Here is a 115,343-nt window from a genome sequence, read left to right as displayed (position 1 = left end):
CTCCGGCTACCGGGCATTTACTCTCGAAAGTATAAGGGAACTGGAACTCAACAAAACAGGCTTTGAAATTGAGACCGAGATCTCTGTGGAATGTGTCCTGAAAAAACAGAGAGTCGAAGAGGTCCCTATTACCTATCTCCCCAGGAGCAAGCAGGGAGCAACCAAGCTAAACCCTGTGAAAGACGGGATAAAAATCGGATCTACCATTTACAGGCTTGCAAAAGTACATAACCCGATGTTTTACTTCGGGATTCTGGGCTCTATCTTTATCCTGGCAGGCTTGTTTACGGGAATCTTTGTGGTGTCCCAGTGGTTCCAGGGGATTACCCGCATCCCCCTTACAATTCTCACAACACTGTTTATCATATTCGGGGTTCAGATGTTTATCTTCGGGATGCTCAGCGACCTTATAGTAACTCTCCACAGGCAAACCGTAGGTTTGATCCAGGAGAAAAACAGGCAGGGAAAATAACCTAAAATCTCCTTTTTTCGGTCGCTGTTATTTTTTTATCGTAATCATTCATTTTAACCTTCATTTTATTCTTTATCTCATTTTTTCCCTAATTTTTCCTGAAATAATCTTTCCTTAAATCAACTTTACTTGTCTTATTCTCCACCAAATTTTAAAAGCTCATTCTAATCAACTTATTTTAATCCGTTATTGTATATTTTCGGCACCCATTACTCCTTAAGTCAAGTAAAGTTGATCTAGGTTAAAGTTTTTTTTTTAAATAGTGTTATATATAATTACTTTCCTTTTATGTTCTAATTCACAATCCCTTTACTTACGTATTAATCCTGCATGATAATCTTACAGATAAATTGAAAGCTTGAGGTAATAAAGATGACAATCGTGGAAGATGCAAAAAAAGGAATTATCACCGAAGAGATGAAAATCGTTGCAAAGGATGAAGGACTTGACCCCGAATTCATCCGCAGGGGTATTGCAGCCGGTAGGATCGTTATTCCAACTTCCCCCTACAGACAGGTAAAGATCTGCGGTATTGGAGAAGGGCTCAGGACCAAAGTTAATGCTTCCATCGGGGTATCCTCGGACATTGTTGACCCGGATATGGAAGTCCAAAAAGCAATCGCTGCAGAAAAAGCAGGTGCTGACACCCTCATGGAGCTCGGAACCGGTGGAGATTTCCTCGGGATCAGGAAGAAAGTAATTGACAGCATCTCCCTTTCAGTCGGTTCGGTGCCTCTTTACCAGGCTTTCATCGAAGCTGCCAGAAAGTACGGTTCAATCGTGCACATGACAGAAGACGAGCTCTTCAACGCAACCGAAGCCCAGGCAAAGCTCGGGACCAACTTCATGGCAATCCATACCGGAATCAACAACATCACCCTTGATAGGCTTAAAGCCCACGGCAGATACGGTGGGCTCTGCTCCCGCGGCGGCGCTTTCATGAGTGCCTGGATGCTCCACAACGAAAAGGAAAACCCTCTCTACGCAAACTTCGACTACCTCGTTGAAATCCTCAAGGAACACGAAGTTGTCCTTTCCACAGGAAACGGAATGCGTGCAGGTGCAGTCCACGATGCAACCGACCGTGCCCAGATCCAGGAATTGATCATTAACTCCGAAGTGGCTGAGAAGGCACACCAGCAGGGCCTTCAGGTCATTGTCGAAGGTCCGGGTCACGTTCCACTTGACCAGATCGCAACCAATGTGAAGCTCATGAAGGAAATGAGCGGCCACAAGCCCTTCTACATGCTCGGTCCTCTCGTAACTGACATTGCTCCCGGCTACGACCACATCGTAACCGCAATCGGTGCATCTGTCTCTGCCTCCTATGGCTGTGACTTCCTCTGCTACGTAACTCCTGCAGAGCACCTTGCCCTCCCGAACCTCGAAGACGTCATCACCGGAGTCAAGACCTCAAGAATTGCAGCTCACGTCGGCGACATGATAAAGTACCCCGAAAGAGCAAAACAGTGGGACCTTGACATGGGCAGAGCCAGGAGAGAACTCGACTGGGAAAAGATGTACTCCCTTGCAATCGACCCCGAACACGCAAGAGAAGTCAGGAACAGCAGGGCACCCGAAGACACCGACGCATGCACAATGTGCGGTAACTTCTGCGCTCTGAAGATCGTCAACCAGAACTATAACCTTGCAAAATAAGCTTAAAAAAGTAAAGTAAGGCCACAGGGCTTTACTTTTTCATCTTTTCTTTCGTCTTCCAGGCAGTTTACCTAATTTTTCTGTAAATGCCGTTTTAGGACATTAGCTAAAAATATCCCTTCATTCGTACCTCAAGGCGTCCACAGGCTTAAGTTCGGATGCATTCTTTGCCGGTACAAGGCCTGCAACGAGCCCCACAATTATGGAGACCAGAGTTGCAATAAGGGTACCTTTCAGGCTGAGGGCGAACTCGAAGGAAACGTTCATTTTAATTGAAATCAGGAATAAAATCACCTGGACTGCCGCTGTTCCCAGAAGCATGCCTATTATTCCGCCCACAAGGCCGATCATTGCAGCGTTGCAGAGAAAAATCAGCATGATATCGCTGTTCTTTGCTCCTATTGCTTTCATGATCCCGATTTCTTTTGTTTTCTCAAGGACGGAGGTAAACATTGTGTTTGCAATCCCCGTGGAGCCTACGAGGAGAGATATTCCTGCAATGAACGCGAGGAATGCTGTGAGGCCGTTAATTAATTTTTGGACGCTTTCAATATCCTCTTTTGGGGAATACACATAAAAGTCCTGCGTATCTTCGGTAACTTTTCTAGATATTCTCAATTTACTCTTGATCTCTTCAAGGGCTGAATCATAATCAGCTTCCTTATAGACCTTTATTTCTATGCTGCCGAAGACATCCCGTTCTCTTTCAGGCATTTCTTCATCGCCATTCCAAAGGGAGTTTACCTCCTGATATGGCATATAAACGCTGGCTCCGAATGATCCCCCAACGCTCCCGAGGAGTCCTCCGTCCTTTGCCAGGATTCCTACTACCCGGTAAGACCTGCCATTGAGGAGGATCATCTGGTTGAGCCGGATTTCCCGTTCGAAGGTGTCTTTTGCGAGTTCATTCGAAATAACCACAACTTCCCTGTCTCCCGGTGCAAGCATCCTGCCCTCCCCCACTTTCTTTTTTGTGATTTTGGGCCAGCTGCCGGGGTCTACACCTCTAACCCAGATACTGGTCGACTCGCTTCCGAATTTCAACTCCGCCCCGGAGTCGACATTAACGTTTATATATTCAATAGCCCGAATGCGCCGGAGGGTAAGTATGTCCATCATGGTGAGTTCCGGCTCTGTTTCTGATTCAAATAGCATAGAAGCGGAAGTGTCATTCTCAGAACCCTCATCGGTTTCTGCCGTTGTCGAATCCCCTTCTCCAACATCTTCTTCAGACGATACTAAAAAAGGAGTCGATGGGTATATTGTAATGACATCGCCTCCCAGCTCTTCCAGGGTTTCAGTCACCTGCTCCTGGAAATAGTCCCCGGTCGTAATGATTGCCATTACCGAGGCAATGCCTATGATGACCCCTATGATGGTCAGCCAGCTCCTTAGCTTATTGGCCTTGACCATGTTCAGGGCAATTTTCAAAATCTTCGCCAATTTCATGGAAACCACGGGCCTGGGCTTCGAATTTATTCTTCCGGCTTCTGTTCTTCCGGAGAGTTTTCGCCTTGCCAGTTTCCGTCGGCGTTCTTTTCTTTCAGTCTCTTCTGGTGCTTTTTATAAATAAAAAAGCCTACAGCGCCGAGCAGGATCAGCAACCCGAGCTTATAAGAGAATAAACCCGATTCATTACTTTCCTCCTGCATTTTGGAACCTACCGGAAGAGTGACCGGGGAGACATAAAGGGAAAACACCTTTTCCTCAACCTGCCTCATTCCATCGCTCGAGGTATAGCTGATCTCAAATTTTATAGGGAGGTTCTCGCCAATAGTTCTGGGTTCCAGATTGAAATCCGCAATCGTAAAGTCTCCTTTTTGCAGGTTCCCCAAAACTGCTGAATTACTGCCTCCGTCCGTTACGGTCCAGTTTTCCTGGAGGGGGACAGAGATTTTTACCGAGTTTGCACCGTTGTTCCCTATATTTGAAACCGAAAACGTATAAGCTCCTGTGGGGCTCCTTTCCATGAAAGCAATATCAAAATCCGTGGTACCTCCGATGTAGATTCCCGCCTTACTTTCTATCGTCTTACGCTTCTGGTTTTCAACATATCCAGCTTCCGTAATTGTCTGGAGCTCTTCGATGTCATCATAGGTAAGTACCATATCCAGCTTGTACAGGCCTGGCTTTGTGTTTACGTTGGTCAGAACCTCAAAACTGACATTGGCAGTTTCTCCTACATCAATAAGGTTAATATGCTTGACATTGCTGGAACCAACAGGCAGGATCAGGTCGTTTGTACATTCCCAGGAGAACATTGAGTTTTTCAGGGGTGAATTCCCTACATTTTTTATGCCGAAACTAAGGGTGGTTTTTTCTCCGGGAATCAGCTTTTCGACACTGATATATTCGATTTCGGCGTTTGACTCGCTGTTGATATCGATCGTGAGTTCCCTGTTAAGGGATATTTTATTTTTGCTATCTGTTGAGTAGAGATAGACTTTGAGGGGATATTGGCCTTCATTGACGTCATTTTCAACTCTGACTTTAAACTTGACGACTCTTCTGCGTTCATCTTCGGAACGTTTTCCCAGAGTGCCTATATTTTCTGTAAGCCCTTCTCCAGAAAGAGCTCTGAAGGGATATTCAGGCTCTATTTTCAGATAACAGTCCTCTATATCATTATACCCTGAATTCTCGATCGCAACCCGTACTTCAAGCACGTCCCCAGGATTTACGGGATCAGGGTCCTGGTTGAGCAGGTCAATACTTATACCTTTATCAAGGCTATTATTCAAATCAAGAGTGCTTGCAGCAAAGACAGTTCCGCTGCACAAAGAAAGACCTATCAGAACCACACAAATAAAAATTACAAAATTTTTAATCCCCATTTTGGATACCTCAATTTATTCCTTCAGTTGTCTATTCCCTGAATTCTGCCACCAATTTTCCCCCGAAAGTCCACCCCCTATCTTCACAGGATCAGGTTTCAGGACTGACCTGTTCTTCGTTCGGATAATCCCTTATCATTTCTCCATCCTTGAGCTGGATGTGCCGGCTGGCATATCCTGCAAGCTGCATGTCATGGGTGACTATAACTACTGTTTTACCTTTCTCTTTCCAGAGCCTGTAAAGAATTGAGATCACTTCATTTCCGGTAATGCTGTCAAGAGCTCCGGTCGGTTCATCAGCGAGGATGATCTCAGGGTCACAGGCCAGGGCTCTTGCAATAGAAACTCTCTGTTGCTGCCCTCCTGAAAGCTGGGTGGGTTTGTTCTGCATCTTATCGGAAAGCCCTACAAGGTCAAGCAGTTCCTTTGCCTTCTTCTCCGCAACATTATCCGTAATCTCCTGGATCTCCAGGGGCAGGAGCACGTTCTCCAGAGCCGTCATTCCAGGGATCAGGTTGTACTGCTGGAATACGAAACCGATAGTTCTGCCTCTGAGGGCTGCCAGATCCGATTCCTGAAGACGGGCTATATCCCGGCCTTTAAGAAATATTTTCCCCTGTGAAGGGATATCCAGACAGCCCACAAGGTTCATCATCGTGGACTTACCACTTCCCGATGGGCCGATTATTGCGGCAAATTCTCCCTTTCCAAGTTTCACGCTTACATTTTTCAAAGCATTGACCCGAATTTCTCCCATATGATAGGTTTTCCAGACATTCTTAAAATCAATAAGTATATTTTCCATATGTTCTCCTGAAAGGCTCGCCTGATGTCTAATTGTAAACCTAAAAAAAATTTCATTTTAGTGTCCTTCTAGTCGGCACCTTGTTTTATATTGTAATATGAAAAATTATCTGAAATTTAGAACGAAAGTAAATCTTACAGCAAGTTCAAATTACAATATTTCCGGAGAAGTCCAGGCTAAATGAAAATCCTGTTCTTACTTCAAACATTTCCCTGTATAGACTCTGCAATTTTCAGCAATTCGTCTTTTTCGATGTAGGCCAGGATTTTCAGTTCAATGTTCCCTATTTTCCAGCTTAACCGCTTCGTTCCCCTCTCAGGATCCCCCGGCTCTTCAAAATATTTCCCTGTTTTTCCGTTGATGGTGATATCTTCGGCCTCTTCCGGAAGTGATTCCCTGAGCTCTCCTTGGTGCACGGTTTCCGTAAGTACCAGGGGTTTTTCTTCTTCCCAATTAACATATGTCAGGGTGACAATTTCGTAAATCTGCCCGTTAGGTGCTGCTTCTCCCTTATTCCTTGACATTGAATGGCTGAAGGCATAGCCTTCGGGCAGATATTCCGGGACAAGGGGTTCAAAACCGGCATGCTCTTCGATTTCTTCTATGGGGACTTCCCCCGGTTTTTCAAAATCCCCTGTGGGCGTTACCGGGGCCGATTCCACGGTTATTACTTCTACCCCTTGGGGGATCTCAAATTCAAATTCGGAGTCCGGAATCCCGGTATTGATTTTCAGGTCGAAGATCTCGGTTTTCTGAACAAGGTTTCCTTTACTGTCATATGTTTCGCACCTGAGAGGCATCCATACTTCTTTATCTACCCAGATTTTTGTCGGACCTGGGGATAGCTCTTCATCTTCATCTTCATTCTCGTCATCATTTTCATCTTCAGTTGCATCTCCATCTCCCAATTTCGGGACTGCCTCAAGCAGGTAAGCGGGCCTCCCGAAAACTTCCTCTTCTCCCAGCAACGTGACATCTGTCTGATTAAGGAAATACTCTATGCAGCTCATGTAGTCGAATTTTGTCTGTTCTTCATACTCCGAGAGTTTTACTTTTGAAACCGTGTTTGTCCCGGGTGTGTAACTCCAGCTGAATTTCCCATCCGAGACCGTAAGCTGTTCACTGTCTCCCCCTCCAATATTTTTTGAACGGGTTTTCATCATCCCCGGCTTTTTATACATAATCTCTATCTGGCCTTCCCACTGGTCTTCCCATATCTCTGCTCCGGCGCAGGAGGTGATGTACATGGTGTAAGAGTAATCTTCAATATCAGCATCTTTCTCCTGCATCTGTTCCGCGATATCTTCTACATCGATTTCCTGGTCCTGGCATCCGGAAACAAAAATAGTCAGAGTTATGAGAAGCATTATGATCAGTGATTTTTTGCCTGTCATTTTCTTCGTCACCTGAATTTTATGATTTTTTTCCTAACTTCCTTATTTTTCAGGGCGTTTTTCAGGCATTTTTCCGTATTGATTCCGCAATTTTCAACAACTCGGCTTTTTCCAGGGAAGCGGTAAGACTCAGGTCAGTATTCCCTAACTCCCATCGCAGGGTCTTCATATCCCCGAAGGAAAGGTATTTTCCATCCTCCCCGTTAATGGTAATGTCTTCGGCAGAATCCATGACCGCAGCATCCGGAGCCTGCCCTTCGTATACTGTTTCCGTAAGAATTATGCCTTCATCTCCCTTTTCGTAAGTCAGGATGACCGTTTCGGCAGCCTGTCCTTCAGGGGCTATTTCACTGGTGTTGTAGGCTGTAGCATGGCTGAACTCGTAACCTTCCTGCAGGTACTCTGGGATCAGTACTTCAAACCCGACACGCCCCTCAGCTTCTTCGAGGCTTAACTCTTCAGGGAGTTCGACCTCTCCGGGGTCCATGGTCTTTACAGTCGCCCCCTCAGGGATTTTAAACTCAAACTCGGAGGCCGGAATCCCGGTGTTTACTTTCAGATCCCGGATTTCTACTTTTGAAAGCAGGGTCTCGTTGCTGTCGTACATTTCGTATCCGAGGAACATCCAGGTTTCTTTGTCCACCCGGACTATCATGCTGTATGCAGGGGTATCTCCTCCCGTCTCTTTCGGAGTAGCTTCCAGCAGATAGGATTCTCTTCCTTCAATCTCTTCTGTTTCCAGAAGGGATACGTTCGTATCGTTGAGGGTAATTCCTATAATGGAGAGATAGTCATCCTCGGTCAATTCCGGGGTTTCGGGGATCTTTGTCTTCATGACCGTGTTTGTCCCCGGGGCATAGGTCCATCTGAATTCCCCATCCGAGAGCACGAGCGTTTCTTCTTCCCCTCCTGGCTCTTCAATGAAGTTCTTTATCATGTGTGGTTTTTTGTAAATCGTCTTAAATTCGTTTTCTGCAACCTTTTCCCCGATGTAGTAGGTCATGTGCATTGTGTACGAATAATCTTCAATGCTGTTCTGCTTCTCCAGCATCCGGGCTGCAATCTCTTCGGCACTTGGTTCTTCTTCCGTGCAGCCCGATGCGAAAAGAGCCAGAATTACGAGGGTCAGCAGGAATAGCCTTTTCTTTGTTGCCATATTCTTCACCTTTTTCCGGCTTCAACTGATATTTAACGAGGTTTTCAGGCAGTTTCCTGCAAGGACTCAGCAATTCTCAACACTTCATCTTTTTCCAGGGCAGTGGTAAGGATCAGGTCTATATCCCCTATCTCCCATCTCAGGATTTTCAAGTCCCCGAAGGCAAGGTATTTCCCGTCTATCCCGTTAATGGTAACGTTTTCGGCATAATTTGTGATTGCAGCTTCCGAGTCTTCCGGGATCTCCTTTTCGTATACGGTTTCCGAAAGGAAAATGATATCTCCCTTCTCGTTTTCGTATCTCAGGATGACCGTCTCCAGGGTCTGCTCTTCAGGGACTGTCAAGCTTTCTTTGGAGACCATCGAATAGTTGAAAGCATACCCTTCGGGGAGGTATTCCGGGACCAGGAATTCAAATCCCGCAGTTTCTCTTGCTTCTTCGAGAGTTATTTCTTCGGGAAGTTCAAATGAGTCAAGGTCCACAGTCTTTACGGTTGCCCCTTCCGGCACCTCGAATACAAATTCAGAGTCCGGGATGTCTGTATTTATTTCCAGGTCGTGGATTTCGGTTTTCTGAGCAGGGTTTCCTTTACTGTCATATATTTCACACCTGAGAGGCATCCAGGTTTCTTTGTCCACCCAGAGTTTCATCCCATCTGTAAACCGGAAACCCTCTTCCTCATCTTTCGGGCTGGTCTCAAGCAGGTATGCGGGCCTACCGTCTATTTCCTCCATACCAAGCAAGGAGACATCCGTTTCGTTCAGCAAATCGCTAATAAGTCCTACGTAATCTGTTTCCCCCTGTGTTGAGGTTTCCGGCATTTCCATTTTCGTGACCGTATTTGTTTTCGGGACATAGGTCCACATAAATTCTCCATCCGAAGCCACAATGGTGCCGGCTTCTTCTTCAGGTTTTAGTGTAACCGCTTTCATCTTATCTGGTTTCTTTTTCAAGAACTGGATCTCACTTTCCTGTGTCTGATTCCCGATGTATAAGGTGATTTGCATCGTATACGAATAATCCTGAATGTTGGCATCTTTTTCCTGCATCTGTTCTGCTATTTCTTCCGCACTGAGTTCTTCTGTACAGCCCGACACAAAAAGGACCAGAGTTACGAGAGCCAGCAGGAATAGAATTTTCTTTGTTGTCATATTCCTCACCTTTTTCCGGCTTCAACTGATATTTAACGAGGTTTTTCAGGTATTCTCCCGTACGGACTCCGCAATTCTCAGCATTTCGTCTTTTTCCAGGGAAGAGGTAAGGCTCAGGTAAATATCCCCTATCTCCCACCTCAGGATCTTCATGTCCCCAAAGGCAAGGTATTTTCCGTCTCTTCCGTTAATGTCAATGTCTTCTGCAGAGTCCATGATTGCAGCATCCGGGGCCTGGCTTTCATATACGGTTTCCGAAAGGTAAATGCTATCTTCCTCCTCGTTTTCGTATGTTAGGGAAACAGTCTCGGAGGCCTGCCCTTCAGGAGCTATCCAGCTGTTGTTGGAGACCGTCGAATAGTTAAAGGTATACCCTTCGGGGATGTATTCCGGGACCAGGATTTCAAATCCCGCAGATTCTCTGGCTTCTTCAAGGGTCATCTCTTCCGGAAGTTCGAACGAGTCGAGGTCCACAGTCTTTACGGTTGCTCCTTCCGGCACCTCAAATACAAACTCGGAGTCCGGGATCTCTGTATTAATTTCCAGGTCATGGATCTCGAGTTCCATCACCAGGTCTCCATCGCTGTCATACATTTCATACCTGAGAGGCATCCAGGTCTCTTTATCTACCCAGATTTTCATCCCGTCTGCAAGCTTGAATCCTTCTTCCCCCTCTTTTGGGCTGGTCTCAAGCAGGTATGTGGGCCTTCCGTCGATTTCCTTCACACCAACCAGGGAAACATCTGTTTCGTTCAGGAATTCGTCAATAATTTCGGCGTAATCTATCTCCCCCAATATCGGAGTCTCTGGCATTTCCATTTTCATGACCGTATTTGTTTTCGGGTCATAGGTCCAGATAAATTCTCCATCCGAAACCACAATGGTGCCGGCTTCTTCTTCAGGTTCTATTGAAATGGTTTTTGATTTGTTCGGTTTCTTTTGAAGGACCTGGACCTCACTTTCCTGTGTCTGATTTCCAAGGTGTGAAGTCATTTGCATCGTATACGAGTAATCCTGAATGCTGTCTTCTTTTTCCTGCATCTGTTCTGCGATTTCTTCCGCACTGAGTTCCTCGGTACAGCCCGATACAAAAAGGACCGGAACCAGCAGGACCAGTAATACCAGTAATATAAGTGCTGTAAATGTTTTCCTGGTTGTCATTTTTTCACCTCTCTATTTCCCGGATTTTTTCCGAATTCTCCGGTTTCTATCGCTACCCTTTCTGGGATCTGAATTCTTTTTCCTGGATATTATATTCAAACAATAAGTTCAAATGTGCGAAAAACGCACATGAAATGAGTTCAAGTGTGTACTGTACATGAGTAATCTTTGATATGGCTCTCTCTTGCCGTATATGTTCCATGATTAAGCTTCATTTCTTTTGCGAAGTCCCGAAGGCGTCCGATTCATTCCCTTTACTTTTCGCAATATCCTCATTCTCCTTCGTGTTCTTACCAGATCTTCATTCAATGTTTTGTTAAAACTTCCACCTGACGGAAGGAATGCAAGTAAACATCTAAATGTTGACTACTTATATCTTTCTCTTTCCGGAATTTTTTTGGAGCTTCTTTAAGAATATTTTTTGCAATTGGGGGAATCCTGCAGTTTTCTCAAGAACTGTTCGATGATCTGGCCATAAAATATATATGCCTGGTTTATACTTACTTCAAATCCGAGTATTCATCATCTATTATAAAACTAAATATTATAACTAGATATTATAAAATAAAATATGATGATTAAATGAATTGTTGATGCGAAACCCGCGAACAATTCAAAAAAAACATTAAGTCCTGTTTTTTCAGGACTATCTGTCCCAACGGATGAAAAATTTCTCCAATTACTCGGTTCCAAAATCTTTCGCAGAAAAATTTCTCCAATCTGTCCTGTTCACCTTTAGCATGAAAGTGTTCTGGCATGAAGGTACTTTATTCACTTTCATTTTTTGTTTTTCCGGGATCCGGGGTCCCGGTTGAGACCGGGGCAGTACTCTCCTCCGGAACTACGATTGAGGAATATGAATTTGAAGAACTTAATCCTGATAATGTTACAACGGAATGTAATGATACGTATTTCTTCAGTAGCAGGGAGGCTGCTCAGGAAGAGCTTGAGAGACTCAAGCAGAGGTCTGCGGAGATCAGCGAGATTTTCCGTCCTGAATTCGGGGAGCTTGCAGGTCTCGGAAACCAGCGCATGAAACTCCATACCGAGGCCGTTTCAGTGCTCTCCCAGCACATGGGAGAGTATCAGAACTATTTATTCTTCCAACCCATGGTTACGGAATTCGAACATAAGGCCCACCAACTCTGTGCTGAAAAAGGCTATGAAAACGGAACTTCTTCAAACGAAAGGCTTTCTACATACATTTAAATCTTTTTTATGGATATATAACTGTCTTCATAAAAACAGTAAAGTCTTCAGGCATACACTACTTCTCTCGTGATATTGTCTTTTAGCCGGGGCTTGATCGAGGATTCGATAACCAGGTCAACTTCCCTTTTGAAAAGGTCTTCAAGATAGAATTTGAGATCCATGTAATTATCAAAAGTGATTTTTGTTTCATCAAATTCTACAAGTACGTCAATATCGCTTCCGGCTTTTTCTTCCCCTCCGGCAAAAGACCCGGATATGCTTATCCTTTTGACCCCGAATTTTTCTTTGATCAAAATTTCGTGTTCCTTCAGAATTTGAAGCACGTTCATAATTATTAGTTGGTTCCAAAGTTATATTTGTTGTTGCATCTTTTATTGAGTTTATCGATCCTGATCTCATAAAATTTGGACTTTTCATTAACCTGAGATATAAATACCATCTGCTAAAAAATAGGAGAGAATCGCCAGATTTTTTACCGAACGGTATAAAACCCCGGGAAATAAGGAAAATTAATGAAAAAACCAGGAAGAGAAAACGATGTATTACGCAACATTCAAATCCCCAATCGGTTCCATACTTCTTGCAGGAGACGAAGAAGGGCTGAAATATGTAAACTTCATGAAAGGCAAAAAGAAAATGGAAGTTCCGGATGACTGGCAGGAAAACAAAGAGTTTTTCAGGAATGTTTCAGGGCAGCTCGAAGCTTATTTTGCAGGGCAACTCAAATCCTTTGACGTAAAGCTGGCGCCTGAAGGCACGGAGTTCCAGAAATCCGTCTGGAAAGTCCTTAAAGAAATACCTTACGGGGAGACCAGGACTTACGGGGAGATTGCAAAAAACATTGGAAATCCGAAGGCTTCCCGGGCTGTGGGACTTGCAAATAACCGGAACCCGATTGCAATAATCGTACCCTGTCACAGGGTCATCGGAGCAAACGGGAAACTTACCGGCTATGCGAGCGGGCTGGATATCAAGGAATTTTTATTGAAACTTGAAGGCAGTTGCTGAAAACTTTTTTTATTGTATTACTACAATGTATTACAAATAAGAAACGAATTAATACTCTCAACATCTATTATGTTGTAGTGTAACAGTCTAAAAGGCAAATAAGTTATACAAAGTAAGAAATACAAAAAGGCAAAGAATGCCAGAAAGGCAAAAGGATGGCGAATGATGCTCAAGGAAGTATAATTTTTCCAGCACTTTAAGGCGACCGGTGATACTCTGGACAAGGCGATAGTTGTTGAAAATTTGTCTAAAAAATATGGTGATTTCGAAGCTGTGAGAAATATCTCTTTCAGTGTCAAAAAAGGGACCATATTCGGACTTCTGGGCCCAAACGGGGCAGGGAAATCCACTACCATTAAGATTCTTACCTGTCAGTCTTCTCCTACTTCAGGTGCTGCATATATTAAGGGATTAAACACTCTGGTGGATGCAACAGAGATAAAAAGGAAAATCGGAGTCGTTTTCGAGTCTCAGAATCTGTACGAAGATTTATCGGTTTATGAAAACCTCAACTTTTTCCGCCAGCTGTACGGCTCTCCAAAAGAAAAAATAAGTGAGGTATTGGCGGTCACAGGAATGGCAGAGTATGAGAAAAACAAAATAAAAACTTTCTCAAAAGGTATGAAGCAGAAGATAATTATTTCTAGAGCTCTGCTAAACGATCCCGATATTTTGTTTCTGGATGAACCCGGGAGTGGGTTGGATCCGCATTCGGCAAGGGAAATCAGGAAAACGATTCTTGATCTTAAAAATAGGGGTAAAACGATCCTTCTTACAACACATAACATGGAGGAAGCGGATTTTTTATGTGATTGTCTGGCTATCATACATAAAGGCTCCATAATAGCTATGGATACACCCGGGAATCTGAAAAAGAAGTATGGAGAAGATGTTCTCAGGATTGAGACCGTAGCTGGAGATATTTTCGAATCACCACTGAATACGCAGGCAAGCAGTGATGTGTTTAAAAAACTCTCGGATGATGGTCAAGTATTCCTTGTACATTCAAAAGAGGCTACAATTGAAGATGTTTTTATAAAACTAACCGGGGAGAGGTTGACTGATGAATCTTAATGTTATTCTGGCTATTTTCAGGAAGGACTTAATATCCTCGGTTAAAAGCAAAAACATATTGATAATATTACTAACTCCGGTCTTTTTGTCGATCCTGTTTAACTCAACGGTTTCCCTTACTGATAACATCGTGGTCCCCATTGCAGTGTATGACGGAGGTTCCAGTACTGATTTTGTTGAGTATCTCAGCTCTACAGGCAGTTATGACATAATAGTTCCAGGCTCCGCCGATAAAGCCGAAGAACTGCTTTACACTGAAAAAGTTGCGGCTATGGTGCTTGTTCCGGAAGGCTTCAGTACCGATCTTGAAAATAGCTTCACTCCTTCCCTTAATATTACGGTCAACCCTTATGATGCAAAATCGGTTGTATTTTTACAAACTTACAAAGACGTAATTATGGATTTTGCAGGACAGGATTATCCGGTAGATATTTCATTAAATAATCTCCCTTCGGACTTGCAGTCCCGGGTTAACGTCCCAATCTGGGTTATGTTTTCAGTAATTTTTGTTGGGATGATGGTTTTGCCCAATACGCTGACTACCGAGAAAGAGAAAAAAACCCTTGATGCAATACTTGTATCCCCGGCTTCAGTAAAAGATGTGATTTACGGCAAGTCCTTTTTTGGTTTATTTCTGGCAATATTCATATCTCTGCTTATAATTTTTATTAATGGTGGGTTCGCTGGTAACTTCCCTGTGGTCCTGTTTTTCATAGTCCTTGGTTCTACAGCGTTCACAGGCCTCGGGCTTCTTATTGCCAGCCATACCGACAATTATTCTTCGGCCTCTCTTCTTTCCACTATTTGCATGGCACCTCTGATTTTACCGGCCCTGCTGGCTGATTTATCCAGAGAAATGAGGTATGCATCGTATCTCGTACCGAGCACCTATGTGCTTAACGGCATAAAAGGTGCTATGTTGAATGATTCCGGGGTCTCTGATCTGTATCCTGAGCTTGGAGTTCTTGTTCTATTTAATCTGGTGGTGTACGCGCTGGCATCTCATGTTCTCAAAAACAGGAGGCATATATAACTTTCAGTCAGGTTTTACAGAAAGTTTTTGTAATACCTGCTTGAAATGCCGGCTTTGTCAGCTTTTCTTTATTTATATAATCTTTAAAAGAAAAGAATAGATTATCATTATAGAAAACTTGAAGAAAACAATTTGAAATAAGAAAATCATACAGAATCTATTTCAGTTCTCCGGAAAACCTGTTTAATTCTCTTTGAATACTGTTAATTTTTTCCAATTGCTCGCTTTGAATACTGTTAATTTTTCTCAATTCATATACCATTTTCAAAAACAGCAATGGTATTATAAGGTAAAATATTACCACAAGAGTGACCATTATTACTTCAGTAGTTCCTATTATCATTACAAATTCCCTTACTTTACTATGATTTTAATCTTATTTATCACTTTGTAAAAATGTTAATCTATCGGAGAAACCAGTATGGAGTTCAAAGACAAGATCGAGAGTATTATCAAAGAAGCAGCCGCAAATCCCGGCACTGAAACCCGATATCGTGAACCTCTTGTTGGCTATGCTGCAGCTGACGACCCTATTTTTGATGAAATGAAAGAAATCATAGGTTCTCACCACCTGCATCCGAAAGAGGTCTTTCCCGGGGTAAAAACCGTGGTATCCTTTTTCCTGCCGTTTGACAAAAAACTTGTGGAACTGAACTGGCGGTCTTCAGGCCCGATAAAGGAATGGATCCGGGCCAAGAGCGAGACTGACAATCTGATAGGGAAAATCAACGAAAAACTGAAGGCTGCGCTGGCAGAAGAGGGTATAGAGGCAGTTGTGCCCGGCGTTGTTTTTGATTATAATTGTAAAGGCTTTGACGTTGCCTGGTCCCACAAGAGCGCTGCTTATGCTGCAGGTCTGGGCACTTTGGGGGTTAACCGGATGCTTATCACAAAAGCCGGGTGTGCAGGCCGCTTCGGGACTCTTCTGATCTCGGCTGTAATTCCTCCGACTCCGCGCCCGACCGAAGAGTTCTGCCGCTACAAAAAGGGAGAAAAATGCCTTGTCTGTGTGGACAGGTGCCCGGCCGGTGCTCTCAGTATAAGAGGACTTGATAAAGAGAAGTGTTACAGGCAGCTTCAGGAAAACGCCAGGGCATTTCCCGAACTTAATCTGTTTGCCTGCGGGAAATGTGCAACCGGGCCCTGTGCGTTGAGATCTCGCTGAAAAGTTTTTCTAAGGAACTGGATAATTGGACGACTAAATCGATACAGAATTAATCTCTGGATTGGTTGTCAGCTGTGGCCATTAAAAACTTTTGTGAAACTGACTTATGGATGAAAAGACGAGTTCAAATTGAATAATATGTCTGTCAAAGTAGAAACATATAGGGTAATACTTATACTTAGTTTAATTTCTAACTTTTAGAAGTAGGTAGTAACTGGGCCTCCTTCTATATACCGAGTATCGATTTTACTTAAAAATAAGTTCCGGTAGTGGGGGTGGGTCATTGATCAAATCTGAAAAAACGAATACATACTCCATGTTTGAAATAAATATGGAGAGATTTGGAGACTCTTGGTTTTCAGTAACTCATCCCCACTACCCAAGTTTCTTATTATGCAAAAATCCCTTTCTCTATCCAATTTTCCGGAAATTATGTGAGTATTTTTTTTTCTCAACTTTTAAAAATCCGTGAAATTTCATAAAGTTTATATTTTGAGTTATGAAATGTTTATACTGTATGTATTCTTTACTTTCAGTGCACTTACTATGCTTATATAACTCAATAGATCAGCTTTTATCATAATAATTCATTATTATTATAGGGATAAAAATTAAAAAAATTTATATAATACTGATTAGAAGGATCCGTATAATTTCGATAACTTAAGGAAATATTATATATAGTTTTATTCTATGTATCATAAGATTTTAAGAAAGGAGGATTAATGTGTCAAAAGAGGAAATCTTGAGTAGGGTGTTAGATATCTTGGAGCTATTTAAGCCTGATATGTCTGAATTCAATAATCGACTCAAGTTCCAAAAGATTATTTATTTGTTGCAATCTTCAGGTCTATCTTTGGGTTATGCTTTTAATTGGTATGTTCGGGGGCCATATTCTCCTGACTTAGCTCAGTCTCTATTTAGTATCGATGATTCGATTTTTCAAAAAAGTAAAGAAATCAGATTTAAAGACCATGAAACCATAGTCCAAAAATTAAATGAATTTAGAGGAAAGTTGGGGCCAAAATTTGATGATGTAGAATATTTAGAAGTGTTAGCTTCGATGCATTATATATGGAAGGTTACATTCGATGGGAACGTGGACAAACAAAAATTAAGAGAAAGGTTGTTACTTGCGAAGCCAAGTCTATATGATTTTAGTAATATAAATCAACTTATTGATAATGCCTATGATGATTTAACAAATTATAACTGAAAGTGGTATCATTGGCCCCCGACGAAATTGATTTTCACAAAAGTATTTATGACAATGTTCATGGCTTCATAAAATTGACAAAATTGGAGTGCGAAGTTGTCAATTCTCTTTTTTTTCAGAGGTTAAGGAATGTTAGGCAATTAGGTTTAATGGACTATGTATTTCCTGGTGCTTTACACAATCGATTCAATCACTCTTTAGGGGTACTTCATATTGCCGATAAGATGATTGCGAGTCTTCAGGATAATAATTCTTTAATTGGAAAACGCAAAGTGATTAGAATGGCTGCATTATTACATGATATTGGCCATTATCCTTTGTCACATCTTATTGAAGGGGTAGTCCTAGAAGATGCAAGGTCAAAGATAAAACCAACGGACTCCTATACTACTGATATTTCGCTGGATACTGATGAAGACGATAAAATAGATTTGAACTATCATGATATCCATAAGCTAAATTTTGATCTCCATACTACGAGAAATCCCTCTGGTGATTTTGCTCACCATGAAAGGATAACTTCTTTAGTGATATTGAAAACTGAAATTTATTCTATATTACAGACAGAATTTTCTGATGATGAGATTAAAGAGATAGTTCAAATCATAGCGGGTACGTACCCAGGCCCTGAAAAGTTAATAATTCATTCTGAATTAGATGCTGATAGATTTGACTATTTATTAAGGGATTCAAAACATACTGGAGTAATATATGGTCTGTTTGATCTTGACCAGCTTATAAGATCTCTTAAATTATACAAGCGTGAAGATAATCCGATAGTTGTTGATGCCAAAAGTCGAAAGGCAGCAGAACATTACCTCATGTGCAGGTATTTTCTCTATAGTACGGTCATATACCACAAAACAACAGTTAGTTTTGAGATAATTATACAAAAAATATACAAAGGTTTGATGGAAAGGTCACTTGTCTATTCATATTTTAAACTTATTGACTTTTTTAAAGATCCCATCTCATCTAAAAAGTTTCTAGACTTCGATGACTCCTATTTTTTTAACATATTGAAAAAAGTATATGATAAGGATATTGAATTGGAAGATGATGAAAAATACGAAATAAGGAAGGATTTACTACTAGATTTCATTACAAGAGTTTTGGAAAGAAAACCATTAAAAATGGTAGTAGAGTATCAGCAATTAATTGAAAGGAATAAATCGATCCAAGAGCCTCCTTTTGAGCTTGCTGTAATCGACAAAATCATTCGAGACACGCAAATTGAGCGGGATTGGTATATCACTTATAAAAAAAATGTGTCAGTCACTTCAATTCATCCCTACAGGTCGCTAAGTGAGAAAACAATACCAGAAGCTGAACAGTATGAAACTATCAAAATTATAGAAACTGGGAAAGAAGATATAAAGTATTTAGTTGAAGATTCAAGTTCAGTTATAAGTGTGCTTAGCAAATTTAAGTTGAGCATTATGCGGGTATATACTAAAGACTTCTCGTACAAAGAAAAAATAAATGCGGCTATTCATGATTATGACTTGGAAAGAGAAAAGCATGGTTTGTAAATGTTGAAGTTATATTTCATTCTTTGGTGTTTAGTAAGATAACTATCTACTAATAAATTATATCCATATTTCTCACTGTAATGCAGGATCTTTTTTTCTTACAGTCTCACTTTAATCCCTTTTTGAATAATCATTCAAATCCACATCACTTTCAGTTTCTTCATAGTTCCTTTACACTTGCTTCAATATTCCTTTGAATGCCCATTAAAACTTATCATAATGCGAGAGTTGCCCAGCTAGGTCAAGGGCTTCCACATTCAAAGCTTTTCTCCTGTGAACAGGTTAGATTTTTTTTCTCAGTCGATTCTTTTTGACCGTGCAGGCCCCCTGAGCTTTTCCCTCTATATAAAAGTACATTTTTCTCCTTTGTACAGAATTATTTCAAAGTCCAAGTGTAATTAAATAATATAAGTTGGAAAACAATTCATACTTTATAGTTTAAAGGCTGAATTAAAACTGGGAAGTAATATGTCTGTCATCACACTTACCACCGATTTTGGAGACCTGTATCCTGCATCCATGAAAGCCGTAATCCTTGGAATTAATTCCGAAGTACGGATAGTTGATATCACTCATTCCATCCGGCAGGCAGGAATCAGGGAAGGAGCTTTTGCTCTCTATTCCCTTGTCCCGTATTTCCCGGCTAAAAGCGTGCATGTGGGAGTTGTCGATCCCGGCGTTGGGACTTTCCGCCGGGCCCTTGCCGTAAAAGCCGGCAGTGAAGGAGAAGAACAGTTTTTCGTTGGTCCTGACAACGGGCTTCTGATCCCTGCCGCCCGCAGGCTGGGGGAGATGGAAGTGTACGAGATCACAAATAAGGAATTGACGCTTAAATCGGCGGTTTCGGCAACCTTTCACGGCAGAGATATTTTCGCACCCGTGGGAGCCCGGCTTTCAAAAGGTCTGCCAATAGAGCTTGTCGGACATACAATCTCGGATTTTGTGGACCTCGATTTCGGAAATTTCGGAATTGACGGACCTTTCCTTGTAGGGGAAGTCATTTTTGCGGATAGTTTTGGAAACGTGATAACGAATATTCCGGATGATGCCGTTTTGAAATTCTGCACCTTTGACTCGAATGTCGAGGTAAATGGGAGGAAAGTTCCCTTTGTCCGGACTTACGGTTTTGTCGGGCAGGAAGAGGTACTTGCTCTTATAGGCAGCCACGGCTTTCTCGAAATTGCGATAAACAAAGGAAACGCAGCTCTGAAGTTCGGGCTTAAAAGCGGAGACCAGGTAGTGATTAAGGTTTTGTGATCGGTAGAATTCGAACTGTCAGTCTTATAACTAGTACCGTGAAAGCCCAAACGTTGAACATACATTTTAGTGACTACCATCAGATGATATTGTTTTGATCTAAATTGATGATCCATAATTAAGTTTTCATGGTACTAGTAGTGTTATTATTGTCCTGAATTAATTATTCGAACTTATCATGCAAACGAACATTTTATATAATTATTTGAATACAAACTATCTGTTCATATGAAATTAGCTGATTTTAAAACGTACAAACTGGAATTATTTTTCTTTTCTATTCTGGTTATTCTGAGTTACGCTCTTTTTTCCGGAAATGATTCCGGGGCCGGGACCGAAAGTATGAATAACTACTTCTGGGTCCCCTCTGCGGTGATGCAGTCGATAGCTGCAGTCTATGCCGTGTTTATCGCCATTTTTGCGCTGTCCCTCCAGAGGAACCTTGACAGCATCCATTCGATTGCAAACCAGCTGAAGCCTCCTCTGAAAATCGTTTCTTACACGGCTGTCGGGAGCATATATCTCAACGGGTTGATGCTGATCATTTTCAGCCTCCATACCCCTTCGGGATTGAAGATAGAGCTCATGCTTTTTACTTCCCTGCTTTCGTTAGTAGCCTCCCTCATTGCCATCGTTTATCTGTCCATGGAGATGTTAAGCGATGTTTCCGGGCTGAAGACCTCCTCCGAAAAATATGCTCACCTCTCACACCTCCTTCTGGAGCTTGAGAGCTCTGATTCCTCAGGACAAATGGAGCTCAGCTCCGGGGATATGGAGCTCTGCGTCCAGGCCCTTGAAGACGAAAAACCTGAGGTCAGAATAGCTGCGATCCAGCTTCTTGGCCAGCTGGGGAGTGAACAGGCAGCAGATTCGCTCCTGCAAAAACTAACCGACAAAAATCCCCGGGTCAGGGAAGTTGCAGTTGAAGCTCTCGGCCGGGTCGGGGATGAAAATACTGTAGTGGAACTAATCGGATGCCTTGAGGACAAAGATAAAAGACTCAGGCTGCAGGCAGTCAGGGCTCTTTCCAGGCTCGGGGACGAAAGGGTAGTTGATCCCCTCATCAAAAGGCTTGAGGACAAAGCCCCCGAAGTCCAGGCCGCTGCAACCGAAGCTCTCGGAAACCTGGGAAGCCGAAATGCGGTGGATGCCCTTCTCAAAAAACTGGAAGAAACTCAAACGAAAGGCACTCCCACAGAACTTCATATACAGGTCCTGACAGCTCTCGGGAAAATCGGGGATGAAAAAGCTCTGGATGCCATTCTCCCCGGCCTGGATTCTCCCTACCCGGGAGTTCGGAAACATTCCGCATATGCGCTTGGAAATCTGGGGGATGAAAAGGCAGTTCCCCACCTGATCAAAATGCTGGCTGATATCAGTCCTGAAGTCCGAAACGCTTCCGCATACGCACTCGGAAACCTCGGGGATAGGCGGGCGTTCACTCCTCTTCTCCGGATGCTCGAAGAACCCGACCCCGAACTCCGGATCACTGCCGTATATGCACTCGGAAACCTCCGGGCTCCTCAAGCCATAGATCCGCTTATCAATATGCTGGAAGACGACAACCCCTGGGTCCGAAAATGTGCCGCCGAAGCTCTCGGAAAAAGCGGAGATAAAAGAGCGATCGAAGTCCTTGTCAATAAACTGAATGACATAGACCCGGAAGTCAGGAGAATTGCAGCCGGAGCTCTGGGAATAAGTTCAGAATATCGGGATTAAAGGTAAAGTTGCAAGGCTCACAAATAAAAACTGTGTTCCTTGCATCTTTCCGAATATTTCACTAAATATTTATACAGCTTCATCTCAAAAATTTGAGCGCAAGTTATTCGGGACATTGAACTAAAGATGGAGCTAAATTCTTTTGGCAGATGAGAAGTCGAAATCTCCGTTTGAAGTTTTAAATGATGTTTCTACGGAGAAAGATGTACTTGGATTCCGTCCTTACGTCGAAGCTATCGCAGAATTTCTTACCGCCGAGGGTACACGCCCTCCAATCACTCTTTCTATTGAGGGTGAGTGGGGGTGTGGTAAATCTTCTTTCATGAAACAATTGGAAAAAGAAATCCGCAAAAAAATGAGTCAGGGAAAGAGACAAAATATTTTACTGGATGGTTTAATTCTTGGAAATACGATAAAGAAGATGAATTATGGGCTTCTTTTGCGCTTAATTTTATGGATAAGCTGTCGGAACAGCTTTCATGGAAACGCCTGCAACTTTCAAGGCTTAAATTGTTTTATCTGAGATATAAACTTAGATTGAAAAGTAAATTTTTAATCCTTGTCCACTTCTTCTGGAGTATTCTTTCCTTTATACTTATTTTTTCGTTTTTGTTTCTGATTATTACTTATGTCTTGAGTTATCTGGGAATGCCATTACCATACTTTATAAATGAAAAATTAGTCAAAAACTTCACTAATATTGTTTTGATCTTAACTCCGCTTGTGGGTCTCATGAACTATTTTTCTACCGAAAAGTGGTTCATAGATGTGTTTAGAGACCCTTTTGGTCTGAAAAAACTTGAATCAAATACGAATTACAAGGAACACCTCTCTTTTAGAGAGCACTTTCATTCCGACTTCAATGAAATAATCAAGTCCTATGTCGGAGATTCGAAAGTCTATGTTTTTATCGATGACCTTGACCGCTGAGAAGTTCCAAAAGCAGCAGAACTCATGCAGGCAATTAACCTCATGATCTCTGATGACTCAAAAGTTTATTTTTCTCTGGGAATGGATAGAAAAGTTATCTCTGCAGGACTCGCGGCTAAAAATGAAAAAGTTGTCGGGTACTTAGACGTCGAAGGGATTGAATTCGGGTATGAATTTATTGAAAAATTCATCCAGCTTCCTTTTAAAATGCCTCGTATACACGCCGATCCCTAATTTTTTTGCGTTGTCGGGCAGCCTGAAGATCTCTTCTCTTGAGGGTTCTTTTCCGGTTTCTTTCCAGTATTCACAGAACTTGCAGCGCATATTGCATTTGGCATTTACGCCGTGAGAGAGGACAAAAGGACGCTTTTTGATTCTTATCTGCCAGAGGGCTTTTGAAGCAAGGATAGGGTCGAATCGGGACATGGCAATCGCGTTTTGTTTTTTACAAACAGGGCTCTCGGAAAGAGCCAGATGGGAATCTCTAAAGGATGATGTCAGACTTCAGAATAATCTGGAATTCCTTCAAGGAATTCTTCCAAAAGGAAAGCTATATGTGGTGTAAGTACGACATCTTTCAGTTATGAAAAACGGTAATACTTTAAATTGGGAGGATTTGGGGCTCTCATAAAGAGCCCCTACTTTGTTTCCGCTTCGTTCAATTTATTTCAATGCTCAAGGAAGAGTCCAAGAAATCATTTTTCACACGGTGATGTTTCTGGGTTTGTGGAGTTGACATCGATTTTCAATGTCTTCCATATAGCTCTTGATGCGGTATGCTCCGCATTTTTCAGGCGGAGATAAACTTATATTTTTCAGGATGCTATTGGAAGACATAAGCTTAACTTTTGCTCCATCATTTAACAGGAGATTAATGTAAGTTAAACTGGACGACATCTTTACTTCCAACCTCTATTTATCTGAGTCACTTGATATAAATATAACAAAAATGGTAACAAGTTTGAACTTTATAGATAACATTGAATTATACTAATTTTTTAGAGTATGAATTGTCCAGGTTTGCGGAGAGTGCAGAGGCTATACAAACGTGCAAACCTACTGCTTCAATGAACTACCAGTTCTCCTGTCTGGTCAACTCCTTCAAAGACAGCAGACGATGGAGTAATCGGAGGCTGGACCCGTTCGGTAGCTGTCGCCGATGGGCTCGTTTATTCGGGAAGCGAAGATGAAGGGTATTTCGTCTAGGAACACCTTTATGCTCTGGATGCCTTCACAGGTGGTGTCGTCTGGTATGTTCCTTATGCCGGTTCATCTCCTGTACTAAAAGGTCAGGGGTCCTTTCCTGAATGCTTTGAGTTTCACAGGCTCTTCAGGCATTACCATAAGTGTTGACGATGTTGAGTTCAGCGGCTTTGGAATTACCAGGACCGAAGATTTGAGATGCGGTATGATCAGACAGTTTTTTGGTTTAAGGATTTTTGGACATTTAAAGGAAGCAGAACGTGGCTGGATTTTGTTATTTCTGCATTTTATTCTTACGGATTTTTTGGATCCCAGGGTCAGCCGGTTTTGAAGTATTTGGCTTTAAAATTCTGGTGATCAAGCAGAAACTAACAGTATTTAATAATCCGGAAAAATGTTGAATGAAAAACACGGTTCATGAAAATTGAAAATGAGCTCTAAGTAAAAGGTAATTCTGTACCTCGTCTGGATTTTTGCTGAAGGGATGCCTTACTTCCAGTTCATATAATACGGATTTCTGTAATCAAGCTGTGTAAAAAAAGTAAGTGCTTTTTCTATCTAATTTTTTGAAGACCTCCTATGTTTTTATGGGGTTGCCGGTTGGTCCGAGCGGAAGACTCTGATCTCATTTCAAGTTTAGTAAATAAAGGCAGATCAGGTTTCGGACCTTTTGAAACATCAGACCAACCGGATTTTTTGAAGGTTTATTGGAAGTATGTTTAAAAATATTTAAATGGGAGAATACAGCCTTATTCAGCTGCTTCCGCCCAGAAGGTTATTGTCCCTTTTTTGTTCCCTGAACCGGCATAATCAGCCGGAACCTTTAGAGCTACTGAAGTGTTTTCCTGACTGTTCTTTCCTACTACTTTCCAGTAATTATTCCATAGCTGAGAGTCCAGCATCAGTCCCTGGCTGAAAAGCTGATCTCCAGCAGAGGAGTCGCTGACTACGGCTGTAACATTTACGTCGCAGCTCCCTATGTTTTTGAGGGTTAGATACTGGAGTTCACTGGTTTTTCCAGGATACAGTTCCCCGAAATTCAGGGCTGAAGGAGAGACCTCAAGAGAAATCACCGGAACAATGGTTACATTCAGGGACACACTTGATGACCCGTTCTGGCTCCCTGAAGAAGCTTCCTCAACCTTTATACAATCCGCAAGCTCGTTGTTTGTCTCGTCCGATTCGGCTATTACATCCCCCGCATCTGCACTTACCGTAACGCTGTAATACCCGGCAGCAACCGGCTTCCATGAGAAATTGACAGCAGCGCTACTGCCCGATACAATCCCTGATACAGCATGGGTGTCCACAACCGCTCCATTTACGGAAAGAGTTGCATTAAAGGCTCCGGCATCGCCTGCGCCGGTGTTGCTGATGGTGGCACCGATGTTGCAGGAGGTGTTTGCAGTAATACTGGAAGACGGGCTGATGGATGAAACAATGAGATCAGGCCGGTCTTCTGGTGTAGTCGACGAGTCGGTTACCGTGATATATTCGGCCTTTACTTCCGAGTCACCTCCCGCTGCACTGGATACTGTTAGGTTGACAGTATAATTTCCTGAAGTCGTGTAGGTAAATGAAGGATTCTGTTCAGTACTGTCAATCGAACCGTCATTATCAAAGTCCCAGGCCCATGAAGTAGGCGTACCTGTAGACTGGTCCGTGAAGTTGACAGTGAGAGGTACAGTGCCATTAGTTACGTCAGCATTGAAAGCAGCAACGGGTTCTGTAGGTGTAGAAGATTCGGATGCAGTAATATAGTCAGTCTTCACCTCTGAATCGTTTCCCTCTGCATTGGCAACCGTGAGGTTGACAGTGTAAGTACCGGCTGAAGTATAGGTATAGGAGGGGTTCTGTTCAGTACTGTCAATCGAACCGTCATTATCAAAGTCCCAGGCCCATGAAGTAGGCGATTCAGTAGACTTGTCAGTAAAGTTGACAGTGAGTGGTACAGTGCCATTAGTTACGTCAGCATTGAAAGCAGCAACGGGTTCAGGTTCTTCAGGTGTGGAAGATTCGGATACTGTGATATAATCAGTCTTCACCTCTGAATCGCTTCCATCTTCATTCGTGACTGTTAGGTTTACGGTATAGCTACCTGCATCGGAATAAGTATGGCCAGGGTTCTGCTCGGTGGAGTCCACGTTTCCGTCGTTGTCAAAGTCCCATGCCCAGGCAGTAGGCGAGCCGGCAGACTCATCAGTGAACTGGACAGTCAGGGGGGAATCTCCGGAAGTGGGAGTCGCAGTGAAGTTGGCGACAGGCAGAGTTGAAGAACCCTGGACCTTAACACTTGATGCTTCAGTGACGGCATTTATGTTACTGCCTGAATCGTCATCCAGACGGTTGAAAGTAAGAGATATTTCACTTTCTCCCGGAGTTTCGGCCACAAAGGTGGCACTTGCCAGGAGAACGTTTTCATCACCAGCCTTAACAACGTCAGTAGTATCCACCGCTTTTACTTTTATCGAAGTATTGGGCATACTGGAGTTTTCCGAAAGGCCAACCCAGGAAGGATATTCCACATCCGTGAAATTTCCAACAGCCGGATTCTCGAGGGTGAGGTTAAAGTCATAGCCAGAAAGACCGTCTGGGAAATTATCCGCCCTGATCTCGAAGACCTGGGATTCGCCCGAAGAAAGAGTGGATTCCGCCGGAATAATCGAAACAATCGGGTTCTTGGAAGTCGTTCCGGAAGTCAGTTTTGCTTCCCGGACGGTGACAGAGATCGTATTTTCGGAATCATCATCCAACCGGTTAACGGATACGGTGAGATTTGCTTCCCCGGAAGCAAGGGATTCTACAGTTACCGTACCTAAAGAGACATCTGAATCTCCTGCATTTATCTTTTCTGTCAGATCAACAGCTTTGATCTGGACCGAATCCGCCGGAAGACTCGAACTGTTATTCAAGCTTACCCAGGAAGGAAACTCCACTCCCGTTATCCTGGCAACTGAAGGGTCACTTATGCTGAGAGTCAGGTTGTACCCCGAAAGCCCGGAAGGTGCTTGATCAAGATAGAAACTCAGATTTGCTACGGAGACGGTATCTGAAAAAACAGCCTCCTGGGGCTCAAAATAGAGTTCTTCACCGGCAGCCGTACACGCCCCAAGGCTGAACAACAGAAGGACTGCAAGACTTCTCAGTAAGTTTCCTGTAATCTTTTTTCTTGTTAGTTTCATGTTAAATCTTCCCATAAAATGCCTTTAATCTTCTCATTTTTTTGATCTTGAGTGAATTACCACAAAAACAACGAAAACTGATATCGAATAAATGAATCCGAACCCGGGAAGGGTACTGTTTCCTGTACTGTTCCCTGTTCCTGTACTGTTCCCTGTATCATTTTTACTTTCATCAGCCTCCTCATCAGAGTTTATGAGATTATCCTGTTTATCGGAAGTTTCGGAACTTGAGATTTCTACCTCCTTTTTTAAGGAGGAGTTTTCATCATCGGAGTTTTTCCTTTCCTCCGCGGTTTCATTAGGATCTTCCTGTATTACTGACGTGGAGCTACTGTCCGATTGACTCAGGGGGTCTGAAGTTTTGACACTATCTGAAGTTTTGACATTGTCATCAGCAGATGTATTTTCTTCCGAATCTCCATCATCTTCTTCCGAATCTCCGTCATCTTCTTTCGGATATTCCGCTCCTTCGAGGATGATCGTATTTTCAGAATCGTCATCCATTCTGTCTACTGTGACGGTGATTCCGGTAGATCCGCCTTCGAGCCCTTTTAAGGTAAGGACTGCAAGTTCTACATCTTCAGCCTCTTCATCTACGGCTTCCTGGATGTCGACTGCTTTTAACTTCACGGAGGAAGCAGGAAGCTCGGACACATCAGTCAAACTCGCCCACTCGGGAAAGTTAACGGCTTGTATTTCAGCGACATCGGGATCGTTCAGTTCCACGGTCAGATTATAACCAGAAAGTCCTTCAGGCAGGCTATCCGCACTCAGAGACAGCTCATAGATCTCTCCGGCCCCCAGGGAAATTTCCTTCGATGGCTCTATTATAAGAGAAGGAGAAGCTTCTGCAAGTCCGGTACAGATCAGGATAGAAAGAAGAATCGCAAAAGCTAAAACTATTGAAATTAAAACTCCGGGCCTTTTTTGCAAAGAATCACCACACTATAAATGTTTTTCAAATAAACGAAAGGAAAAAATAGTGGGAAATATGAGAAAATTTTTCTCAATTCCCTTTGTTTTTTCGTCCCTTTTTTCTCCTCAATCAGATCATTGCAAACATATCTACTACATCATCGAAGTCTATCCTTCCGTTCCCGTTGAAGTCGAAATACTCCACCGGCATGTTTTCCTCTATCCAGTCCATGTTGTGGAAGTATGCCACTACATCTACGAAGCTGAACTCCCCGTTTCCGGTGAGGTCTTCATAGAGTCCGTCTCCATCAAGGTCCCTGGGGGCATATTCCTGATCCGGCAGGGGAGAAAGAAGGGTTACTTCAATTTTCCCTGTTAAAAACGCTGGCTCAACCGTGTCTCCGGAGTCGTCATCCAGACGGTCAACTCCTATCGAAAGGTTTGCTGATCCTGATTCCTTCCCAGAAACCTTAAGAGTTGCAAGCACAACACCTGCTGCTCCTTCCTTAACGGCATCTTCTCCGTCAACAGCTTTCAGGTAGATAGAAGTCGCTGGCAGGGAAGAGTTTTCAGTAATCAAAGCCCAGGAAGGGTACTCTATATCGACTATCTCGGCAACAGTCGGGTCGTCGAGAGCAACGGTCAGGTTGTAGCCTGAAAGGCCTGCAGGGAAATTGCTGGCAACGAGATTTATTTCAGTGGATTCGTTTTCTGAAACTGAGGAATTTTCAGGGTCGAAATAGAGAGTAACAGTTGACCCGGAAGCTTCGGAAACTTCTATGTAATCCGTTTTTAACTCAAAGTCAGTTCCGGCAGCATTTTCCACAGTCAGATTTACAGTGTAATTTCCGGCTGATGTGTACGTATGAGAGGGGTTCTGCTCAGTACTGTCAATCGAGCCGTCATTATCAAAGTCCCATGCATATGAAGAGATAGTTCCGGTTGATGCATCGGTGAAGTTTACTGTCAGTGGGGCGTTTCCAGAAGTAGGCGTCGCAGTGAAGTTTGCAACCGGAGCTTCAGGAAGTGGTTCGCTAACTACAATATATGCGTCCTTTACTTCCGAGTCGCTACCGGCTGCATTCGTGACCGTAAGATTGACTGAATAATTTCCTGAAGTCGTGTAGGTAAATGAAGGATTCTGTTCAGTATTGTCAATCGAACCGTCATTATCAAAGTCCCACGCCCAGGAAGTAGGGCTGTAAGTTGATTGGTCGGTGAACTGGACAGTTAATGGGGCATATCCGGAAGTCACATTGACAGAAAATTCGGCGACAGACACCGGCAAATATGCCGTATTAATTACACCAACGGCCTCCAGATCCAGACCTCCGGATCCCCAGGTAACCCACGCATCGTAGATGGGATTTCCAAGAGAATCCTTGAAGAAACCGTTGCCAGGTATGTCGACTACTCTCACGTAGTTGATATTGTTCAGATCCACACTACCGTTCAGGACCTCTGTCGTGTTCTCAAGGCAACTGAGATCGAACGGTGTACCCCACGAATTACCATAAGCATTGACATGCTTTCCCACCAGATTGGTCACATTGGTAGGATCAATTGTCCCATAACCTCCCACCAAACCAGGCGTCAGCGAGGCCGCTGGGAAACGCACAAAGGTGATGTTATCTGTGGATACCTCCACGAAGGCTAACTCGGCAAATATCCCTGAACCACTCATGAAACCATTCTCAAAGAGAGCCAGGTCGGGACCATCACCGTTAGCAATAGGCACATCAAATCCGAAAGTTACCGAACCCGGCTGCTCGCCGGCCAGGAGCTGACTCTCTTCAAGGTCTCCCAGGGAAACGATATCCATGTTGCTTCCGGTCACAGGGCCAAGAGCCTTGGCGGGGTCAGCAAAATTTGGGTTGATGCTCTGATTGGCAGGCGAATAATCGACGGCAACGGAAGCCCACTCCAGGAATACGGGGTTTACCACGTTATTAGGTCCATTGTTCAAGCATTTACCATCGCCATCAGGTCCCACGAAACCAGGTATAGCGGGGTCAGGAGCGCCGGGGTTGGTGTTATTCATGGAAGTAGAATAACTATTTACCAGGGACTTTGAGACCTCGACAAGGTCCACTTTCACCTCAGAATCACTACCTCCAGTCCCGGTTACTGTAAGGTTGACAGTATAAGTACCGACTGCAGCATAGATATATGAGGGGCTCTGTTCAGTGGAATCCACATTTCCGTCGTTGTCAAAGTCCCATGCATAGGAAGAGACAGTACCGGTTGATGCATCGGTAAAGTTCACTGTCAGTGGGGCATTTCCAGATGTAGGCGTTGCTGTAAAGTTGGCAACCGGAGATTCGGGAAGAGATTCGCTAACAACAATATATGCATCCTTCACCTCGGAATCGCTTCCCGCTGCACTGGTAACTGTTAGGTTGACAGTATAATTTCCGTCGGCAGTGTAAGTATGGACCGGGTTCTGTTCCGTGGAATCCACGTTTCCGTCGTTTTCAAAGTCCCATGCCCAGTCTGTGATGCCTTCTCCGGTTGATTCGTCGGTGAAGCCTACAGTCAGGGGTGCTTTTCCTGAACTCACATTGGAGCTGAAGTTTGCTTCCGGTAGAGATACTTCGGCTTCCTTGAACGCGTAAAGTTTTCCGCTTCCTGTACTGAATACCATATCGTCAGCAATTGCCGGTGAGCCTCCACAGCCTTTATAGCTCCATATTACTGTTCCTGTTTCTGCATCAAAAGCGTAGAGTGTTGATGAGCCTGTAAAGAGTCCTTCAGCTGCCCCTCCTGTAAAGACTTTTCCATCCGCAACAGCAGGTGAACATACCCAGTCTCCTATATTCTCAGAAGAATCCGTTACCCATATTGTTTTCCCGTCAGAGGCATTAAGGCAATATGTATTGAGGTCGCTGTATCCCGCCGTACCCGCCGACAAATAGACTTTTCCATTTACCACAGCTGGTGTTGAATCCGTAGGGGGTATATCGGGTCTTCCCCATATTTCATGTCCGTCGTTCAGGTCAAGCTTGTAGAATCCATCCTCTGTCCCGAAACTGTAAATAGAAAGGTACAGACCTTCATCGGTAACTGTTATGGAACCGCATGGGTTGCTTGATAACTCGTCATTTTCCCATATCAGTTCTCCAGTGGTTGCATTTACGCAGTAGACTGCATTTACGGTAGTCCATCCCGAAAGATAGACCCTATCCTCTTTGTAAGCAGGAGTAGACTGTGCATATAGCCCATCTACCTTGAAAGTCCACAGAAGTTCTCCCGTGTTTTCATCAAGACAGTAATAATTTCCTCCGTCCCAGTCGCTGGCAAATACCTTTCCATCTCCTATTGCCGGGCCGCCGTTACATGATGCAAGTTCACTCGGGTTCTGGAAGGTCCATAGAATATCCCCGGTAGAAGCATTTACACAGTAAGTGTTTTTCCCTGCAGATGCGAATACCTTTCCGTCATTGTAAGCAGGACATGACCATGAACCCCATTCCGGAGCCATTACGGTTACATTCCATATTTCTTCTCCTGTTTCCTCGTCAAAGGCAACAAGCTGTCCCTCGGAAGTCAGAGGGTTGCCATAGTCATCAACAGCGCCGTTGCATAGTCCGAAGACCATTCCTTCGGCAATAACCACGCTTGAACTCGGAACAAGGGAATACGTATCATTAAGAGGCCCGGCAATCCAGGCAAGGTTAGCGCTGTCAGGAGCATCAGAGCTACTATATCCACTGTGCTGTGCGTCCTTGTGGAACTGGTACCAGGTATCCTCGGATATCACAATTTCTTTAACTGTGATCATTCCCGAAATTTCCAGGGCATCGCTACCGTTTTCGTTGCTGACAGTAAGTTTTACGGTATAGCTACCTGTATCGTTATAGGTATAGCTCGGGCTCTGTTCGCTTGAGTCATCGTTTCCGTCGTTGTCAAAGTCCCATGCCCAGGAAGTAGGTGAACCTGTGGATTGATCCGTGAAATTAACGGTTAGAGGAGCAGTACCACTCGTTACATCCGCAGCGAAAGCAGCAACCGGTTCTACAGGCGTAGATGATTCGGATACAGTGATGTAGTCAGCTTTTACTTCAGAGTCGCTTCCGCCTTCCCCGGTGACCTTGAGGCTAACAGCGTAGGTTCCTGCATTGGAATAGGTGTAGCTCGGGTTCTGCTCTGTCGAGTCCACGTTTTCATCGTTGTCAAAGTCCCATGCCCAGGCGGTAATTCCATCGCCCGTGGAAAGATCGGTAAAGCTGACAGTTAGAGGTGCGTCTCCGGAAACGGGCGACGCGCTGAAGTCAGCGGTAGGTGCTTCAGGAACCTGCGAATCAGGAGTTGTGAGTCCGAAGATGTATTTGTTGTCGGTTCCGTAATAGACCCAGCCGTCAGAGATTGCAACTCCCGGAAGAGAAAAGTCCGTTTTGCCGCTTTCGATGTAACTCCATACAAGTTCGGGGCTTGTTGAATCGGGTAAGTCCTTGAGACAGTACACGCCTCCTATGGGTTTTGCGTTTACCGTGAAGTATATGTAGACTTCCCCGTCTCCGTTGTCGTAGTATGTGGAGATTGCCGGGGAGGACTGAACTATCCCTGTGCCTCCTACAGGATAATTCCAGATCACGCCGGTCAGGTCGGCATCAAGGCAATAAACCCCATTTCCATTGGATTTCATTATTTCTCCCGAACCTATGTATATTCTTCCGTTGTAATAGGCAGGAGTCGTGGTAGAGGCATAGGCGATGTTTACACTGTGTTTGTCGGATGTATTAAAGGTGGGGTCGGCAGGGTTAAAACCAAGAGCAAAGCAGTATCCTCCCGTAGACGTGAAGTAGACTCTTCCCGGGTCTTCAACATAAAGGATTGAGGACCGGATTTCTTTACAGTCTACCCCGAACTCTTCAGAGACATTTATTTCAGCAATGTCAGTTCCTGTATCCTTATTCACGGAAACAATGTGTCCGTCATTGTCTCCATAAACGAGGTAGTCCCCGATTACTGCAGCTCCTGCCCAATAGTAGGGCCCCTGACTGCTTACTTTAGTCGTTGCAGGGCGGCTCCAGACCTGGTTGCCGTTTTCGTCCAGGCAGAAATAATTCCGGGATTGCCCCATTGCTTCCCCGAAGTAGATTTTGCCGTCAGAATAAGTAATAGGAGTATCAATCTGATTATATGTGTAGCTGCTTACGGTTTTGTTCCACTTTGAGCTACCTGTTTGCGCGTCAAAAGCAAAAATCTTCCCATTGGATGTTGGCACAAAGACTGTTCCGTTTCCAACTGCTGCATTCCCGATAAGGAAGCCGAGACCCCCACTTGTGGATTCTTCCCAGACAAGTCCGCCTGTGGTCCTGTTAAAGGCATAGATGTGATTGTTACCCGCCACAGCATACATCATGTCTCCGGCCACTATAGGAGCCGAATCAACGTTTCCTCCCAGTTTGTACTCCCAGGAAAGTGTGGAGTTCACGGGGTCAGTTATAGGGGCTCTGTCTGCAGTTATGCCTGTGTTATAGGCATCTCTCTGGAACTGAGCCCAGTCGGAGCCCAGTACCGGCTGAGCAGCCGCTACCAGGAGCAATGTTAGACAAATCAGAAATATTTTCAATGTATGTTTGTTCATATTTTAGTTTCTCCTATTCTCTCATAGGGGTTCAGCCAGCCTGCGCGGAAATCCAAGATTGCCTGAAAATTAAGGGATTTTTTGATCGGGCAAAATTTTTTGCTTCAAGAGCTTTTCGGACCTTTGAAGTGAGCAGGAGCGGCCTGTTAATCTTTTTTTTCTACTTGCTTTTTTGACTTCTTTTGAATTTTATATTTCCCTACTTGAATATGGAATTAAAATCCAAAAAAATATAATGTATTTCCGTTCCGGTAAAGACGTTTAATGTTCGTCAAATTTTTCTGGAGACATGCCAAACATCCTTTTTATTAGAGGGAAGTTTTGGGCATGGAGTCGTCTAAAGTAAAAAATATGTGCATCAGTTCCTTATCTTTTTGAGACCTCCTGTGTTTTCATGGGGTTGGCGGTTGCCCTGGACGAAAGAGTTCCTTCTGCGTTTCAGGCACAAGGCTGCGAAAGGATGAGGTTTCGGACCTTTTCGAAGCGTTTTGAACAACCGTTTTTTTGAAGGATTTTGGAAAGACGGTTCCGGAAATTTTTCAATTTCCGAAATTTTTTATCTGTACCTTCAAGAGTTGGAATGAAAATTCATTTTTTAAGTTTCGGAATTTGTCAAAAATATCTTTCTCAAACAGTTAACTGTTAAGCTTTCTTACAGATAAAAATATTTGGCTAATGACCCTTAGCTTTATTACTAATAATGATATCTCCAATTGCGAAAAAAATTAGAGAGTTTTTCTGGATTTTTTCTTTTCCTATTTTTTCAGCTCCCTAACTTTACAGAATTTTTAGTACTGAATAAGTCAGATTTTGAATCATATATACGGCATTATTTTCAATGGCAGTTTAATTTTACCTGCTTTGGTCTATTTGAGAGTTGGAGGAGATTTATAAAATGCGAAATTTTGCGCTGAAATTTTTATGATGGCTGGCCATTATCTTCTTTTATTTCTCCATCAAGGACAGTCGGAATTACTGTTAGTTACGAAAATTTTATATTTCCTCATTTCCTAATCTTATTTCTCCTATGTTTTCATAGGGGTTTGGTTAGCCTGTGCGGAATCTCGGTCACGTCCAGATATAGGGTGTGTCCGGGAAAGGAATTCGGACCTCCTTGAAGCGGCAGGCTAACCGTTATCCCGAAAATGTGAGAACGATAAGGAAGATTGGGGACTTCAACAAAGTAGCCATTGCTTGTTTCTATCCCATTTCCCAATTTTGCCCATATTTTGAAACAAATCCATGGAACTGTTTTTGCTTTGTTCTGAAATCTTTTTTCTTTGTAACTTTTTTCATTTTGTTCCTTTTTTTGCCACCCAAACAACCCCACTCCAATTCTGAATTTTTCCCCGATTGGCAATTTCTAAGAATTCAAACTCTATCTGAATTATTGATGTGTATTGAACAATTTCTCAATCTTTCCGTGAACCTGAGGTGTCTTACTCCTTGCAAGTATTGGTTTAATTCCAAGTTCCTCAATGTGCTTTTTAAATTCGAGATCCTATGAACCATTCTTGTTGATCCTGTGAGCTCCGAATTCACTTCCGTTATCAATGATGAGTTCCCTTAAAGGGCATATATATCCAAGCACTCTCTGACAGGTTCACCAATCACTTTAATGGTGTTCTCTGTGTTGCGGTTTAATATTCTCTTTTCAAACTTGCAAGTGTGCTCTGCAAACGTACACCAAAGCTGAGAGTTAAAACTCAAAAGAGTATTACAAGACCAATTTTATGTTAATGTACTATAAGGCCGTTTCTTTAGCAATTCGCCTTAACAATGTTTGGAAAATATTCCAAAAAGAGGTTTTTTAAAGTATCCGGGGGACGAGGATACATAGGTAAAGAGATAGAGATCTTATTGTATAAACATGTACAAAAAAGAGAATTTAATGCTTAACCGATGACCAATGAAGCACTTTTGGGTTTATAGAGGGAAAATCATATAACTTTTTTTCTAAAGGGGATTAGAGTTTATGCAGAAAATACCGATTCTCAGCATCTTCCGCATAAACTCCTGATGCATTAGTTATTCCCTGTCTTTTTCAGCCAGGGTTTAACTGGCACTTATGTAGGAAGTATCTGGGAAGTATAAGCTCAACTTTTGTTCCTTCTAAGTTCGCTATGTAGTTACAATGAGTTTAACTCTCTTACACCTTTACTTCCAATAATTACTTATCTAAGTCACAGGATATAAACCTAATAAAAACGATAATAAGTTTGAACCTTAAAGGTAAGATAATTAAAATCTCTGCGAAGCTGCTTTCATGCTTTCATAACTTTACACCGATGAACTAATGCGATAAATCTGAATTTTTTATGTTTTTTTTGAAATAGTTTCTAAATATGTACTCCGATTTTAAACTGGTAACCATATATTCCATATTTCTCACATAGGAAATCATTTTTGCAATAATGTACGTATTGGATGTAAGTATTGGATTAATGTTCTGCTAGTTGTAAATCCTACAACCTCCTGTGATTATAAATAATTACTTCAAAAATATTATCAATAACCCAGTTATTTAACAATGGTTACCTTGAGAATTTTTCATCCTCGTAGCAAACTAACGGGGTATCCGAATGAAAGAAATTGATTGTGTAACTTAAAAAACTAATGTTTGTGATCCAAAAACTGCTTTTTTTATATTTTCTTTTCTTATGGTTTAACGCAAATCAATAATTTTTGAAGAACCGGTTGACGATATTGCTTTATGGTATCCGGCGTTTGTCTTAATTTTCGGCTGTAAATTCTCCGAAAATATATTAAACTCAGGTGACTGTGCATTTTAAGTTGGAAAGAATCACTTTCCTGTTACTTTTGTTTCTGTCTCCTGTAAAACTCGAGAAATTTCCAGTTTCATTTTTTGAAATCTGGCCTTGCTGGACTTTTCACGTAACACGGTTCCATATAATATTCCATGTAATATTAAACGGCCGAAGGTGGAAAAAAGGTGTTTCAGATTCCGATAAAGATTCCGATAAAGATTCCGATAATATTCTTCAGGGTTCCAGGGATTAACATCGGTTGGGGATAATATGAATAAAATTAAATGCAGTTTATTGTTACTAATTGTACTGTTTGTTTTTTTGCTTGTACCGGCTGTTTCAGCTTCGGAAAATAAGATAAATGTAATGTATGTGGGTTATGGAGAAAATTACGCCCTGAAAAAAGCCAGTACTACGACTGAGTATAGTGAGTACATAAATTTCACTAATGTCAATGCATACGGCTCCTCCTATGCGGCCAGCTCTTCCCTACTGAATGCAGCTGAAAGCGGGCTTATCGAAGAACAGGATGTTATATTATGCGATATGCTTTACAGCCCCATATATGATAGTATAGAAGATGCATTAAAAAGAGCCCATGACAACGGAACCGTTTTTGTGGATATCCGGTCTGAAAATGAGCCTGAATTTTTTGATTATGTATATAGGGACTCGCGAAAAAACCCTGTTCGCTACTATTATGACAGAATGGGAGGTAGCGGAACAGGCCTTGATTATGCAGAAAAATTGCTTATCTGCCTTGCAAAGGACTACGCAAACCGGTCGGATATCACCGCCGAATGGAACGTGAGCCTCATTAATCAGGCGGACTGGGCAAAAGTAAAAATCCTTTATCTGGGACACAACGGGTGCCCTTCTCTGGAACTGGCAAACCAAACAAATCGTTACAGAGATGATATCGAATTCCAGGTCCTTGAAGCTTACAACGAAGCAGGAGACGGCCCTGGCGACGAACTGAAAACTGCAGCATCGAGTGGGCTTCTGGAAGAGCAGGATATCCTGATCTGTGATAATCTTTCCAGTTCAATTTACAATTATGACTCAAACCTGTTTCCTGATATCTGCAACGCTGGAGTTTATATTGTAAACATCGAACCCCAGGATCATGCGTTGACCTGGAAAAATTTTTTTAATTACGTGTATGCTTACGAAACCAACGAAACAACTTCCGGGCAGTTTGGGGGACCGGTAGACTATGATACTACGATCGGTTATTACTATGACAACATGGGTACCGATACCGGAGAAGAAAAAAACAATGCGGAAAACCTGTTGATCTACCTCTCCAAAGAATACGGCTTCCGCCCGATATTAACAGAGGACTGGAATTTTGAAGACCTGGACGAAATCAAAATTATGTATCTGGGCCCGGAGCCAAATGATGCCCTTGAGCTGGCGGTCAACAACAGCCGCTACAGCAATTTGATTGAGTTTACCAACATCAAGGCATACGACAGTAACGGAGATCCCAGCGCGGATCTGGTGTCAGCAGTAGAAAGCGGAATGGTCGAAGAACAGGACCTGATATTCTGTGACCGGTTTTCATCTTCAATCTACGGGACCCTGAATGATACCTTCTGGCAGGCGCACACAGAGGGGGCGGCTTTTGTGGGCTTTAATTCCTCGGGTACTCCTTTTTATTTTGATTATGCCTCCGATGGACTTGCAGATGACCCTATTTGTAATTTATATCGCTATATGGGCACTGATGGGACGGTCAGGCAGAAGAACGCCGAATACCTGCTGCACTATCTTGCGGAAAACTATGCTAACCGTCCGGAAATAACCAATGACTGGGATCTGGTTCATATAATGTACCTGGGCTACGGGGCCAACTCTGCCCTTGAACTTGCAGAGCAGACAAACCCTTATAGCTCCGGTATCGAACTTTTGAACCTTAATGCATATAACGGCAGTTCAGGCCCGAGTGATGAGGTATTAATTGCCGGAAAATCCGGGCTTTTGGAAATGCAGGACGTTGTTGTATGTGATATGTTGAGCAGTGATATCTATGAAGCCCTCGGGGAATATCTGGAAAAAGCACATTCAAACGGGACGACAGTCATAGATATCTATTCATTTGACCCGCCTTCCCTTGCCCCTGACTATGTGGATTATGCTTACAACGGTTCGGAGAACAATACCTTTTGCAGTTACTTCCTCAACATGAGTGCAGAAACCGATGAAGGGCTCGAAAACGCCGAGAACCTGCTGATCTACCTTTCAAAAACATACGGCAAGAACCAGGACCTTACCGGAGACTGGTCATATATCGAAAGTTCCGGAAGCAGTATCCCGATGGTGGGACTTTATTATCCCGGCTCTGAAAACGAGTCCTTTTATTTTGAGGACACTTCAACATACCTTGCCTGGTATGAGCTTGGTGCTGAAAGCCACAGGAGCTATGACCCTGAAAGACCCACCATCGGGATCTGGTTCCATAGGACTGACATTCAAAACGGATATACCGGAGTTGTTGATGCCCTGATCCGGGATCTTGAAGACAGGGACTGTAATGTGATTGCAGGTTTTGACACTTTCGACAACATCACGGAGTATTACTGTGATGGAAGCGGGACTCCTCTGGTTCAGTGCATGATTTCCCTTAAAACTTTCAGGCTAAATTACAACAACCCTGAACTGGGAATTGAAGAACTTAAATATCTCAATGTTCCGGTCCTGAGGGGTATCGTGGCTGAGGAAGTCGAATATGTGGACGTTGCAGATAGCAGCCGCGGGATTCCTACCGATCAGGTCGTCCGAAAAGCTATCAGCCCTGACATGGACGGGATCTTCGAATATATTGTTGTTGGCAAGAGTGAAAAAAACAGCACCACCGATTTTTATGAGTACGTCCCGATGCCTGCCCAGGTAGATTGGATTACGAACCGTTCCATAAAATGGGCCGAGCTCAAGCGAAAGGAGAATTTAGAAAAGAAAGTCGCAGTAATCTATTACAACTATCCTTCAGGCAAAGATAATGTCGCAACTGCAAGCTATCTTGACGGCGTAACAAGTATATGTAAACTTCTTGAGGTTATGAAGGAAAACGGTTATGACATAGATTATGTCCCTGAAGATTCGGACGAACTTCTGGACCGGTTAATGCTTCAGGGATACAACGCAGGGTCCTGGGCCGAAGGTATGCTTGATAACCTCGTGGAAAACAGGGAGGACTGGGGTGTTGAACTGGTTCCCATAGAAACCTACCACAAATGGTTCGAAACCCTTCCCGAAGAGCTTCAAACATCTGTGATAGAAAAATGGGGAGAACCCTGGAATGAATCCGATGATGCGGACTCCAGCCCCATGATATGGGAAAACAGTAGTGGAAGATATGTTGTACTCCCGGCTGTCAGGTGCGGAAGTGTCTGGCTTATGCCTCAGCCTGCAAGAGGATTCTTTCAGGATGAGGAGGCTCTGTATCACAGCAGTGAGACCCCACCTACTCATCAGTACATCGCTTTTTACATGTGGTTAAATAACGAGTTCAAGGCGGATGCAATAATCCATCTGGGGACCCACGGCACCCATGAATGGCTGCCCGGCCAGGCCTGCGGGATGAACAGGACGAGTGAATGGTCCCCCATTTTGCTCGGGGATCTTCCCAATATCTACCCCTATATCGTGGCTAATGTGGGAGAGGGGCAGACTGCGGAATATCGTGGAAATGCCCTTATTATCGACCATCTTACTCCTACTATGGAAAGGGCAGGGGCATATGCGGAACTGGAAAACCTCACAAGGCTCATGCAGGAATATTACGGGCTCGAGATGAACACTCAGACCAAAGTTGCCTACCAGGCGGAGATTATTGAAGAAATGGACAGTTTGTCCCTTGACGAGGAGCTCGGAGTCAACACAACCGATCTTATTGCCTATAACACCACCGAGTTTGATCTCTTCGTAAGGGACATCCTGCATCAGTACATTGAAGATATCGAGGGAGATTACATCGCCTATGGCATGCACGTCCTATCCGAGGTTCCTTCCTGTAACAGCCTTGATCCGCAGGAGGACGAACTTACTGACGTTATCAGAGCCCTGCTGGGCAGCGGCTTTGAGGCCAATTTGACGAATGCCTTTTATCAGGAGTATCCGGAAGGGGTTCCTGAGAATGATACGAAGGTCAATAACCTGATCTGGGAAGTGATACGTAACGGAACGGATGTTCAGGAAGCCCAGAACCTGGTCTACGGCCAGAGTGATCCCCTGGTAAGTTCGGACCTTGAAAGGGGGCTCGGATATCTGGACTCGGTACTTGAACCCGATAACTCGGAACTGTTCTCTCTTATCAAGCTAATCGTGGGAGAAAAACTCAAAGCTGATCTCGAAATAGCGTTTTATTCAAATACCACCGGATACCCTGAAGGAATCCCGGAAAACGATACGAAACCGGATGATCTTCTCTGGAAAGTAGTTTGTGAGAATGCAGACTCTGAAGAAGCCCAGAACCAGTTATACGGCTTGAATAATTCCTCGGTAACAGCAGATCTAGAATTCGGGGTTGATTACAAAGACCAGATCCTTTATCCCCACTGGGATGAACTGGCATACATGGTCCGTTCAATGCTCGGTAGCTCTTTTGAATCCCGGGTCGAAGTGGCTTTCTATTCGAATACCACGGAGTATCCGCTGGGAATTCCCCTTACTGACACAAAGGTCGACAGGATGATCAGGGAAGTGATCGTCATGGATTCCACCCCTGAAGAGGCACAGCTGGCCATTTACGGAACCACAAACGACACTATAAGTGAGGACCTGCTTACCGGGCTTGAGTACAAGCAGAGACTTCTGGATTCGGATGTGGAATTGGACCGTATTCTTTCTGCCCTCGATGGTTGCTATATCCCCCCTGGGCCCGGAAACGATCCGGTATCCCGGACGGATGCCGTTCCTACCGGCCGAAATTTTTATGGGATAAACCCGGAGCTCTACCCCTCGAAAGCCACATGGAAGATGGGCAAACTCCTGGCCCAGGAGCTGCTTGTGGACTATTATGAGAAATATGGGGAGTATCCGCACAAAGTCGCATTCTCCAGGTTCGGGGTGGACTTCATTCAGGACCACGGAACCCTTGAAGCTGAGATTCTTTACCTGCTGGGAGTAAAGCCTGTCTGGGACGATAACGGCATAGTCCAGGGAGTGGAACTGATCCCGGAAGAAGAGCTTTTGCCCAGCTACGATTCTTCAATGCCCGGAAGACCGCGGATAGACATCGTTTACGTAACGGCCGGGATGAGAGATTCTTTTCCGGATAAAATCGAGATGGTTGATGATGCGGTAAAGCTTGCAAACCTTGCACCGGCTGGCAACTATCCGAACTATGTGAATGAAAGCACGCAGGCACTCTATGACGAACTATATGAAGCATACTTAAATGAAACCGGAAACGCCACGGAGGCTGCCGCTCTTGCAAAATCCCTTTCCACCATGCGGTGTTATGCCGTAAAAGACGGGACCTACGAGCTTGGGGTATCCAACCTGGTAGAGGCCAGCGGAAACTGGGGCGATGAGGAGGCGATCGCGGAACTTTACCTGAACACCATGGGGTATGCTTACGGAAGCGAGATGTGGGGGTACGAAAGTTCGGAGCTTTTTGCCCATAACCTTGCGGATGTGGATGCTAGCGTCCATTCCTCGACATCAAATCTCTACGATGCTTTTGATAACGATGATTTCTTCCAGTATTTCGGAGGCCTGAACCTTGCGGTTTACTACCTTACCGGGGAATATCCCGAGATGTATGTCTCGGATACCAGAGATGCGGATGGTGCTGAAATGGTCACGCTGCAAGAATTCCTCAGTAAGAACCTGCGGTCCACTTACTTTAACGACAAGTGGATAGAAGGCATGATGGGATCAGGTTACTCCGGAGCCTCCATGTTTTCCGAGTTTGTAGACAACGTCTGGGGCTGGGAGGTTACCACTGACCTCATCAGCGACGATGTCTGGGAAAATATCTATGAGACCTATATCGATGACCCTGAGATGCAGGAATGGTTTGATGACAACAGCCCCGGATCATTCCAATCAATTACGGGACGGATGCTGGAAGCCGCCCGCAAAGGTTACTGGGACTGTGACTCCGGGACTCTTGAGAGTCTTGCAACATCATATGCCGAGTCTGTTGCAGAAAACGGGGCAACCTGCTGTCATCATACCTGCGGAAACGTCCTTCTCACCGAATTTGTGGAAGGTCTTGTATCCGTACCCGGCTTCAGTCAAGCAATGGAAGATGCTACAAAATCCGGTGAAATCGATAACAAAGATCCTACAACGCCCAGTGAACTCGAGGAAGAGGAAAATAAGTCCCATTCCGGCAGTAGTACTGGGAAAGCCGAAGTTGTTTCCGGCTCGGGAAACCAGACACAAGCAGACATTTCGGATGTAGGGTACGGCACGGACACAAGCCAGCCTGTCCCGGACACACAGAAAACGGGGGACTCCAATTATATTGAAGGGTATGAGATGCAAAAAGAATCCATCCAGAAAGAAAGTCCCTATTCGGGGATGTCTTTTTCAGGAGCCGATATCGTGGGGGTGCTCTTTGTAATTGTAAGTCTCAGTGCAATCTATATAGGGGTAAGAAGAAAGAAACTCTGACCTTCGATTGAAAGGTCAGATTTAACTTTTTTTCGTATCAATTTTCATGTACTTTTTGACCCGAAAAATTCCCCAGTTAAAAATACTTAAGTTAAAAATATTTGATTTGTTTAAGAACCAGTTAAAAAATTCACAACTAAAAAGAAATTGAATAAATGTTTATTCTGAAAGATAACACTTGTTATTCAAATCCAATTATATATCAAGTTTGTTTTAAAATAAATATTGATTTTCGAAATCCTGCTTTTTAAATTACAGCGTATGAAAACTCGATTACAGGGCTGAAAACTAAATTGAGGTTTAATAATGGAAAAATGATCTTTCCGGGAATTTTACCGAATCTGTTCCAAAGTTTTTGCTCTCTGGCTATGGAATTTGTACGAACAATTTCGATTAATTGTATGAAAAATTTCAATCATTGGAATCGGGAAGGCTAAAATATGAATCTGAATGTAAAAATAAAATTTATTCCGGTTATTTTGCTTTTTCTGTCCATTTTATTATTTTCCTCAACAACCATAGCTTCCAACAATACCGATACCTGGAGCCAGTTCCATAAAGACGTTGCAAACACCGGTTTCTCCTCGGGTGAAGCTCCTGATACTGGAAAACTGCTCTGGGTAAGTGACCCTATCTGGGCAATTCCCAGCTCTTCGCCTGTTATTGCTGAGGGGAAAGTCTTTGTCAAGTGCGGAGTAGACCAAGTCAACTCGATGTCAACAACTCCCGAGGAATTGAGGATAGTGACCATTGATGAATATACGGGAAATATAATTTCTTCCGATGAAATAGGTCCGGTTACACCCTGTTGGTCTTCTCTTTGCTATGACAACGGAAAGATATGGTATGGACGGGCGGATGCTCTCAACGGTGGGCCAATGGTTGCAGATGGGAAAGTATTCGATAGTGATGGCGAATCTCACCATTATTACTGTACGGATGCCGAAACCGAAGAGGAACTCTGGAACTTTACAGTTACCGGTGTTGCCATTGGCACACCAGCTTATTACGAAGGAAAGGTTTACCTGACAAGCGGACCACTCTTTAGTTCTCCGGGTCACGTTTACTGCGTCAATGCGGAGAATGGGGACGAGCTCTGGAACCAGACGCTCCCTTATGAGGCAGGCGGGTCTCCTGCAGTTTCTGAGGGAGTTGTCTATGCAACCACTTACGACGGAAATCTTTACGCACTGGACGCCGAAGACGGTTCAATCCTCTGGAGTGAAACCGTTCCAAGCACCGATGTTTCTTCCACCCCGGCTATTGCTTACGGTAACGTCTACATATCAGGTGGATGCCCCGGAATTAGCACAATTGAAACCTACTGTTTCAACGCAACAACCCATGAAATGGTCTGGAATACGTGTGGGGAAGATAAGATAGGGGGCTGGACTGCGTCAGTTGCTGTTGCAGACGGCATGATCTTTGTAGGAAAATACGCCGAAGATGATTACTTCGGATACGCTGGCACATATGCTCTCGATGCTTATACAGGGGATGTAGTCTGGAGTTATCCCTCTGGGGGCGCTTCACCTGCAATTTCCGACGGGATACTCTTCACAATTGGAGCTGACGGAAGGGTCTATGCTTTTGCCGACCCTGAAGAAGTTTTGCCATCGGTTTCTATCAAGTGCAATATGTCCGACCTTGGTTTTGGGTCTCTGGCTTCTGGCGAGAGAAGCGTCGTACACCTGAATATCACTAATGCCGGAAACTCTAATGTGACCATTTCAGCCGAACCTGAAGAAGGCAACACTCAGCTGTACAATGATTCGCTCTTCTTAGGGTCCAATTTCTGGAACCAATATTCACAGCTGATCTCAAGCCTAAACACGGAAGAAGTGGAACTCGTGCTTGATGTGCCTGCCGGATACGAAGGCGAGCTGGATCAAGCAGGAGAATGTTTGATTTTCTGGGGGGAGGAGGTATAAAACCTGTTCTTTTCATCCATATTTCAGGTGTGGAATACGTTATGAAATATCCCAAAGTTCCTCCTGATTTCATTATTTTAATTTACAAATTATTGTAAAGTTCTTTGTGTATTAAGATAAAAAACACTTTGAGGTATATAATATGCTTAAAAAAATTGCAATAATTATGACCATATTTCTCATATCGGTCCAGGCTGTATCTGCAGCAGAGGTAGGAGTAGGGGTCAGCCCTGGAAAGCTGAGTTTCGAGCTTAATCCCGGAGCTCAGGAAGAACAATTGTTATACGTGATTAATACTGGCAGTGAATCTGCAAGTTATGAAATCAATATCGATGACTCTACATATGAGAGCTGGTTCTCTCTATCTCCCTCTTCTTTTACTCTCCAGGCCGGGGAAAACAAAGAAGTAAAAGTAATACTCACTGTGCCTTCTTCTGCCGAAACTGATGTGGACTGTAAAATTTTGGTTTATCCTACTTCCGGAACTGAAGTGATGACCGGGATACGGGTCCCGGTCCATGTTGATGTGGTTAGTTCCAATTCCGGCAGTTCTTCCGGCAGTTCTTCCAGCAGTTCTTCTGGCGGTGGTGGGGGTTCTCCCGAACCCGCCAGTAACGTTAGGGTAAAGGAAATTTCCCAGCAGTTTGTTACAAACGGAAATCATATTAAATTTGAGTTTCCGCAGAACGCCACTCCGGTTACTTATATAGAATTTGATGCCAAAAAGAGTGCAGGGAAAATCACCACTATTGTTGAAGAGTTGAAAGAAAAATCGACACTAACTCCAACCGAACCTGAAGGAAATATTTACCGGTACCTGAACATCTGGGTAGGAAACGAAGGTTTTGCAACCCCGGAAAACATTGAAAATTCGAGCGTTGGTTTCAAGGTAAGCAAAGCTTGGGTGACAGAAAATGAGATTGATATAGATTCAATCACTTTCCAACACTTTGCTGATGATATATGGAATTCACTTTCGGCTGAAAAAGTGGATGAAGATGACGAATATGTCTATTTCGAGGCTAAAACTCCCGGTTTCTCTCCATTTGCCATAACCGGACAGAAAACTGGATATTCAACTGAAGTCAAAGCAGATGAAGAAGAATCCGGTATTCAAGACATGGAGACCAGGAATTCTGTTGAAAGTGAAAATGAAGGAGAAAATGATGCAGAACCCAGTCCTGGATTTTGCTCTATTCTCACAGGTGCGGGAATTATAATTTCTGCTGTAATAATAGTAAAGAGAAAATCTTTATGATGAAAGTCTCAGTAAAGTATTTCCGGTAAGTGTTTCGAGTAAGAGTTTAATACATTTTCATAGGTTAAGGATTCCATTCCTTTTCCTCTTACTCTTTTTTGATCAATTCCTCTAGTATTATGATTGCTGTCCATATTAGAGCCTCAATTACCATATTCTTTGTTTCGTACATTCACACTATGGGTGTAAAATTTACGTCGCAGTTCCCTATGTTTTTGAGATGAAACCCTGAGCTCACTGGTTTTTCCAGGGTACAGTTTCACGAAATCCAGGGCTGAAAGGTAGATCTCAGGGGAAATCACAGAAAAGATGATGATATTCAGGGAAACTTCTGAAGAGCTTTTCTGGCTCCATGAGACTCAAGAAGGAAAAAAGGGAGAATAGAAGGGAATATGGGGAAGTTTTCTCCATTTTCCCGTCATCTTTTTTCTTCTCTTAGATCATTCCAAACATCCGCACTACATCATCAAAGTCTATCCTTCCGTTTCCGTTGAAGTCGAAGTACTCCACTGGCATGTTTTCCTCTATCCAGTCCATGTTGTGGAAGTACGCCACTATATCTACGAAACTGAACTCTCCGTTTCCGGTGAGGTCTTCATAGAGTCCGTCTCCGTCAAGATCCTTTGGAGCATATTCCTGATCCGGCAGAGGAGAAAGAAGGGTCACTTCAATTTTTCCGGCTAAAAACTCTGGCTCTATAGTTTCTCCTGAATCGTCATCCAGACGGTCAACACCTATAGAAAGGTTCGCTGATCCTGATTCCTTTCCAGAAATCGTGAGAGTTGCAAGCACAACATCTGCTGCCCCTTCCTTAACAGTATTATTCCCATCAACAGCCTTCAGGTAGATAGAAGTTCCAGGCAGGGTAGAGTTCTCAGTAATCAAAGCCCAGGAAGGGTACTCGATATCAACTATCTCGGCAACAGCCGGGTTGTCGAGAGCAACGGTCAGGTTGTAGCCTGAGAACCCTGCAGGGAAAAGGCTGGCAACGAGATTTATTTCAGTAGATTCGTTTTCTGAAACTGAGGAACTTTCAGGGTCGAAATAGAGAGTAACTGTTGACCCGGAAGCTTTGGAAACTTCTATGTAATCCGATTTTAACTCAAAGTCCGTTCCAGCGGCATTTTCCACAGTCAGGTTTACGGTGTAATTTCCGGATGAAACGTATGTGTGAGAGGGGTTCTGCTCAGTTGAGTTTGCTCCGTCCCCGAAGTCCCATTCCCAGGCAGTAGGCGAACCTGTGGACTGATCCGTGAAATTCACAGTGAGAGGATCAGTCCCTTCAGTTACGTCAGCCGTGAAAGCAGCAACGAGTTCCGGTTCTACAGGTGTAGAAGATACGGTGATATAATCGATCTTTACCTCGGAATCGCTTCCTCCATCATTTGAAACCGTAAGGCTAACTGTGTAGTTACCGGTCGAATTATATGTATGCGAGGGATTCTGCTCGGTAGAGTTGGTACCGTCCCCGAAGTCCCAGGACCAGGAAGTTGGGGAACCTGTAGAGTCATCTGTGAAATTGACTGTAAGTGGTGAGTTTCCGGAAAGCGGAGCTGCATTGAAATCAGCAACGGGAATTTCGGACTCGTTTTGTACTCCTGCCAGCCCGAAAAGGTATCCTTTATCGTTCCCGTAGTACAGCCATCCCCCGACAAGCGCCACACCCTGAAGAGTGTACTGGTTCTTTGAATCTTCCGGTTGGAAATACCATTCCTCGGACGTCATATTAGTGTTAGTTGCATTGTCCCTCAGGCAGTAGAGCCGTCCGTACTTGGCGTTCGTTGTGAAGTATATGTAAACTTCCCCGTCCCCGTCATCGTAAGCTGTGGACACGACCGGTGAGGACTGGACGCCTCCAGTGGTACCTGTGAAACTCCAGATCACGGAGAGATCTGTGCTGTTCAGACAGAAGAAGGGAGAAGAAGCCTGGAAATTGCCTGAGCCGAGATAAACTCTGCCGTTGTATATCACGGGTGTGGATGTGGACTGGGCGCCAAAGGAGGCACTTTGAACTTTTGAAGAGTTGTTGAAGGTGCCTTCAGGGCTCATTTCGATGCTGATGCAGTATCCGTTCTTGGTGGAGGTAAAGATGCGGTTGCTTTCTTCATCATAAACAAGGGTGGAGCGGATCTCACCTGCGCCAATATTTATCTCGTCAACGAGGGTACCGTTAACCTTATAGAGCGAGGTCAGGTAACCATCATCGCCTCCGAAGACCAGGTAGTCCCCTACCACGGTTGCGCCTGCCCAGTAGTATCCCTTGTTACCATGGGTACAGTCCCTGTTCCAGACTTCGGTTCCGTCTTCTGTATAGCAGTAGTACTTACCGGCATAGTTGGAAGGAATCCACTGCCCGAAGTATATCCTTCCGTTGTCGTAGACCACGGGTGTGTTCAGCTGGTGATAGAGACTGCTGGATGAAGGTTTATTGCTTTCCACAGAGTCGTTCCAGAGCTCAGTTCCGGTCCAGGCATCAAAGGCAAAGATCCTCGAATCTGCCGTGGGCACGAATATCTTCCCGTTGCCGTATGCAGGGTTCCCCAGCTGGAAACCGGAGCAATCGGGTATGGGAGTTTCCCAGTTGAGAGCGCTCGTGGTTCGGTTGATAGCCCTTACATGCCCATCCGTGGAGATCACATAAACGGACCCGTTCACAACCACAGGCACCGTATCGATACCCGCCATCCCTGTGCCATGGGTATAAACGTCCCACGAGACTTCTTCATCCGGGGCCGTTATGGGACCACGATCGGATGTCAGACCGGTATTGTGGAGATCTTTCTGGAAAGAGGGCCAGTCTTCCCCGGGTTCTGCAGGTATATAAGATTTAGATACAGTTATATAGTCAGGCTTCACCTCGGAATTGCTCCCGCCAGTACTGGTAACTGTTAAGCTGACGGTATAGTTTCCTTCGGCAACATAGGTATGGACCGGGTTTTGCTCAGTACTATCAACAGTTCCATCATTCTCAAAGTCCCATGCATAGGAAGAGACTGTACCGGTTGATGCATCGGTGAAGTTCACTGTCAGTGGGGCGTTTCCAGCAGTAGGTGTCGCAGTGAAGTTGGCAACCGGAGCTTCAGGAAGCGGTCCGCTAACTACAATATATGCGTCCTTTACTTCCGAGTCACTACCGTCTGCATTGGTCACGGTGAGGTTGACAGTGTAGCTGCCTGCGTCGTTATAAGTATAACTCGGGTTCTGCTCGGTAGAGTCCACGTTTCCGTCGTTGTCAAAGTCCCAGGCCCAGGCTGTAGGTGAACCCGTAGAAAGGTCTGTGAACTGGACTGCCAGAGGTGCGTTTCCTGAAAATGGGACTGCACTGAAGTTAGCTACAGGTGTATTCTGTGGTTCGTTCGGGTGCAGATAGTTTTCGTAGCCTGCCATCAGCGGTGCGTGGTCAGTGCCGAGGCCGTCGGGTATCGTGTATGGGGTGTTGCCGATTCCGTTTCCGTCAGCGTCGCTGCCTGTGTAGGCAGAGCTCCAAAAGTTGCCCAGGTAACCGGAGTAGGTTGCACCGTTGTAGTTGTATTCTATGGGTTCGGTGGAGTTGAAGTAGGTGTTGGTTGGAATTGAGCCACCAAATGGCATGCTTGCACTTCCTGCACCTATATTGTTCAGGTATATGCTGTTATTATCTCCCTCGTATATTCCAATAGATACCCCGTCACCGTTTGAAGTAAAATCATTCCCCCTAACTATACAGGACTCCGGGAATACTAACATGACTGCTGTAGCGTCATTGTTTATGAAAGTATTACCTATTATTTGACCATAGGCTCCTTGCAAATATAGAGATCCGTATGTACCGGGTGAATTTATGAAAGTATTATTTAACAATTTACAGTTATTTACTGTTTGAGCACGTAGTCCGGAACCTCCACCGGTTGCGTTTGCAATAATATTGTTCTCAAAGGTTACATTGTCGCTTTCAATTTCAACACCATTGGATGCGGTTAGCCCTTCAAACACACAATTTCGGATGATGCTGTCTGGAGCAGGGCCATAAGTACCTAACCTTATTCCACAAGCAGAGTTGACAAATTTAATACCTTCAACGATACATCCATCCGCCTCCTCGCCAGCGTTATTGCTCCCAATTATCAATCCCTCAGTATCAAGTAAATCCCATGATACAACATCCGCACCTTCTCCTGTCAACGTGACATAAGTGTTCGTCATTACAGAGCCTGAGCCGCTTATTACATATGTCCCGTTGTAAACATATATCGTATCTCCCGAGGATGCGGCATTTAATGCGTCACTTATACTTGTGAAGTCAGCGCCGCCGTCGTCGTCAACATAGTATGTCGTCGCCGATACAGGCATCGCTATCATTGCACTTAACAGTGCAACTATACAAAAATAATAGATTTTTCCCATATCTACCACCAGTTAGACTTGTTAATTTTGATACATGTGTTGTCTCTAGAAAGCCTAAGAGGCTGTCTTTAAATTCAAACCAGTTCTACATTTGGATAGTAGGCGTTGTTGATCTGAAGTTCAGACTGTAAATTAATTACATCGGACTTATTCGCACGGCACATAAAATCAAATGCATTAGGCACCATGGTTAAAATTTACACTTTAGGCACATAACGATTTAATGCTGCCGTTTTTGGTCCAAATATGTGAGTCCTATCCCAATTGTATAATCAAATTTAATTTTAAGACACGCTCTTAAAAAAGAAAAAATGATTATGTTATGGTGTTGCCACCAGTTTAACATAATCTGTTTCGATGTGTGATTGATACGTATTAAAGAGATCCGAAGTCTGGGCATTCTTTTGCACAATCAGCACGGTTACTTTATCCGAATTGATGTAGTTGCTGATGCCGGATGTCACCTCTCCTGTCAGGGTACCATCCGTATCAACACTGTTATCATCCAGATTCTCATATCCCGTGCCATTCCAGATGTACAAGTAGGCCCCGTCGCCAGCAGAATCATGGTAGGCCTTACCGTTCCATGTTACATTGATGGTGTCGATCCATTGTTGCATGTTGCTGTCAATGCTGAAAACGAAACGTTGCGCCGCATATTTTCCGGTATTACTCGTTGTGAAAACTTCGCGTACTTCGTTATCGCTTTCAATATTGGAATAGGCGGCTATATTTCCATTTGGAACCGTGGAACTGCTTGGATTGACAGAAGAGACTTCTCCTTCATATGCAAAATGGTCGGTTCCGGCGCCAACGGTGAAGTCGTACGTCTTCTTCCCAAAGGCGTATACTTTGCCGTCATCTCCGATGGTGAAGATCATGCCGTCTGCAACGATAGGGGAGCAGCCTCCGCCTTCATAGCTCCAGATGATATTGCCGTTGGACGCGTTCAGGGCGTATGTGCCGTCACATCCCATGGCGTAATACGGTGCTCCCCATGGTCCCCATTCGGTAGTGGGCTTTCCTACGAACACCTTACCATCTGCAACAGCAACCGAACAGGTCCAGTCGCCGATCTGGTCCGAAGCCGTTGTGTTCCACATCTTGGTTCCGTTCGGAGCGAAACAGTATGTCATCATATCGCTGTATCCGCGGCATCCTCCGCAAACATAGATGTATCCATTATCATCGATTGCAGGCGTAGAATCCGTCCTCATAATGGACCTGTTCCAGTACTCGGTCCCATTGTCCATGTACAGGGCATAAAGGTCCCCGTCGCTGCCGAAGTTGTAGGTGGTCACGTAAAGGATTCCGCTAGAGGTGTTAAGGCTCGCTGAGCCGCAGCAATCGAGCGGAATATCCTTATGCCATTTCTGTGTGCCATTGTTCACATACACACAATACACATGGCCGTTACCTGAACCGTTATAGGCATAGCCCCAGCTCGTCAGATAGACCTCACCGTCATAATAGGCCGGTGTTCCCTGTGCATACCCGCTTACCGTAAAATTCCAGAATTCGTTAGAGGTATCTTCGCCATGGTTATAACCGCTTTCATTGTAGCAATAATAATGATTACCGTCCCAGTCGCTCTGGAAGATCTTTCCATCCGCTGCCATGGGACCGCCGTTACAGGCGTCCGTTCTTGCGCGATATATGCTTCCGTTGTAGTAACACGGAGATGCCCATGAATCAAGGCCGTTATCACCGGGCCCATTTACTTTAAGTCCTTCGTTTTTCCCGGTGTACATATTCAGGGCAGTTACATTTTCATTGCCACAGTTGACATAGATCAGACCATCAGCAACTACAAGAGATGAACTCGGCTGTGCACCTATATCCTCACTTATCCATGCTGTAAAGTTCGTGTCCGGAGCCGTAGAGTCCGAATATCCGGTATGCTGAGCGTTCATGTGGAACTGTGCCCATCCCGAGCCCAGCGCCGGCTGAGCAGCCGCCACCAGGAGCAAGGTTAGACAGATAATGAATATTTTCAGGGTGTATTTGTTCATTTTCGTTTCTCCTATTTTTCATAAAGATTCGACCGGCCTGCGCGGAAATGTGTGATCCTCTGAAAATTTGAAAAGTTATTTTTATCGAAAGAGGATTTTTTAGTTGAGGATTTTTCGGCCTTTTGAAGAGAGCAGGATCCGGCGAATTTTGTTTTTCTTTTTTATTCATCTGGATTTTAGAGGTCAGCCGGTTTTGAAGCCCATTTTCGGGTGCTTCCGGTGATCAGGTGGAAGATTACAGCATTTCAAAATCCAAAAAATGCCGAATCTGAAAAACACGGCTCTAATTAAAAATTCAAAATATAGTCTTCAAACAAAAGTCTGGCAGTGTACCAATTTTTCTAAATAATTACAAATTTTAGAATTTCATTAAGTCAAAAATTCAAGACCCGTAGATTAGTTCTACATACCGTGTCCAAAAAATCGACTTTAAATTACAGCAAATTCGCGATACTGCCAAAGTCTAATAAGACTTACGCAATTGAATTTAAAACCACGAGCGAGAAAGACTTAACCGTATAAACTATAATAATGTTGATAAGCCCGCATGTGCCTGCTTTTTTTATTTCAAGTGCCGTAAGTCCTATCTAATATATTCATCTAGATTTTTGCTGAAGAGTGTGCCTGACTTTCCAGTTTCAGGAATAAATTCAGGCATAGAACCGTACAAAGAAAAATAAGTACTCAATTTCTTATCTTTTTGAAGACCTCCTGTATTCTCATAGGGTTGTCAGTTGGTCTGAGCGGAAGAGTCTGTCTGCATTTCGAATTCCATATTGCAGAAAGATCAGGTTTCGGACCTTTTTGAAGTGTCAGAACAACTGGAGTTTTTAAAGTTTATCCGGAACATATGCTGCGGAAATTTTGATCTTTCCTGAAATAATTGATTGAACTAATTGTATCTGATTGAACTAATTGATTATATTGCCTTTGCAGATAAAAATCTTTGGCTAATTATTATTGGCCCTTTGGATAACAACTTCCTATTTGAATTTTTTTATATAAATCTTGAATTTTAATTCAAAAAAGAAGGGAGGAAAACAGCCCTATTCGACTGCCTCCGCCCAGAAGGTTATTGTCCCTTTTTTGTTCCTGGAACCGGCATAATCAGCTGGATATGAGAAAGTTTTTCTCTATTTTGTCTTCTTTAATTTCCTTTTCTCTACTTCATTCTTTTTTCCATATTTTTTCATTTTTTTAGATCATTGCAAACATATCCACTACATCATCAAAGTCTATCCTTCCGTTTCCGTTGAAGTCGAAGTACTCCACTGGCATATTTTCCTCTATCCAGTCCATATTATGGAAGTAAGCCACTATATCTACGAAACTGAACTCCCCGTTCCCGGTAAGGTCTTCATAGAGTCCGTCGCCGTCAAGGTCTTTTGGGGCATATTCCTGATCAGGTAGGGGAAACAGAAGGGTCACTTCAATTTTTCCTGCAAAAAGAGCTGGCTCGATGACGTTTCCTGAATCGTCATCCAGACGGTCAACCTCTATAGATAGGTTCGCAGATCCTTTCTCCTTTCCAGAAACTGTGAGAGTTGCAAGTACAGCATCTGCTGCTCCTGCCTGCACGGTATCTTCCCCGTCAACAGTCTTCAGGTAGATAGAAGTCCCTGGCAGGGTAGAGTTCTCAGTAATCAGAGCCCAGGAGGGATACTCGATATCGACTATCTCGGCAACATCCGGGTCGTCGATAGCAACAGTCAGGTTGTAGCCTGAAAGACCTGCAGGGAAATTACTGGCAACGAGATTTATTTCAGTAGATTCGTTTTCTGAAACTGAGAAACTTTCAGGGTCGAAATAAAGAGTTACAGTTGATCCGGAAACTTCGGAAACTTCTATGTAATCCGATTTTAACTCGAAGTCCATGCCAGTGGCATTTTCCACAGTCAGGTTTACGGTGTAATTTCCGGCTGAAGTATAGGTATGCGAGGGGTTCTGCTCAGTTGAGTTTTCTCCATCTCCTAAGTCCCAGAGCCACGAAGTAGGGGAACCTGCGGACTGATCGGTGAAGTTGACTGTCAATGGTGCATTGCCTGATGTTATGTCTGCAGAGAAGTTGGCAACAGGTGAAGAGAGTGAGTCCTTGAAGGCATAGACTTTCTTATTGCTCCCTATACTGAAAAGCATACCGTCCGAAAGTGCGGGAGTACCGCCGCCATAAGGAGAATTCCAGACGACATCCCCCGTAAAGGCATCCAGAGCATAACCTCCCACATAAGCGAGCCCATCGGCGACAGCTACCGACCAGGTCCAGTCTCCGATTGAGGGGATTGACCAGACAGGTTCGCCCGTAGTCGCATTAAAACAGTAGGTTTCCTTGTCACTAAAACCAGTGCATCCTCCGCTAACATAAACATTTCCATAAGCAAGAGCCGGGGTAGAGTCCGTCCTCTGGACGGTCTGCTGCCAGATTATGCTCCCGTCCGTAGCGTTCAGGGCAAAGAGATCACCGTCTCCAGAGAAGTTGTAGGTTGTCAGGTAGAGGACCCCGTCTTTATAAGCAGGGGACCCGCAGAAGCTGCGTTCGACATTAATGTTCCAGAGCTGTTCCCCGGTTGTCGCGTCTACGCAGTAAGCATACCCCTGCGTGTAAGTCCAGCCTGTCAGGTAGAACTTCCCGTCTGCATAGGCAGGTACGGACTGAGCGTCTCCTACCACTACAAAACTCCAGAGCAGGTATCCTGTGTACTCGTCAAGACAGTAATAATGGTGCCCGTCCCAGTCACTGAAGATCACCATCCCGTCCGCGATAGCAGGCCCGCCATTAACCGCGCCCAGAGTTCCCACAGTATCATTGAAGCACCATATTTTTTCTCCTGTTTCGGCGTCGTAACAGCCAAGTTCAGGGCCGGTTGCCGTAAAGACCATACCGTCATCATAAGCAGGGGAAGCCCACGAACCGTATACGGTTTCCGGGATACTGACATTCCAGGTTATGTCTCCGGTAGACTCGTTCAGGGCTACTAACTGAACGATGCCTGTCGTTTCTTCTTCCATTCCAGCTCCGCCGCAGATCACAAAGATCTTCCCTTCAGCCACAATAGGAGAAGAACTGCCGATAACATCAGTAATACCCTCACTTACCCACTCGGTCCGGTTGGTCTTGGGCCCGTTTTCGGAGTAACCGAGATGGTCAACCTTTCCGTGGAACTGGTACCAGGAGTCATCAGGAGGTGCGGGTTTTTCCGGAGCAACCGTGATCATGTCCGGAATTTCCAGGACATCACTGCCGTTTCCGTTGCTTGCGGTCAATTTGACGGTGTAGTCGCCTTCCGTGTAGTAGGTGTAAAGCGGATTCTGCTCGGTTGAGTCCACGTTTCCGTCGTTGTCAAAGTCCCAGGCCCAGACAGTGGTGTTTTCTGAATTGTCGGCGAATTTGACCGTGAAAGGTACTGCCCCGTCTCTGGAGCTGGCCGAAAAGCCTGCAGTCGGGAACGCGGGTTCGGCTTCTTCGCTTACGATGTAATACGTCTTTACTTTGCTGTCGTTTCCGCCTGTTCCGGTAACGGTCAGGGTTACGGTGTAGTTGCCGATTTCACTGTAAGTAAAGGTGGGGTTCTGCTCTGTGGAATCCACAGTCCCGTCGGAATCAAAGTCCCAGCTCCAGCTGTCTATCCCTTCGCCTGTGGAAAGGTCAGTGAACCGGACTTCCAGGGGTACAGGTCCGGAAAGGGGGTCTGCGCTGAAGTCAGCGATGGGAGGCTCTGCCGGTTCTCTTACGGTGATATAGTCAACCTTTGTTTTGCTGTCCGAACCCAGTTGGCCAGTGACCGACAGGCTGACGGTGTAAGCCCCTGTGCTGTTGTAAGTGTGGCTCGGGTTCTGCTCGGTTGAGTCCACGTTTCCGTCCCCGTCAAAGTCCCAGGCCCAGCTTGAAATCCCACTGCCTGTGGACTGGTCCGTGAACCGGACTGCGAGAGGTACATTTCCGGAAAGCGGGGCTGCATTGAAGTTAACGACAGGGGGTTCCAGGATCTCGTAGTTCTCTTTTGGAGATATTAGTGGGGAATAGTCAGTGCCGAGGCTGTCGGGTACTTCGTAAGGCGTATCCCCTATCCCATCGCCGTCAGCGTCGGTGCCTGTGTAAGCAGCACCCCAGTAGTTGCCCGGGTAACCGTTGTAGGTCGCACCGTTGTAGGTGTACTCTACTGGCTCGGTGGAGTTCCAGTAAGTTGCGGATGGCAATGGCCCGGCCCATTCGTTTGACACAATACTTTCGTTGAAATTATTGAGCTGCCATACGATATTCTCCCCGGGGTCATATATGAGAATATTACCACTTGAAACCATGTTATTTCCAGAGACTAATGAGTTATCTGCGTAAACCAGATAAAAGGCATATGGATTATTCATGAAAAGGTTGTTTGAAACCGTTACGTTTTGAGCTTGAACACAAAGGGGGCCATAAGCATACTGATTATTTTTTATAACATTATTCTCGATGATCGAATTGGTGGCTAGAATACTGATTGCAAAATTTTCGGTCCCGGAGTTGTCAAATGTACAGTTGCTTATAATAAGGCTACTACAATCTTCGGAGTTAGAGGATATAACTGCACAATCGCGAATATCGCGTAAAATTAAGTTTCTTAATGTACAGTCAGGAGAACGCACACTGATACCAAACACACCACTAGTAGATGTTATATCGCCTAGTAAGGTCATATTCTCAACTATGCATCCGGGTGCTGGTCCATCATTGCTACCTATAGTAATGAAATCATTGTCTCTAAGGAGGACTACTCCTTCTTTGCTCTCTCCTGTGAATGTGATATTTGACTTGTAAAGATAAAGGGTGCTTGTAAGCGTATAGTTTCCATTATGCACAAAAATTGTGTCACCTTCACCTGCATTTGCCGCTGCATTCTGCAATTCAGAAACCGTGCTTACATCCCAGGTCGTCGCCGATGCCGGTGCAACCGCCAGCATCATTGTGCTCAACAGTGCAACCATACAAACATAATGCATTTTTTTCATACCTTACTTCCTCACTTTTATTTCTTCTAGCATCATATAATTTGGTACGAGTCCCAGCATATTGGTTGCTGGTATGGCCAAAATTTCAAGTATATGTAAACGTTATCAACTGATTTCAGTTAGAGATTATTAATTCAAAAACAGAATCAAGAAAAATGTTTAAATTATTATGTCGATATGTCGAATATAGGATATATTTCCAGAAGGGATCTTTTGGGCAATTTCGCTTATTCAACTTCACCACACAAAAGTTACCATTTATGCATGTCACAATAGGATTACTTCAAATGGAAAAGGTAGCGTTTCTGCAATTCACACCATAGCTTCTTGTCACACCTGCGGAAAGTCGGGGAAAAAGAAAAAAGATTATGTTATGGTGTTGCCACCAGTTTAACATAATCTGTCTTAATATGTGATACTTTTGCTGGCGGTGGAGTGCTTGATTGTTCATCCTTCTGTACAACCAGCACGGTCACATTTCCTGAACCATCAATGTAGTTGCCGATGTTCGATGTAACTCCACCGATCAACGAAAATTCGTTCACACCATTTGCGTCGTCATCTAGAGATTCGTATGCCGTGCCGTTCCATATGTACAGCGTGGCACCGTTTGTACCACCAACACTATAATACGCTTTACCGTTCCAAGCCACATTGATAGAACCATTGTTGGATATGATCCACGGTTCCTCATTGTCATCAATCTTAAACACGAACCGATGCGCAGCATAATAACTATCAGTAGTTGTTTGGCTAGATGCGTAAGTAGTATCGTCATCCGTCCTGATGGCATTGTATTCGGCAGACGAAAACTCTATCGCCGGGTCCGTAGCAGTATTGGGTGGGTTGGTATCTACCTGGTACTTGTAAGCCCACATATCCGTACTTCCGTTAAAGTCGTAGCGGGTATAGTTGGCAAGACCGTGGAGATATCCATCGTCATTTCCGTAGAAAACCCACCCGCCTGAAATGGCTGCTCCAGCCAGACTGAAAAGATTGCTTCCCGATGAAGTTTCGTTCCAGACTTCAGTTCCGTCGCTATCCACGCAGTAGATACCGCCGGTCGGAGAGTTTGTGGTGATATAGATATACTCGTTTCCCGGACCATAGAAAGTTGATACCGCCGGAGAGCTCTGAACAGGGCCTACGGAAACGTTCCAGATCTCAGTTCCATCGTCCTCATTAAGGCACCAGAGATTACCATCATAATAAGGGATAGAGAAATTGGTGGTATAGTTACCTACATAGATCCTGCCGTTGTAATATGCGGGAGTGGAGGTAGTATTGTTTACGAAGGGTGTGCTCCAGTTATCAGCTGTGATGAACGAACCGTTGTTCTCATTAAAGCCAAGAGCATAGCAATACCCTCCTTGGGAGGTGAAATAGACCCTTCCGGTCTCATTGCCGAAAATCGCGGTCCCATCATCGCTGTAAGTCACAGACGAGCGGATTTTTCCCACATCAAAGCCATAAACTGTTGAAGCGTCGATTACATTGACAGTTGCGCCCGTCTTATAGTTTATCGAAACAAGATTGCTGGCATCATCTCCAAAAACCGCATAATCTCCGATGACTGCCGCACCTGCCCAGTAATACCCTGCTGGGGATGAATAATTCCAGCACATCTCCATATTGGCGGGGTCAGTGACATTGTAACAGTAGTACTCTCCTTCATGCATTGTCCAGTCACTCATGTTCCCCGAACCGAATAAAACGTATTTACTCCCATTGCTGGCTTCTACATAGGTAACTGGGGTAAGAAACTGAATGCCTGTAGAGTTATTTACGTGCACCCTTCCGGATATACTTCCGGTAGTTGCATCGATAGCACAGAGGTCATAATCTAAAGGTCTGCTGTATCCGGTATCCACCACAAAAATATGCCCATTACCTGCTGCCGGTGTAGCAAGCTGAAAATCAAGATCATCGGGGTTGCTGACAAAGCTAACCGGCCAGTTACCTCCGGCTGCCGTTCCATCCAGAGAGTATTTGGTAAGGCTGCCTCCCGCTATAACGGCATATACGGAGCCGTTATACACAACTGGACTCTCGTCAATCCCGCTCATTCCTTCGGAAGGAACAGGGTGATCATATTGCCAGGATATAGTCGAGTTAGGGTCGGCTATCGAAGCGCTGTCGCCTGTAACTCCACTATGTACTTTGTCTTTCTGGAACTGTGGCCAGTCCGAACCCAGCACCGGCTGAGAAGCCACTACCAGGAGCAAGGTCAAACAAACCATTAATACTTTCATACATTTCATATTTCCATTTCTCCTATTTTTCATAGGGTTTCAAAGTTCAAAGGGGCTCAGCCTGCCTGCGCGGAAATGTCCTGTCTCCCGATGCTTCAAGAGATAGTTTGGTCGGACGGGGGATTTTTTTTGGTTTAAGGATTTTTCGGACCTTTGGGGGAAGCAAAGCGCGATTGGATTTTGTTTTTCTGCTTTTTATTCTCACGGATTTTTGAGCTTTCAGGATCAGCCGGCTTTCAGGATCAGCCGGCTTTCAGGATCAGCCGGCTTTCAGGATCAGCCGGTTTTGAAGTATTTGGCTTCAATATTCCGGTGATCAAACAGAAGATAACAGCATTCAAAATCCGGAAAAAGTACTGATTTGAAAACACAGCCCCAATTAAAAATCTAGCATACTCTTCAGGTAAAATTTTTATGTTACTTATCAAAATTTTTGCTGAAGGACATGCCTGACTTTTCGGAATCCAGGAAAAAATTCAGGCTAGAGCTGTGTAAAGAAAAATAAGTGCGTTCAATTTCTTATCTTTTTGAAAACCTCCTGTATTTTCATAGGGTTGCCGGTTGGTCTGAGCGGAAGAGTCTGTCTGCATTCCGAATTCCATACTGCAGTCAGATCAGGTTTCGGACCTTTTTGAAGTGTCAGAACAACTGGAGTTTTAAAAGTTTATCTGGAACATATGCTGCGGAAATTTTGATCTTTCCTGAAATAATTGATTGAACTAATTGTATCTGATTGAACTAATTGATTATTTTAACTTCTACAGATAAAAATCTTTGGCTAATTATTCTTAGCCTCTTGACTAACAATTCCCTTGTTATTTCTTTTAATGTAAATCGTGGAATTTTTTGTCCTGAAGTTTAATTCAAAAAAAGAAAGGAGGAAAACAGCGCTATTCGGCTTTCTCCTCCCAGGAGGCCATTGTCTATTTTTTTTATTCCCACAACCAGCATAATCAGCTGGATATGAGAATCTTTTCTCTATTTTGCCTTCTTTAATTCCTATTTCTCTATTTCCTTCCTTTTTTCTTCGTTTTTTCATTCCTTTCCTCAGATCATTGCAAACATATCCACTACATCATCAAAGTCTATTCTTCCGTTTGCGTTGAAGTCGAAGTACTCAACCGGCATGTTTTCCTCTATCCAGTCCATGTTGTGGAAGTACGCCACTATGTCTACGAAACTGAACTCCCCGTTTCCGGTGAGGTCTTCATAGAGTCCGTCTCCATCGAGGTCCTTGGGGGCATATTCCTGATCAGGCAGGGGAGAGAGAAGGGTCACCTCAATTTTTCCGGTTAAAAACTCTGGTTCTATAGTTTCTCCTGAATCGTCATCCAGACGGTCAACTCCTATGGATAGGTTCACTGACCCTGATTCCTTTCCAGAAACAGTGAGAGTTGCAAGCACAACATCTGCTGCTCCTGCCTGCACGGTATCTTCCCCGTCAACAGCCTTCAGGTAGATAGAAGTCCCTGGCAGGGTAGAGTTCTCAGTAATCAGAGCCCAGGAAGGGTACTCAATATCAACGATCTCGACAACAGCCGGGTCGTCAATAGCAACGGTCAGGTTATAGCCTGAAAGACCTGCAGGGAAGTTACTTGCAACGAGATTTATTTCAGTAGATTCGTTTTCTGAAACTGAGAAACTTTCAGGGTCGAAATAGAGAGTAACGGTTGACCCGGAAGCTTCGGAAACTTCTATGTAATCCGATTTTAACTCAAAGTCAGAACCAGCAGCATTTTCCACAGTCAGATTTACGGTGTAATTTCCGGCTGCATTATAAGTGTAGCTCGGGTTCTGTTCGCTTGAGTCCACGTTTCCGTCGTTGTCAAAGTCCCATGCCCAGGCAGTAGGCGAACCTGTGGACTGGTCGGTAAAGTTAACTGTTAGAGGAGCAGTCCCGCCAGTTACATCAGCAGTAAAAGCAGCAACGGGTTCTGTAGGCGTAGATGGTTCGGATACCATGATGTAATCAGTTTTTACCTCGGAATCGGTCCCGTTTGCATTTGCAACCGTAAGGTTGACAGTGTAAGTACCGGCTGAAGTATATGTATACGAGGGGTTCTGCTCAGTTGAGTCCACCGTGCCGTCGGAATCAAAGTCCCACGAATAGGACGAAACAGTGCCTGTTGACTGGTCGGTGAAGTTGACTGTCAACGGTGCATTGCCTGATGTTATGTCTGCAGAGAAGTTGGCAACAGGTGAAGAGAGCGAGTCCTTGAAGGCATAGACTTTCTGGTCCGCTCCTATGCTGAAAAGCATACCGTCCGAAAGTGCCGGGGTTGATCCTGCATGGGGGATGTGCCAGACCACTTCTCCCGTAAAGGCGTCCAGGGCATAGAGGTCATTGTAACTGAAGTATCCGCCGCCTTCGGTTCCGACGTAGGCAAGCCCGTCAGCTACCGCAACCGAACATGTCCAGCCTCCTATTCCTCCTTCCTCTCCTGTCAGGGAAGGGGTTTCCCAGACTTTTTCTCCCGTACTTGCGTTGAAACAGTAGGTCTGCACATTGGAAAAGCCTTCGCAGCCTCCGCAAACGTAGACATTTCCATAGGCAAAAGCAGGAGTTGAATCCGTACTTTCGATAGTCTGCTGCCAGATTACGCTGCCGTCAGTGGCGTCCAGGGCAAGAAAGTCACTCGTCCCGTAGAAGTTGTAGGTTGTCAGGTAGAGGACGCCGTCTCTGTAGGCAGGAGACCCGCAGAAGTTCTGTTCGAGATTGATATGCCAGATCGGATCCCCTGTTATTGCATCCACGCAGTAAGCATGTCCCTGATTTAAATCCCCATATTCCCAGCTTGCCAGGTAGAACTTTCCGTCCTCGTATGCCGGTACTGACTGCACATATCCTTCTGCTTCAAAACTCCAGAGCAGGTATCCTGTGTCCTCGTCAAGACAGTAATAATGGCTTCCGTCCCAGTCGCTGAAGACCACCATACCATCTGCGATAGCAGGTCCACTATTAACCGCCCCCTTGCTTCCAACCGTGTTGTTAAAGCTCCAGAGTTTCTCTCCTGTTTCCGCATTGTAACATCCGAGTTCCGGTCCCGTTGCTGTAAATACCATGCCGTTATCGTAAGCAGGGGAGGCCCACGAACCGTATACTGTTGCCGGGATGGTGGCGTTCCATACCAGTTCCCCTGTAAATTCGTCCAGGGCCGCTAACCGGGAAGTGCTGTCCGTACTGTCCTCCATTCCTGAGCCACCACATATCACAAAGACTTTCCCTTCAGCAATTACGCTAGAAGAACTGCTGATAGCGTCAATATCCTCACTTATCCACTCGGTCCGGTTTGTTTTTGGTCCGCTTTCGGAGTAGCCAAGGTGGTCAATCTTTCCATGGAACTGGTACCAGGAGTCTTCAGGGATAGAGCTGTTTTCCTGCTCTTCAACATAATTTGAGTACGGCATCACAAGCGGGTACTGATCCGTTCCTGCACCTGCAGCGTAAGCCGTATCCCCTATTCCGTCTACATCAGAGTCATTTCCTGTGTAGTCGTCGTAGTAATTACCCATGTATCCGGTCAGTTTTTCTCCTTCCCAGAGGTATTCTACGGGTTCGGGGCTCTGGAAGGAGGAACCTGAACCTCCTGAAATATGGCTGCTTGATCCTTCATATTCTCCATTGTTGTTGATGAAAGTGTTCTGGTAGATCTGGTTTCCTCCTGCAGCGTCAAGCACGGCTGCAAAGTCCCAGCAGTTAGAGATGTTATTCTGCCGGAGAGTGTTTTCAGTTCCCTGTAACCATACCCCCTCGGCACAGTCATCTATAAGGTTGTCCTCTATCAGTGCGTTCTTTGCATTGACGTTAATTGCAAAGCACATCTCTTCGGTCCCTGTAATTTCAAAGCCGCTGATCTCGACATCGTCAGTGCTTATGGTTATTCCTGAAGAGCCTGTGAAACCCGAAGCATTCAGGACAGGATCCCTGATGCCTTTGAGGGTCAGATTCTTGTCGATGGTCAGGACTTCGTGGTACTCCCCGGGATAGACCTTGATGATGTCTCCTGAATCGGCTGAATTAATAGCTGCCTGGATAGACCCTCCGCTTTTAACCGGCCAGATGGTTGGAACTTTGACTGCGTAAATGTAATCTTCTACAACTTTGGTGTCCTCTCCATGGTTGTTTTCAACGGTAAGGGTTACGGTGTAGCTGCCAGCGGCAGTATATGTGTGGACCGGGTTTACCTCAGTTGAAGTGTTTCCGTCCCCGAAGTCCCAGAGGAATTTGTTTGCATTAAAGGACATGTCTTTGAAGGAAACAGTCAGAGGGAAAGACCCTGTCTGTTTGTCCGAACTGAAGTCTGCCGTTGGGGGAAGGGCTTCTCCCTGCCCTATACAGTATAAATATCCATTATCTGTCCCGTAATAGACCTTTCCGTCGGAAAGAGCTGCACCCTGCAGGGTGTATGCGGAATCCTCAGGGGGGTTGTAGTGCCAGGCAAGGGTCCCGTCAGGGTTCAGGCAGTAAATCGAGCCGTCAACTATGGCTTCTGTGAAGTAGATGTACGGGTTGCCATCTTCGACAGAAAGAACAGGTGAAGACTTTATTCCTCCGCTGATCGGAGTCTCCCAGATTACAGTTCCATCTGAGTCGTTCAGGCAGAACATTGACCCGGTCTCGCCGTGTTCTCCATGGCCTACATAGACCCTACCATCATACACTACAGGAGTCGAGGTTGAAAACCCTATTGGAGCTGCCCATCCGCTGTCCAGGAACTGCCCTGTTTCAGGGTTGAATCCTACTTTGAAGCAGTATCCTGTTTCCTGTCCTCTTTCCGAAGAGGTGTACAGGGCCCCGTCAGCATAGGTTACGGAACTTCTGAACATCCCGGGGTCGGTAAGTGCAAAGGAGACATCCGAACTCTTGCTGAAGTCAACCTCATCTACAAAGGTTCCGGTGTCTTTTTCGAGACAGACCATCTTGCCTTCGAAGACAGGGTAGACCAGGTAATTTCCGACAACTACCGAGCCGCTCCAGATAAAGCCGGAACTGTTTTCATTTTCATGTTTCCAGATGAAACTACCGTTGTCGTCGTAGCAGTAGTAGTATTTGGTTCCGTTTCCTCCTTTAAGGCCGTCTCCGATGTAGAGCTTGTGGTCGTAATAGGTAAGGGGACACTCCAGGCTTCCGTCGGTTATGTGTGTGTTCCATAGCTCGTTTCCGGTTTCCGGATCAAGGGCGTAGAGGTCTCCTCCAAGGGTCGGGATAAAGAGTTTTCCGTCTCCCAGGGCAGGAGTTGCTGTCTGTGTTAAACTGCCTCCCATTTCTTTTGACCAGATCAGGTCTCCCGTATCTTTATCAAAGGCCCAGACCGAGGCATTTCCGGCAGTTACGAAAACAGTATTTCCTGAAATCACTGGCGGGACATTGATGCCTCCGCTTCCGCAGGGTTCCTGCTCCGAAGAAGTAAGGTTCTGCCAGAGGACTTCCGGGTCCAGGGTCGGGGCAGAACTGAAGCCGTACCCGGTGTTGGAGCTGTCTTTCTGGAACTGGAGCCATTCGGAATCAGGGATTTTGAGGCCTGCCTCCATGGTTCTGAGTACCACGGAGTTTTCAGAGTCATCTTTAAAACTCTCCACGCTTACTGTAATATTCGCAGTCCCGTAGCCCAGGGCTTCGAGGCCTACAGTTGCAAGGGTCACGTTCGAAGCCCCGGCTTCTACCTGCTGGTTAAGATCGGAAGCTTTGATCTCCACAGACGCTGCCGGGGTTTCAGTTGAACTGGTTGTGTCCGCCCATGCAGGGAAGGAAACTCCCGAAATCCGGGCGATCTCGGGATCGGTTACACTTATATTCAGTACGTAAGTAGAGAAACCTTCGGGCAGTTTGTCAGCAAGAAGTTCCATTTCGGCAGTATCTCCAGGGCCTGCCATCACGGTATCCGAAGGTTCAAAATAGAGTTCAGAGGGAGATTCGGTTATTGTATAATTTTCAAAAGGAGCCATGAGAGGATAGTCGTCCTGGCCGCAATCACCGAGGTCATAGGGAGTATCCCCGATCCCGTCTCCATTGGCATCAACGCCTGTGTATTTGTCCCAGTAATTTCCCATGTAACCTGTAAAGGTCTTGCCGTTGTAAGTATACGTAAGGGGTTCGGCAGAATTCCAGTAAACGGGATTGGACATTTTGTATACACTGACATCATTTGTATTATTCACAAAATTGTTTAGGTAAAGCCTGTTGTCAGTGCCTGCGTTATAGAAGTCTACTCCACTATATATATTTTGATTATCCCTTATCTGGTTGAATATTAAAGTATTGTTTGAACTACCCTTCTCAAATTCAACAAAATAAAACGCTGGCTTCCCGCTCAATTCACAGTTTTTAATGATGCAGTCAGTAGCATAACTCAGAACTATATCTGGTTGATATTTGTAAGGATGAGGAATAATTTTAATATTATCCAAGACAAGTCCAGAGCACTCAAATGTTAATTTTTGATCTCTATCAAAAATTGTTGTAGAAGACTCATCTCCTTTCAGGGTAATCCCGTTCTTTAAAATGGGTGTAAACGTTAAACCAAGACCTTCTTTTGTATACGTTCCCCCGTGGAAAAAGAGGATGTCTCCAGACTGGGCCTGATTCTGCAGGATATCTTGAGCCGTTCCAGGCTCATCATCCGGGTAGAGATCATATGTCGTTGCGGATGCTGGCATAATGAGCAGAAAGCTTGCAAAAACAAGAAGCAGAAGGTATTTTGTAGAATTCATAGTGTATACCTCAAAAAATAAAAGGAGGGAGTATTAAGTAAATACAACCCCTGGAAATTTATGCAGTATATACTTCATACAAATAGCCATTGTCATTTCCATAAAACACAGAACCATTTAAAATTGCAGGACCCTGCAATGTGTATGTCGCGTCTTCAGGTGTAAAGATCCACAGAGCTTCATCCATAGATGTTGTTGAGGGCGTATCTTTCAGACAGTACAAGCTACCGGCTGGACCGTTATTGGTGAAATAAACATAAACATCTCCACTTTGTCCCCCATTAGCACCATCATAATATGTGGAAATTGCGGGAGAACCCTGTATTCCACCTGTGGAGCCCGTGTAGTTCCAGTTTTCATTCAGGGTGTCGGCGTCCAGACAGTAGAGTTTGGCTCCTTGCGCCCAGCCTCCGGCTCCGACATATACTCTTCCGTTATAGACTACCGGGGTGGAGGTGTAGCCTATATTGTTGTAATCTTTATCATCGGGAACGAAGTTACCTGTGGTTGCGTTAAAGCCAACATAACAGGTATGGCTTCCTGATCTTGTTGCGAAGTAGATGCGGCCTTCTTCCTCGGAGTAGCAGATGGAAGACCTGATTTTACCACTGACACCGTATAAGCCAGAAACGTTTACATCATCTTGTTTCCAGACTTCTCCGTTTGTTACGTTGTTCCACTCCACGGAAACTATATGGCCGGCGTCATCACCGTAGATCGCATAGTTGCCTGCAACAGCTGCTCCTGCCCAGTAATAACCTGAAGAGGTCTCGCTGCTCCGCTTCCATATAAATTGACCTGTACTTGCATTGAAGCAATAGTAGTCACCTGCGTTAGTAGTGGAGATAGTATCCACGTTGGCGGTTCCGAAGAAGATCCTGTCATTGGAATATGTTATTGGGGTATTTGTCTGGTAGGTCCCGAGACTGGTGTTTGACCATTTTACGGAACCATTACAGGTGTAAAGGGCATGGATCTCAGTATGCGTGCTTGCATTCCCTCTTGAGAGTGCCACGTAAAGCGTCCCATCGTTGTAAGCTGGAGTTGAAAGTTCAAAGCCCCCGGTTCCTTGAATATCATCGTTCTTCCAGGCTAGTGTCCTGTTGTTCAGGTAATAAGCGGAGACATCCCCGCTTGCGGCGACTTCATAAACCTTTCCATCTCCTGTCACCGGAGCGGCATCAAGTGGCGCATTGATATCAACTGACCAGTTGGCGAGATATCGTGGGTCAATAGGTGCCGCATCGGCTGTAACCCCACTATTATTTTTATCATTCTGGAACTGTGCCCATTCCGAGCCCAGCGCCGGCTGAGCAGCCGCCACCAGGAGCAAGGTTAGACAAATCATGAATATTTTCAGTGTGTATTTATTCATATTTTCGTTTCTCCTATTTTTCATAAAGATTCGACCGGCCTGCGCGGAAATGCGTGATCCTCTGAAAATTTGAAAAGTTATTTTTATCGAAAGAGGATTTTTTAGTTGAGGATTTTTCGGCCTTTTGAAGAGAGCAGGACCCGGCGAATTTTGTTTTTCTTTTTTATTCATCTGGATTTTAGAGGTCAGCTGGTTTTGAAATCCATTTTCGGGTGCTTCCGGCGACCAGGTGGAAGATTACAGCATTTCAAAATCCAAAAAATGCCGAATCTGAAAAACACGGCTCTAATTAAAAATTCAAAATATAGTCTTCAAACAAAAGTCTGGCAGTGTACCAATTTTTCTAAATAATTACAAATTTTAAGATGTTTTTAAGCCAAAAATTCAAAACCCGTAGATTAGTTCTACATACCGTGTCCAAAAAATTGACTTTAAATTTCAGTAAATTCACGATACTGCCAAAGTCTAATAGGACTTACGCAATTGAATTAAAAAGCACGAGTGAGAAAGACTTAACTGTATAAACTCAAATAATATTGGCGAATTTGCTTGTGCCTGATTTTGCATTTCAAGTCGTAAGTCCTATCTAATATATTCATCTAGATTTTTGCTGAAAGACATGCCTGACTTTCCGGAATTCAGGACTAAATTCAGGCATAGAACCGTGTAAAGAAAAATAAGTGCTCAGTTTCTGATCTTTTTGAAGACCTCCTGTGTTTTTATAGGGGTTTGTCGGTTGGTCTGAGCGAAAGAGTCTGTCTGCATTTCAAATTCTATATTGCAGTGAGGATAAGGTTTCGGACCTTTTTGAAGTGTCAGAACAACTGGGGTTTTAAAAGTTTATCCGGAACATATGCTGCGGAAATTTTGATATTTCCTGAAATAATTGATTGAACTAATTGTATCTGATTGAACTAATTGATTATTTTGCCTTTTACAGATAAAAATCTTTGGCTAATTATTATTGACCCTTTGGATAACAACTTCCTATTTGGATCTTTTTATATAAATCCTGAACTTTTATTCAAAAAAGAACGGAGGATAACAGCCTTATTCGGCTGCTTCCGCCCAGAAGGTTATTGTCCCTTTTTTGTTCCCGGAACCAGCATAATTAGCTGGATATGAGAAAGTTTTTCTATATTTTGCCTTCTTTCATTCCTTTTTCTCTACTTCATTATTTTTTTCTTTTTCTTATATCATTGCAAACATATCCACAACATCATCAAAGTCTATCCTTCCGTTACCATTGAAGTCGAAATACTCCACCGGCATATTTGCCTCTATCCAGTCCATGTTGTGGAAGTACGCCACTATATCCACGAAGCTGAACTCCCCGTTTCCGGTAAGGTCTTCATAGAGTCCGTCTCCGTCAAGGTCCTTAGGAGCATATTCCTGATCAGGCAGGGGAGACTGAAGGGTCACTTCAATTTTCCCTGTCAAAAGAGCTGGCTCGATGACATTTCCTGAATCGTCATCCAGACGGTCAACCTCTATGGATAGGTTCGCAGATCCTTTCTCCTTTCCGGAAACAGTTAGAGTTGCAAGCACAACATCTGCTGCTCCTACCTGCACGGTATCTCCCCCGTCAACAGCCTTCAGGTAGATAGAAGTCCCTGGTAGGGTAGAGTTCTCAGTAATCAGAGCCCATGAGGGATACTCGATGTTGATTATCTCGGCAACAGCCGGGTCGTCAATAGCAACGGTCAGGTTATAGCCTGAAAGACCTGCAGGGAAATTACTGGCAAGAACACTTATTTCAGTGGATTCGTTTTCTGAAACTGAGGAACTTTCCGGGTCGAAATAGAGAGTAACAGTTAACCCGGAAGTTTCGGAAACTTCTATGTAATCCGATTTTAACTCAAAGTCAGTTCCGGCAGCATTTTCCACAGTCAGATTTACGGTGTAATTTCCGGCTGCATTATAAGTATAGCTTGGGTTCTGCTCAGTTGAGTCCACGTTTCCGTCGTTGTCGAAGTCCCATGCCCAGGCAGTAGGCGAACCTGTGGACTGGTCGGTAAAGTTAACTGTTAGAGGAGCAGTCCCGCTAGTTACATCAGCAGTAAAAGCAGCAACCGGTTCTGCAGGCGTGGATGATTCGGATACTGTGATATAATCAATCTTTACCTCGGAATCGGTCCCGTTTGCATTTGCAACCGTGAGATTGACAGTGTAAGTACCGGCTGAAGTATATGTATACGAGGGGTTCTGCTCTGTTGAGTCCACTGTTCCGTCGTTATTAAAGTCCCATTCCCATGTATCCGGCGATCCGGTGGACAGGTCGGTGAAATTCACAATCATAGGCCCGATTCCTGATGTCACTTCGGCCTCGAAGTCCGCCACCGGTGCCGCTGTCAGCGGGTAACAGGTGACGCCGTTCCACGTCGGTGTGGTGAAGCCGGTGGCACCTTCGTAGTAGTACGCCACCAGATCGGTGCATTCATTTGCCCAGTTGAGGCCGACCGTCGGCGCATTGCCCATGAACTTCATCGAGGTCAGGGCAGTGCAGTCGTAGAACGCACTGGCACCAATGTTGGTGACACTGTCCGGGATGGTCACAGAGGTTAGAGCAGTGCAGCCGTAGAACATACTGGCACTGATGTAGGTAGCGCCGTCCGGAATGGTCACAGAGGTCAGGGCGGTGCAGCCTTTGAAAGCATACGGCTGGATGACTGTCACGTTGCCCATATCGATCGAGGTAAGGGCGCTGCAGTCCTGGAATGCGTACATTCCGATCCTGCGGACGCCGTCGCTGAGGGTGACCGAGGTCAGATTAGTGCAGCCTTCGAAAGCGTTGTTGCCCATGGAGTCTACGCTGCCCGGTATGGTCACAGAAGTAAGGGCGGTGCATCTGCGGAACGCGGACGCACCGATGTTGGTGACGTTGCCCATATAGACCGATGCCAGGTTGGGGCAGTCGTCGAATGCGGATGTGCCTATGGTGATCACACTGTTCGGTATCGTGATCGAGGTCAGGCCATTACATGCATAGAACGCACTGCTGCCTATGCTGGTGACACCGTCGCCGATGGTTACCGAGGTCAGATTGGTACATTGGCTGAACGCGTGATTTCCTATGGTGGTTGCGCCGTTGCCCGGTATGTTCACCGAGGTAAGGCCGCTACAGTCTCTGAATGCATTGCTGCCCCAGCTGGTCACACTGTTTGGTATCGTGACCGATGTCAGACCGCTGTGCTCGAAGGCGTTGAGTCCGATGCTCGTCACGCTATTTGGTATCATGACCGAGGTCAGATTAGTGCAGCCGTTGAACGCGTATGCGCCTATGCTGGTTACGCTGTCCGGAATGACGAACGAACCGCTCTTTCCTTCCGGGCAGAACACGAGAGTTGTTCCGGCCTTATCGTACACGACACCGTCTATGCTGGAGTACGCGGTGTTAGCAGCATCGACAGAGACCTCAGTCAGGGCGGTGCAACCGTGGAATGCGATTTTTGCATTGGCGCCGATGCTTGTCACGCCGCTACCGATCATGACCGATACCAGGTTGGTGCAGCCGTTGAATGCGCTCTTCCCGATGGTGGTCACGTTATTCGGTATCATGGCGGAGGTCAGATTAGTGCAGCCGTTGAATGCGTTCTCCCCGATGGTGAGGAGCCCGGTTCCGAATGTCGCTGATGTCAGGGCGCTGCAGTCTTGGAAAGCACAGATACCAATTTCGGTGACTCTGTCCGGTATGGTTATCGAGGTCAGAGCAGTGCAGCCGTTGAACGCCTGATCGCCGATGGTGGTGACACTGTTTCCGATGGTCACAGAGGTCAGACCGGCGCAGCCGTAGAACGCATAGCTACTGATGCTGGTTACGCTGTCCGGGATGACCAGTGAACCGGCCTTAGCAGAAGGGAACAGCACCACAGCGGTGACATCTTTATTGTACACAATTCCATCAATGCTGGTATACACAGTATTGTTGGCATCGACGTTTATAGCATTCAAAGCAGTGCAACTCTGGAACACATTGCTGCCTATGCTGGTGAGCCCACTGCCAAATGTCACCGATGTCAGGGCGCTGCAGTCTTGGAACACAAAGTTGCCTATGCTGATCACACTGTTTGGTAGGGTGATCGAAGTCAGATTGGTGCAGCCGGAGAACGCAAAGTCGTTGATGGTGGTGACACTATCCGGTATGGTCACAGAAGACAGACCTGTGCAGCCGTTGAACGCATTGCTGCCGATGGTGGTGACATTATTTCCTATGGTCATCGAGGTCAGGTTGTTGCACCAGTGGAATGCATCGTTGCCGATTTCGGTAACATTGTCCGGTATGGTCACAGAGGCCAGGTTGGTGCACTGGTAGAACACACCCCTCCCTATGCCGGTGACCCCGCTGCCGATGGTGGCCGAGGTCAGAGCAGTGCAACCGCGGAAAGCATACCTGTCTATGCTGGTCACACTGTCCGGTATCGTGATCGAGGTCAGGGCGGTACAGCCTTCGAACGCGTATGCACCTATGCTGGTTACGCTGTCAGGAAGGACCACCGACGTCAGGTTGGTACAATCGCGGAACGCATACTTGCCTATGCTGGTTACGCTATCAGATATGTTCATTGAGGTCAGGTGATCACACCTGTAGAAGGTCTTGTCAGGGATGCTGCTGGTGCCGTTGCCAATCGTGACCGAGGTCAGACCGGTGCAGTCCTGGAACACGGAGCTGCCCATGCTGGTTACGCTGTCAGGAAGGACCACCGACGTCAGACCGGTGCTTTGGAACGCACTTGAACCGATTTCGGTGATGCTGTCACCGAAGGTGACCGAGGTCAGATTGGTGCAGCCCTGGAACGCGTTGTTGCCTATGCCGGTCACATTATCGGGTAGGGTGACCGATGTCATATTGGAATAACCCATGAACACGCTGTCATCGATGGCAGTGACAGGGAGACCTTCAATCTCACCGGGTATGATTACGTCGCCACCAGGCCCGGAATAGCCAGTTATGGTTATGGATGAACCACTGCTGGTATAGGTATAGTAATCCGCAGCGGGCGTATTCACGGTGATGTATGCCGTCTTGACCCACTCATCGCTTCCTTCACTATATGTGACATTCAGCCTGACAGCGTAGGTGCCCCGCGTTTCGTATATATGCGTCGGGTTCTGTTCCGTCGAGTCCACATCTCCGTCGTTATCGAAGTCCCAGGCCCATGAGTTGGTGCCAACGCTCAGGTCGGTGAACTGCACCGTCAGAGGGGCATTCCCGCTCGTAGGAGAGGCGGAGAATCCATCCAACGCTTTCGGCTGGGAGTTGATCACGCCCACGGCATCGAGGTCAAATCCACCGGTACCCCAGGTTAGCCATGCATCATATATTGGATTGCCCAGGGAGTCCTTGAAGTCCCCGGTGCCAGGGATATCTACGACCCGCACGTAGTTGATGTTGTCCAGGTCCACCGCACCGCTGAGCACTTCCGACGACTGGGCAAGGTCGCTCAGATCGAAGGGAGTGCCCCACAAAGCGGCATGCTTCCCCGCCAGATTATATATGTCAGTGGAATCAAAGGTTCCATAACCGCCCGTTGCTTCGCTGGTCAGGGAGATGGACGGGAAGCGTGCGAAGGTGACGCCGTTGGTTGACACTTCAACGTACCCTAGTTCGCCAAAAATCCCGTCGTTTGTCCCGAACCCGTTCTCGAAGACCGCGAAGTCGTGACCGTCGCCGTTTACAATCGTTACGTTGAAGCCAACAATTATAGAGCCGGGATCAATACCTGAATCTATCATCTCTTGAGTAAGATCTCCCAGGCATACAACTCCGTAAGTGCCCGCGGGGTAGCCGAGGGATGCATTCGGATTGGCGAATCCGCCGTCAATTTCCTGAGGGCTTGGGGAGTAATCGATCGCCTTGGAAGCCCATGTAGTGAACCGGGTGGAATTGGCCGGTATGCCAGGATCTGGCGCCCCGGGATTGGTGTTCTCCATTGCAGTAGAATAGATGTTGAGGCTGACCGCGTTGATGGTCACAGTGTCATCGCCTGTGGTATTCACCGTCCATGCAAATTCCTCCTCACTTGCAGATTCACCTGCAACATAGCTTGGTCCGTAGTCATAGGTACCGGATACTGTTCCGTCGGGCACTGTGACACTGTAGGTTATGGTGTCAGTGACTCCGGTGAGGTTGACTGTGCCGTAAAAATCCAGGAATGTATAATCTTCCTCGGAAGTGTTCCAGATGTAACGTCCACTGTCAACTTCAGTAAGATTCCAGTCTGCAGGAAGGGCTTCATGTATTACGATGGAATCATTGTCAGTATTGAAGGAAACTGTAAGTGTTACATTGTAGATATCTCCGTCAGATACTTCTGAGGGAGTAATCGTTCTTGTTATTGTTGCTTCACCGGTAGCAACAGCTGGCATGGCCAGCATGGCTATGGAAAGTAAAAGCATTACTGTTGTCAGAACAAAAAACCTTTTTTTTTGCATTTCTATTCCTCTTTTTTCATAGGGTTTCAGCCTGCCTGCGCGGAAATGTCCGGACACTTTACGATTTGATAATCGGTTTGCTCGGACAGAAAATTGTTTTTGGTTCAAGGATTTTCGGACCTTTGAAGAAAGCAGGAAGCGACTGAATTTTGTTATTCTGTTTTTAATTCTCACGGATTCTGAGGATTCTGAGATCAGCCGGTTTTGAACCACCTGGCTGTGGAAAGTTTTGGTGACCTAACAGGTGATGATATCATTTCAAAATCCGGAAAAATACCGAATATAAAAAACACAGCTCGAATTAAAATTCGCCCTTTAAGCAAAAATGTTTAAATACTTGTCAAGATCTTTGGTGAAGGGCATACCTGACTTTCAGTTCGTTTAAAACAAATTTCAGGCAAGAGCCGTGTATAAAAACAAGTGTTTTTAGTTTCTTTTTTTGAGATCCTCCTATGTTTTTATGGGGTTGGCGGTTGTTCTGGGCGAAAGAATTGGGCCGCATTTTGTGTATTGTGGGGCTGCCAAATCAGGTTTCGGACCTTTTTGAAGCGTCAGACCAACCGAATTATTAAGGAATTTTCGTATCTTAGCTGGTATCTTAGCTGGATATAATTCCAATATATAGAATAACTTTGTCTAAATATTCCAGGTTTTCCAGAAATATTTTATTTAACTATATTAGATACAATTAAACAGATTGATATTTGTTGCTTCTGGAAATAAAAAACTTTGGCTAATTATTCTTACTCTTGTGGGTAACATGCTCTTTCAGAACCCTGAAGAAATGAAGAAAATTTTTCAGATTCTATTCCGGATTTTTTTTACCGGGTATCCGTTTCCCTGTTATTGAGCATGCTCCGGTTTCTGCTGTTGTGGGATTAAATAAATTATAATAGTTTTCCGTGAGCTCATGAAGTTAAATGGGCACTAAGTTTTTGCAGGTTGGAATTCAATTCGTTGTTCTGTACGTCTGTTTCAGCTCGACTTTTCAGGAGTTTTTCATCGATCTTGGAGATGTTATGTCAGCAGGGGCAGCAACAGATCAAAAAATTGGAATTGTCACACACATAAAAAAATACTACGGAACCTTGTGTAAAAAGAATATAAGTTGGATAAATTCTGATGCATATAATAGTTGAACTGTTCTCGGTCAGGTTGCTCTTCACCCCTGTAAAAAAATCCTGAACTTTAATTCGAAAAAAGAAAGGAGGATAACAGCCTTATTCGGCTGCTTCCGCCCAGAAGGTTATTGTCCCTTTTTTGTTCCCTGAACCGGCATAATCAGCCGGAACCTTTAGAGCTACTGAAGTGTTTTCCTGACTGTTCTTTCCTACTACTTTCCAGTAATTATTCCATAGCTGAGAGTCCAGCAGCAATCCCTGGCTGAAAAGCTGATCTCCGGCAGAGGAATCGCAGACTATGGCTGTAACATTTACGTCGCAGTTCCCTATGTTTTTGAGGGTTATATACTGGAGCTCACTGGTTTTTCCAGGGTACAGTTCCCCGAAATCCAGAGATGAAGGGGAAACCTCAAGGGAAATCACCGGTACAATGGTGACATTCAGGGACACACTTGAAGAACCGTTCTGGCTCCCTGAAGAAACTTCCTCAACCTTGATATAGTCTGTTTTTACCTCGGACTCGCTTCCTTCTGTGTTTGTAACTGTGAGGTTCACGGTGTAATTACCTGCGGCAGTGTAAGTATGGACCGGATTTTGCTCGGTGGAATCCACGTTTCCGTCGTTGTCAAAGTCCCAGGACCAGCTTTCGGCACAATTGGACTGGTCGGTGAAATTAACAGTCAGGGGAGCTTCACCAGAAATCGGATTGGCTGTGAAATCAGCAACAGACTGGTTTGAAGAGTATGCATAAACCTTGCCGTCTTTACCGATTGAGTATACAACTCCATCGACGATTGCAGGTGTACTGCCACCCCCTTTGTCCTGCCAGATTAGCTCTCCGGTGGAGGCATCAAGGCAGACAATCCCGGAACCTCCGGTCCCTACGTAAACCTTGCCATCGGCAACCGCAGGCGAGAAGGTCCAAAACCCGATGTTGTCTTCGGGATCGGTCTCCCAGACCGGCTCTCCCGTTGTTGCATTGAAGCAGTATGTGATATAACGAGAATAGCCACTGCTTACATATATATTCCCATAAGCATAGGCCGGGGTCGAATCTGTACCTGTGATAGAGGTGTTGGACCACAATACTGAACCGTCAGTGATATTAAGTGCATAAAGCTGTGCACTTTCTCCATCCGGGTTGTAGGTCGTAAAGTAGACGGCATCATCGGTTATCATCGGAGATCCGCAGGGGTTGCTGCTTATATTGGCATGTTTCCAGATCTCATCACCGGTATCTGCATTGAGGCAGTAGACCAAATTTTCACCGTCACCACTGAAGCCCTGCCAATAGAGAACATAAACTTTGCCGTCTTTATACGCGGGACATGACTGCGCATAAGATGAAACAGGTGCACTGAAATTCCATAATTCTTCTCCGGTGGACTCCTCAAAGCAGAAATACTGGTTACCGTTCCAGTTAGATGAGAATACCTTCCCGTCTGCAACCATCGTGCCACCGTTTACCGAGTTGTAGGTGGTACCCTCGGGGTAGTTGTTCAGTCCGCACCACACTTTCCCGCCGTCATAAACAGGTGAAGACCAGGAACCATAAAAACCGCCACCATCCGCCTTCCCGTGGTCGGCAAGGAAGGCACCGGTCTGCTGGTTAAGACTGCGGATGACAGACACTCCGGTATCATTGTCATTGCAGTTTACAAAGATCCTGCCCTCGGATACTGAAACCGAAGAACTTCTGACAGCACCGATATCGTCACTTGCCCAGAGTCTGGTGGCTGTTGACGGGGCAGATCCTTCGGAAAAGCCGTTGTGCTGTTCATTTTTCTGGAACTGCGTCCAGGAATCGTTTGTAGCCCATTCGGGAACATTCCAGGGCTCGACTACTATAATACCGGATTTCTTAACAGTATTATTTTCTTGATGGCTTGAAACGGTGAGGGTTACGCTGTAAGTGCCCTCTTCGGCATACTGATGGGTCGGGTTCTGAAGGTTTGAGGTCGTATTGTCCCCAAAGTCCCAATACCAGGCGGTTGCAGAGTTGGTGTTATCTGATGTATCGGTAAATTCAACTGATACGGGACTTTGAGTGCCAGAAACACTATATGAGAAGTCCGCTATCGGAGTTATCTGATCCGTGACATTGACAAGTCCTGTTCTTGCGGATGTGTCGGACCCGCCAGAACCCGTAACAGTGAGGTTTACCGTATATAAGCCGTTCTTTTCGTAGATATGATAGGGGTTCGTCTCGTTCGAGGTGGTATTGTCCCCGAAATCCCAGAGCCACTCGTTTATACCATCGCCGGTGGATTCATCAGTGAACGACACGTTGAGAGGGGCTTTTCCGAAGGTGTTTTCAGCGGAAAAGTCTGCAACAACAGAACCGGAATTGCTTCTTTTGAGGGCGAATGTACAACCAGCCGCTCCTTTCCATTCATTGTTCCCAAAAAAGAGATACCCCTGTTTAATTACAGCTCCGCCAAGAACATATTGTTGCATACTCTCAGGAGGAGTCCAGTGCCAGACCTCTATGGCATCGGTGTTATTTGCATTGTCCCTCAGGCAGTACACCGTTCCGTTTTTAACATTTGTTGTAAAGTATATGTAAATGTCTCCTGTTGAATTCTCATAGTAGGTTGATACGGTAGGCGAAGACTGGATGATGCCGTTTGCAGTGTACTTCCATATTTCCGACAGGTCTGATGCATTCAGGCAGAAAAGACAGGGTTCACCACCAGATTTGAACATCTTGCCGACTCCGACATAGAGCCGTCCATTATATATGGCTGGAGTCGAAGTGCTTGGCCCTATACTATGTGAAGCCTTATCGGTTCTGACAAATTTCCCCGTGCTTTTATCAAACCCTATCACACAGCAATGTCCTGAAGTCGTCGTGAAGTAACAGCGACTGCTGTTTTCATCATATGACACCGACGACTGAATCTGGCTTCCGCTATTAGGTATCGAGAAGACAGCGGAGACGTTAATCTCATCCACAAGCTCACCCGTATTCTTGTTGAGGGACGTCAGGTTCATATCCTCCCCTCCGAATACAAGGCAATCGCCGATTACTGCAGCCCCTGCCCAGTAATAACCGCCTCCTTCATAACTCCAGCACTGGGTCCCGTTGTCATAGTAACAGTAATAAGCGGATGGGTCCCCATAACATGTTCCAAAATAGATCCGGTGGTCTTCGTATACCACGGGGGTGTTTAACTGTGAATAAGAACCTCCAAGTCCTGTTATATTCCATAAAAGCTCTCCGTTTCTAATGTCATATGCAGAAAATTTTCCCTTAGAACTTTCAGGGTAGAATATCGTTCCGTTACCGTAGCATGCAGGTCCAAGATTCTCTCCGGATGTAACGGTGTTCCATATATATTCTCCCGTCGTGAAGTTATGGACACTTATATTGCGGCTACATACGGATACTAAAAAATCATCCAAAACAAGGGGGTCCGTATTCATGTACCCCGTATGCGCAGACCATACCAGTTCAGGTTCATCAATGGGACCGGCCTGCGATGTAACCCCTGTGTGATAGAGGTTGTTCTTGAACATCGCCGTATCCGATGAATCAGGCACAGGTGCGATTACAACAGGTGTTTCACCACCTTCTCCACCGGAAGACCCGTCGGACATCACAGTGATATAACCGGTTTTAATCTCCGAATCGCTGCTGTTGAAGCTGGTCACCGTCAGGTTTACTGAATATTCCCCGGCGGTTGTATAGGTGTGGACAGGGTTCTGCTCCCTGGAGTCTACAATTCCGTTGCCATCTAAGTCCCAGGCCCAGCTTTCAGCCCCTGTGGACTCGTCGGTGAAATTTACAGTCAGTGGGGCGGTACCGGAAGTAACATCTGCACTGAAATTAGCAACCGGGGTGACTCCTCCTGATGAGCCTTCGCCTAATAGCCAGTCGGAAGTCGTTGCAGATGCCGGGATAATTGCCAGCATCAGAAGAAGTATTATGCAAAGAACGGGTATTTTACTTTTCATTTTTTTCATAATTTTTTCTCCTACGCTTTACATAGGGTTCGGGCCGTCCCGCTGGGTAATTTTCGATAACCTGGGAGGTTGAAAGAATTGTTTTGGATCGGAGAACGGGTTTGTTTTTGTTGCAGGGATTTTCAGACCTTTGAAGAGAGCAGAACGGGGCTAAAATTTGGTTTTTCTGTTTTTTTATTTTCACGGATTTCGGGATCGGTTGGTTTTGATGGATGTGAATTTAAAATTCCGGGGATCAAACAGACGATGACAGCATTTAAAAATCAGGAAAAATGCTGAAGGAAAAACACGGTTCGAATTGAAAATTGAAAATGAGCCCTCAAGTAAAGATGCTTCGATGTAAGTAAAGATGCTATACTCATCTATTTTCGTTGAAGACATACCTGAATTTCCAGTTTCAGGAATAAATTCGGGCATAGAACCGTGTAACGAAAAATAAGTGCTTTCAACTTCTCATCTTTTTACTGACCTCCTGTGTTTTCATAGGGTTGTTGGCTGGTCTGGGGGAAGAATCTGGCCGATTTCAAGTTTAGTGAAAAAGGCGGATCGGATTTCGGACCTTTTTTAAGCACCAGACCAATAATTGGAAGAATTTATTGGGACATATGCTGCAGAAAATTTTTCTTCTTTAAAGTTTCGGGACTTATCAGGAATATCTGATCAAACTAATTAATCATTTAACCTCTTTACAGATAATTTACAGATAAAGATCTTTGGCCAATTATTCTTACCCTGGTGGTTAACACACTCTTTCAGGGGTTCTTATGAAAAATATAATTTTTTCAGATTCGATCTCCGATTTTTTTCACCGGCTATTCGTTTCCCTGTAATTAAGCATGTCCCGGTTTCTGCTTTCGGTACGAATTACATCACAGGGGTTTTTTCTGGGCTTTGCTCTCCCATATGTAAAAATCCTGAACTTTAATTCAAAAAATAAGGAGGAAAACAGCTCTATTCGGCTGCCTCCTCCCGGAAAGTTATTGTCTTTTTTGTTTCCGGAACCAGCAGAATCAGCTGGGTATGGAAATCTTTTCTCTATTTTTGCCTTCTTTCATTCCGATTTCTCTATCTCCTTAGTTTTTTCTTCGTTTTTCTCCTCAATCAGATCATTGCAAACATATCCACTACATCATCAAAGTCTATCCTCCCATTCCCGTTGAAGTCAAAGTACTCCACCGGCATGTTTTCCTCTATCCAGTCCATGTTGTGGAAGTAAGCCACTATATCCACGAAGCTGAACTCCCCGTTCCCGGTGAGGTCTTCATAGAGTCCGTCCCCGTCAAGGTCCTTAGGGGCATATTCCTGATCCGGCAAGGGAGAGAGAAGGGTCACCTCAATTGTCCCTGCCAGGAAAGCTGGCTCGACAGAGTCCCCTGAATCGTCATCCAGACGGTCAACTTCTATCGAAAGGTTCGCAGATCCTTTCTCCTTTCCGGAAACCGTGAGAGTGGCAAGCACAACATCTGCTGCCCCTTCCTTAACGGCATCTTCCCCGTCAACAGCCTTCAGGTAGATAGAAGTCCCTGGCAGGGAAGAGTTTTCAGTAATCAAAGCCCAGGAAGGGTACTCTATATCAACTATCTCGGCAACGGCCGGGTCGTCGAGAGCAACGGTCAGGTTGTAGCCTGAGAACCCTGCAGGGAAATTACTGGCAACGATACTTATTTCAGTAGATTCGCTTTCTGAAACTGAGGAACTTTCCGGATCGAAATAGAGAGTAACGGTTGCCCCGGAATCCTCGGAAACTTCTATGTAATCCGATTTCAACTCAAAGTCAGAGCCAGCAGCATTTTCCACAGTCAGATTTACGGTGTAGTTACCTGCTGCAGAATAAGTATGCACAGGGTTCTGTTCCGTAGAGTTTGCTCCATCCCCAAAGTCCCAGAGCCAGGAAGAAATTGTACCCGTAGACTGGTCGGTGAAGTTGACTGTTAACGGTTCCAGACCTGATTTCACGTCTGCGGAGAAATTGGCGACAGGTATTTCCGGAAGCACTGTTATGTAACCAGCTTTCACATTTGGTGTCCAGCCATCATATGCTGCAATCACATCATAAGTGCCGGGTTCGGTGTAGGTATGGGTGATGTTGAAATTCGGGGAGTAATCGTATGTTCCGTCACCATCCACATCCCAGGCCCACATGTTCCAGTAATCTGGAGCTAAACCAGAAACGTTTCCCGTGAACTCTACAGTGAGAGGAACGGTCCCTTCAGTCACATTTGCTGTGAAATCCGGAGATGGGTAAACTACACTGATATAGTCGATTTTAAGTTCGGAATCGCTTCCTTCTGAGTTGGTAACCGTAAGTTTCACAGAGTATGTGCCTTCACCAGTATAGATGAATTGTGGGTTCTGCTCCGTGGAATCCACGTTACCGTCATTGTTAAAGTCCCATTCCCAGGAAGTAGGTGAGCCGGTTGAGCTGTCCGTGAACTGCACTTCCAGAGGCCCTACTCCTGATGTCACGTCTGCAGAGAAGTTAGCAACAGGTGAAGAGAGTGAGTCCTTGAAGGCATAGACTTTCTGGTCCGCTCCTATGCTGAAAAGCATACCATCCGAAATTGCCGGGGTCGATCCTGCATGGGGAGCGTGCCAGACTACTTCTCCCGTAAAAGCGTCCAGGGCATAGAGGTCATTGTAACCGAAATATCCGTTGCCTTCGGTCCCGACGTAGGCAAGCCCGTCAGCTACCGCAACAGAACATGTCCAGCCTCCTATCCCGCCGTCCTCTCCTGTCAGGGAAGGGGTTTCCCAGATTTTTTCTCCCGTACTTGCGTTGAAACAGTATGTCTGTACATTGGAAAAACCAGAGCAGCCACCGCAAACATAGACATTTCCGTAGGCAAAAGCAGGAGTTGAATCTGTCCTTTCGATAGTTTGCTGCCAGATTATGCTCCCGTCAGCAGCGTCCAGGGCAAGAAGGTCCCCGTCTCCGTAGAAGTTGTAGGTTGTCAGGTAGAGAACCCCGTCTTTATATGCAGGGGACCCGCAGAAGTTCTGTTCGATATTATTAATATGCCAGACCTGATCCCCTGTTACTGCGTCCACACAGTAGGCATGGCCTGCATAAGAAGACCCATAGCCCCAGCTTGTCAGGTAAAACTTTCCGTCCGCGTATGCAGGGACGGACTGGCCGTCTCCGACTACTTCAAAACTCCAGAGCAGGTACCCTGTGTATTCGTCAAGACAGTAATAATGGCTTCCATCCCAATCGCTAAAGATTACCATACCATCCGCAATAGCAGGTCCGCTGTTAACCGCACCCTGACTTCCCACAGTATCATTGAAACACCATATTTTTTCTCCGGTTTCGGCATCGTAACAGCCAAGTTCGGGGCCTGTGGCCGTAAAGACCATGCCGTCATCATAAGCAGGGGAAGCCCAGGAACCGTATACGGCTTTCGGAATGCTGACGTTCCAGCTTATGTCTCCGTTAAATTCGTCCAGGGCTACTAACTGGGGAATATCATCCGTGCTCTCTTCCATTCCTCCGGCCCCGCATATCACAAAGACTTTTCCTCCGGCCACAACAGGGGAGGAACTGCTGATTGCATCAATGTCCTCACTTACCCACTCAGTCCGGTTGGTCCCGGGCCCGCTTTCTGAGTATCCAAGGTGGTCAACCTTTCCATGGAACTGGTACCAGGAATTCTCAGGAACGGACTCGTTTTCCTGCTCTTCAACATAATTTGAGTATGGCATCACAAGCGGGTACTGATCGGTTCCTGAATCCGCAGTGTAAGATACATCCCCGATTCCGTCCCCGTCAGAGTCGTTTCCTGTATAATCGTCGTAGTAATTACCCATATACCCTGTCAGTTTTTCTCCTTCCCAGAGGTATTCTACGGGTTCCGGACTCTGGAAAAATGAACCTGCCCCTCCTGAAATATGGTCGCTTGAACCGCCCATCTTCCTGCCGTTGTTGTCGATAAAGGTGTTCTGATAGATCCGGTTGTCTCCAGCGCTGTCAAGCACGGCTGCAAAGTCCCAGCAGTTAGAGATGTTATTCTGCCGGAGAGTGTTTTCAGTTCCCTGTAACCATACCCCTTCGGCACAGTCATCTATAAGGTTGTCCTCTATCAGTGCGTTCTTTGCATTGACGTTAATTGCAAAGCACATCTCTTCGGTCCCTGTAATTTCAAAGCCGCTGATCTCGACATCTTCAGCGCTTACGGTTATTCCTGAAGAGCCTGTGAACCCCGATGCGTTCAGGATAGGGTCCCTGATGCCTTTGAGAGTTAGGGTCTTGTTGACGTTCAGGACTTCATGGTACTCCCCCGGATAGACCTTGATGATATCTCCGGAATCGGCTGAATCAATAGCTACCTGGATAGACTCCCCGCTTTTAACCGGCCAGGTGGTCGGGACTTTGACTGCGTAAATATAGTCTTCTACAACTTTGGTATCCTCTCCGTGGTTGTTTTCAACGGTAAGGGTTACGGTGTAGCTGCCTGCGGCAGTATAGGTGTGAACAGGATTTACCTCAGTTGAAGTGTTTCCGTCCCCGAAGTCCCAGAGGAATTTGTTTGCGTTGAAGGACCCGTCTTTGAAGGAAACGGTCAGAGGGAAAGCCCCTGTCTGTTTGTCCGAACTGAAGTTTGCCGTTGGGGGAAGAGCCTCGCCCTGTCCGATGCAGTATAGGTATCCGTTATCTGTTCCATAGTAAACCTTGTCGTTGGAAAGGGCTGCACCCTGCAGGGTGTATGCGGAATCCTCAGGGGGGTTGTAGTGCCAGGCAAGGGTTCCGTCAGGGTTCAGACAGTAAATCGAGCCGTCAACTATGGCTTCTGTGAAATAGATGTACGGATCGCCATTTTCGACCGAAATAACAGGTGAAGACTTTATTCCTCCGCTGACCGGAGTCTCCCAGATTACAGTTCCATCTGAGTCGTTCAGGCAGAACATTGACCCGGTCTCGCCGTGTTCTCCGTGGCCCACATAGACCCTGCCATCATACACTACAGGAGTCGAGGTTGAGAACCCTATTGAAGCTGCCCATCCGCTGTCAAGGAACTGCCCTGTTTCAGGGTTGAACCCTACTTTGAAGCAGTAACCTGTTTCCTGCCCTCTTTCCGAAGAGGTGTACAGGGCCCCGTCAGCATAGGTTACTGAGCTTCGGAACATCCCTGGATCGGTAAGTGCAAAGGAGACGTCGGAACTCTTACTGAAGTCAACTTCATCTACAAAAGTCCCGGTGTCTTTTTCGAGACAGACCATCTTGCCTTCAAAGACAGGATAGATCAGGTAGTCTCCAACAACTACCGACCCGCTCCAGATAAAACCTGACGTGTTAGTGTTTTCATGCTGCCAGACAAGGTTTCCGCTGTCGTCGTAGCAGTAGTAATATTTGGTTCCGGTTCCTCCTTCAAGCCCGTCTCCGATGTAGAGTTTATGGTCAGAATAGGTGATCGGACACTCCAGGTTGCCGTTGGTTACGTGTGCTTTCCAGAGCTCACTCCCGTTTTCGGGGTCAAAAGCGTAGATGTCTCCTTCTGCGGTCGGGACAAAAAGTTTCCCGTTCCCGAGAGCGGGGGTCGAGGTCTGTGTCAGGTCTCCGCCAAGTTCCTTTGACCAGATCAGGTCTCCGGTGTCTTTGTTAAAGGCCCAGACAGAAGCATTGCCTGCAGTTACGAAAACCGTATTTCCGGAAATCACTGATGGGACGTTGATGCCCCCGCTCCCGCAGGGTTCCTGCTCCGAAGAAGTCAGTTTCTGCCAGAGGAGTTCCGGGTCCCGGGTTGGGACAGAACTGAATGTGTATCCGGTATGAGAGCTGTCTTTCTGGAACTGAGACCATCCGGATTCGGTAACCGTTTCGCTTGCCGTAATATAGTTGGTTTTTGTTTCGGTGTCGGAACCTCCGTCACCTGTGACTGTCAGGCTGACGGTGTAAGTTCCTGTGCTGTTGAAGCTGTGGCTCGGGTTTTGCTCGTTAGAGTCTGCGTTTCCGTCGTAATCAAAGTCCCAGGCCCAGGTAGTTATTCCATCGCCTGTGGAAAGATCGGTGAAGTTGACCGTTAGAGGGGCATCTCCGGAGAGCGGGTTTGCACTGAAGTTAGCTACGGGAATTGAGGGTTTTTGTTCTTCCTCTGTTGTGAACCCGAAAAGGTACCTCTTGTCCGTCCCGTAGTATATCCACCCATCTGAGATTACGGCTCCTGCGAGGGTATAAGCTGTTTTGCTGGCATCTGCATAACTCCAGGTAAGCTCAGGGTTCGTGCAGCCTGTGTAGTCTTTGAGACAGAACACACCACCTGTAGCACTGTTTACCGTGAAGTAGATATAGGCCTCTCCATCCCCATCGTCGTAGTATGTAGAGATTGCAGGAGAAGACTGAACCGCACCTGCAGCGTAGTGCCATATCTCGTCAGTAAGGTCGGCATCAAGGCAGGAAATTCCGCTTCCTCCTCCGTACATTCCCCCTGCACCCACGTAAACTCGCCCATTGTAATAAGCGGGAGTTGAGGTAGAATATCCGATATTTGCTATGTACTTATCAGAGGTGTTAAAAGTCCCATCTGCCCCGTTGAAACCAAGGGCGTAACAGTATCCGCCTTTGGATGTGAAGTATATCCTGTTCAGTTCTTCTACATAGAGTACCGAGGACCTTATTTCTTTACAGGTTATCCCGAACTCTTCGGAAACATTTATTTCGGCAATGTCAGTTCCTGTATCCTTATTCACGGAAACCAGGTGCCCGTCATCATCTCCGTATACAAGGCCGTCCCCGATGACGGCAGCTCCTGCCCAGTAGTAGGACCCCTGTCCGCTTATCTGGGTTGTTGAAGTCCGGTTCCAGACTTCGTTGCCGGTCTCATCCAGGCAGTAATACTTGCGTCCGCCCATCGCTTCCCCAAAGTAGATTTTGCCGTCATAATAAAGAATAGGAGTGTCAAGCTGTTTACTGCTTAAGGTTTTATTCCACTTCGGACTTCCTGTTTCTGCGTCAAAAGCAAAGATCTTCCCGTCGACGGTTGGCACAAAGACTATGCCATTTCCAACCGCCAGATTTCCCAGCAGAAATCCGCCTCCACTTGTGGATTCTTCCCATAAAAGAGTACCTGTGGTTCTGTTAAAGGCACAGAGGTGGTTGTTACTCGCCACAACATACGTCATGTCCCCGGCTACTACCGGAGTCACATCGATATTTCCTCCCATGCTGTAATTCCAGGAAAGCGAGCAATTCGTCGGGTCAGTTATAGGGGCTCTGTCTGCAGTTACACCAGTGTTGTGGACATCTTTCTGGAACTGAGCCCAGTCGGAACCCAGTACCGGCTGAGCAGCCGCCACTAATAACAGTAATAAACAAATTAGAAATATTTTCAGTGTATGTTTGTTCATATTTTCGTTTCTCCTATTTTTTTTCATAGGGGTTCAGCCTGCCTGCGCGGAAATGTCCGGACCTCCGAATATTTGGTATACGGTTTGCTCGGACAGGAATTTTTTTGGTTTAAGGATTTTCGGACCTTTAGAAGGCAGGAAGAGACTGGATTTTGTTTTTCTGTTTTTTTATTCTCACGGATTTTGAGGATTCTGAGATCAGCCGGTTTTGAACCACCTGGCTGTGGAAAGTTTTGGTGACCTAACAGGTGATGATATCATTTCAAAATCCGGAAAAATACCGAATATAAAAAACACAGCTCGAATTAAAATTCGCCCTTTAAGCAAAAATGTTTAAATACTTGTCAAGATCTTTGGTGAAGGGCATACCTGACTTTCAGTTCGTTTAAAACAAATTTCAGGCAAGAGCCGTGTATATAAAATAAGTCTTTTAGTTTCTTTTTTTGAGATCCTCCTATGTTTTTATGGGGTTAGCGGTTATTCTGAGCGAAAGAATCGGGCCGCATTTTATGTATGGTGAGGCTGCCGAATCAGGTTTCGGGCCTTTTTGAAGCGTCAGACTAACCGGATTATTAAGGAATTTTCGTATCTTAGCTGGATACAATTCGCAATATATTGAATAATTTTGTTTAAATGTTCCAGGTTTTTCAGAAATATTTAATTTAACTATTTAGATACAATTAAACAGATTGATATTTGTTGCTTCTACAAATAAAAATCTTTGGCTAATTATTCTTATCCTTATGGGTAACATGCTCCTTCAAGACCCTGATGAATTGAAGAAAATTTTTCATATTCTATTCCATATTTTTTTTCACCTGCTGTCCGTTTCCCTGTTATTGAGCATGTTCAGGTTCTGCTGTTGTTGACTCAAATTTATTATAAAAGTTTTCCGTGCGCTTATGCAGTTAAATGAGCACTAAGTTGTTTGATTAAAAATACTACTGAATTTTGTATAAAAAGAAAATAAGTTGGATAAAAATCTATGTTGGCACAAATTGTTAATGCTTAATGAAACTGGCTTTTAATTTACCTTCATATGTCCTTGAGTACACAATATTCTTATGTACACAATAATTGAACTGTCTCTGTAAGGTTGCCATTTCTACGATAAAAAATCTGAACTTTAATTCAAAAAAAGAAAGGAGGATAGCAGCCTTATTCGGCTGCTTCCGCCCAGAAGGTTATTGTTCCTTTTTTGTTCCCGGAACCAGCATAATCAGCCGGAACCTTTAGAGCTACTGAAGTGTTTTCCTGACTGTTCTTTCCTACTACTTTCCAGTAATTATTCCATATCTGAGAGTCCAGCAGTAAGCCCTGGCTGAAAAGCTCATCTCCAGCAGAGTAGTCGCAGACTATGGCTGTAACATTTACATCGCAGGTCCCTCTGTTTTTGAGAGTTAGATTCTGGAGCTCACTGGTTTTTCCAGGGTACAGTTCCCCGAAATCCAGAGCAGAAGGAGATACCTCAAGAGAAATTACCGGAACAATGGTTACATTCAGGGACACATTTGATGACCCGTTCTGGCTCCCTGAAGAAGCTTCCTCCACCGTGATATAGTCTGTCTTTACTTCCAAGTCGCTTCCCGCTGCACTGGTAACTGTTAGGTTGACAGTATAATTTCCGTCGGCAGTGTAAGTATGGACCGGGTTCTGTTCCGTGGAATCCACGTTTCCGTCGTTTTCAAAGTCCCATGCCCAGTCTGTGATGCCTTCTCCGGTTGATTCGTCGGTGAAGCCTACAGTCAGGGGTGCTTCTCCTGAACTCACATTGGAGCTGAAGTTTGCTTCCGGTAGAGGTACTTCGGCTTCCTTGAACGCGTAAAGTTTTCCGCTTCCTGTACTGAATACCATATCGTCAGCAATTGCCGGTGAGCCTCCACAGCCTTTATAGCTCCATATTACTGTTCCTGTTTTTGCATCAAAAGCGTAGAGTGTTGATGAGCCTGTAAAGAGTCCTTCAGCTGCCCCTCCTGTAAAGACTTTTCCATCCGCAACAGCAGGTGAACATACCCAGTCTCCTATATTCTCAGAAGAATCCGTTACCCATATTGTTTTCCCGTCAGAGGCATTAAGGCAATATGTATTGAGGTCGCTGTATCCCGCCGTACCCGCCGACAAATAGACTTTTCCATTTACCACAGCTGGTGTTGAATCCGTAGGAGGTATATCGGGTCTTCCCCATATTTCATGTCCGTCGTTCAGGTCAAGCTTGTAGAATCCATCCTCTGTCCCGAAACTGTAAATAGAAAGGTACAGACCTTCATCGGTAACTGTTATGGAACCGCATGGGTTGCTTGATAACTCGTCATTTTCCCATATCAGTTCTCCAGTGGTTGCATTTACGCAGTAGACTGCATTTACGGTAGTCCATCCCGAAAGATAGACCCTATCCTCTTTGTAAGCAGGAGTAGACTGTGCATATAGCCCATCTACCTTGAAAGTCCACAGAAGTTCTCCCGTGTTTTCATCAAGACAGTAATAATTTCCTCCGTCCCAGTCGCTGGCAAATACCTTTCCATCTCCTATTGCCGGGCCGCCGTTACATGATGCAAGTTCACTCGGGTTCTGGAAGGTCCATAGAATATCCCCGGTAGAAGCATTTACACAGTAAGTGTTTTTCCCTGCAGATGCGAATACCTTTCCGTCATTGTAAGCAGGACATGACCATGAACCCCATTCCGGAGCCATTACGGTTACATTCCATATTTCTTCTCCTGTTTCCTCGTCAAAGGCAACAAGCTGTCCCTCGGAAGTCAGAGGGTTGCCATAGTCATCAACAGCGCCGTTGCATAGTCCGAAGACCATTCCTTCGGCAATAACCACGCTTGAACTCGGAACAAGGGAATACGTATCATTAAGAGGCCCGGCAATCCAGGCAAGGTTAGCGCTGTCAGGAGCATCAGAGCTACTATATCCGCTGTGCTGTGCATCCTTGTGGAACTGGTACCAGGTATCCTCGGATATCACAATTTCTTTAACTGTGATCATTCCCGAAATTTCCAGGGCATCGCTACCGTTTTCGTTGCTGACAGTAAGTTTTACGGTATAGCTACCTGTATCGTTATAGGTATAGCTCGGGCTCTGTTCGCTTGAGTCATCGTTTCCGTCGTTGTCAAAGTCCCAGGCCCAGGAAGTAGGTGAACCTGTGGATTGATCCGTGAAATTAACGGTTAGAGGAGCAGTACCACTCGCTACATCCGCAGCGAAAGCAGCAACCGGTTCTACAGGCGTAGATGATTCGGATACAGTGATGTAGTCAGTCTTCAGCTCGGAATCGCTTCCATCTTCATTCGTGACTGTTAGGTTTACGGCATAGCTACCTGCATCGGAATAAGTATGGTTAGGGTTCTGCTCGGTGGAGTCCATGTTTCCGTCGTTGTCAAAGTCCCATGCCCAGGAAGTAGGTGAACCTGTGGATTGATCCGTGAAATTAACGGTTAGAGGAGCAGTACCACTCGTTACATCCGCAGCGAAAGCAGCAACCGGTTCTACAGGCGTAGATGATTCGGATACAGTGATGTAGTCAGCTTTTACTTCAGAGTCGCTTCCGCCTTCCCCGGTGACCTTGAGGCTAACAGCGTAGGTTCCTGCATTGGAATAGGTGTAGCTCGGGTTCTGCTCTGTCGAGTCCACGTTTTCATCGTTGTCAAAGTCCCATGCCCAGGCGGTAATTCCATCGCCCGTGGAAAGATCGGTAAAGCTGACAGTTAGAGGTGCGTCTCCGGAAACGGGCGACGCGCTGAAGTCAGCGGTAGGTGCTTCAGGAACCTGCGAATCAGGAGTTGTGAGTCCGAAGATGTATTTGTTGTCGGTTCCGTAATAGACCCAGCCGTCAGAGATTGCAACTCCCGGAAGAGAAAAGTCCGTTTTGCCGCTTTCGATGTAACTCCATACAAGTTCGGGGCTTGTTGAATCGGGTAAGTCCTTGAGACAGTACACGCCTCCTATGGGTTTTGCGTTTACCGTGAAGTATATGTAGACTTCCCCGTCTCCGTTGTCGTAGTATGTGGAGATTGCCGGGGAGGACTGAACTATCCCTGTGCCTCCTACAGGATAATTCCAGATCACGCCGGTCAGGTCGGCATCAAGGCAATAAACCCCATTTCCATTGGATTTCATTATTTCTCCCGAACCTATGTATATTCTTCCGTTGTAATAGGCAGGAGTCGTGGTAGAGGCATAGGCGATGTTTACACTGTGTTTGTCGGATGTATTAAAGGTCCCGTCGGCAGGGTTAAAACCAAGAGCAAAGCAGTATCCTCCCGTAGACGTGAAGTAGACTCTTCCCGGGTCTTCAACATAAAGGATTGAGGACCGGATTTCTTTACAGTCTACCCCGAACTCTTCAGAGACATTTATTTCAGCAATGTCAGTTCCTGTATCCTTATTCACGGAAACAATGTGTCCGTCATTGTCTCCATAAACGAGGTAGTCCCCGATTACTGCAGCTCCTGCCCAATAGTAGGATCCCTGACTGTTTTCCTGGGTTGTTGCGGTCCGGCTCCAGACTTCGTTACCGTTCTCATCCAGGCAGTAATAATTGCGTCCACCCATTGCTTCCCCGAAGTAAATTTTACCATCAGAATAAACAATAGGAGTGTCGAGCTGCTTGCTGTTTAATGCTTTATTCCACTTCTGACTCCCTGTTTCTGCATCAAAAGCAAAGATCTGCCCGTTAGAGGTCGGCACAAAAACTATTCCGTTTCCAACTGCTGCATTTCCTATCAGGAAGCCGAGACTCCCACTTGTGGATTCTTCCCAGACAAGTTCGCCTGTGGTCCTGTTAAAGGCATAGATGTGATTGTTACCCGCCACAGAATAAATCATGTCTCCAGCCACTATAGGAGCCGAATCAACGTTTCCTCCCAGTTTGTACTCCCAGGAAAGTGTGGAGTTCATAGGGTCCGTTATAGGGGCCCTGTCTGCAGTTACACCTGTGTTATAGACATCTCTCTGGAACTGAGCCCAGTCGGAGCCCAGTACCGGCTGAGCAGCCGTCACCAGGAGCAATGTTAGACAAATCAGAAATATTTTCAATGTATGTTTGTTCATATTTTAGTTTCTCCTATTTTCTCATAGGGGTTCAGCCTGCCTGTGCGGAAATGCCCGGTTACCTGAATGTTCAGGAGGGGTTTTGATCGGGCTGGAGTGTTGTCTCAAGATTTTTTCGGACCTTTAGAAGGCAGGAAGAGACTGGATTTTGTTTTTCTGTTTTTTGTTCTCAGGATTCTGGAGATCATCTTATTTATTTTCAGAGTCCGATTATCAGACTGAAAATAGCAGCATGTTAAACCCTGAAAAAAATTGAATGTGAAATACACAATTTTATAAAAATCTAAATATGCCCTTTCAGTAACATTTAGCTATTTCTCAATATTTTTGCTGAGGACATACCTGATTTTCGTAGCCCTGACTTCCCAGCTTTTAGGAATAATTCAGGTCTGGAGCTGTGTACAAAAAAGTAAATGGTAAATGCTTTCAGTTTCTCATTTCCTTGTAACCTCCTGTATTTTCATAGGGTCGAAGGTTGATCTGGGCGGAATCTGACCTTATTTCGAGTTTTACGAAGTGGGCAGATCATATTTTTGGACCTTTTCGAAGCGCCGGATCAAGCGAATTAATTTGACAAAATGAATTAAAATTTTTGTAATGCCTGAGTTTTTATCATGTAACTATTGTATCTAGAATCTGTAGCATTTGTATACACAAGTTTGAACTACAAATTAAGCGATTTTTTATATTTAATCTAGTCATTTTTCTCCTAAAAAGTTCCAGGATTTCTCAGGAAAATTTGGTTAGACCAACTAACTGTTAAACACCTCTACAAATAAAAATCTTTGGATTATTATTCTTACCCTCTAAGCTAACAAAACTCCTCCGTATCATGAAAAAAATTAATAAGTTTTTTAATTCTATCTTGTATTTTTCCTTTTCACCCACTTTGGAATATTACGGCTTATTTTTGGATTGAGTTATCCTGTATTAAAGAAAAATCAATCAAAAATCGTTATTATCCATTCTTGGAAAATAATATCAATGACAAACTTGATTAATACTAATAGGTAAGTTTTTGGAGTCCTTTTTCAGCAATGTCTCATCTTTGCTGTGGATTTGAGGTTAAGTTATTATGTACTGTATGTATTTTTTTCCTGATTATATGTAAATTTCTACCCCTAACTTTTCAATATTTGTTGTTTTCATGGTCAAGATTAACACACTAACCTTTTTCTTTAAATTATTTACTTTGCTCCTGTTTTTTCAGTGCTTGAGGATTAGCAATTATATGTCTATTTAATATCAAAATTGTTTATTATCTGGCTGATTTTTGATGCGTTGAAACATTAGCAAAAATATTATATAGAATCCCCTCATAATTTGAGTATCCTATGTTTTCATAGGGGGTTTGGTTAGCCTGTGTGGAATCTCGGGCACGTCCAGATATATAGTGTGTCCGGGAAAGGAATTCGGACCTCCTTGAAGCGCCGGGCTAACCGTTATTCTGGAAAAAAGTTGAAGTTAAGGAGGATTTTGAATCTCGGCAAAAGAACCTTTACTTTGCCTGAATACCGTTTTTACTATTTTTTGATACTTGGGAGGAAAATTCATGGAACTATGTTTTCGGTGAGTTTTTGGCTTATTAAGCTGATGCTGATTTTTCATGAGGTTCTCAGGAAGAAATACTGTTAACAATAAATACTGCTACTAATATGCTGTTTTAACTTTTGTTCCCACGTTTTTTGTTGGTCGCAACGAGTTAAGTTATCTGACACTTTAACTTCCAAAATCTGATGCCTTAACTTCAAACTGTCAATGGTTATCGGAGTAATGAAATATAAATTTAACAAAAATGATAACAAGTTCGAACTTTAAAGCTAAGAGCTCGGTAAAAGACCAAAAAAGGGCCGATGGGGTATACCTTGTACCTTTTGACGCCTGATTGATTAAAAAACGTAAATTCTTATTTTTTCTATCCTGATGAGCAGAAGCTTCCACAAACTTTCCCCGAAGCGAAGCTTAAAGCCTGCTCACGGCTGTATGCCTGCCCAAAACTGTTTCATAATTGAAGTCCAAATTCATATTTGAGACCAGTAATAACAGGGATTTATATAATTTACAAATTTTCGCGTGGTTAAAGGCTACAGCCGGAGTGTTTTAAAGTGGAAAACTCAGAACCTTACTTTAATCCGGAAATCGAGACCATGGACCGGGGAGAACTCGATGCCCTCATCGAGGAAAGGGTGCGGTATACGGTAAAATATGCGGCAGAAAATTCGCCATTTTACAGGAAATGGTTTGAAAAACACAGGGTAAACCCTGGGGATATCAAAGCCCATGAGGACCTCCTCGAACTTCCGATCATCTCCGGAAAGACTATCCGGGAAAACCAGCCTCCCGAGAGGGAGGATTTTATGTTCAGGAGCGTGGGTTGGGGAGATGTTTTCACCATTCACGAGACCAGCGGTACGAGCGGGACCCCAAAGAGCTTTTTCCTTACCTGGGAGGACTGGGAACGTTACGCAGAAAAGTACGCCCGGATTTTCAGGTCCCAGGGCTTCGGGCCCGGAGACAGGGTTGTTGTCTGTGCTTCCTACGGCATGAATGTGGGAGCAAACACCATGACCCTTGCTGCCAGGCAGATTGGAATGAGCATTATCCCTGAGGGCAAGTGCACTTTCCCCCTGCGTGTTATTGAAGCTTACAGGCCGACAGGCATAGTGGGCAGTGTATTCAAGCTCCTGAACCTTGCCCGCAGAATGAAGGCTGAAGGTATCGAACCAGAGCAGTCGGGCGTAAACAAACTGGTTGTTGGCGGGGAAGCCTTTGCTGAAGAGTCAAGAAACCATCTAGCGGAAATCTGGGGCTGCCCTGTGTACAACACCTACGGGAGCACGGAAGGGACGATGTGCGGAGAATGTAGCGAAATCACAGGGCTGCACGTTCCCGAGGACTTTGTCCATCTTGATGTTTACGACCCGTACCTGGAGAATTTCGTGCCGGATGGGGACTGCGGGAGAGTAATCCTGAGTACGCTCCTGCCTGTTGGGGCAAAGGCAGGCAACCTGCTCTTAAACTACGACACCGATGATACGACCGTCGTCCTTACGCGCAAAAAGTGCTCTTGCGGCAGGACTCACATGAAAATTCTGACTCCCCAGCGAGAGGCGGAAACCGTCTGGGTTGAAGGAACTCCTTTTAACCGTGTTGATGTGGAAAGGGGGGTCTTCCAGCGTGAGAACATGGACTACCTGACAGGAGAGTATGAAGCTTTTCTCTACGGGGGAGAAGATGAAGGAGAGACCGTCCTCAGGGTCAGTCTGGAATGCGAAAACCCCGAAACCTGTGACCGTACTATTCTCAAGGAAAACTTCCTCCACTCTTTTTTTAGGTATAAACCTCCTCTCTCCAGAGCTTATGAAGACGGCACTTTCAAGATCATTTTCAACTTTACGGGGCCGGAAGGGCTTGAACTGTACAAAATAAAAGGAAGGCCAAAGAGGCTTGTGGACAGGAGATAATGGAAAAAGTGGACAGAGAAAGGAGAATTTACCTTTTATCCTTTCTCATTCTACTTGTAAATATTACTTAAACTGTATCATGTATTTATTTTTTGCGAATTCTTTTCCTTTTGTTTTTATTTATTATTTATTTTTGTCTCCTTTCTTAATCTATGGACGCTTTACCCATTTCATATATTCTAAATTTTATAGTTCCCAAACATTAATATACTGAGGAGCGAAATAACATATGAGCACAACTCTTTTATATTAATGATCAAGTGAATAAAACATATATAGTAATACTTACATTAACTTAATGTATTATCATTCGGATAAATTGCAAATTACCTGGTGATACGATGGAAACAGAACTTATGAGGATAGGGGTCTCCCTTCCAGACACCCTTCTTAGCAAATTTGATGAGATTATCGAAAAAAGAGGATACTCTTCCCGTTCGGAAGGCATAAGAGACGCCATCAGGAGTTACATTTCTTACTATGAGTGGATGGGTGATATTAAAGGTCATCGTGTAGGGACAGTTGCTGTCATATACGACCACACAAAGCGCGGGCTTTCAAACGCCCTTGCCGATATCCAGCACCACTACTCTCACCTGATAAAGTCCTCCGTACACATCCACCTCGACCACGATAACTGTTTTGAAGTAATCGTTCTGGATGGAGACGGTGAAGAGATTAAAGAGCTTGCTGAAGCTATAATGGCCCTTAAGGGAGTTAAATTCTCAAAACTCACCACGGTAGCTTCAAACGAAAAAATCTGATTTTACCTGTCGGGGTCGTATCCACAGACAGGCATGATTACTCGGGAGTATTGAAGGATTCAAGGTATATTATACAGCAAAAACTCCTTCAATCTCTTCGTTTAACTTTTTTCAAAGCGCTTTTCAATGTGCTTCAGGAGCAAGTTTCCGAATTCCGTAAGGTCGTAGATCTGGAAACTGCGTTCTCTCCTCGAATCCACGAGCCCTGCTTCCTTTAAGAGTTTAAGGTGATAAGAAAGTGCAGAATGCTTCTGGTCCGTAGCTTCAACAAGAACGCAGACACAGAGGCTCTGGACTTCGAGGGCTTTGAGAATTCGCAAGCGAGTCGGATCTGCAAGAACCTTGAATAAGCCGACAATCTCCTCAACATCTTCATGCAGGGCCTCATGAACAGCCTCAAGTACATCTTCAGGAAGGGAATAAGCATCCCGAACTTCTATTATTTTTTTCTCAGACATTTTTTCCACTCAGACTTTTGCACTTAACCATTTATTTAGGCAAAAATGCGGTCATTGGTTAAATTACATGATTATGGCTTCCGGTTGTTTTTTTCAAATGAAAATTATAGCTATTCTTTTCACTGAAAGCTATTCCTTTCACTGGAATTACAGTAATTTCTCCCAACTTAAAGTAACTTCTTTTTATTTTTAAATTACCTTATATTAGCATGAAAGTAGATGAGGATATCTTCCTCACGTACTCTCTTTTTTCTCTTTTCCCACAACTGCAAATATTCCACTGATAATTTTAATCCTTTCATCGATTGATAATGTCTCAATTTCAATGATTTTCCTCTTTTGGATTTCTCCCTTTTTATAGCCTGTTTCATCTTCATAGATCTCATCATTGTCGAATAAGATGCCATATTATCGTTGCAATTTTTCTCGCCAGGGCAACAATTGCCTTCGCATATCCAATGGACTTCTTTTTTCTGTTAAAAAACTCTTTTAACTTGCTATTTTTCTTTCTTGCTGCCGCTTGAGCAATCTGTATTAGAATCCACCTTGCTTCCTTTGATCCTCTCTTTGTAATTCTTCCGTTATGGTATTTATCTGCGGATTGATACACATTAGGAACTATTCCAAGCCAAGAAGCAAGCTTATTGCCTGAAGAAAAGTCCTTAAAATCTCCAATTTCAGCAATTAAGGTGGCTACACCAAGTTCCCCTACACCAGGAACTGACACTAAAATTTCCATTTCACGCTCATGATTTCTGTAAGCGTAATTGAAAATTTCTATCTCCAAAATTTCAATTTCGTCGTCAAGACACTTTATGAGTTTCAGACAGATATTAAGTCGGAATGCAGCACTTTGAGAGATTTCTTTGTCAAGAATCTCTCTTATCTGGGCACTCTTATTACGAACATTTGGGGAAAGGTTTTCCATAATCTGGTCAACGTTTTTACCCGAAGAGATTCCTGATAGAATTGCTCTACCGCTCTTTCCAAAAATATCTGTCAGTACATCCTTCAAATTAAACATTTCAGGTGCGAGAATAGCATGAGCTTCATTTTTTATGTCTGTTCTTTTTTGTACAAGACTATGTCGAAGCCGAACGTATGAACGAAATGCTCTATGGTTTTTTGGAAAAATTCTTGATGGTTTAATCATGTTATTCAGTGCAAGTTGTGCGATGAACTCAGAGTCGATCTTGTCTGTTTTTTGTGCGTAAAAGCCTTCATATCTCGGGCATTCCCAATTATAACAGGGAGATGCTTTATCAATGAATCATAAATAGGAACCCAAAAATCACTTGTAGATTCACATGCGACAACGTCGCATTTTTCAGATATTGCCCATTTTTTAAAGGCCAAAATTCCGTCATCATTTCTATCAAAACGTTGCTGTTGTTTTTCACCAAATCTGCTGAGAATTGTAGCTATGAAAAAGATTTTGTGAATGTCTAAACCACAGGCTTTGTTTATAACTTCAATCAAATCAAATCACCCAATTTATTTGGGCAGTGGAATTGCCTCAAAGGCCAATTTAGCATCCGTGATCAGAGTCACATTTGAGCCTTCGATGGCAATTCACTGATTAGTTTGGCAACGGTTTTGAGAAACCAAAGAAAAGACAACCTTACTGCCCAAAGTAATGAAGAAATAAACCGTAAAAAAAGGTAGGGTAAAGTACTTTCATTTCTTTGTGCCTGTTATTCGAAGAATTTCATATGCGTTTATTATTGCCCACGTTTATTATTGCCCTTCCAAACCGAATTTTACTCTCTCAATTCCGATCCGGAAGGATATTACCGACCACTTTTTTACCTTTTTTCTTCAGGGTTTCACATTCCTTTCAGCGTATCTGGACTCGTTGAAAGGATCTCTCTCCACCGGAGTCCAAGTCCAGAGAGAGCGATTCCGCCTCCAAGCAATGTGACTGAGTTTTTTATTATATGGTCAAGCACAGCGACCGTAAACCCGAGTTCAGGCCTGATCCCTCCAAGCCCGAACACTGCGGTAAGGGCTACCTCATATGTTCCTATAGCGCCGGGAGTAACAGGAAAAGTTTTTGCAATGTTTCCGAGGGCTACTGCCAGGAAGATAAGGGAGATCGTGAACCCTGAAGACATATCTACCCCGGCTGTCGGAAAGGCTTTCAGGACCAGATAGCAGGTAAAGATGTCCATTCCCCATATAAAAAGGGAGGAAGCAACCACTGCAAGAAAGGCACCGGGACGGACAGCAACAATGCTCATCTGGTGGATGAAAGCGGATATAAACTCTTTTATTTTATGGAGAGGTTCCCCGGAAGAAATTGCAGAAACCTTTTTCCCTCCTCTCTTTGTTATGCGACCTTCCCTGAAAGACAATGAAAAAAGGCCCACGAAAAAAATGAGGATAGCAAACCCCGAAAACCTGATAAGGGACTCCATCCAGACTGCAAGTTCAAACCTGGAAGCTACCCCTGAAGAAGCAAGTGCGGCAATGGAGGTAATTGCAATTATGTCAAAGACCCTTTCTATGGTCAGGGATGAAAGACTCGTAGTAAAAGCAAGATCCTTACTCTTTTTCAGGATATACATCCTGCTCAGGTCTCCTATTCGGGCAGGAAGAATCACATTTGCAGACTGGCTAATGAAAATGCTTCCTGTAAGAAAGCCAAGCCCGTAGTGGTTTCCAAGCCTGTTAAGGATCTGCTGGAAACGAATCCCTCGGAGAGGCCAGGAAATACAGTAAACAAGAGAAGCAAGGACCAGGGTGCTCAGAGACACCTGCTTTATATTTTCCAGAACATCGGAAGCTCCAAGAAAGGTTGCAACAAGGGCCAGGATCAGAAGGGCAAGAGAAGCTGCCAAAAAAAGCTTTCCTTTCCCGGAAAAAAGCCCCGGGAAAAAAAGTTCCCACCAGAGACGGAAAATCTCAGACCCCATTCCAAGAATATCCTTTACAAAATTTACCTTGCTTGACCCACCGTGTCTCCAGTAGACGGGAAACTCCAGAACCCTGTACCCTTGATGCTGGGCCCTGACCAGGAGTTCGGTGTCCCAGAACCAGTGCTGGTTATCAATTTCGTCGAGCAGCTCAAAGAGTGCATCTCTTCTGAAAGCCTTGAACCCGCACTGGTGGTCATAGAGTTTTGAGTGCAAAAAAAGCCGCACAAGGGAGTTGTACCCTCTGCTCGCAAACTCCCGTTTGAAAGGTCTTTTTGCATCACTTTCGGGCATTATCCTCGAGCCGGTGGCAAAGTCATATCCTTCCGTACTTACGGCTCGGATCAATTTTTCCAGATAGCTCATATCTGTTGCAAGATCCACGTCAATGTAACAGAGTACATCTCCTGAGGCAGCCTTAAAAGCCCTGTTCAGGGCTCTTCCCCTGCCCTGCCGTTCATCGGAATGCAGGTGTTTGACATAAGAGTGCTGTTCCGAGAGCTTGGAAGCTATCCGGTCCGTACCGTCCGTGCTTCCGTCCTCTGCTATGATGATCTCAAAAGAATCAGTTATCTTTGAAAGAGCCTCTGCTGTTATCGAGACCGTATTTTCTATTCTGGCAGCTTCATTGTAAGCGGGTAGAACTACGGAGACGCTGGTTATACGAACAACCTCTGAGTGTTTGTGATAATAGTCTTGATTTATGCTGACTTCGATATTACATCTAATTCCATATACTCTAATAAATCCCATATTTATAAAACGAATTTGTAAAATCCGTTTTGAAGCGTATTTATGAAAAGTCTTTATGAAACAATGTTTAGATAATTAAATAAATTAGATAACGGACCTAAACCTTGATTATTTTCTTTAGCCAGTTTTTTTCTGAAAACAGAATTATAATATCCCTTTAAGTATCTTTCTTGAATTTTACTTTTACGTACACTCTTTCTTGAACTTTTCTTTTTAGGTACCTTTCTTGAGTTTTACCTTTTACACATCGTTTTTTAATTTATATATTGTGACTGTACCCATGTAAACCGGCTCAAAATAGGTTTCATCCTCGAATTTATCCATTTTTACGGAATACATCTGCCGTTCAAGATTACCGATATACACATAGCTTACGTTATATTTATCCATAAGCTCCAGGGCTTTCTTTTCATTGCCAGTTGAATAAATCGAACGGACATCTTTTATTCTCTGTCTCACTTCTCTGTGGTTTCTTCCCCAGAACCTTTCGTGCCTTCCCCACCCGATGACTGTAGGGAGCCCGGTATTTGCAGAGATCCTTGAAGTATAACCGTAACCACCATCTGCAGCAGCTTCGAGAACTACCGGGGAGCCAGTAATATTTTTCTGCATCCAGATTATGGCATTGTAATCCCCCATGTCCAGTTCCTTCATATATCCCATTCCGTCAAGGGAAGGCTCGGCATTCATCTCTTTTATTCTTGTATCGGTTGATACTACAGGAAAAAAAGAACAGGAAATAACCAGTAGCACAAGTACAGCTGCCCATGCTCTTTTTACATAAGTTCCCTTCAAAACCCCTCTATTTCCGGACTCTTCCCCGGAAAAGGAACGAAGTTCATAATAAGAATAAGAGGCTGCAATAGCAAGGAAAACCCATAAATGCATATAGAATTTGAAAACAGTGTTCATGCGGGCAAATTCACCTGAAATGGGGTCATCCAGGAAAACAACTTCGCAGAAAAGACCAAGGAAAGCGGCTGTCGCGATTAGAAGGGATACAAAACCTGTTGCACTTCTTTCCGGAAGATCCTTCAGGAATATAAATAGAGAAAGGGCGAGCAGAGGCAGAAGGACTGCAAGCAGGGGAATGCCACATGCAACAGATAGCAGGGCTGAGCCTCCAACCAGAAGGAGAAAAGATCTGATTTTTCGCCTGGAGTCCAGACGGGTTATAAGGAAAGAGAAAGTCAAAAACAGGAACAGTCCGAAAAGAATCAGGAACTTATCAATCGTCGTCCTTAATTCCGGCACAACTAAATCGAAACCTTCTGCCGCCTGAGGGCTGAAAGAAAGGTAAAAAGAGAGATATGGCAGGAAGCTGAAGACCGAAACGAGAATGGCTGTGCCGAAAAAGCCTGAAATGGAATAGGAAGTATTTTTCTTTTGAATATAATGCCCATAATAAAATGAGAAGATAACAATAAGGGTCAGGCCGAAATACACAGGAAAGTCCCAGGAATTGGAAGGAAACAAAAAACCCAGGGCTATTGAAAATATAATTAAAGCCAGGCTGTTTTCAAAAACGGAGTGTTCATTTTTCCTGAAATATATATTCAGGAGAAATACCAGAGTGAGCAAATAAAAAGGGATTGCAAGCATATGAGAGTGCAGGTCTCCATGTATGAAAGTGAAATATGGAAACTCGTTTATCGTAAAAGGAATAACTCTCGAACTGCTCCAGTAGTACATACTTGAAACCTGCTCCTTGAGGACATACATGGAGACAAATTGTATAAGCCCCTGCAAATTTCCAAGCAGCATCCCGGCCCCTGCCGTCAGGAACCCATACCGGATTTTTCCATGAGTAAGGTTATACCCAACGCCGAAAAAGAGGTTGAAGGAAAGGGCAAAAGTAAGGGCAATTGCCAGGTTAAAAAGGATGGAAGGTTTGACAGCACAGAGTTTTCCCGGCACGCCCACGGAAAGATACCCGAAATAATAGTAAAAATCCAGAGACCCTCCCGCAAACCAGGGATCGGACGGAGGAAAAGAGGAAGTCCTTATTACCGCATCTAAAAAAGCAGAGTCCATAAATTTCTCATGCATGTATATTTCCGGAAGATGTACACGTACAAGTAAGAAAAAAAAGAACGCTGCAAGGAATACGAGTTCATTGGTGAGCAGAACCTTTCTCTCAGGGAAAATTCTCTTTTTCCAGTAAAGGCCGATTGACAGCAGGCAAAGAACAAGGAAAGAGATCAGAATTGTAACACGGTTAAAGCCCCAGATGTAAGAAAAAATCCAGGAAAAATAAGCTACAAGCATAATCCCCAGAGTTTTTGCTGCCGAAACGCCCCCGTCAGCCAGCCTGTTCCCGGCATTTTCAGCAAGTGGAATAGAAAGCAAGCCAAGGAGCTCTATAAGAAAAAACCATAAAATTACTTGAAGGTAATCTGACACTTTTTCTGTACCTGCCTGTGAAATTCACTTTTTTAGACGCCGAAAACATGAAGTTTGTAAAGCAAACTCCTCACTTAGATCCCACGAAATAACTTCCTGAAATACCTTACTCCTCAGACAAAAACACATATGGACACATATGGAGTCAAAATTCGATTATCCAGAGGCTCAGCCCTATCTGAGATATTAAGTCCCTAAACCCCCCTGGGACTTTTGAACTCTGCACCATACAAACCTTTTTTTGTTTATTCCAGTGATTCTGTATTGATACATTGTATTCTTATTGGCACTTGATATCTTGCGTAACCATGTAATTTATAAATATACTTATATGCCTATCGAAAAGGAAGATATTTTTTTACTTCCATTATTTTTTACTTATTTTTAAGACTATTGGTGCAAAATTGTAAAACTCTTTGTTAGCTTAAAATAGGGCTTTGCAAATAGTGGTAGCTATGAAAATGCAGATCAACGGAAAAGCTGTAGAAGCATGTGGAGGAGAAGTTTTCGGGATTAAAAATCCTGCAACAGGAGAACTTATCGAACAGGTCCCCCATGGTACAGAAGAGGACGTGGTTTTTGCGGTAGAAGCGGCATCATCCGCCTTTGCAAGCTGGGCTTCCTCATCTCCGCAGCAGAGAGCAGGAGTTCTTTACAGGGCTGCAGAAATTGCCCGGCAGAGGAAAGATCAGCTTGCTTTCCTGCTGACACAGGAACAGGGAAAGCCCCTTGTTGAAGCCCGAAATGAAATCGAAGGTTTTGCCCATGTTCTTGAATATTACTGCGGGCTTGCAGGTAACCTGAAAGGGGACTTTATTCCGGTCCCGGGAAACGGGTATGCTTTTACCTTAAAAAAACCTCTAGGAGTCTGTGCAGCCATAATTCCATGGAACATGCCTGCCCTGATTATGGGTTGGAAAATCGCCCCGGGGTTGATTTCCGGAAATACTCTGGTACTGAAGCCGGCAAGTAACACCCCTCTTACAAACCTGACTCTTGCTTCCATCTTTGGGGAAGCCGGGCTGCCGGCAGGTGTGCTGAATGTGGTAACAGGTCCCGGGGAGATCGTAGGGGAAAGCCTTGTTCGCAGTCCCGAGGTAAGAAAAATTTCTTTTACTGGAGAAGCCAGAACCGGAAAAAGAGTAGCTGAACTTGCAGCCTGCGGAATGAAAAGGGTTACTCTGGAGCTGGGAGGAAGCGACCCCATGCTTGTGTGTGACGATGCTGACCTTGAAAGTGCCGCTGCCGGAGCCCTGAGAGGGAGGTTTTACAACTGCGGCCAGACATGTACCGCTGTCAAGAGGCTGTATGTTTTCGAATCCGTAGCCGAAGAGTTCATAAAAAAGCTTGAAGCAGGAATAAAGAACTTAAAGCTCGGAAACGGGCTGGACAAAAATACCAGTATGGGCCCTCTTAACAACCGCACCCAGTGGGAATACGTAAAAGAGCTTGTAGCCGAAATTAAGGAAAAAGATACAGGAAAGATAATTACCGGAGGGAAAGTACCTGAATTTAAAGATTCCGAGAAAGGGTACTTCTTTGAACCCACCCTTGTTTCAGATGTCCCCGGAGATTCCAGGCTTTTAAGAGAAGAAGTTTTTGGACCTTTACTCCCCGTGGTGACCGTAAAAGGCCTTGATGAAGCAATAGGAAAAGCAAACAATACCTGTTACGGACTTGGGGCATCCATCTGGACAAAAAATATAGACAGGGCACGGGCAGGATGTGAACAGTTGAATGCAGGGATCATATGGATTAACCAGCACCTGAAGATAGCTCCCGAAGTTCCTTTCGGAGGAGTTAAGGAAAGCGGGTTCGGACGAGAAAACGGACCAGAAGCCCTCTCCGAATATCTGGAAACAAAAACCATAATGCTGAAAACCTGAATGCTAAAACGTGTTTGAAAATAGGAAAATAAAGATCTTCAGTGAGCCTTCATAAACCGGCTCACCGAATTCCTTTAGGTAAACCGAAGTCGGTCAAAATGAAGTCCGGTCTTTTCAACTTATTTTTTGTACTTGGGAAGAAGCTGCATAAATTCGGAAGCTTCCATCACCGGGACACTGTCAATCACACAGATGTCGGACCAGGGCAAGTTGAAGGCTCCGTAAGCCTCAGCGCTTTCTGCTTCGTAAAGGATATAATAGCGGTTTCCGGAAAGGTCAACCCACTGGTTGATAATATCAATTCCATCTGGAATTTCCAGTTTCTTGAAGTGTTCAAGGATCTTGTCACGATTCGAAGGGTCCCAGGTACTAACGTCCATGAATAACATCTTTTACCACTCCTTTTACTCTGTTATGCCGCCCATACCCCTGCCCGGAAACTCAGGTATCCCCTATTCAGCATCCGGGTTCTTATTTGAGAGCCTTAATGGAAAACATCCGTTCTCCTCTGCCAGTCCCTTTACAGGCATGACCTGTATGCCCCCAAAAATCGATTTGCGGCAGAAATTCAGAACATTTTTTAAGTGATCCTGTCTCCCCCATCTGCCCCTCTCAAATCCCCTTGAGTGACAAATCCGGCAAGACAGAGCCAGGCAGAAAGAATTTCTGCAGGCATAAACAGAACAATATTATCCCTTAGGCTATATAATAGTTCGTCCTGAGCAGGGACGGGAACAAAAAGGAAAGGAACAAAGCTCCCCGGATGAAACCACAACTTCCTTATAGAACTATAGTCGGTTTCTTTCCAGGCCCCTACCTTCATACCTGTGCCCGAGAGATTTCTTAACTCACTTTTTCCGGAATTTTATTCGCCTGTGTTTTTGTCAGCAGGTCTGCGGATTCAAACCCGGCTTTTACCGAACCGTTCAGACTCCTTTCCGGATAATTGGTTGAAGAGAACATACCTGCAAGATAAAGCCCGGAAGGACCTGCAGTAAAAGGAAGCACATTTTTAAGATAGCCCTGCTCGTATACGGGGGCGGTATCGATTCTGCGGTAGAGCTTCGTCCAGCAAACCCCTGTTCTTGAAAATCCGGGAAACATTTTTTCAAGTCCTTTAAGGTAAGAATCAAGGACATTTTCTTCCTTTTGCACCCAGAGAGCACTTTTTTTATCCTGAAAATAAGCCGTCACATAGACCAGGTGTTCCCCATAGTCTTCAAAAGGCATATAATTGGTGTGCTCAATTACGGCTCCAAAAGGCACATCGGCTTTTATATTCATCCAGTAATTCCCGTCTTCCATAAGCGGCCTGTCAAGCCCGATCAAAGCGCATGCAGTTCCCTGATAATGAATATTTTTTAAAGAATCATGCAGGAGTTCCAGTTTTCCCCCGGTGATCGCATCCAGTACCTTGGGTTCCACAGTCGAAATAACCGCATCGCAGGCTATAAACTCCCCGCCCACCAACACCCCCTGTACGGCGTTGTTTTTAATCACAATTTTCGTTACTTCCTTATTTGTCCGGATCTCTCCCCCGTTTGCAGTTATTTCCCCTTCCAGGGCTTCCAGAAGAGCGTTAAAGCCCCCTCTCATATACCCCAGTTTCTCCCCTTCTTTTCCCCTGTCCGACCTTATTTTTACCCTCCCGATTAACCAGGCGGCGGAAACGTTTTCGGCGTTGTCTCCGAATTTACTTTTCATAAGGGGGGCAAAAAAGTTTTCATATACCGACTTTCCCGCAGTATCGAGAATCCAGTCCTTTGCTTTTATCTGGTCATAGGGCACCGTGTCTTTTATCAGTCTGATCCTTAAGACCAGCAGGCCAAGTTTTGCCAGGTCAAGAATGGATAGAGGGCTAAAGTGTAAGATCTCAAGAGGGGTGTTCATGGGATAATTTTTCCCATCCACGAAATAGGCATCTTTTGCTTCCAGCCACAGCATCTTCTTTTCAAGCCCGAGTTCCCTTATGAGGGCAAGAAGTTCCGAATCGGTCCTGAATATATGGTGGTAGTACCTTTCAATAAAGTATTTTTTCCCGGATTGTTCCAGACAGTAACTTGCTGCCATCCCCCCGATGTCCGGATCTTTTTCAAAAACGGTTACTTCGTTAGATTTACATAGCCTGTAACCTGCGGATAAACCTGCAAGTCCGCTTCCGATTATTACTGTCTTCATGGATACTTTTTCCCTCTATTCATTAATTTTTAAGCTAATTTTTGAGAATTGGACTTTAAAACCCTCTGTAATTTCCACATGGAAAAACAGATAGATTCCAAATCTTTTTTAACAGGAAAAGGTCTTGTAGATCTATAAAAATTACAAAAAACCCCTGTGCATATCGATATGTCTAACCGCTATATATACGTTAAACTCATTTATATTATAGCGCGTTACATACCGGGTGCAGAGCTATCGGGTTACAAAAAGACGAGGGTCAGGGTTTGTACTACGATCGGGAAATTAGCTCGGTTCTTGAAGAGCTGAAAACGTCAGAGGAAGGATTGAGCTCCGAAGAAGCGGAAAAAAGGCTGGAAGAGTATGGGAAAAACGAACTTAAAGAAAAAGAAAAAGTCTCGGTCTTGCGGCTCTTTCTATCACAATTCAAAAGCATTTTAATTTTTATCCTGATAGTTGCTTCCATTGTTTCGGCTTTACTCGGGGAAACCATTGACTCAGTGGTGATTTTGTTTACTGTTTTTCTTGCCGGAGTTCTTGGTTTTGTACAGGAGTACAGAGCTGAAAAAGCAATTGAACTCCTTAAATCCCTGACGTCTCCCGAAGCAGCCATAATAAGAAACGGAACTGAAAAAAAGATCCCATCAACAGAACTGGTCCCAGGGGACATAATTCTGCTTCAGACAGGAGACCGCATCCCTGCCGATGCCAGGATAATTAAAGAATTCAACCTTAAAGTTGACGAGTCCTCGCTCACCGGGGAGTCCGTGCCTGTACAGAAGATTACCGATGCTCTGCCTGCAGAAACTTCCGAAGCTGACAGGAAGAACATGGCTTATGCAGGAACTGCAGTTGCCTATGGAAGAGGCAGAGCTGTTGTCACGGCAACAGGCATGAAAACCGCTTTTGGAGAACTTGCCGGACTTCTCGGGACAATAGAACGGTCCAGAACTCCTCTACAGGAAAGCCTTGATAAATTCGGCAGATGGATTGGCGGGGCAACTCTTGTAATTGTAGCTTTTGTTGCAGTGCTGGGAGTCTTTTCCGGCTTCCCCCCTCTGGACATGTTTCTCTGGGGCGTTGCGCTGGCAGTTGCCGCCATCCCTGAAGCCCTTCCTGCGGTTGTGACAGTGGGCCTCGGGCTTGGAGTAAGGCGTATGGTCAAAAGACATGCCCTTGTGAGAAAACTTCCTTCGGTAGAAACGCTCGGAGCTACGGATGTAATCTGCTCTGACAAGACAGGCACGCTTACACAGAACAAAATGACAGTTGAAAAGATATATATTAACGCGCAGAACTTCAAAGTAACGGGAAACGGGTATAATCCCGAGGGAAAATTTCTAAAAGAAGATTCGGGTAAAGAAGACCCGGAGGTATCTGAAGATGATATACATCTTCGGACTCTTTTGCTTGGGGCTGCCCTTTGCAACGATTCAAACCTTCATAAAGAAGAAGACGCATGGAAAATTACAGGAGACCCGACCGAAGCAGCTCTTGTAGTCGCAGCGGCAAAAGCCGGGTTTAAAAACTCCGAAATTGAACGAAAATACCCGCGGCTTGCAGAAATACCCTTTTCTTCCGAAAGTAAGAGAATGACAACCTTCAACAGACTGGAAGACGGTCCCGGCAGCTTTCTTGATTCCGAACTTGTGGCTTTTTCGAAAGGAGCCCCGGAGGTAATCCTTGCCTCCTGTACGAAGATTTTACTTGACGGTGAAATAAAAGCTCTAGACCAGGAACAGATACATGAGATCTCCGAGAAGGTTAAAGAACTTGCTGATCAGGCCTTGAGGGTCATGGCTCTTTCTTTCCGCCCGCTTGAAGAGGGTTTCTCTCCCGAAAAAGTTCCTTCCGGGGAAATCCCTGCAGAAGAAATTGAAAAGGACATGGTCTTTTCAGGGCTAATGGGTATGAGAGATCCCCCGAGAGAAGAAGTGAAAATTGCAATCAAAACCTGTGAGGATGCAGGCATCAAGACTGTAATGATAACAGGGGATCATAAGGTCACAGCGGCTGCAATTGCAAGAGAACTCGGGATTTTAAAGGAAAACGACCTTACTCTTACGGGATCGGAACTTGACAGCCTTGACGAAACCGAGTTTGAGAAGAGAGTTGAAAAGGTTTCGGTTTATGCACGGGTATACCCTACTCATAAACTGAGGGTGGTAGAAGCTCTCAAGAAGAAAGGCTATGTTGTGGCAATGACCGGGGACGGAGTTAATGATGCGCCTGCCCTGAAAGCTGCGGATATGGGCATAGCAATGGGCATTACGGGCACTGATGTCAGCAAAGAAGCTTCCAGCATGATCCTGACAGATGATAATTTTGCGTCCATTGTCTCGGCAGTTGAAGAAGGACGAAATATATTTAAAAACATCAAAAACTTCATCACCTACGGACTTACGGCTCATATCGGAGAGGTCCTGATCGTCCTCACAGCAATTCTGGGCTGGCAGATCCTGCCTTTGATTGCCGTACAGATCCTCTGGATCAACCTGATTACGGACGGCCTTCCTCCTATGGCCCTTTCTGTTGAACCTCCTGACAGGGGACTTATGAGGCAGAAACCAAGGGATGTTGAAGAAGGACTTATCACCCGCCGTGAAATTGCTGCCGGGCTCGGGATTGGAGGGCTTATTGCCACTCAGGCCCTGATAGTTTTAGTCTGGGCTCTGAACAGCGGTTTTCCTCTCCCGAAACTGCAGACCATGATCTTCACACTTGTAGTCTTTTCAGAAATGTTCAACGCTTTCAACTGGCGTTCTGACAGGTACTCGATTTTTTCTCTCGGGCTCTTTACAAATAAAGCTCTGATCTATGCTATCCTGACCACAGTGATCCTGCAGTTGCTGGTGGTTTACACCCCCTTCCTTCAGTTTGCTTTCAGGACAGTTCCCCTTTCCCTTTCCGAGCTGGGGATCATAACGGCTTTAGCTTCCACCACCCTGATCTCAATGGAGATTGTAAAGTACCTGAACGCGAGAAGGCATTACTGACCGGAATGTTACCTGAGTTCATCCGGTTCTCGGCCTTAAACAGGATAGCCCATTTTCCGATGAAAATCGTCATTCATTTACCCCATCTGCCCCCGTTCAGGATTTAAACCGTCATGCTCCGATCCCATCTTCGGTTTTGTTTTTTCTCTCACTTTGAATCGCAAACTTCAAAAGCGGAGGTGAAACCAGAATGGATAGTATTACCATAAAAACCATCGCGGAGAAGACTTCCAGTCCGATGATCCCCGCGCTCCTGCCTATGCTCAGCACCACAAGTTCTATCCCTGCTCTCGGCATGACCCCTATCCCGAAGATAAGGCTTTCATAAAAATCGAACCCTATGGCTTTTGACCCTATGAACCCTCCTATCAATTTTCCTGACAGGGCCAGGAGGACAACCAGGGGGACAAAAATACCTGCATTTACCAGGTCTTGAAGGTCAATTGAAAAACCTATAAAAGCAAAGAAAAGAGGGATCAGGATCCCGTCAGCCAGCCCTTCTACTTTGCTCTGTACATCCTGAATTTTGGCAAGAGGAATTTCCGAAATTAAGACCCCTCCGATAAATGCCCCTATTGTTGCATGAAGGTCGAAAAACTCTGCAAGGTAGGCAGAAAAAAGAGCTACCATAACCACAACGGAAAATACTGCTTCTTTTTCGTGCATTTTCTGGGCATAAACAAAAATCCTGGGGAAAAAGTACTTTCCAAGGATGTACATGATCAGCAGAAAGAGCAGGATTTTTCCTGCAATTGTAAGAACGCCCGAAACCGAAGGCACAAGGTTAAAACGGGTAAAAGTGATCAGGATCGAAAGTAGCGATATCCCTATGATATCGTCAAGGATTGCCGAGAAGAGCATTATTGTCCCGGGCTTGCTGGAAAGATAGTTCAGGTCTATAAGAGTACTGAGCACTGTTCCTATGCTTGTCGGACTGAAAGCAACTGCTATAAAGAAGCTTTGAAGAAAACTGAAATTAAAGAGTTCTCCAAGCATGAAACCAAAAACAAAAGCAAAAATTATCTGAGAAAACGTAGGAACAAAAGCAACTAATGCTGCGGGTTTCAGTTCCCTCAAGCTCACTTCTTTATATCCTGCAGTGAAAAGCAGGAAAATAGCCCCGAGCTGAGCAAAGAAAGCGATTACTTCGGTTTCTACGTCAAGAAAAAGTACTCCAAGTAAGATACCTGCAAGAATCTCCCCCATGACTGCAGGAAAACCCGCCCTTTCTGACGTTTCTCCCAGAATTTTCACACTGAAAATAAGAAACAGTATCTGAAACAGAGCACTCACTGCTGTTAGTCCCCCACTTTACTTCCGGTTCTTAGCCCGAACTCACTTCTTTCCGGATATCGTTCTCAGAACTTATCGGATTTAGCCCCGGATTCAGCCCCCTGCCTCATCTTTTCCTTTTTCATCTCCTATTTTCATCTCCTATTTTCATCTTATATTTTAACGCTTGATTCTTTGTTACCTGATTCTTTGTTACCTTATATTTCCCTCTTTTTCCCCTATCTTCACCTTTTTTCTTCTCCTGCAAATCTCTTTTACGAGATCTTTCTTGGAGATAATTCCTACCAGTTTTCCATTATTGCTGACGCAGACGCGGTCAAACCTGTGCTTCATCATCAGATCCGAAGCGTCTTTGAGTGTAGCGTCAAGAGAAATTGTTACCGGATGCGTGATCATTATATCTCTGGCTTTGCCACCAAGAGACCTTATAGCCGTAAGAGGGGTATGTTTTGATCTGGGAACCAGGCACAGGAGCAAAATTTCGAGAACAATATCAAGATCAATAATCCCCACTAGCTCATTATTCTCATTCACTACGGGAAAAGTATGGTAGGGGAATTTTCCAAAAAGCGAAAAGACTTCTTCCAGAGGAGCGTCTTCTTTTATTGTAACAACATCTCTGGTCATGATGTCTTCAATTGTCATCCAGAGGCAACTCTCAAATTTCTCGCCTTCCTGCTCTGATGGCATAAAGTCTTCCAGAAACTCTTCTAAAGTATCGGACAGGCCTTCTTCTTTTTCCGGAACCTTTCCCGACTGCCCTTCATTTATATTTCCTTTTTCTTCTCCCTCTTTATCGCTGCTTCCTTGAGAGAAGGCTCTTCCTGCAAGATTATTTGTTAGAGAGAATATTTTACCCATAAATAGCTCCATTTAAGAATTCTCCCCTTTTTACATATTATTTGCGTTCTCCGGTATTTTTTTACATTTTTCCGGTTCTTTCCCCTGTATTTCTCCATTTTCCGATTGACCGGGAAAATCCGTTGATTTATTCCGAATCCAGAAATGGGGCTCTCAGATATTCCCCCCGCCCCGCATGGGAGGCGGAACCATCCCTCCATCCGGATAAAAAACAACCCGAAAATCAGTACTGCAACCAGGAGAAATTTTCCGAAGAAATGTCCGCCGGCTGAAAGAATACTTTCCCTAAACCCGGGAACGTATTTCAACTCACAGAAAAAGAGATGTGGAAACGAGAATCGGAATTTATCCGCTCGCTTCAAGTTTCTTCTTATAATAGAGGGTGAAATCCCTCCCCGGGCGCAGGGTAAAGTTATAAGAGGAATACTCTTCTGCAGAGATTTCCCTGTACATATCATAGGATGAGGGCACAATAATAGCCTCGTATTTACTGCTTGAGGGAGGCTTGGAAGTATACCCCGCTTTTTCGTAGTCCCGCAGGTACCAGGGAAGGGGCCAGTACAGTTTATTTGGGTCAACCACGTAAAGCCTCAGGGTTTCAGGCCTTCGGTCGAATACCTCTATCTTTTCCATAAGCTCCCGGATATCCGGAGAGGCCTGTGTATATGTCATCAGCTCTGCAGGGTCCATACTCCTGTAGTAATTTACCGAGACGCATTGGCCAAGAGAGATCAGCAGGGAAAGAGCCAGGATTCCTGCAGTTAAATTGAGAGCCTTTCGAGAGTGTTTTTTCCGAAAAGAGGTTGACCCTGTCAGAGGACTCCGATCTCCTTTGAAAAACGCCTGTTCTTCCGGAAGTTCCTGTTCCTGTGGAATCGATTCGGGCTTCCGGGGAAATGTTTCTCCCAGATAGGCTCCTGCCAGGATCCCGAAGGGCAGGACGATATGTACAATTAGCCAGGGGACTTTTTCCTGAAGATAAGAATAGAGCAGCAGGCTGCTAAAGGCCCAGTAGCAGAGGAAAAAGAAAAATGAAGCATTCTCCCTTTTACTTTTTGGGAAATAGGAAAAACCTGCCAGCCCGAAGATTACTATCGGAAGCTCGTACCTCAGGAGAATCGGGATATAATAGTAAAAGGGGCCTCCTATCCTCTCCATCCTGTGCATTGCCATCCAGTGATTAAAAGCCCTTTCTACGATTGAAAAAAGGGAAATCTCGTTCCTGAAAAGGCTGGTATAAAAAAACATTATAATGAAAATGGCAACGGCTCCCGAGAGAAAAATTTCAGGGAGGAAGGGTAAAAGAGTCGAAACTTTGCGGAGGAGGGTCTTTTGCAAACTCTGTTTTTCCCTCTTCCAGCCGGAATAAATCCAGTATAGTAAGCCCATCCCGGCATAAGCTCCGAATATAAGTATGATTACATAGGCATTTTCCTTTGCAGTCACGGCAAGGGCAAGGGACGACGCTGTAAGGAGCAGGTACGGGAAACGCCTTAAGCTGTGGACATTGTCGAGATAGCGGAAAGCGCCCACAACAGCTGCCAGGGTGCAGAAGACAATAATCATATCGTTTCTGAAGAACCTTGAAAAGTACACCATACTTGGAGAAAATGCAAGCAGAAACATCGACCAGAGCACTCCGCTCTTTCCCAGTTCTTTTTTCAGCAAAAAGAGCAGCAGAATAGTTGCCACTCCGAAAAAGACCGGGATCAGGCGAGCTGTTGCATCGGTTATTCCCAGAAAGTGAAAGACGGCTGCAGTCGAATGGTAGAGAAAGGGGCCGTGATAGGCAGGATTATAACTGTACTCACCCTGTTCTAGCAATTTGAGGGTGAAACTGCTGTGTATGCTCTCATCATGGTGGAAAACCCTCTCTCCAAGCTCAAAGAGCCTGAGGGCCAGGGCAAAAAAAACGATCAAAAGCCCAAGAAGCCTGTACTTTGTATCGGAGAGTACAAATGAATTTACGGATAGCCTCGATGAATTTATGAGGTTATTCGAGTTATGATATGGAATTTTCTTCATTTTTTCCCAAACCTTCCGGTGATGGCTGCTCCTTATTGGGCATAGGTATATTTAAGGGGTAGGATGAAATAGTCTTTCTCATGGCTGAAGTAAAAGTGAAGTTATTTGCAAATCTGCGTGAGGCAGCAGGCACCCCGGAGCTCCTGCTTTCCGGAGAAAAGATTATTGACATCCTATTATCCCTTACAGACAAATATCCCGTGTTAAAAGAACTTATTTTTGAGAAAGGAGGGGAAAAATGTAAGGACCCGGTACTTTGCGGTTCAATTAATATTCTGATTAACGGAAACAATGTCCGGCATCTGGAAGGACTTGAGACCTTCCTTACAGATTCGGATGAGATCGGAATTCTTCCTCCCGTTTCCGGGGGATAATTTTTCAGGGGGCAGGAGTATGGGCAGAATTTTTAAAGAACGAACTGCCGTTAATGAAGCTTTAAGGCTTTTCCTTGAAAACATCTCTCCTCTCAGGCATGCAGAAGAGGTTCCCCTCGAAGCTTGTGAAGGTAGGGTACTTGCAGAAACCATCGTTTCCGGGAGGAATGTCCCTCATTACAGGCGCGCTGCAATGGACGGATATGCTGTCAAAGCATTGGATACTACCGGAGCTTCTCCTGTAAATCCTGTACTCTTACAGCTTTCGGATAGCGTAATGGAAGGAACCTCGCTGTGGGTTCATACCGGGGCCGTCCTGCCGGAAGGTGCCGATGCAGTTGTAGTAGTTGAAGATACCGTTACAACAGGAAACATGGTTGAAATCAGAGCTCAGGTACACCCGGGGAGAAATGTCGGGCAGGTCGGAGAGGACATAAAAAAAGAAGATCTGGTTTTTGAGGACGGGCACCTCCTTCGCCCCTGTGACGCTGCAGTACTTGCATCTCTGGGACTGGAAAGGATAAAGGTTTTCCGAAAACCGGTGGTTGCAGTTATCCCCACAGGAGACGAGCTGATAAGCCGGGGGAAAGCAGGAGAAGTCCCTCCGCCGGGAATGGTGCTCGAGACAAACGGGCTTATGACTATCCTTTATGTGGAGAAATGGGGTGGAATTTCAAGATATACAGGTATCGTGCCTGACCGCCCCGAGAGCATAAAAGAAGCTATAGAAGCAAATCTGGATGCCGATATGATCCTCATCTCAGGCGGAACTTCGGTTGGTAAAAGGGATCATGCTCCCGAAGTTGTTGAATCCCTGGGAAAACTGCTTGTGCACGGGGTCGGCGTTAGTCCTGGAAAGCCTGTAGCCCTTGGGGTTATAGATGAGACTCCTGTAGTTTGCCTGCCAGGATATCCGGTTGCCGGGCTTGTTGCCCTGTACTTTTTTGTCCGCCATGGAATCCGGAAGCTGGGTTCTATACCGGAAATGCCGGAACTTGTCCTTAAAAAACGCCTGGCTGCAAAAATAAGTTCGAAAACCGGATATGTCACTTTCACCCGCGTAGTTTTTGAAGGGGACATGATACGC

General features: G+C 44.8%; 54 protein-coding genes and 4 pseudogenes (2 of these 58 cut by a window edge). 22 read left to right on the top strand and 36 right to left on the bottom strand.

Going from position 1 to position 115,343, the window contains the following annotated elements; translation table 11 throughout:
* Both aglJ and thiC read left to right on the top strand, forming a co-directional pair.
* Positions 1 to 472: the 3' portion of an S-layer glycoprotein N-glycosyltransferase AglJ gene (aglJ, locus tag MSSIT_RS19095; RefSeq protein WP_048174031.1), read on the top strand. It extends 446 nt beyond the left edge of the window; only the last 472 of its 918 coding nucleotides appear in the window; its start codon lies beyond the left edge, outside the window; it ends in the stop codon at positions 470 to 472.
* A 372-nt stretch (positions 473 to 844) separates the two neighbouring features.
* Positions 845 to 2,131: a phosphomethylpyrimidine synthase ThiC gene (thiC, locus tag MSSIT_RS19090; protein WP_048174030.1), complete on the top strand. Its 1,287-nt coding sequence runs from the start codon at positions 845 to 847 to the stop codon at positions 2,129 to 2,131.
* Between the two features lie 120 nt (positions 2,132 to 2,251).
* Here the strand turns inward: thiC and MSSIT_RS19085 are convergent, their stop codons facing one another.
* The 7 genes from MSSIT_RS19085 to MSSIT_RS19055 all read right to left on the bottom strand — a co-directional run bounded on the left by MSSIT_RS19085 (position 2,252) and on the right by MSSIT_RS19055 (position 10,632).
* Positions 2,252 to 3,580, bottom strand: coding sequence for an ABC transporter permease (locus tag MSSIT_RS19085; RefSeq protein WP_048174029.1), 1,329 nt, complete (start codon positions 3,578 to 3,580; stop codon positions 2,252 to 2,254).
* 26 nt (positions 3,581 to 3,606) lie between these two features.
* Positions 3,607 to 4,965, bottom strand: coding sequence for a COG1361 S-layer family protein (locus tag MSSIT_RS19080; protein ID WP_048174028.1), 1,359 nt, complete (start codon positions 4,963 to 4,965; stop codon positions 3,607 to 3,609).
* A 91-nt stretch (positions 4,966 to 5,056) separates the two neighbouring features.
* Positions 5,057 to 5,770, bottom strand: coding sequence for an ABC transporter ATP-binding protein (locus MSSIT_RS19075; protein WP_048174027.1), 714 nt, complete (start codon positions 5,768 to 5,770; stop codon positions 5,057 to 5,059).
* Positions 5,771 to 5,970: 200 nt separating this feature from the next.
* Positions 5,971 to 7,164 carry a DUF4367 domain-containing protein gene (locus MSSIT_RS19070; protein ID WP_048174026.1) on the bottom strand — a complete coding sequence of 398 codons (1,194 nt, stop codon included), beginning with the start codon at positions 7,162 to 7,164 and terminating at the stop codon, positions 5,971 to 5,973.
* 61 nt (positions 7,165 to 7,225) lie between these two features.
* A complete protein-coding gene (locus MSSIT_RS19065) occupies positions 7,226 to 8,320 on the bottom strand; it encodes a DUF4367 domain-containing protein (RefSeq protein WP_048174025.1) in 1,095 nt (364 codons plus the stop codon).
* Positions 8,321 to 8,364: 44 nt separating this feature from the next.
* Positions 8,365 to 9,471 carry an outer membrane lipoprotein-sorting protein gene (locus tag MSSIT_RS19060; RefSeq protein WP_048174024.1) on the bottom strand — a complete coding sequence of 369 codons (1,107 nt, stop codon included), beginning with the start codon at positions 9,469 to 9,471 and terminating at the stop codon, positions 8,365 to 8,367.
* Between the two features lie 45 nt (positions 9,472 to 9,516).
* A complete protein-coding gene (locus MSSIT_RS19055) occupies positions 9,517 to 10,632 on the bottom strand; it encodes an outer membrane lipoprotein-sorting protein (RefSeq protein ID WP_048174023.1) in 1,116 nt (371 codons plus the stop codon).
* Between the two features lie 756 nt (positions 10,633 to 11,388).
* On the opposite strand from MSSIT_RS19055, the gene MSSIT_RS19045 reads away from it, so the two are divergent.
* Positions 11,389 to 11,841, top strand: coding sequence for a hypothetical protein (locus MSSIT_RS19045; protein ID WP_048174021.1), 453 nt, complete (start codon positions 11,389 to 11,391; stop codon positions 11,839 to 11,841).
* A 47-nt stretch (positions 11,842 to 11,888) separates the two neighbouring features.
* On the opposite strand, the gene MSSIT_RS19040 is transcribed toward MSSIT_RS19045, so the two are convergent.
* Entirely contained in the window at positions 11,889 to 12,137 is a 249-nt protein-coding gene (locus MSSIT_RS19040; RefSeq protein ID WP_261788927.1) for a nucleotidyltransferase family protein, read from the bottom strand.
* 244 nt (positions 12,138 to 12,381) lie between these two features.
* Between MSSIT_RS19040 and MSSIT_RS19035 the strand changes: the two genes are divergently transcribed.
* From MSSIT_RS19035 to MSSIT_RS25415, 10 genes and pseudogenes are all read left to right on the top strand, one after another.
* Positions 12,382 to 12,852: a methylated-DNA--[protein]-cysteine S-methyltransferase gene (locus MSSIT_RS19035; protein WP_048174019.1), complete on the top strand. Its 471-nt coding sequence runs from the start codon at positions 12,382 to 12,384 to the stop codon at positions 12,850 to 12,852.
* Between the two features lie 243 nt (positions 12,853 to 13,095).
* A complete protein-coding gene (locus MSSIT_RS19030) occupies positions 13,096 to 13,926 on the top strand; it encodes an ABC transporter ATP-binding protein (protein ID WP_231590044.1) in 831 nt (276 codons plus the stop codon).
* The gene (locus MSSIT_RS19025) at positions 13,916 to 14,959 is read left to right on the top strand and encodes an ABC transporter permease (protein ID WP_048174017.1); all 1,044 of its coding nucleotides are present in this window, start codon (positions 13,916 to 13,918) and stop codon (positions 14,957 to 14,959) included. The genes MSSIT_RS19030 and MSSIT_RS19025 overlap by 11 nt, the downstream gene beginning before the upstream one ends.
* Before the next feature lie 421 nt (positions 14,960 to 15,380).
* On the top strand, positions 15,381 to 16,124 hold the full coding sequence (locus MSSIT_RS19015) for an epoxyqueuosine reductase (RefSeq protein WP_048174015.1): 744 nt from the start codon (positions 15,381 to 15,383) through the stop codon (positions 16,122 to 16,124).
* Between the two features lie 727 nt (positions 16,125 to 16,851).
* A complete protein-coding gene (locus MSSIT_RS19010) occupies positions 16,852 to 17,340 on the top strand; it encodes a hypothetical protein (protein ID WP_048174014.1) in 489 nt (162 codons plus the stop codon).
* Positions 17,341 to 17,414: 74 nt separating this feature from the next.
* On the top strand, positions 17,415 to 18,872 hold the full coding sequence (locus tag MSSIT_RS19005; protein WP_156158907.1) for an HD domain-containing protein: 1,458 nt from the start codon (positions 17,415 to 17,417) through the stop codon (positions 18,870 to 18,872).
* Between the two features lie 468 nt (positions 18,873 to 19,340).
* Entirely contained in the window at positions 19,341 to 20,129 is a 789-nt protein-coding gene (locus tag MSSIT_RS19000; protein ID WP_048174012.1) for an SAM hydrolase/SAM-dependent halogenase family protein, read from the top strand.
* Between the two features lie 228 nt (positions 20,130 to 20,357).
* A complete protein-coding gene (locus tag MSSIT_RS18995; RefSeq protein ID WP_048174011.1) occupies positions 20,358 to 21,848 on the top strand; it encodes a sister chromatid cohesion protein PDS5 in 1,491 nt (496 codons plus the stop codon).
* Positions 21,849 to 21,990: 142 nt separating this feature from the next.
* A pseudogene (locus MSSIT_RS25580) lies at positions 21,991 to 22,191 on the top strand (P-loop NTPase fold protein); the annotation flags it as partial.
* Positions 22,161 to 22,778, top strand: coding sequence for a P-loop NTPase fold protein (locus MSSIT_RS25415; RefSeq protein ID WP_148706010.1), 618 nt, complete (start codon positions 22,161 to 22,163; stop codon positions 22,776 to 22,778). The pseudogene MSSIT_RS25580 and the gene MSSIT_RS25415, both read left to right, overlap by 31 nt.
* Positions 22,779 to 22,919: 141 nt before the next feature.
* Here MSSIT_RS25415 and MSSIT_RS21450 read toward each other — a convergent pair whose 3' ends face one another.
* The 7 genes and pseudogenes from MSSIT_RS21450 to MSSIT_RS25800 all read right to left on the bottom strand — a co-directional run.
* Complete coding sequence (locus MSSIT_RS21450; RefSeq protein WP_052721726.1) at positions 22,920 to 23,204, bottom strand: hypothetical protein; 285 nt, start codon at positions 23,202 to 23,204, stop codon at positions 22,920 to 22,922.
* A 1,526-nt stretch (positions 23,205 to 24,730) separates the two neighbouring features.
* Positions 24,731 to 27,163 (bottom strand): PKD domain-containing protein, encoded by a 2,433-nt coding sequence (locus MSSIT_RS25120; protein ID WP_048174009.1) that lies wholly within the window; start codon positions 27,161 to 27,163, stop codon positions 24,731 to 24,733.
* Between the two features lie 33 nt (positions 27,164 to 27,196).
* Positions 27,197 to 28,096: a hypothetical protein gene (locus MSSIT_RS18975; RefSeq protein WP_048174008.1), complete on the bottom strand. Its 900-nt coding sequence runs from the start codon at positions 28,094 to 28,096 to the stop codon at positions 27,197 to 27,199.
* 112 nt (positions 28,097 to 28,208) lie between these two features.
* Positions 28,209 to 33,668 (bottom strand): PKD domain-containing protein, encoded by a 5,460-nt coding sequence (locus MSSIT_RS25115; RefSeq protein ID WP_048174007.1) that lies wholly within the window; start codon positions 33,666 to 33,668, stop codon positions 28,209 to 28,211.
* Positions 33,669 to 34,701: 1,033 nt separating this feature from the next.
* Positions 34,702 to 34,884 carry a hypothetical protein gene (locus tag MSSIT_RS25110; protein ID WP_197082086.1) on the bottom strand — a complete coding sequence of 61 codons (183 nt, stop codon included), beginning with the start codon at positions 34,882 to 34,884 and terminating at the stop codon, positions 34,702 to 34,704.
* Between the two features lie 174 nt (positions 34,885 to 35,058).
* Positions 35,059 to 35,303, bottom strand: a pseudogene (locus MSSIT_RS25105) (IS481 family transposase); the annotation flags it as partial.
* Positions 35,304 to 35,311: 8 nt separating this feature from the next.
* Positions 35,312 to 35,506: pseudogene (locus tag MSSIT_RS25800) on the bottom strand (IS4 family transposase); the annotation flags it as partial.
* 1,200 nt (positions 35,507 to 36,706) lie between these two features.
* On the opposite strand from MSSIT_RS25800, the gene MSSIT_RS18950 reads away from it, so the two are divergent.
* The 3 genes from MSSIT_RS18950 (at position 36,707) to MSSIT_RS18940 (ending at position 46,252) form a co-directional block, all read left to right on the top strand.
* On the top strand, positions 36,707 to 43,063 hold the full coding sequence (locus tag MSSIT_RS18950) for a cobaltochelatase subunit CobN (protein ID WP_048174003.1): 6,357 nt from the start codon (positions 36,707 to 36,709) through the stop codon (positions 43,061 to 43,063).
* A gap of 440 nt (positions 43,064 to 43,503) precedes the next feature.
* Positions 43,504 to 44,994 carry a PQQ-binding-like beta-propeller repeat protein gene (locus MSSIT_RS18945; RefSeq protein WP_048174002.1) on the top strand — a complete coding sequence of 497 codons (1,491 nt, stop codon included), beginning with the start codon at positions 43,504 to 43,506 and terminating at the stop codon, positions 44,992 to 44,994.
* Between the two features lie 142 nt (positions 44,995 to 45,136).
* Positions 45,137 to 46,252: a PGF-pre-PGF domain-containing protein gene (locus MSSIT_RS18940; RefSeq protein ID WP_048174001.1), complete on the top strand. Its 1,116-nt coding sequence runs from the start codon at positions 45,137 to 45,139 to the stop codon at positions 46,250 to 46,252.
* Positions 46,253 to 46,687: 435 nt separating this feature from the next.
* Here MSSIT_RS18940 and MSSIT_RS25410 read toward each other — a convergent pair whose 3' ends face one another.
* From MSSIT_RS25410 to MSSIT_RS18870, 11 genes are all read right to left on the bottom strand, one after another.
* A complete protein-coding gene (locus MSSIT_RS25410) occupies positions 46,688 to 50,635 on the bottom strand; it encodes a PKD domain-containing protein (protein ID WP_052721725.1) in 3,948 nt (1,315 codons plus the stop codon).
* A gap of 320 nt (positions 50,636 to 50,955) precedes the next feature.
* Positions 50,956 to 52,647 (bottom strand): outer membrane protein assembly factor BamB family protein, encoded by a 1,692-nt coding sequence (locus MSSIT_RS18930; protein ID WP_052721724.1) that lies wholly within the window; start codon positions 52,645 to 52,647, stop codon positions 50,956 to 50,958.
* Positions 52,648 to 53,844: 1,197 nt separating this feature from the next.
* On the bottom strand, positions 53,845 to 57,633 hold the full coding sequence (locus MSSIT_RS18925) for a PKD domain-containing protein (protein ID WP_048174000.1): 3,789 nt from the start codon (positions 57,631 to 57,633) through the stop codon (positions 53,845 to 53,847).
* A 371-nt stretch (positions 57,634 to 58,004) separates the two neighbouring features.
* On the bottom strand, positions 58,005 to 59,894 hold the full coding sequence (locus MSSIT_RS18920; protein WP_048173999.1) for an outer membrane protein assembly factor BamB family protein: 1,890 nt from the start codon (positions 59,892 to 59,894) through the stop codon (positions 58,005 to 58,007).
* 769 nt (positions 59,895 to 60,663) lie between these two features.
* Positions 60,664 to 60,924 carry a hypothetical protein gene (locus MSSIT_RS18910; RefSeq protein ID WP_048173997.1) on the bottom strand — a complete coding sequence of 87 codons (261 nt, stop codon included), beginning with the start codon at positions 60,922 to 60,924 and terminating at the stop codon, positions 60,664 to 60,666.
* Between the two features lie 8 nt (positions 60,925 to 60,932).
* Entirely contained in the window at positions 60,933 to 66,596 is a 5,664-nt protein-coding gene (locus tag MSSIT_RS18905; protein WP_048173996.1) for an outer membrane protein assembly factor BamB family protein, read from the bottom strand.
* A 58-nt stretch (positions 66,597 to 66,654) separates the two neighbouring features.
* Positions 66,655 to 67,971: an outer membrane protein assembly factor BamB family protein gene (locus MSSIT_RS18900; protein WP_197080301.1), complete on the bottom strand. Its 1,317-nt coding sequence runs from the start codon at positions 67,969 to 67,971 to the stop codon at positions 66,655 to 66,657.
* A gap of 1,191 nt (positions 67,972 to 69,162) precedes the next feature.
* Positions 69,163 to 74,403 (bottom strand): leucine-rich repeat protein, encoded by a 5,241-nt coding sequence (locus MSSIT_RS18895; RefSeq protein WP_231590041.1) that lies wholly within the window; start codon positions 74,401 to 74,403, stop codon positions 69,163 to 69,165.
* 1,220 nt (positions 74,404 to 75,623) lie between these two features.
* Positions 75,624 to 79,490 (bottom strand): PKD domain-containing protein, encoded by a 3,867-nt coding sequence (locus tag MSSIT_RS18885; RefSeq protein WP_231590037.1) that lies wholly within the window; start codon positions 79,488 to 79,490, stop codon positions 75,624 to 75,626.
* Positions 79,491 to 80,591: 1,101 nt separating this feature from the next.
* Positions 80,592 to 86,831 (bottom strand): outer membrane protein assembly factor BamB family protein, encoded by a 6,240-nt coding sequence (locus MSSIT_RS18875; protein ID WP_082089167.1) that lies wholly within the window; start codon positions 86,829 to 86,831, stop codon positions 80,592 to 80,594.
* A 1,158-nt stretch (positions 86,832 to 87,989) separates the two neighbouring features.
* On the bottom strand, positions 87,990 to 91,886 hold the full coding sequence (locus MSSIT_RS18870; protein WP_048173993.1) for an outer membrane protein assembly factor BamB family protein: 3,897 nt from the start codon (positions 91,884 to 91,886) through the stop codon (positions 87,990 to 87,992).
* Between the two features lie 2,105 nt (positions 91,887 to 93,991).
* Here MSSIT_RS18870 and ftsA point away from each other — a divergent pair.
* Together ftsA and nikR are read left to right on the top strand one after the other, a co-directional pair.
* On the top strand, positions 93,992 to 95,350 hold the full coding sequence (gene ftsA, locus MSSIT_RS18865) for a coenzyme F390 synthetase (RefSeq protein ID WP_082089071.1): 1,359 nt from the start codon (positions 93,992 to 93,994) through the stop codon (positions 95,348 to 95,350).
* A gap of 341 nt (positions 95,351 to 95,691) precedes the next feature.
* A complete protein-coding gene (gene nikR, locus MSSIT_RS18860; RefSeq protein WP_011023967.1) occupies positions 95,692 to 96,114 on the top strand; it encodes a nickel-responsive transcriptional regulator NikR in 423 nt (140 codons plus the stop codon).
* Positions 96,115 to 96,215: 101 nt separating this feature from the next.
* Here nikR and MSSIT_RS18855 read toward each other — a convergent pair whose 3' ends face one another.
* From MSSIT_RS18855 to MSSIT_RS18840, 4 genes and pseudogenes are all read right to left on the bottom strand, one after another.
* Positions 96,216 to 96,572, bottom strand: a complete 357-nt coding sequence (locus tag MSSIT_RS18855; RefSeq protein WP_048173992.1) for an ArsR/SmtB family transcription factor — start codon at positions 96,570 to 96,572, stop codon at positions 96,216 to 96,218.
* 234 nt (positions 96,573 to 96,806) lie between these two features.
* Positions 96,807 to 98,051: pseudogene (locus tag MSSIT_RS18850) on the bottom strand (IS110 family transposase).
* Positions 98,052 to 98,398: 347 nt separating this feature from the next.
* The gene (locus MSSIT_RS18845) at positions 98,399 to 100,240 is read right to left on the bottom strand and encodes a flippase-like domain-containing protein (RefSeq protein WP_197080300.1); all 1,842 of its coding nucleotides are present in this window, start codon (positions 100,238 to 100,240) and stop codon (positions 98,399 to 98,401) included.
* A 240-nt stretch (positions 100,241 to 100,480) separates the two neighbouring features.
* Positions 100,481 to 102,643 carry a DUF2298 domain-containing protein gene (locus tag MSSIT_RS18840; protein ID WP_048173991.1) on the bottom strand — a complete coding sequence of 721 codons (2,163 nt, stop codon included), beginning with the start codon at positions 102,641 to 102,643 and terminating at the stop codon, positions 100,481 to 100,483.
* A 455-nt stretch (positions 102,644 to 103,098) separates the two neighbouring features.
* Here MSSIT_RS18840 and MSSIT_RS18835 point away from each other — a divergent pair, with 455 nt between their 5' ends.
* Positions 103,099 to 104,529: an aldehyde dehydrogenase family protein gene (locus tag MSSIT_RS18835; protein WP_231590023.1), complete on the top strand. Its 1,431-nt coding sequence runs from the start codon at positions 103,099 to 103,101 to the stop codon at positions 104,527 to 104,529.
* Positions 104,530 to 104,648: 119 nt separating this feature from the next.
* Here MSSIT_RS18835 and MSSIT_RS18830 read toward each other — a convergent pair whose 3' ends face one another.
* From MSSIT_RS18830 to MSSIT_RS18815, 3 genes are all read right to left on the bottom strand, one after another.
* Positions 104,649 to 104,918 (bottom strand): DUF3303 domain-containing protein, encoded by a 270-nt coding sequence (locus MSSIT_RS18830; protein ID WP_048065897.1) that lies wholly within the window; start codon positions 104,916 to 104,918, stop codon positions 104,649 to 104,651.
* Between the two features lie 191 nt (positions 104,919 to 105,109).
* Positions 105,110 to 105,352 (bottom strand): hypothetical protein, encoded by a 243-nt coding sequence (locus tag MSSIT_RS18820; RefSeq protein ID WP_048173988.1) that lies wholly within the window; start codon positions 105,350 to 105,352, stop codon positions 105,110 to 105,112.
* A 20-nt stretch (positions 105,353 to 105,372) separates the two neighbouring features.
* A complete protein-coding gene (locus MSSIT_RS18815) occupies positions 105,373 to 106,707 on the bottom strand; it encodes an NAD(P)/FAD-dependent oxidoreductase (protein ID WP_048173987.1) in 1,335 nt (444 codons plus the stop codon).
* Positions 106,708 to 106,973: 266 nt separating this feature from the next.
* Between MSSIT_RS18815 and MSSIT_RS18810 the strand changes: the two genes are divergently transcribed.
* Positions 106,974 to 109,703: a calcium-translocating P-type ATPase, SERCA-type gene (locus MSSIT_RS18810; RefSeq protein WP_048173986.1), complete on the top strand. Its 2,730-nt coding sequence runs from the start codon at positions 106,974 to 106,976 to the stop codon at positions 109,701 to 109,703.
* 111 nt (positions 109,704 to 109,814) lie between these two features.
* Here the strand turns inward: MSSIT_RS18810 and MSSIT_RS18805 are convergent, their stop codons facing one another.
* The 3 genes from MSSIT_RS18805 to MSSIT_RS18790 all read right to left on the bottom strand — a co-directional run bounded on the left by MSSIT_RS18805 (position 109,815) and on the right by MSSIT_RS18790 (position 113,882).
* The gene (locus tag MSSIT_RS18805) at positions 109,815 to 110,996 is read right to left on the bottom strand and encodes a cation:proton antiporter (protein WP_048173985.1); all 1,182 of its coding nucleotides are present in this window, start codon (positions 110,994 to 110,996) and stop codon (positions 109,815 to 109,817) included.
* A 192-nt stretch (positions 110,997 to 111,188) separates the two neighbouring features.
* On the bottom strand, positions 111,189 to 111,857 hold the full coding sequence (locus MSSIT_RS18800) for a CBS domain-containing protein (RefSeq protein ID WP_231590020.1): 669 nt from the start codon (positions 111,855 to 111,857) through the stop codon (positions 111,189 to 111,191).
* A gap of 345 nt (positions 111,858 to 112,202) precedes the next feature.
* Positions 112,203 to 113,882, bottom strand: a complete 1,680-nt coding sequence (locus MSSIT_RS18790) for a flippase activity-associated protein Agl23 (RefSeq protein ID WP_048173982.1) — start codon at positions 113,880 to 113,882, stop codon at positions 112,203 to 112,205.
* Between the two features lie 80 nt (positions 113,883 to 113,962).
* On the opposite strand from MSSIT_RS18790, the gene MSSIT_RS18785 reads away from it, so the two are divergent.
* Both MSSIT_RS18785 and MSSIT_RS18780 read left to right on the top strand, forming a co-directional pair.
* Entirely contained in the window at positions 113,963 to 114,256 is a 294-nt protein-coding gene (locus MSSIT_RS18785) for a ubiquitin-like small modifier protein 1 (RefSeq protein ID WP_048173981.1), read from the top strand.
* Between the two features lie 19 nt (positions 114,257 to 114,275).
* On the top strand, positions 114,276 to 115,343 hold the 5' portion of the coding sequence (locus MSSIT_RS18780; protein ID WP_048173980.1) for a molybdopterin molybdotransferase MoeA. The gene runs 123 nt beyond the window's last position; only the first 1,068 of its 1,191 coding nucleotides appear in the window; its start codon is at positions 114,276 to 114,278; its stop codon lies off the right edge, out of view.

Origin of the sequence: Methanosarcina siciliae T4/M (assembly GCF_000970085.1) — an archaeon.
Classification (GTDB): Archaea; Halobacteriota; Methanosarcinia; order Methanosarcinales; family Methanosarcinaceae; genus Methanosarcina; species Methanosarcina siciliae.
Note: the sequence above shows the minus strand (reverse complement) of the source record. Positions and strands in the feature narration are given on the sequence as shown.

Excerpts from the sequence above, each read along its gene's own strand:
- thiC (WP_048174030.1), top strand. The coding sequence starts at position 845 with ATGACAATCGTGGAAGATGCAAAAAAAGGAATTATCACCGAAGAGATG.
- MSSIT_RS19085 (WP_048174029.1), bottom strand. The coding sequence starts at position 3,580 with ATGAAATTGGCGAAGATTTTGAAAATTGCCCTGAACATGGTCAAGGCC.
- MSSIT_RS19080 (WP_048174028.1), bottom strand. The coding sequence starts at position 4,965 with ATGGGGATTAAAAATTTTGTAATTTTTATTTGTGTGGTTCTGATAGGT.
- MSSIT_RS19075 (WP_048174027.1), bottom strand. The coding sequence starts at position 5,770 with ATGGAAAATATACTTATTGATTTTAAGAATGTCTGGAAAACCTATCAT.
- MSSIT_RS19070 (WP_048174026.1), bottom strand. The coding sequence starts at position 7,164 with ATGACAGGCAAAAAATCACTGATCATAATGCTTCTCATAACTCTGACT.
- MSSIT_RS19065 (WP_048174025.1), bottom strand. The coding sequence starts at position 8,320 with ATGGCAACAAAGAAAAGGCTATTCCTGCTGACCCTCGTAATTCTGGCT.
- MSSIT_RS19060 (WP_048174024.1), bottom strand. The coding sequence starts at position 9,471 with ATGACAACAAAGAAAATTCTATTCCTGCTGGCTCTCGTAACTCTGGTC.
- MSSIT_RS19055 (WP_048174023.1), bottom strand. The coding sequence starts at position 10,632 with ATGACAACCAGGAAAACATTTACAGCACTTATATTACTGGTATTACTG.
- MSSIT_RS19045 (WP_048174021.1), top strand. The coding sequence starts at position 11,389 with ATGAAGGTACTTTATTCACTTTCATTTTTTGTTTTTCCGGGATCCGGG.
- MSSIT_RS19035 (WP_048174019.1), top strand. The coding sequence starts at position 12,382 with ATGTATTACGCAACATTCAAATCCCCAATCGGTTCCATACTTCTTGCA.
- MSSIT_RS19025 (WP_048174017.1), top strand. The coding sequence starts at position 13,916 with ATGAATCTTAATGTTATTCTGGCTATTTTCAGGAAGGACTTAATATCC.
- MSSIT_RS19015 (WP_048174015.1), top strand. The coding sequence starts at position 15,381 with ATGGAGTTCAAAGACAAGATCGAGAGTATTATCAAAGAAGCAGCCGCA.
- MSSIT_RS19000 (WP_048174012.1), top strand. The coding sequence starts at position 19,341 with ATGTCTGTCATCACACTTACCACCGATTTTGGAGACCTGTATCCTGCA.
- MSSIT_RS18995 (WP_048174011.1), top strand. The coding sequence starts at position 20,358 with ATGAAATTAGCTGATTTTAAAACGTACAAACTGGAATTATTTTTCTTT.
- MSSIT_RS21450 (WP_052721726.1), bottom strand. The coding sequence starts at position 23,204 with ATGTCCCGATTCGACCCTATCCTTGCTTCAAAAGCCCTCTGGCAGATA.
- MSSIT_RS25120 (WP_048174009.1), bottom strand. The coding sequence starts at position 27,163 with ATGAAACTAACAAGAAAAAAGATTACAGGAAACTTACTGAGAAGTCTT.
- MSSIT_RS25115 (WP_048174007.1), bottom strand. The coding sequence starts at position 33,668 with ATGAACAAACATACATTGAAAATATTTCTGATTTGTCTAACATTGCTC.
- MSSIT_RS18950 (WP_048174003.1), top strand. The coding sequence starts at position 36,707 with ATGAATAAAATTAAATGCAGTTTATTGTTACTAATTGTACTGTTTGTT.
- MSSIT_RS18945 (WP_048174002.1), top strand. The coding sequence starts at position 43,504 with ATGAATCTGAATGTAAAAATAAAATTTATTCCGGTTATTTTGCTTTTT.
- MSSIT_RS18940 (WP_048174001.1), top strand. The coding sequence starts at position 45,137 with ATGCTTAAAAAAATTGCAATAATTATGACCATATTTCTCATATCGGTC.
- MSSIT_RS25410 (WP_052721725.1), bottom strand. The coding sequence starts at position 50,635 with ATGGGAAAAATCTATTATTTTTGTATAGTTGCACTGTTAAGTGCAATG.
- MSSIT_RS18930 (WP_052721724.1), bottom strand. The coding sequence starts at position 52,647 with ATGAACAAATACACCCTGAAAATATTCATTATCTGTCTAACCTTGCTC.
- MSSIT_RS18925 (WP_048174000.1), bottom strand. The coding sequence starts at position 57,633 with ATGAAAAAAATGCATTATGTTTGTATGGTTGCACTGTTGAGCACAATG.
- MSSIT_RS18920 (WP_048173999.1), bottom strand. The coding sequence starts at position 59,894 with ATGAAATGTATGAAAGTATTAATGGTTTGTTTGACCTTGCTCCTGGTA.
- MSSIT_RS18910 (WP_048173997.1), bottom strand. The coding sequence starts at position 60,924 with ATGAAAAAACGAAGAAAAAAGGAAGGAAATAGAGAAATAGGAATTAAA.
- MSSIT_RS18905 (WP_048173996.1), bottom strand. The coding sequence starts at position 66,596 with ATGAATTCTACAAAATACCTTCTGCTTCTTGTTTTTGCAAGCTTTCTG.
- MSSIT_RS18900 (WP_197080301.1), bottom strand. The coding sequence starts at position 67,971 with ATGAATAAATACACACTGAAAATATTCATGATTTGTCTAACCTTGCTC.
- MSSIT_RS18895 (WP_231590041.1), bottom strand. The coding sequence starts at position 74,403 with ATGCAAAAAAAAAGGTTTTTTGTTCTGACAACAGTAATGCTTTTACTT.
- MSSIT_RS18885 (WP_231590037.1), bottom strand. The coding sequence starts at position 79,490 with ATGAAAAAAATGAAAAGTAAAATACCCGTTCTTTGCATAATACTTCTT.
- MSSIT_RS18875 (WP_082089167.1), bottom strand. The coding sequence starts at position 86,831 with ATGAACAAACATACACTGAAAATATTTCTAATTTGTTTATTACTGTTA.
- MSSIT_RS18870 (WP_048173993.1), bottom strand. The coding sequence starts at position 91,886 with ATGAACAAACATACATTGAAAATATTTCTGATTTGTCTAACATTGCTC.
- nikR (WP_011023967.1), top strand. The coding sequence starts at position 95,692 with ATGGAAACAGAACTTATGAGGATAGGGGTCTCCCTTCCAGACACCCTT.
- MSSIT_RS18855 (WP_048173992.1), bottom strand. The coding sequence starts at position 96,572 with ATGTCTGAGAAAAAAATAATAGAAGTTCGGGATGCTTATTCCCTTCCT.
- MSSIT_RS18845 (WP_197080300.1), bottom strand. The coding sequence starts at position 100,240 with ATGGGATTTATTAGAGTATATGGAATTAGATGTAATATCGAAGTCAGC.
- MSSIT_RS18835 (WP_231590023.1), top strand. The coding sequence starts at position 103,099 with ATGAAAATGCAGATCAACGGAAAAGCTGTAGAAGCATGTGGAGGAGAA.
- MSSIT_RS18830 (WP_048065897.1), bottom strand. The coding sequence starts at position 104,918 with ATGTTATTCATGGACGTTAGTACCTGGGACCCTTCGAATCGTGACAAG.
- MSSIT_RS18820 (WP_048173988.1), bottom strand. The coding sequence starts at position 105,352 with ATGAAGGTAGGGGCCTGGAAAGAAACCGACTATAGTTCTATAAGGAAG.
- MSSIT_RS18815 (WP_048173987.1), bottom strand. The coding sequence starts at position 106,707 with ATGAAGACAGTAATAATCGGAAGCGGACTTGCAGGTTTATCCGCAGGT.
- MSSIT_RS18800 (WP_231590020.1), bottom strand. The coding sequence starts at position 111,857 with ATGGGTAAAATATTCTCTCTAACAAATAATCTTGCAGGAAGAGCCTTC.
- MSSIT_RS18790 (WP_048173982.1), bottom strand. The coding sequence starts at position 113,882 with ATGAAGAAAATTCCATATCATAACTCGAATAACCTCATAAATTCATCG.
- MSSIT_RS18785 (WP_048173981.1), top strand. The coding sequence starts at position 113,963 with ATGGCTGAAGTAAAAGTGAAGTTATTTGCAAATCTGCGTGAGGCAGCA.